The organism is Aerococcus sp. BD502 (assembly GCF_057919555.1).
Genome location: NZ_CP147972.1, coordinates 747718 through 835000, shown reverse-complemented (window position 1 = coordinate 835000; position 87283 = coordinate 747718). Strand labels below are relative to the sequence as shown.

General features: G+C 46.7%; 66 protein-coding genes, 1 tRNA gene and 4 pseudogenes (2 of these 71 running past the window's edge). 49 read left to right on the top strand and 22 right to left on the bottom strand.

Going from position 1 to position 87283, the window contains the following annotated elements; translation table 11 throughout:
* On the top strand, window positions 1-201 hold the 3' portion of the coding sequence (locus tag WF803_RS03895) for a GNAT family N-acetyltransferase (RefSeq protein WP_489611803.1). Its footprint begins 357 nt before the window's first position; only the last 201 of its 558 coding nucleotides appear in the window; its start codon lies beyond the left edge, outside the window; it ends in the stop codon at window positions 199-201.
* Window positions 202-246: 45 nt separating this feature from the next.
* Here the strand turns inward: WF803_RS03895 and WF803_RS03890 are convergent, their stop codons facing one another.
* Window positions 247-621 carry a RidA family protein gene (locus tag WF803_RS03890; protein WP_489611802.1) on the bottom strand — a complete coding sequence of 125 codons (375 nt, stop codon included), beginning with the start codon at window positions 619-621 and terminating at the stop codon, window positions 247-249.
* A gap of 69 nt (window positions 622-690) precedes the next feature.
* Here WF803_RS03890 and WF803_RS03885 point away from each other — a divergent pair, with 69 nt between their 5' ends.
* The 4 genes from WF803_RS03885 (at window position 691) to WF803_RS03870 (ending at window position 3407) form a co-directional block, all read left to right on the top strand.
* Window positions 691-1209, top strand: a complete 519-nt coding sequence (locus tag WF803_RS03885; protein WP_489611801.1) for a ribonuclease domain-containing protein — start codon at window positions 691-693, stop codon at window positions 1207-1209.
* Window positions 1202-1480: a hypothetical protein gene (locus WF803_RS03880; protein ID WP_489611800.1), complete on the top strand. Its 279-nt coding sequence runs from the start codon at window positions 1202-1204 to the stop codon at window positions 1478-1480. Before WF803_RS03885 ends, WF803_RS03880 begins: the two co-directional genes overlap by 8 nt.
* A gap of 64 nt (window positions 1481-1544) precedes the next feature.
* The gene (locus WF803_RS03875; protein ID WP_489610821.1) at window positions 1545-2975 is read left to right on the top strand and encodes an ISLre2 family transposase; all 1431 of its coding nucleotides are present in this window, start codon (window positions 1545-1547) and stop codon (window positions 2973-2975) included.
* 360 nt (window positions 2976-3335) lie between these two features.
* Window positions 3336-3407: transfer RNA gene (locus tag WF803_RS03870), tRNA-Gln, on the top strand.
* Between the two features lie 26 nt (window positions 3408-3433).
* Here WF803_RS03870 and WF803_RS03865 read toward each other — a convergent pair.
* Window positions 3434-3778: a helix-turn-helix domain-containing protein gene (locus WF803_RS03865; protein WP_489611799.1), complete on the bottom strand. Its 345-nt coding sequence runs from the start codon at window positions 3776-3778 to the stop codon at window positions 3434-3436.
* 225 nt (window positions 3779-4003) lie between these two features.
* Between WF803_RS03865 and amaP the strand changes: the two genes are divergently transcribed.
* The 4 genes from amaP (at window position 4004) to yidD (ending at window position 5713) form a co-directional block, all read left to right on the top strand.
* Complete coding sequence (gene amaP, locus WF803_RS03860; RefSeq protein WP_489611798.1) at window positions 4004-4582, top strand: alkaline shock response membrane anchor protein AmaP; 579 nt, start codon at window positions 4004-4006, stop codon at window positions 4580-4582.
* Window positions 4583-4597: 15 nt separating this feature from the next.
* Window positions 4598-4813: a DUF2273 domain-containing protein gene (locus WF803_RS03855; RefSeq protein ID WP_489611797.1), complete on the top strand. Its 216-nt coding sequence runs from the start codon at window positions 4598-4600 to the stop codon at window positions 4811-4813.
* 76 nt (window positions 4814-4889) lie between these two features.
* Window positions 4890-5348 carry an Asp23/Gls24 family envelope stress response protein gene (locus WF803_RS03850; RefSeq protein ID WP_489611796.1) on the top strand — a complete coding sequence of 153 codons (459 nt, stop codon included), beginning with the start codon at window positions 4890-4892 and terminating at the stop codon, window positions 5346-5348.
* Window positions 5349-5413: 65 nt separating this feature from the next.
* Complete coding sequence (yidD, locus tag WF803_RS03845; protein ID WP_489611795.1) at window positions 5414-5713, top strand: membrane protein insertion efficiency factor YidD; 300 nt, start codon at window positions 5414-5416, stop codon at window positions 5711-5713.
* Here yidD and WF803_RS03840 read toward each other — a convergent pair.
* Window positions 5693-5833, bottom strand: coding sequence for a hypothetical protein (locus tag WF803_RS03840; RefSeq protein WP_489611794.1), 141 nt, complete (start codon window positions 5831-5833; stop codon window positions 5693-5695). The genes yidD and WF803_RS03840 overlap by 21 nt on opposite strands.
* Before the next feature lie 805 nt (window positions 5834-6638).
* Here WF803_RS03840 and WF803_RS03835 point away from each other — a divergent pair.
* From WF803_RS03835 to WF803_RS03810, 6 genes and pseudogenes are all read left to right on the top strand, one after another.
* Window positions 6639-8114 (top strand): YSIRK-type signal peptide-containing protein, encoded by a 1476-nt coding sequence (locus tag WF803_RS03835; protein ID WP_489611793.1) that lies wholly within the window; start codon window positions 6639-6641, stop codon window positions 8112-8114.
* A 230-nt stretch (window positions 8115-8344) separates the two neighbouring features.
* The gene (locus WF803_RS03830; RefSeq protein ID WP_489611792.1) at window positions 8345-8695 is read left to right on the top strand and encodes a hypothetical protein; all 351 of its coding nucleotides are present in this window, start codon (window positions 8345-8347) and stop codon (window positions 8693-8695) included.
* A gap of 56 nt (window positions 8696-8751) precedes the next feature.
* Window positions 8752-9345: pseudogene (locus WF803_RS03825) on the top strand (transposase); the annotation flags it as partial.
* A 32-nt stretch (window positions 9346-9377) separates the two neighbouring features.
* Window positions 9378-10310, top strand: a complete 933-nt coding sequence (locus tag WF803_RS03820; protein WP_489611886.1) for an IS3 family transposase — start codon at window positions 9378-9380, stop codon at window positions 10308-10310.
* Between the two features lie 126 nt (window positions 10311-10436).
* A complete protein-coding gene (locus WF803_RS03815) occupies window positions 10437-19331 on the top strand; it encodes a Rib/alpha-like domain-containing protein (RefSeq protein ID WP_489611791.1) in 8895 nt (2964 codons plus the stop codon).
* 102 nt (window positions 19332-19433) lie between these two features.
* Complete coding sequence (locus WF803_RS03810) at window positions 19434-19664, top strand: hypothetical protein (protein ID WP_489611790.1); 231 nt, start codon at window positions 19434-19436, stop codon at window positions 19662-19664.
* Window positions 19665-19791: 127 nt separating this feature from the next.
* Here WF803_RS03810 and WF803_RS03805 read toward each other — a convergent pair whose 3' ends face one another.
* From WF803_RS03805 to pyrF, 10 genes and pseudogenes are all read right to left on the bottom strand, one after another.
* A complete protein-coding gene (locus tag WF803_RS03805) occupies window positions 19792-20985 on the bottom strand; it encodes a tetratricopeptide repeat-containing glycosyltransferase (RefSeq protein WP_489611789.1) in 1194 nt (397 codons plus the stop codon).
* Between the two features lie 319 nt (window positions 20986-21304).
* On the bottom strand, window positions 21305-22750 hold the full coding sequence (locus WF803_RS03800) for a DUF5633 domain-containing protein (RefSeq protein ID WP_489611788.1): 1446 nt from the start codon (window positions 22748-22750) through the stop codon (window positions 21305-21307).
* Between the two features lie 190 nt (window positions 22751-22940).
* Window positions 22941-23792: an LPXTG cell wall anchor domain-containing protein gene (locus WF803_RS03795; protein ID WP_489611787.1), complete on the bottom strand. Its 852-nt coding sequence runs from the start codon at window positions 23790-23792 to the stop codon at window positions 22941-22943.
* 408 nt (window positions 23793-24200) lie between these two features.
* On the bottom strand, window positions 24201-25094 hold the full coding sequence (locus WF803_RS03790) for an Rpn family recombination-promoting nuclease/putative transposase (protein ID WP_489611786.1): 894 nt from the start codon (window positions 25092-25094) through the stop codon (window positions 24201-24203).
* A gap of 89 nt (window positions 25095-25183) precedes the next feature.
* A complete protein-coding gene (locus WF803_RS03785; protein ID WP_489611785.1) occupies window positions 25184-26422 on the bottom strand; it encodes a peptidase U32 family protein in 1239 nt (412 codons plus the stop codon).
* Window positions 26423-26438: 16 nt separating this feature from the next.
* Entirely contained in the window at window positions 26439-27356 is a 918-nt protein-coding gene (locus WF803_RS03780; protein ID WP_489611784.1) for a peptidase U32 family protein, read from the bottom strand.
* Window positions 27357-27449: 93 nt separating this feature from the next.
* Window positions 27450-27845: pseudogene (locus WF803_RS03775) on the bottom strand (ABC transporter permease); the annotation flags it as partial.
* A gap of 279 nt (window positions 27846-28124) precedes the next feature.
* Window positions 28125-29351, bottom strand: a complete 1227-nt coding sequence (locus WF803_RS03770; protein ID WP_489611783.1) for an MFS transporter — start codon at window positions 29349-29351, stop codon at window positions 28125-28127.
* A gap of 9 nt (window positions 29352-29360) precedes the next feature.
* Window positions 29361-30002 carry an orotate phosphoribosyltransferase gene (pyrE, locus tag WF803_RS03765; RefSeq protein ID WP_489611782.1) on the bottom strand — a complete coding sequence of 214 codons (642 nt, stop codon included), beginning with the start codon at window positions 30000-30002 and terminating at the stop codon, window positions 29361-29363.
* Window positions 30003-30038: 36 nt separating this feature from the next.
* Window positions 30039-30761, bottom strand: a complete 723-nt coding sequence (gene pyrF, locus WF803_RS03760; RefSeq protein ID WP_489611781.1) for an orotidine-5'-phosphate decarboxylase — start codon at window positions 30759-30761, stop codon at window positions 30039-30041.
* Between the two features lie 465 nt (window positions 30762-31226).
* Here pyrF and WF803_RS03755 point away from each other — a divergent pair, with 465 nt between their 5' ends.
* Window positions 31227-31607: a hypothetical protein gene (locus tag WF803_RS03755; protein WP_489611780.1), complete on the top strand. Its 381-nt coding sequence runs from the start codon at window positions 31227-31229 to the stop codon at window positions 31605-31607.
* Between the two features lie 25 nt (window positions 31608-31632).
* Here the strand turns inward: WF803_RS03755 and WF803_RS03750 are convergent, their stop codons facing one another.
* On the bottom strand, window positions 31633-32775 hold the full coding sequence (locus tag WF803_RS03750) for an ABC transporter substrate-binding protein (RefSeq protein ID WP_489611779.1): 1143 nt from the start codon (window positions 32773-32775) through the stop codon (window positions 31633-31635).
* 126 nt (window positions 32776-32901) lie between these two features.
* On the opposite strand from WF803_RS03750, the gene WF803_RS03745 reads away from it, so the two are divergent.
* Together WF803_RS03745 and WF803_RS03740 are read left to right on the top strand one after the other, a co-directional pair.
* On the top strand, window positions 32902-33837 hold the full coding sequence (locus WF803_RS03745; RefSeq protein WP_489611778.1) for a radical SAM protein: 936 nt from the start codon (window positions 32902-32904) through the stop codon (window positions 33835-33837).
* A gap of 78 nt (window positions 33838-33915) precedes the next feature.
* Window positions 33916-35385 (top strand): C69 family dipeptidase, encoded by a 1470-nt coding sequence (locus WF803_RS03740; protein WP_489611777.1) that lies wholly within the window; start codon window positions 33916-33918, stop codon window positions 35383-35385.
* A 491-nt stretch (window positions 35386-35876) separates the two neighbouring features.
* Here WF803_RS03740 and WF803_RS03735 read toward each other — a convergent pair whose 3' ends face one another.
* The 3 genes from WF803_RS03735 to WF803_RS03725 form a co-directional block, all read right to left on the bottom strand.
* Window positions 35877-37334 carry an ABC transporter transmembrane domain-containing protein gene (locus tag WF803_RS03735; RefSeq protein ID WP_489611776.1) on the bottom strand — a complete coding sequence of 486 codons (1458 nt, stop codon included), beginning with the start codon at window positions 37332-37334 and terminating at the stop codon, window positions 35877-35879.
* A 565-nt stretch (window positions 37335-37899) separates the two neighbouring features.
* Window positions 37900-39360, bottom strand: a complete 1461-nt coding sequence (locus WF803_RS03730) for an ATP-binding cassette domain-containing protein (protein ID WP_489611775.1) — start codon at window positions 39358-39360, stop codon at window positions 37900-37902.
* Window positions 39361-39378: 18 nt separating this feature from the next.
* A complete protein-coding gene (locus WF803_RS03725; RefSeq protein ID WP_489611774.1) occupies window positions 39379-40617 on the bottom strand; it encodes a radical SAM protein in 1239 nt (412 codons plus the stop codon).
* Between the two features lie 463 nt (window positions 40618-41080).
* Here WF803_RS03725 and WF803_RS03720 point away from each other — a divergent pair, with 463 nt between their 5' ends.
* Both WF803_RS03720 and WF803_RS03715 read left to right on the top strand, forming a co-directional pair.
* On the top strand, window positions 41081-42304 hold the full coding sequence (locus WF803_RS03720; protein WP_489611887.1) for an ISLre2 family transposase: 1224 nt from the start codon (window positions 41081-41083) through the stop codon (window positions 42302-42304).
* A 476-nt stretch (window positions 42305-42780) separates the two neighbouring features.
* The gene (locus WF803_RS03715; RefSeq protein WP_489611773.1) at window positions 42781-43911 is read left to right on the top strand and encodes a DNA/RNA non-specific endonuclease; all 1131 of its coding nucleotides are present in this window, start codon (window positions 42781-42783) and stop codon (window positions 43909-43911) included.
* 224 nt (window positions 43912-44135) lie between these two features.
* Here WF803_RS03715 and WF803_RS03710 read toward each other — a convergent pair whose 3' ends face one another.
* Window positions 44136-44264: a hypothetical protein gene (locus WF803_RS03710; protein WP_489611772.1), complete on the bottom strand. Its 129-nt coding sequence runs from the start codon at window positions 44262-44264 to the stop codon at window positions 44136-44138.
* A gap of 242 nt (window positions 44265-44506) precedes the next feature.
* Here WF803_RS03710 and WF803_RS03705 point away from each other — a divergent pair, with 242 nt between their 5' ends.
* The 13 genes from WF803_RS03705 (at window position 44507) to WF803_RS03645 (ending at window position 60132) form a co-directional block, all read left to right on the top strand.
* A complete protein-coding gene (locus tag WF803_RS03705; RefSeq protein WP_489610715.1) occupies window positions 44507-45937 on the top strand; it encodes an ISLre2 family transposase in 1431 nt (476 codons plus the stop codon).
* A gap of 431 nt (window positions 45938-46368) precedes the next feature.
* The gene (locus WF803_RS03700) at window positions 46369-46704 is read left to right on the top strand and encodes a hypothetical protein (protein ID WP_489611771.1); all 336 of its coding nucleotides are present in this window, start codon (window positions 46369-46371) and stop codon (window positions 46702-46704) included.
* A gap of 44 nt (window positions 46705-46748) precedes the next feature.
* Complete coding sequence (locus WF803_RS03695; protein ID WP_489611770.1) at window positions 46749-46994, top strand: hypothetical protein; 246 nt, start codon at window positions 46749-46751, stop codon at window positions 46992-46994.
* A 368-nt stretch (window positions 46995-47362) separates the two neighbouring features.
* Entirely contained in the window at window positions 47363-50170 is a 2808-nt protein-coding gene (locus WF803_RS03690) for a DEAD/DEAH box helicase (RefSeq protein WP_489611769.1), read from the top strand.
* Between the two features lie 60 nt (window positions 50171-50230).
* On the top strand, window positions 50231-52123 hold the full coding sequence (locus tag WF803_RS03685; RefSeq protein ID WP_489611768.1) for an Eco57I restriction-modification methylase domain-containing protein: 1893 nt from the start codon (window positions 50231-50233) through the stop codon (window positions 52121-52123).
* A complete protein-coding gene (locus WF803_RS03680) occupies window positions 52123-55119 on the top strand; it encodes a DEAD/DEAH box helicase family protein (protein ID WP_489611767.1) in 2997 nt (998 codons plus the stop codon). The genes WF803_RS03685 and WF803_RS03680 overlap by 1 nt, the downstream gene beginning before the upstream one ends.
* Entirely contained in the window at window positions 55116-55478 is a 363-nt protein-coding gene (locus WF803_RS03675; RefSeq protein WP_489611766.1) for a hypothetical protein, read from the top strand. Before WF803_RS03680 ends, WF803_RS03675 begins: the two co-directional genes overlap by 4 nt.
* 237 nt (window positions 55479-55715) lie before the next feature.
* Window positions 55716-56453: an ATP-binding cassette domain-containing protein gene (locus WF803_RS03670; protein ID WP_489611765.1), complete on the top strand. Its 738-nt coding sequence runs from the start codon at window positions 55716-55718 to the stop codon at window positions 56451-56453.
* Window positions 56443-57135 carry a methionine ABC transporter permease gene (locus WF803_RS03665; RefSeq protein WP_489611764.1) on the top strand — a complete coding sequence of 231 codons (693 nt, stop codon included), beginning with the start codon at window positions 56443-56445 and terminating at the stop codon, window positions 57133-57135. The genes WF803_RS03670 and WF803_RS03665 overlap by 11 nt, the downstream gene beginning before the upstream one ends.
* Window positions 57119-58063: a MetQ/NlpA family ABC transporter substrate-binding protein gene (locus tag WF803_RS03660; protein WP_489611763.1), complete on the top strand. Its 945-nt coding sequence runs from the start codon at window positions 57119-57121 to the stop codon at window positions 58061-58063. Before WF803_RS03665 ends, WF803_RS03660 begins: the two co-directional genes overlap by 17 nt.
* 142 nt (window positions 58064-58205) lie before the next feature.
* Window positions 58206-58562, top strand: coding sequence for a GntR family transcriptional regulator (locus WF803_RS03655; protein ID WP_489611762.1), 357 nt, complete (start codon window positions 58206-58208; stop codon window positions 58560-58562).
* Complete coding sequence (locus tag WF803_RS03650; RefSeq protein ID WP_489611761.1) at window positions 58549-59412, top strand: ATP-binding cassette domain-containing protein; 864 nt, start codon at window positions 58549-58551, stop codon at window positions 59410-59412. Before WF803_RS03655 ends, WF803_RS03650 begins: the two co-directional genes overlap by 14 nt.
* A gap of 9 nt (window positions 59413-59421) precedes the next feature.
* Window positions 59422-60132 (top strand): hypothetical protein, encoded by a 711-nt coding sequence (locus tag WF803_RS03645; protein ID WP_489611760.1) that lies wholly within the window; start codon window positions 59422-59424, stop codon window positions 60130-60132.
* 809 nt (window positions 60133-60941) lie between these two features.
* Here the strand turns inward: WF803_RS03645 and WF803_RS03640 are convergent.
* Window positions 60942-62328, bottom strand: a pseudogene (locus tag WF803_RS03640) (ISNCY family transposase).
* 185 nt (window positions 62329-62513) lie between these two features.
* On the opposite strand from WF803_RS03640, the gene WF803_RS03635 reads away from it, so the two are divergent.
* A complete protein-coding gene (locus WF803_RS03635) occupies window positions 62514-64031 on the top strand; it encodes a DUF975 family protein (protein ID WP_489611759.1) in 1518 nt (505 codons plus the stop codon).
* 21 nt (window positions 64032-64052) lie between these two features.
* Here the strand turns inward: WF803_RS03635 and WF803_RS03630 are convergent.
* A pseudogene (locus tag WF803_RS03630) lies at window positions 64053-65735 on the bottom strand (IS1182 family transposase); the annotation flags it as partial.
* A 730-nt stretch (window positions 65736-66465) separates the two neighbouring features.
* Window positions 66466-67800: a C1 family peptidase gene (locus WF803_RS03625; RefSeq protein ID WP_489611758.1), complete on the bottom strand. Its 1335-nt coding sequence runs from the start codon at window positions 67798-67800 to the stop codon at window positions 66466-66468.
* 574 nt (window positions 67801-68374) lie between these two features.
* On the opposite strand from WF803_RS03625, the gene WF803_RS03620 reads away from it, so the two are divergent.
* The 11 genes from WF803_RS03620 (at window position 68375) to WF803_RS03570 (ending at window position 80871) form a co-directional block, all read left to right on the top strand.
* Complete coding sequence (locus tag WF803_RS03620; protein WP_489611757.1) at window positions 68375-70492, top strand: peptide ABC transporter substrate-binding protein; 2118 nt, start codon at window positions 68375-68377, stop codon at window positions 70490-70492.
* A 78-nt stretch (window positions 70493-70570) separates the two neighbouring features.
* Window positions 70571-72061, top strand: coding sequence for an ABC transporter permease (locus WF803_RS03615; RefSeq protein ID WP_489611756.1), 1491 nt, complete (start codon window positions 70571-70573; stop codon window positions 72059-72061).
* A 1-nt stretch (window position 72062) separates the two neighbouring features.
* Window positions 72063-73004 carry an oligopeptide ABC transporter permease OppC gene (oppC, locus tag WF803_RS03610; protein WP_489611755.1) on the top strand — a complete coding sequence of 314 codons (942 nt, stop codon included), beginning with the start codon at window positions 72063-72065 and terminating at the stop codon, window positions 73002-73004.
* A gap of 11 nt (window positions 73005-73015) precedes the next feature.
* Complete coding sequence (locus tag WF803_RS03605) at window positions 73016-74095, top strand: ABC transporter ATP-binding protein (RefSeq protein WP_489611754.1); 1080 nt, start codon at window positions 73016-73018, stop codon at window positions 74093-74095.
* Window positions 74088-75029: an ATP-binding cassette domain-containing protein gene (locus WF803_RS03600; RefSeq protein WP_489611753.1), complete on the top strand. Its 942-nt coding sequence runs from the start codon at window positions 74088-74090 to the stop codon at window positions 75027-75029. Before WF803_RS03605 ends, WF803_RS03600 begins: the two co-directional genes overlap by 8 nt.
* A 201-nt stretch (window positions 75030-75230) precedes the next feature.
* Complete coding sequence (locus WF803_RS03595) at window positions 75231-76178, top strand: YitT family protein (RefSeq protein WP_489611752.1); 948 nt, start codon at window positions 75231-75233, stop codon at window positions 76176-76178.
* 948 nt (window positions 76179-77126) lie between these two features.
* Complete coding sequence (cysS, locus tag WF803_RS03590; protein WP_489611751.1) at window positions 77127-78545, top strand: cysteine--tRNA ligase; 1419 nt, start codon at window positions 77127-77129, stop codon at window positions 78543-78545.
* Window positions 78545-78952, top strand: a complete 408-nt coding sequence (locus WF803_RS03585; protein WP_489611750.1) for a Mini-ribonuclease 3 — start codon at window positions 78545-78547, stop codon at window positions 78950-78952. Before cysS ends, WF803_RS03585 begins: the two co-directional genes overlap by 1 nt.
* Window positions 78933-79682, top strand: coding sequence for a 23S rRNA (guanosine(2251)-2'-O)-methyltransferase RlmB (rlmB, locus tag WF803_RS03580; RefSeq protein WP_489611749.1), 750 nt, complete (start codon window positions 78933-78935; stop codon window positions 79680-79682). Before WF803_RS03585 ends, rlmB begins: the two co-directional genes overlap by 20 nt.
* Window positions 79683-79710: 28 nt before the next feature.
* Window positions 79711-80241, top strand: coding sequence for an NYN domain-containing protein (locus WF803_RS03575; RefSeq protein WP_489611748.1), 531 nt, complete (start codon window positions 79711-79713; stop codon window positions 80239-80241).
* A gap of 27 nt (window positions 80242-80268) precedes the next feature.
* Complete coding sequence (locus WF803_RS03570) at window positions 80269-80871, top strand: sigma factor (RefSeq protein WP_489611747.1); 603 nt, start codon at window positions 80269-80271, stop codon at window positions 80869-80871.
* A 45-nt stretch (window positions 80872-80916) separates the two neighbouring features.
* Here the strand turns inward: WF803_RS03570 and uvrC are convergent, their stop codons facing one another.
* Entirely contained in the window at window positions 80917-82713 is a 1797-nt protein-coding gene (gene uvrC / locus WF803_RS03565; protein ID WP_489611746.1) for an excinuclease ABC subunit UvrC, read from the bottom strand.
* Between the two features lie 172 nt (window positions 82714-82885).
* On the opposite strand from uvrC, the gene WF803_RS03560 reads away from it, so the two are divergent.
* The 4 genes from WF803_RS03560 to WF803_RS03545 form a co-directional block, all read left to right on the top strand.
* A complete protein-coding gene (locus tag WF803_RS03560; RefSeq protein WP_489611745.1) occupies window positions 82886-83779 on the top strand; it encodes a metallophosphoesterase in 894 nt (297 codons plus the stop codon).
* Window positions 83772-85067, top strand: coding sequence for a DEAD/DEAH box helicase (locus WF803_RS03555; RefSeq protein WP_489611744.1), 1296 nt, complete (start codon window positions 83772-83774; stop codon window positions 85065-85067). The genes WF803_RS03560 and WF803_RS03555 overlap by 8 nt, the downstream gene beginning before the upstream one ends.
* Before the next feature lie 15 nt (window positions 85068-85082).
* Complete coding sequence (gene glmU / locus WF803_RS03550) at window positions 85083-86471, top strand: bifunctional UDP-N-acetylglucosamine diphosphorylase/glucosamine-1-phosphate N-acetyltransferase GlmU (protein ID WP_489611743.1); 1389 nt, start codon at window positions 85083-85085, stop codon at window positions 86469-86471.
* Window positions 86472-86681: 210 nt separating this feature from the next.
* Window positions 86682-87283 carry the 5' portion of a ribose-phosphate diphosphokinase gene (locus tag WF803_RS03545; RefSeq protein ID WP_489611742.1) on the top strand. 388 nt of this gene lie beyond the right edge of the window, so only the first 602 of its 990 coding nucleotides appear in the window; its start codon is at window positions 86682-86684; its stop codon lies beyond the right edge, outside the window.

Genomic DNA, 87283 nt, shown 5'->3' with positions numbered 1-87283 from the left:
AGTTTCCTCTTCGATACGGTAGGCTTTCAACATCTACAAGCTCAATACGAGCCCAGGAATATTGCCTCTGCCAAAGTTCTCGCTAAAGCCGGCTTTGCAATCGAAGGCGAAGTCTGGCGCACCATCGGCCCAGATTCTAGGCGCCTCTTACAACGTGGCCTATCGAAAAAGGCTTGGCAACTGCAACACCCCAAACATTAAACCGCAAAAAAGCCCGCCACATGTGGCAGGCTTTCTACAGTGATGTTATTTGACGGCAGTGGCAGAAATTTCCACGTTCACGCCTTTGGGTAAGGCGCAAACTTCAAAGCAGCAGCGGGAAGGGTAAGGTTCAGCGAAGAATTTGCCGTAAGCCTCATTGACCGCCGCAAAATCCCCGAGATCCGTGACAAAAATTTGGCAGTTCACGACATCCGTCATGCTTAGGCCCGCTTCTTCTAAAATGAATTGAATATTTTTCAGCGCCTGCGTGGTTTGCGCACTGGCTTCCTCAGGAAATTCGCCGGTTTCTTGGTCAATCGGCAATTGGCCAGAAATGTAGAGAGTATCGCCACCCCAAACAGCTTGGGAGTAGGGACCCACTGCGGCGGGGGCTTTATCGGTGTGAATCGCTTGTTTCATGTTCATGCTCCTTTCGATAAGTTTAGTATAGCATGACATCGCTGTCTTGTCCTAGAAAAAGGAGGGCCCATGCAAAAATTATTCAACATGATTAAAATGCTCCTCTTGGGTGGGGTCTTGCTCGTCGCCTGCCAATCGCCAATGATGGATACGCCAGCGGTAGACACAGCCCCACCCAAGAGTAGCACCCCGGCCCCGGCTCAGGAGAAAAAGACGCTAACGGTCAGCTATGGACAGGCCTATTCCAGCCCGGAAGAAGTCGGCACCTACCTTCTGACCTATAAGGAATTGCCGCCTAACTACCTGACCAAGCAAGAAGCCAAGGCCTTAGGTTGGCGGGCAGAGGAGGGCAATTTATGGGAGGTCACGGAGCAGATGAGTATTGGGGGCGATCCTTTTGGAAATTTCGAAGGCCAACTGCCCAAGGGCCACTACCGGGAAGCGGATGTGAATTACCAGGGGGGCTTTCGCGGGCCAGAACGTTTAATTTATTCCACCGATTTTTCCCTCTACTATACCCCCGACCACTACCAGCATTTTATCCCTTGGGACGAGTTCATGAAGCAACAGGAGGAGAATCATGATTAATGTTTGGGACTTAGATATTTGCCTTTCGGATGAGAAGAAATTCTACGCTATTTTAAATCAGCAGCTGCCCATTCACACTCTCTACGCCCATAATTTGGACGCCGCCTATGATGCGCTGACCAGCCTGCGAGAACCCTTGATCCTCCTGCCTCCCCTGCAAATGCCCGAGACGGGCCCAGAAAATTCCTGGCCAGCCCGCTGCCTGCTCATGTTGAGGAGGGCCGTTCAGGATAATGCCGCCCTCCAGTGGGGACGGCGCTGGCACATTTAAGGACTTAGTGTAAAATTATGCTCGGTAAGACTTGAAAAATAAAAAAAGGACATCTATCTTTAAGTTGATCAAAAAAAAGAAAGAAGATGTCCTCATGAATGATATTATCACAGATATTCTAAAAAAGACGGAAAATTGCTCATCTTTAGGTGACTTTGAAGATATTGTTTATCCGATATTAAGCAATTTTTGCTGTGAATGTCTTGCAGCGGTTTTCACTCAACTTGATCAGCAATTAATTCAAAGATACCAAGCCGAAGGCTGGAAAATTGCTCGCTATGAACCACGCACACTATGTTTTATGTTTGGTGCCGTCACTTTTAGACGCTGTCGGATGAAAAAAGAAGGTCACTCTAGCTTTCTTCCCCTAGATTTGTGTTTAGGACTAGAAGCAAGAAGTCATCTTTCTTCTCAGGTCAAAGAAAAAATTGCCCAGCTTTGTACGAAGCAAACTTTTCGTGCGACTGCAGAAGCCTTCAATGCTTTAATGCCTTTTAGTATTTCGCATCAGACCGCACATCATATTGTTCAAGAAATTGGGCAAAAAATTTTAAGCTTTGAGAATAAAAAAGCAGAAGAGAAGGAACTGGCTTACTCTCAAAAACGATCCGTTCCTTTTCTGTACATTGAAGGGGATGGTGTGCTGATCACTAAGAAGAAGAAAAAAGGGAAAAGGACAAAACATCTTCAACTACACCGTGTGACCCTCTATGAAGGCGTCGATCGATCCACTTCGCGGCATCAACTTATTCAAGCTCATTATTTTTCTTCTGTTCAATCTAGTGCAGCCCTTCGAGAAAAAGTTAGCCGATTTCTTAAATCCTACTATGATTTACATCAAACGATTGTGATTTCTAATTCGGATGGTGGCAGTGGTTATACGGAGGAAGATTTTAACGAGATGATTGGGGTATGCCTTCGGCATGAACATTTCTGCGATAAATTTCATGTCATTCAAAAAATCAGAACGCGCCTATTTTTTGATCATAAAATACGTCAATTGGTCATTAAAAAAGTGAAGGCTTATGATTTCGAAGGAGTTCAAGTTACTTTGGAGACCTGTGAAAGTCGCTGGCACCATCATCAGGAGTTTTTGGCTGAAATTGAAGCTCTAAGAGCTTATCTTCAAAGGAATTGGTTACTCATTAAACCAGCAGAGCAGCGAGGCTTACCAAACCATTTTTCCGGTGGCGTTTGTGAAGCAGGCCATCGGCTTTATACTTATCGCATGAAAAAGCAAGGACGAAATTGGACCCGTCAAGGCGCAGCAGCAATGGCTGCCATTATCACCGCTCAATCTAATCATTGTTTTGAAGAAGCTGTTCGATCAGATATTGAAGCTAATACAAGCCCATTTATACCCGAATATCCAGGGATTGTTAGGGCAATACTATGTCACAGGCCGCAACAAAGTTCTTGTGGTGCCCATCAGGGCACGATTCCAAGTGAAGTGTCAAGCAGTATGGTCGGGAAATTATACCATACATTTTGTTAGCTGCTTCGCCAAAAGACACGGAGTGCGTGCTAAAGACCTGCGTTAGCAGTGTTAGCAGGCCGTCCGTATATCTGGCTCTCGGAGTGCCGATAGGGTGAGCGTAGCGAGGCCTATCCAACGACATAGAGCCAGAATAGGACGGTCAGGCGTAAGCTTCTATGAAGCGTAAGCCGGTGCCACTGCTTTTCAACGCAGCGTCCTTTAGCACAAAAACGAAGTGACTTTTGAATAATTAGATACGAGATAGAGTTCTTTATGATTGACCGAGCATTGCTTGACACTAACATTTAAGGATTATGCCTTGACAGCTTTCAGAAATTAGGGTAAATTAGATGATGTGGTTTTTAATGCACCATACATTGGGGTATCGCCAAGTGGTAAGGCAACAGACTTTGACTCTGTTATGCGTTGGTTCGAATCCAGCTACCCCAGTTGCTGCCAGGCTTGCCTGGCTTTTTTTATGGCTGCCGGGCGCCCTTCATGCGTCGTCGATCCTCAATATCCTGGCAAACGGTCTGGAAATATAGGTAGCGACGGACGCATTTTTTGCGTTCAGGACTCAACTGTTGAAAAAGGTGGCCTATTTCTTCTTCCCCACCAGGATGCGGGTAGAAAGCTTGAATCGGCAATTTTAAGCTCTGAGCGATTTGCCCCAGCCGCTCCACCGTGGGCGTCCGCAGGCCTCGTTCGTAATGGCAAATACACGCCTTGCTCACCCCACACCTTTTTCCTAATTCTGCCTGACTAAAACCTTGCGCCAAGCGTTTTGCTTTAATCGTTTGACCGATAAGATGTCTCGCCAATAGACTTGCTCCTTTCCATTTGTGGGCCAAGTAGTATCGGGCCCTCTAGAGGGTCATACACCAAGGCTTACAGCGTTCACTTCTGGGGCGAAAATTTCTCCTGACTTCGAGCCCTAATGTTTGCATGTCAGCACTTTATCCATTAAGATATGGTTATTAGAGATCAGACAGAAGACTGGCTTGCCCAGTTGAAAGCCAAATTTAAAAGTAAGTGAGGGATTATTCATGGGAGGCTTTAGGCGTTTTCTACAAATCGTCGTATTATTGTTATTTTTGGTCGCCTTAGTTCTCGCTGCTGGAATTTTCTATCCGATTCCTTACCTGTCCCAGTTTGTTTGGACGCAGGTGCTGGTGGATTGGACCATGCGGCTGGTGCTATTGGTCGTCTTAGGGCTCATCGCTCTGTATGCCATCTTTTTATTCTTCCGCAGCTGCTTTGCGCGGACCAGTTATCCAGAAGTTAAGATTGGGGGTTCGCGAGGGGATGTTAATTTTTCCAAGCAAGCCGTAGCAGCCATTGCCGAACAAGCTGTGCAGGTGTTACCCCATCTCTATGACCCCGAGGCATCGGTCACTTTCCTCAAAAATGCGGAAGAGACGGTTGTAGAAGTCCAAGCGGGTGTGCATGATGTCAGTGACGTCGTGCAATTGGCCCAAGTGGTACAAACCCAGGTCATCGGTGGGGTGAAGGAAACTCTAGGCGTTGATATCCAGCAAGTGAACGTGCATTTAACGCACATGAATCCGGAACATATTCATCAGTCCGAACGCTTTGTTCGTCAAAAAACATCGCGGGTACAATAGGTCAGGAGGTCTCCAATGGAAAAAGAACAGATCAAACAGTTAGCCAAAAAATACCAAGGGCGCATCCTTGGGCTCCTATTAGGCTTTATCTTTGCGGTACTTTGGGTGACAATTGGCTTCGCCAAAGCCTTAGCCGTCCTCATCATTATGGGGCTTGCCTATGTGATTGGGGCTTATTTCGATGGTGATTTAGACATCGACAGCTGGCTGGCCTTCTTCAATATTCGTTAAGGCTTAATCCTTTGAAATTGCTTTTAAATTTGGTAGTATGGGCGTAAGACCTATTGGAGTAAAAAGGAGAGATATTATGGCAGAGAAACAAAATGAACATGTCCAACACGAAAATGAATTAACTTATGCGGACAAGGTATTGGCTAAAATTGCCTACTATGCCGTATCCAATATTGATGGTATTTTAGACCTGAAAGGTGGCGTCACCAGCGGCTTGAAAGGTTTCTTCTCAAGCAGTGGCGAAGACGACACCAAAGGGGTAAATGCGGAAGTCGGCAAAAAAGAAGTCGCCCTAGATCTGGAAGTGATCGGCGAATTTGGCAAAGACCTGGTGAAAGCCTTCGACGAAACGGTGAAGCAGGTGAAGGCCGATGTGGAAGAAATGACCGGTCTTAAAGTCGTCGAAGTGAACATGAATGTGGTGGAAGTTTACACGCGAAGCGAATACCAACAAAAACAATCTGACGACGAACGTGAAGCCAAAGCCCGTGAACGGGAATACACGGATAACCGTGGTGGCGCCCGCGTGCAATAGACGCAATAGACTCGACCATGGCAGGCAGGGGCTTGGGCTCCTGCCTTTTTATTGGGAGGAATTTTATGTGGAAGTATGTCATTATTGGCCCCGTGCGCCTCTATCAAAAATGCCTCTCGCCCCTCTTGCCGGCTTCCTGCCGCTACGTGCCTACTTGCTCTAATTATATGCTACAAGCGGTAGAAAAACACGGCCTCTTGAAGGGCACCCTCATGGGCCTGGCCCGCCTCCTGCGCTGCCAGCCCCTTGCCCGCGGTGGCTTTGATCCCGTACCGGAGCATTTTAGCTTGCGACGCAACACCCAGCCCACCGACGAGCAGCTAGAGGCCTTTGCCCGTTACTTGCTAGAACATGAGAACGATTAAGGGATTCCTTAAACTTCTTTGGTGCTTTCCTACTGAATTCTTCCCGAGCAAGTCATAAGTTCCCAGTAGACTATAACACATGGACCACTTTGGCCCATAAACTTTCCATTTCTTTCCCACCAACGAGCCACCTGACCAGCAGGTGGTTTTTTCTTCCCTGGCTTTAGGTTTATGAAATCTTAGGTTTTTCTAGGGAAAAGCAGGCAAAAAAGTCTTGGTTTCTTCATAATTCCGCGCTAGTATATAAGCATACCCAATCCACAGGGCAACCCGCCCTGTAAATTTCTTCATATCTTTCTCCTCCCATAGAAAGATGAAAAGCCATGAGCCCCTTTGCTCATGGCTTTTTTGTGTGCAGAGGAGAATAAGGAATTGCTTGGGGTGGAAATAACTCGAACCAATCGGTGGATAGGGAGAACCAGAGGGCCGTTCCGTTAGCTGTTTTGTTCCATGAGTGGTTTTTTAGGGCAAGTTTTTGCGATATGAATTCAGTAAAGTGTGAAAAATCAACACAATTAATACAAGAAATATTCTGAAAAATGAAGCAATTATTGTTTTCAATTAGAAATAATAAGAGCAACCACTTGCCAGCAATAAAGGTCTAAAACGCTGGTATAAAAGCAATATAACTTAAAAATGATATATTAGCCAAGGCTAATAAATACAAAGAATGAATATAAACAAGGTGAATATGAGCAAAATAAGCGTTTACATCGGGGGGGGTAAGATTATTTGCGATTTTTTGGGATATTTGTTGAATAATTTTTATTTCCATTTTAAAATAGATCTACTTACTGAGTATAAGTTTAAAGATTCAGACGCTAGGTGACATTCGCTAATGAGGGAAGGGAGAAGTGAAGGGCGTCAAACATTAAAGTGATGGGACAAAATGTGTATCAAAATACGATCAATAGGAGGAACAAACGTGTTTAGTCGAAATAATCAGCAAATGCGGCTGCGGAAGAGCCAAAACACGCAAAAGCGTGATTTCTTCTCCATCCGGAAATTAAATATTGGGGTCGTCTCGGCCATGATTGGGTCTAGCTTCCTCTTCCTCTCGAGCCATGCCGTGTCGGCTGCCGAGCAGGAATTAGCAGAGGCGGAGGCCGAACGCATTGAAAGGGTCGCCCCCAAGTCGAGCGGTCTCACGGCAGAGGACGTCTACCAAGAACTACAAAAAACCACTGTGGAAGAAATCGAAAAAACTGCTAGCATCAGCCTCACCAAGCCCCAGGCGGAAGCAGCGACTGACGATACGGCGGAAAGCCAAACGACAGCAGCGGAGTCCGAGGCTTCTGTGCGTTCAAAAAGCAGTGCGCCTAACCTTGAAAACGATCACGTAAACACCAGCTCCAGCCAGCCTGGCCCAGCAGCCAGTCAAGCGGCGGCGGTTAAGCATGCGGCTGCCGTCGAACGTTTGCAAAAAGCCGGTGAAGCCCCTGCGGTCAATACGACGCGCATGGCCATGGCACTCCAGGGGGCGAAAAAATTAGACCTGACGGCGGATTGGCTGCGGGACTTTGGCAAGGCCGCGCGGGAAGCCCAACCGGATTTAACCGAGGACGAATTAAACGGCCTTGTTCATACCTATGCTGCCAATGCCACCCTCGCCCTGGTGCAAAGCGACCATAAACTAATCAACGACCCCAACATCCAGGGCCACTCATTAATTGAACCCAACTGGAACGACAAGGAACAAGATTCCAGCCAAGACAGTCTTTTTTGGAAATTAAATCCTAACCAGGAAGTTTTAAAATCTAGTATGGTTGCTGAGCCAATTTCCAACTGGTCCATCCGCTACGAGGGCCACCACCTTTCCCCCGAGGGACAAACGGTAATAGATATTACTCACAATATGTTTACTCGTGCTACAACATCAGTATGGAAATACTTTAATTACTATTTTGCTCCAGATTTTTATGAAATGATCGACTGGACTAGATCTCACTTTTTAAATTGGAAAAATGAAGAAGTTAGATTCGTTAGTCTTTCTGAACAAGGAAGTACAGTAAAATCAGTTGATTTATTTAATATTCGTGGGGCGTTAGATATGACGTCATCCATCACCACTTCTCCATTATCTCTTTACTTGAAAAAGGGTTATTCGATGGCTGACCTAGCTAAAGTTAATCGAACTATCCAAGTAAGACTAACCAGTGCTGATTCAACCAAAGTTTATGGAATCATCACAGATAGTAGTGGTCTAGCTGAGGTTAACTCTTATGAATCCTTTACTCAGTCTACCTCTATTCCCGCAACAGATGCAGTAGACATGCGTTATGGAACACTTCCTGGGTTAGAAAACTGGAACAACGTTACAACAATAGATACTCGTCATCAAATTTTTACTCCCCAAAGTATGCGTCGTTTGATGCAGCTAACGGAACCTTTAATATCTTAACTAAATTTTCCAAAGGGAAAACAGATGGAAATAGTAAATGGGGTAATGATGATTATCTATTAGGATTCCGCCATGCCATATCTAAAAAGCTTTTAGACGCTCTTGTTGAAGATGAACGTGGCTTTATTGGATATGTAGGTGCAGCTACAAATTCTGGTAATAGCAGTATTACTCAATCAAGTGATAATTTTTATGGTATTTCCAAAAATGAATATAATATAGTAGGAGATATGGCCTACTTAAATATCCTTCCCCAAGGCTTTACCTCAAATAAAGATACCACAACAACAGGAAATGCTACCTATGTGGGTGGAGGATATACAGAAATTGTTGATAAATCATGGACAGCGGTAACTGGATCTGCCTTTACTTTAATTAAATACAATGTTGATACAGCCATTGCCCATAAGTTCTTTGGTGAAGGCCAACATACTATTCCTATCAATGTTCACTCGGCAGTAATAGCAGAAAACAGAGATGGCACAGAAGTAGCAGAATTTGAAACTGACAAAGATGTTACCATAGGTAGGAACGGTCAATTAAAATTAACTTTAGAAAAAGATCCAGGCAATAAAGTCTGATATGCTCCCCCTAAAGTAGACACTTAAAAAAGTAAAACTACTTAGGGGGAATTTTTATGCGTTCAAATTGTAAACACTCGGTTGAGGAGCTCGAACGATATATTGATAAGTACCTTAAAAAAGGGATAAGCTATCAAAAATTGTGTCAGTATCATGGTTTAAGATTGTCTCATTCTGTTTTTTATGACAAGGTCTTAAAATATCAAATCCATGGTCGCCAAGGCATCCAATCCCATGTCAAGAATAATAACTATAGTAAGGACTTTAAACTGGCTGTTGTGAATGAGCACCTTGTTGAAGGCGTTCCAATTAAACAATTAGCTCGAAGATATAATATCCCATCACATTCCACTGTTAGAAATTGGTTGATGAAGTATACTAGAGGGGAAGCAGTCAAAAGTTATTCTCCTAACCCCGAGGTGTATACGATGAAAAGCAGAAAAACGACTCATGCAGAAAAAATTAAAATTGTTAAAGACTGTCTGGCCAACGGCCTATCTTATAAAGAAACAGCTGAGAAATATCAAGTCTCCTACCATAATGTTTACTCCTGGGTCCAAAAATATCAACAACATGGGCCAGACGGCTTGTTTGATGGCCGAGGTCGTGGAAAACCTGCGGCGATCCAAACAGAAACTGAAAAAATACGCGCAAAATATGCAGCCTTGAAAGCTCGCAATGAATACTTAGAAACAGAGAATGCAGCCTTAAAAAAGTTAAAAGAAGTGGAAAGAGAGTTGATGTTACGCGAACACAGTATGAAGCAGATTTTCAAACGGTCCAAAAACTCCAGCAAGAAGGATACCGAGTAACTCACTTATGTGAGGCTCTAGGCCTTAGTCGTTCAAGCTACTATAAATGGCGAAACCGAAAGCCAACAGCTTCTGAAAAGCGTCTGAGGCAACTGATCAAATGGATTATTTCTGTTTATAAAGAACATCAGGGGGTTTATGGCTATCGTCGCATTACGATCTATTTAAATCATTTTCTTAACGCCAAAGTCAATCACAAATGCGTGCAACGCTTGATGCAACTGTTAGACTTAAAAGCGGTGATCCGTCGTAAACGTTACCGTTATAAGCCACATCTTCCCTCCCATGAGGCCGAAAATATTTTGAATAGAGAATTTCAAAAGGAATATCCGCCCATGGAAGTCTTATTAACAGATGTTACCGAGTTTAAATATGGCTTTGGCGCAAAAGCTTACCTCAGTGCGATTCTCGACTATGGGGCTAAGAAAATTGTGGCATTCCAACTTTCTAAGCATAATAATAACGAATTAGTCCGGCAGACCATCGGTCAAATTAAGGCTCGTATGAAACCCAAGCAAACTCTTATTCATAGTGATCGTGGCTTTCAATATACCTCACACTTCTTCAAAAATTTTGTGGACAAGCATCAGGTGATTCAGAGTATGTCGAGAGCTGGAAAATGTATTGACAATGGCCCTATGGAAGCCTTCTTTGGGACTATTAAGGAAGAAATGTATCGCTTAAAGGCTTATCAAACCTTTGAGGAGTTAGCGTCTGATATTAACCAATATATTGACTTCTACAATACCAAGCGCGTCACACTGCGAATGGGCTTAAGGATCCCATCAAAAAACCATGTATGATAAAATATCATACATGGCAAAAACAAATATTTTATTTATTTACCTGTCTACTTGACAGGGGTCAGTTCAGTCACAGGTATAGGAGCTTATAATAATGGTAAGAGAAAAACTGCCCGTTATATAGCTATGAAAATCGGTGACTCCATAGTTTATGGTGATGTTCAGAGATTAGTTAAAGCAAATTCTTCCAATGAAGGTAGGTATTTTGCTAAATCAAGTGACTATAGGACTTATACTTTAACTTTAAAAGATGGTATAACAATTCCTAAGGGAACAAAAATAACAATCTATGGGAACTTAGATTCAGACTTATCATCAGGAAAACTAGAGGCAAACGGTGAACAATTCGGATCATATACAAGAGATAATGTCAATGTTTCTCATAATCCAAGAGAGATTTGGAATTCTATCATCAATTTCACTTCTGTTGTTGACCGGGTCATCTATGCGCCTTACATCGACGATATTTATGACACTGACAAAACGATTACGGGCTACACGAAGAATAAGGAAGATGTTGTTGAACTGTTAACACGTACATTTCCAGAAGGAAAAACGGATGGAATACTACATACGAAGAATGGTGAAAGCAGTTCCTCTATTGCGGTGAATCCTGACGGATCGCTTGTTAAAGTTACGATTGAAAATGTGGAGCACAGTAACGTCTATCGGTATACCATCGAAGCCTTTGACGGCATGGTAAAGGACATGCCTATCACAGGCCATGCTATGGATACCCACAAGTCTGGTATTTCAGAAGATAAGACCGACGGCAAGGCCAATGACTCCAAGGCTTACGGAGATTCCGGCCGTACCCTGGCCTCTCCAACAGTAGTAGAAAAGGTCAAGGCCCGCGTCACCTTCATCGTGAATGGCAAACGCTGGAAAGTGGTGGATGTACCTGAAAACAAATTGTTTTCTACCGACAAAAACTACCTCCCCAACGGCCTGGACTACGATGGTCAAAATGCCATGCCAAGCCTGGTTAGCCCGCAAAGTATCAAAGAACTAGAAAAGTTAGTTCCCGAGGGTATGTCCATCAAAGGTTGGACCAGGACAGAAGGTTCAGATGAGATCAACTTCTCCAAGGACACACCAATTACTAACTCCATGACCGTTTATGCTGTTTTAAGTGAGTCCTTAGCAAGTCAAAACCAGCCAGAGGGAAAAACTATCAATACTGACTTAAATGTCATGCCCGATCCCGCTGATGGGGTTAAAAACAAGGAAGACATGCCCGACGGCACCGGCTACCAATTTGATGATCCCGACAGTGTCCGTGAAAAGGTGAAAAAGCCAGGTGAATATGAAGCCATTGTCGTGGCAGTGAATTACACCGATGGCTCAACCAACAAGATTCCCGTGAAGCTGGTGGTGAATGATACCAGGACCCAAGCGGAAAAATCGCGGGAGCCGGAAGTCCAACTCATTACCTCTCCCGTTAACACCACGCCAGAAGCGACCCTGGGCTTGAAAAACTGGACAGCCTTGAAGGCCGATGGTGCCACAGCCGTGGAATGGACGGACATCGATAATACCCAAGCGAAGCAAGTGACCGGCCTAGCGACCATCCATTACCAAGATGGCTCTGTTAAGGAAAAGGTGGAAATCCCTGTGAACTTCTTCAAGGGCGACGTGCGTCCACCCCTCCTCGACCCCTTGGACGTGGAAGATCACCGGGTCACCGGCCGTGTCGATAAGGATGAGAACGGCAAATTTAATGCCGAATACGTCATCGTCACCTTCCCAGAGGGGGAAAAGGTCACCGCTCCGGTCACCAAGGAAGGTAACTTCTTCGTCGATATTCCGAAAACAGTCCAATTGGAGCACGGCGATACCGTCAGGGTGCAAACCGCCAATGACCAAAACCCAGACGGCTCGACCCCGTCAGAAGTGATTGCCAAGGATAACACCGCTCCTGACCGGCCTTATATCAGGCCCGTGGGCAATACGGACATTAAAATTCATGGGGAAACCGAACCCAACGCTAAGGTGGTCGTGACCTTCCCAGACGGGAAAACGACCGCTGAGACGGAGGCTGACGCCAACGGGCATTTCACCGTAGCCGTACCCGACGACGTGATCCTGCAAGTTGGCGACCGCTTGACCGTCACCGCCGAAGACGCAGCTGGCAATGTCTCCAAACCGGGCGAACAGCTCGTAGTGAATACAGCGCCGGATGTACCGGATAACACGATTCTCGGTAAAAAAGGCCAGCACATGTCGTCGAAGAAAACCTTGCTCATTCCGCATGGCTATGAATTGGTACAGGTCGAAGACTTAAAGGAACGTCTCCAAAATATCGGCCTAGAACTCGAGGAAGAAATGGATGGCCGCTACACCATCGATGGGGACTTCGAGCAGAGGGGTTCCTTTACCTTCACGATCCAATATAAAAACCCCGTCAATGGCCATGTCCTCGATGGCAACCTGCACATCATCGTTACAGAAGACGGCAAAGATGGTGAGAAAGGCGAGAAAGGGGATGACGCCCTCCCAGCAATCCCATCCAATATAATTTCCGCCTCAGAAGGGAAAGAAATCGAAGCTCAAACCATTCTCCTCCCCAAGGGCACTTACCTCAAAAACAAGGACGAGGTAAAAAGTAGGCTAGAGGATTTAGGTTTTACCGTCGAAGATGCAGATAACGGTAGTATTATCGTTTCCGGTACAGTCAAGGAAGGAAACCTAGGCACCCAGCTTATAGACTTAGAGTTCTATCTCAACGACGAAAATACCTTAAAAGGCACCCTCCAACTTCTAGTAACCAAGGACGGCGAAAAAGGCGATGACGGCCTCCCAGGGCTTCCAAGCAATATAATCTGGGCGATCGAAGGGGAAGCCTTACCCCAGCACAGCATCGTGGTGCCTGAAGGGGCAACGCTTGCGGATAAGGCTAGTCTAATCTCTACCTTGGCCGGTTTCGGCTTTGATGTCGCTGAGTCCCAAGATGGGAAAACTGTTGTCATCTCTGGAACTCCAGAGGAAGGGACAGAAGGGCAATACCCTATGCAGTTGACCTTCAACCTCCCGGATGGCCGACAATTGCACGGGGAACTCTACATCAGGATTATGAAGAAAGCCCAAGATGGGAATTCAGTCACTGTTTCAACGGATGATCAAGGCAACATCACTGTCCAAGTGGTCGACGCCAACGAGCAACCCGTGGGTGACCCAATTACGATCACTAAGCCCGAAGATGGTAAGACACCAGAAATCACCAGCCAAGAAGGTGAAGACAAAGACGGCAACAAAGGGACATGGATCACTATTAAAACCGGCGATGAAGAAAAGAAATTCTTCATCAAAGACGGTAAAGACGCTCCAGAAATTAAAGCCGAAGATCTAACCGATGAAGACGGTGAAAAGACCGGCATCAAGATCACAATTGGAGATAAAGAATACATTATCGAAAATGGTAAAGATGGAGCTAAGGGTGACAAGGGTGACTCCGTAATCGCTGAAAAAGACGAAGACGGCAACCTTGTCATCAAAGTTGTTGACAAAGATGGTCATGTCATCGATGAGAACAAGAATATTACTATCGAAAAACCAGAAGACGGAAAAGACGGCCTAACCCCAGTCATCACTACTGAAGCAACTAAAGATGCAGATGGCAATAAGGGCACGAAAGTGACCGTCACTATTGGGGATAAGACTGAAGAATTCTTCATCAAAGATGGTAAAGACGGCAACTCCGTCAAACTTGAGAAAGATAAAGACGGCAATACCATCATCAAGGAAGTCGATCCAGATGGCAACGAAGTCGAAGGCTCAGCCCCAATTACTATCAAAGATGGTAAAGACGGAGCCTCCATCACCGATGCCAGCCTAGATGAAGACGGCAATCTCCTGATCACCATCGACGGCAAGAAAGAACCGATTAATGTCGGTAAAGTTGTCGGCGAAAAAGGTGATAAGGGTGACAGCCCAGTCATCACAACTGAACAAGGTGAAGATAAAGACGGCAACAAGGGAACATGGATAACCGTAACAACCGGCGAAGAAGAAAAGAAATTCTTCATCAAAGACGGAGCCAAAGGTGATAAGGGTGAAGACGGCAAAGACGGCGCATCCATCACCATTAAGTCCCAAGAAACAGATGAAAATGGCAATACAGTCCTAACCTTCTCCGATGGTAGCCAAGTCACCATTCAAAAAGGCGACAAAGGCGAAGACGGTGAAAATGGTAAAGACGGTTCATCTATCACCGATGCTAGCCTAGATGAAGACGGCAATCTCCTGATCACCATCGACGGCAAAGACGAACCAATTAATGTTGGTAAAGTCGTCGGTGAAAAAGGTGAGAAGGGTGATAGCCCAGTCATCACCACCGAAGAAGACACTGATAAAGACGGTAACAAGGGAACCAAGGTTACTGTAACTGTTGGAGATAATACCAAAGAATTCTTCATCAAAGACGGTAAAGACGCTCCAGAAATCAAAACCGAAGATTTAACCGATGAAAACGGTGAGAAAACTGGAATCAAGATCACTATTGGAGATAAAGAATACATTATTGAAAATGGTAAAGACGGAGCTAAGGGTGACAAGGGTGACTCTGTAATCGCTGAAAAAGATGAAGACGGCAACCTCGTCATCAAAGTTGTTGACAAAGATGGTCATGTCATCGATGAGAACAACAATATTACGATTGAAAAACCTGAAGACGGGAAAGATGGTAAAACACCAGAAATAACAACCGAAGATATCACCGACGACCAAGGTAAAGTAATAGGAACTAAAGTTACTGTTAAAGTAGAAGGACAAGAAGACAAAGCCTTCGAAATCTTAAACGGTAAAGATGGTCAAGATGGAAACTCCGTCAAACTGGATACAGATAAAGACGGCAATACAGTCATCAAAGTGGTTGACCCTGCTGGAAATGAAGTTGAAGGTTCAACTCCAATTACCATCAAAGATGGTAAAGACGGTTCATCCATCACCGATGCTAGCCTAGATGAAGACGGCAATCTTCTGATCACCATCGACGGTAAAGAAAAACCAGTTAATGTCGGTAAAGTTGTCGGCGAAAAAGGTGAGAAGGGTGATAGCCCAGTCATCACCACCGAAGAAGACACTGATAAAGACGGTAACAAGGGAACCAAGGTTACTGTAACTGTTGGAGATAATACCAAAGAATTCTTCATCAAAGACGGTAAAGACGCTCCAGAAATCAAAACCGAAGATCTAACCGATGAAGACGGTGAAAAGACCGGCATCAAGATCACAATTGGAGATAAAGAATACATTATCGAAAATGGTAAAGATGGAGCTAAGGGTGACAAGGGTGACTCTGTAATCGCTGAAAAAGACGAAGACGGCAACCTTGTAATCAAAGTAGTTGACAAAGATGGTCATGTCATCGATGAGAACAAGAATATTACTATTGAAAAACCTGAAGACGGGAAAGACGGCTTAACCCCAGTCATCACCACTGAAGAAGACACTGATAAAGAAGGTAACAAAGGCACGAGAGTGACCGTCACTGTCGGTGATAAGACTGAAAACTTCTTCATCAAAGACGGTAAAGATGGTAAAGACGCTCCAGAAATTAAAGTTGACGACTTAACCAACGAGAACGGTGAGAAAACTGGAATCAAGATTACTATCGGAGATAAAGAATATGTAATCAACGATGGTAAAGATGGTGAAAAAGGTGATAAAGGCGACTCCGTAATCGCAGAAAAAGACGAAGACGGCAACCTTGTAATCAAAGTAGTTGATAAAGACGGAAAAGTAATCGACGAAAGCAAAAACATCACCATTGAAAAACCTGAAGATGGAAAAGACGGCCTAACCCCAGTCATCACAACTGAACAAGGTGAAGACAAAGAAGGCAACAAGGGAACATGGATAACCGTAACAACCGGCGAAGAAGAAAAGAAATTCTTCATCAAAGACGGTAAAGACGGCAACTCCGTCAAACTTGAGAAAGATAAAGATGGCAACACCATCATCAAGGAAGTCGATCCAGACGGCAACGAAGTCGAAGGTTCAACCCCAATTACTATCAAAGATGGGAAAGACGGTTCATCCATCACTGACGCCAAACTCGATGAAGACGGTAATCTCCTGATCACCATCGACGGCAAGAAAGAACCGATTAATGTCGGTAAAGTTGTCGGCGAAAAAGGTGAGAAGGGTGATAGCCCAGTCATCACCACCGAAGAAGACACTGATAAAGACGGTAACAAGGGAACCAAGGTTACTGTAACTGTTGGAGATAATACCAAAGAATTCTTCATCAAAGACGGTAAAGACGCTCCAGAAATCAAAACCGAAGATCTAACCGATGAAGACGGTGAAAAGACCGGCATCAAGATCACAATTGGAGATAAAGAATACATTATCGAAAATGGTAAAGATGGAGCTAAGGGTGACAAGGGTGACTCTGTAATCGCTGAAAAAGACGAAGACGGCAACCTTGTAATCAAAGTAGTTGACAAAGATGGTCATGTCATCGATGAGAACAAGAATATTACTATTGAAAAACCTGAAGATGGAAAAGATGGTAAAACACCAGAAATCTTAACCGAAGATATCACCGACGACCAAGGTAAAGTAATAGGAACTAAAGTTACTGTTAAAGTAGAAGGACAAGAAGACAAAGCCTTCGAAATCTTAAACGGTAAAGATGGTCAAGATGGAAATTCTGTAAAACTTGATAAAGATAAAGATGGCAATACGATCATCAAGGTGGTAGACCCTGCTGGAAATGAAGTTGAAGGTTCAACCCCAATTACCATCAAAGATGGTAAAGACGGTTCATCAATAACCGACGTAAGCCTCGATGAAGACGGCAACCTCCTGATCACCATCGACGGTAAAGACGAACCAATTAATGTTGGTAAAGTCGTCGGTGAAAAAGGTGAGAAGGGTGATAGCCCAGTCATCACCACCGAAAAGACCGAACAAAACGGCGAACAAGGAACCAAGGTAACTGTAACCATTGGTGATAAGACTGAAAACTTCTTCATTAAAGACGGTAAAGACGCTCCAGAAATCAAAGCCGAAGATCTAACCAATGATGAAGGCGAAAAGACCGGCATCAAGATCACTATTGGCGATAAAGAATACATTATCGAAAATGGTAAAGACGGTGCTAAGGGTGACAAGGGTGACTCCGTAATCGCTGAAAAAGACGAAGACGGCAACCTTGTAATCAAAGTAGTTGACAAAGATGGTCATGTCATCGATGAGAACAAGAATATTACTATTGAAAAACCAGAAGACGGGAAAGACGGCCTAACCCCAGTCATCACCACTGAAGCAACTAAAGATGCAGCTGGCAACAAGGGCACGAAAGTGACCGTTACTATTGGTGATAACACCGAAGAATTCTTCATCAAAGATGGTAAAGACGGCAACTCCGTCAAACTTGAGAAAGATAAAGATGGCAACACCATCATCAAGGAAGTCGATCCAGACGGCAATGAAGTCGAAGGTTCCACCCCAATTACTATCAAAGATGGGAAAGACGGAGCTTCAATCACCGATGCCAGCCTAGATGAAGACGGTAATCTCCTGATCACTATCGACGGCAAGAAAGAACCGATTAATGTCGGTAAAGTTGTCGGCGAAAAAGGTGAGAAGGGAGATAGCCCAGTCATCACTACTGAAGCAACTAAAGATGCAGCTGGCAACAAGGGCACGAAAGTGACCGTTACTATTGGTGATAACACCGTAGACTTCTTCATCAAAGATGGTGAGAAAGGTGACAAAGGTGACACCGGAGCCACAGGCGCTACAGGTGAAACGGGACCGACCGGACCTCAAGGGCCAACAGGCGAAACGGGGCCGACCGGACCTCAAGGGCCAACAGGCGAGACGGGGCCAACCGGACCTCAAGGGCCAACAGGCGAAACCGGGGCAACCGGACCTCAAGGGCCAACGGGTGAAACCGGGGCAACCGGACCTCAAGGGCCAACGGGTGAAACCGGGGCAACCGGACCTCAAGGGCCAACAGGCGAAACCGGGGCAACCGGACCTCAAGGGCCAACGGGTGAAACCGGGGCAACCGGGCCACAAGGACCAACGGGTGAAACCGGGCCAACCGGACCTCAAGGGCCAACGGGTGAAACCGGGCCAACCGGACCTCAAGGGCCAACAGGCGAGACGGGGCCAACTGGACCTCAAGGGCCAACGGGTGAAACGGGGCCAACCGGACCTCAAGGGCCAACGGGCGAAACGGGGCCAACCGGACCTCAAGGGCCAACAGGTGAAACGGGGCCAACCGGACCTCAAGGGCCAACGGGTGAAACCGGACCAACCGGACCTCAAGGGCCAACAGGCGAAACCGGGGCAACCGGGCCTCAAGGGCCAACAGGCGAAACCGGGGCAACCGGGCCTCAAGGGCCAACAGGCGAAACCGGGGCAACCAGGCCTCAAGGGCCAACAGGTGAAACGGGGCCAACCGGACCTCAAGGGCCAACGGGTGAAACTGGCTCAGCTTGTACCCCTGGCCAACCGGGCAACACGGGGGCTACGGGTGGCCAAGAACCGGGTACTCCAGGCCAAACGGGCAACACTGGCGCTACGGGCGGCCAAGAACCGGGTACCCCTGGCCAAACGGGCAACACTGGCGCTACAGGTGGCCAAGAACCGGGTACTCCAGGCCAAACGGGCAACACCGGCGCTACGGGTGGCCAAGAACCAGGCACTCCAGGCCAAACGGGCAACACTGGCGCTACGGGTGGCCAAGAACCGGATACTCCAGGCCAAACCGGCAACACGGGCGCTACGGGCGGCCAAGAACCGGGGCACACGGAGACGGAAGAACCGGGTCAAAGTGGCTCAACCAGCACTCCAGCGGTGACTCCTGGCCAAGGGGAAACCCCTGCCCAAGCCCAAAGCCAAGCTGAACAAGAGATTCAGGCCTTTACCAAGGGCAAGATGGCTGTTCTTCCGCAAACGGGAGATGAAATTGACGTGAGCACCCTCTCACTCGCAGCAATCACGGCCCTGTTGGGTGCCGGCTTTATCCTCGTATCGAAGAAGAAGGATGAAGAAGACGCCTAGGCCACAGAGCATGCGAAAGTCCCACCCTCAATGTCGGGGTTGGGGCTTTTGCTTTCTGTAGAAAAATTGAGTAAACTAAAAGGAAATAAAGGGGGTAATGGTATGAGTAAAATGATTCCAAAATGGGAATTGGATGAGGATGCAGATCAGGCGACGATGCACTTCATAGATGAGGCAACTGGCAAGGAAGTGGCGAGTGTTTTATGCGACTACAAGGCCAATAAGATAAGCACCACTGGCGATATGGCGCAAGTTTTAGAATTCCGCAATGAGGATAGTCTGACGCAGTTTAAGCAGGCCCTCTACTCCTATGGGCGCACCTTATTCTCGTAAAAAGAGTTAACATCCCGTCATGAAAATATAAAAAGGACACGGCTTGCTTGTGAGCGACAAGATTAGCGTAAAAATCTAATCCTTGCGGTCACAGCAAGTCTCGTGTCCTTTTTTTGTGTGGGAAAAATTACTGATCCAGTTTTAAGGCTTGAAGGAAGGCCACCTGGCCGTTCTGGACGCAGCTCTGTTTGAAGGCTTGTGTTTTTTCGTACGGAGCCTCGTCGAAATAGGGACGCAAACGTTCGGCATAGGGGAGGAAGGCTTCCATTAAGTGATTGGGGGCCTGCTCAACGAGTTGCTGGAGGCTGGGGAGACTTTCCTCAAATTTTCCTAGTCGGCAGGCGTTCAGGGCCTGCTCATAGGCCGACCAGTAGCGGTAAATGCGCTGATTCGCAAAGAGAAAGTCTGTGCGAAGCTCCTTCGTGACAGCTTCCTTAGCGAAAAGGTAGGCTAAATGCGGATGGCCTGCCCAGCTATGAATGCGGGCACATTGGTACCAGCACTCGGCGCGCTCGGGATTCTCTGCAATGCCCAATTGGAATTGATAGAGGGCTTGGGCAGGATCCTTGGCCTGGTCATAGGCATAGCCGGCCTCTAAACGGCTGACATAGCGCTCTTCCGACCAGCCTGCTGAATTCTCCGCCCGCTTTAAGTACCAGGTGAGGGCTTCAGTGGGGCGATTCGCATCCCGATAGGATTGGGCGCAATAAAATTGATAGCGGGGCAGGAGATCGGGATCTTCCCCTTTTTGGATAGCCCTTTCCAGGAGGTGGGCATCTTTGAGATACTTTTCTGGATCCTGGCTACGGGCCCCTAAGCGGCGGCTGATCACGTGGTAGTCACCGGGCAGGGGGACACCCTGGCTGCCTGCGGGGAAGTCGAGAAATTCATGGACGACGCCTCGCCAGCGGACGCCGGGTTGATTTTTAATGAGAAGGGGGCGGGCATAGGTTGTACTGCCCCCGTCACTACGCATTTGTAGGCGGTAGTAGTCCGCATTGAGCTCCTCGGGGAGGGGCAAATGACCTTCAATCGTATCGTCCGCATCGAAAATGAGCACATAATCGGCCTTGCCCGCACAATAGCGGAGGGCTTCATTGCGGTTCGCCGCAAAATTTTGCCAGGGTCGCTCGGGCAATTCGCCCGGCAACTGCCGCTCACTAAAAAATTGGATGATTTTCTCCCGCGTGTCATCGGACGACCCCGTATCGCAGATCACCCAATAGGAAAAATTCACCTGCTGGCAGAGGGTGGCCAGTGTCTCTAAAATAATATGCCCCTCATTTTTCACAATCATATTTAAGCAAATCGTAGCCGCCATGTTCTTGCCTCCTTTCCTCTATTATACCCTAAATGGCCGGGCTTTTCCCGTTAAGACCTACAAGAAAGCCATTTCTTTACTAGCTAAAATTTCCCGGGAAATTGCCGGATACAGGCTTTAAGCGCGAGCTTTTGCGGCTGGATGAGTATGCACTGCTCACCCCCACCGATTGCTCCTTGCCTCCTAGTTGAATATTAACGTTTTGGCTAAAGCCAGGCTGGTCTTTAGAGGTGGGGCTTGAGCAAAGTTTGCGGCCTGTATCTAAGCAAATAAAAAAGCACCGACCCGAAGGCCAGTGCTTTGTGATATTAAGGTTGAATTAGTCTTGTTTGCGGAAGGCGAAGCCGGCACCAACAGCAGCTAGGGCAAGGCCTAAAGCAGCTGGAGCTACAGAAGCAACGGCACCCGTTTGTGGTAATTTCTTCGCTTCTTTCTTGCCTTTCTTCACTTCTTCTTCTTTTTTACCAGGTTTCTTGTCGTCTTTCTTAGCGATAAGGTCTTTTAATTTGTCCCAATCGATGAGATCGGTGATGTCTTTTTCTGGTTTGTTTGGTTTTTCGTCTTCTTTAGGAAGAAGGTTTGCATCTTCAAGGGCGAAGAAGAGTTTTTCTAGCGCCTTGTGAGCTTCATCATAGGAAATGTTTTCCTTCTTGAGAAGAGCTTTGGCTTCATCGAGGGCGTTGTGCACGTCGATGGTCATCTTCTTCAAGCTGTCAGCGTATTTAACCCATTTCTTCAACTCAGCAACTTCTTTTTCTGCGTCTGTTTGAGGTTTTTCGGTTTCTTCCTTGTCGTTTTCTTTCTTGTCAAGGTCTTCTTTAATGGAGATTTCCTTTTCAAGTTTGGTGAAGGCAGCCTTTAATTCAGCTAGCGTAGCGTCTTCTTTTTCAAGTAGGGCTTTGGCTTCTTTGTTAGCATTGTAAAGGTCAATGGTTACAGTTTTGAAGCCATCAGCCTTTTCGACTAATTTCTTCAATTCAGCTTTCAAGGTAGCAATTTCTTGTTCTTCCTTGCCGCCTTCGTTATCGGTTTCAGGTTCAGCAGAGCTTAGTACGTAGAAGTATCTGCCATTCGCACCAAGTTTTACTGTGAAGCTTTTGTTAACTTTATCGTCTTTAAGAGCTTCCTTAGCAGCCTTTTCAGCAGCTTCCTTGGTGGAGAAGCCAGTTTCGTTGTCTTCTTTGACTTCTTCTTCAGGAGTTTCTTCACCTTCTTCTTTACCGTCTAAAGCAGCTTGAAGGGCAGTGTGGGCTTCTTTGATTTCTTTGACAGAAGCGTCTTCTTTATTAAGAACTGCTTTAGCTTCGTCAAGGGCGTTGTGCACGTCAATCGTCATCTCTTCTTGTTTGCTGACCTTTTCAATTAACTCTTTAAGCTCAGTGCGTTCAGGATTACGAAGAGAAGTTAAAACCACTTCAAGGTCGTAAAGGGTAGGAGCTGCTTCGATTTGCTTGAGAGCTTCTTCGTTCCCAGCAAATTCTTTCTTAGCTTCTGCTTTGGCATCAGCTAAATCTTTCTTAATTTGATCTTCATCAGTAAGTTTAATGAGATCTTCAATTTTGCTGCCACCTTTGTCAATTTGATCAATGACGTCTTTGTCGTCTTCAGTTGCTCCTAAAACTTCTTTAGGATCGATTTTATCGGCTTCAATTTCATCTGCGTGAACTTGGCTAGCGAAAACGCCAAATGCGACGGTTGTGGCTAAGCCAGAAAGAACTAATTTCTTCAATTTCATGGAAGTCATCTCCTTAATTTGTGTTGTCATTCCATCATTCTAATTCACCAAATCTGATGAACTAACTAAAGTGTAGCGGAAAGACTCAAAGATTGCAAGCGAAATTCAAATATTATTCATAAATTTATGAATTTAACGCTTTCTTTAAAGATTAGCCGCCAAAGAGCCCACAAAAAAGCACCAGCGCTTGAACTGGTGCTTGGTTATTAGCAGCGAGTTGTTAATCGTGCTTGCGGAAGGCAAAGCCTGCCCCGACAGCAGCGAGCGCCAGCCCCAGTGCGGCGGGAGCAACGGTGGCGACAGCCCCCGTTTGTGGCAATTGCTTAGCCTCGGGCTTTTCTTGAGTTTGGTCTGCCGCTGGTTTTTGACCTAGCTCTTCTTGCTTATTTTTGTGGAGGAGGTCCTTGACTTTGTTCCAGTCAATGAGATCTTCCCAAGATTTTTTCTCATCAGGGTTGTCATCTTTCTCTTCTGTGTCGTTTTTGCCGTCTTCCTCGTTCTTTTCAGCTTGTTGATCGTTAGCAACTTGTTCAGCATGAATGGTGTCATCGAAGTTTTCTTCAATCCATTCTTCGCCTTCAACGTCGCCACCAACTTCTGGGCGTGGCTCATTATCGAAGTTATCTTCAATCCACTCTTCGCCTTCAACGTCGCCACCAACTTCTGGGCGCGGTTCATTATCGAAGTTTTCTTCAAGCCATTCTTCGCCTTCAACGTCGCCACCAACTTCTGGGCGTGGCTCGTTATCGAAGTTTTCTTCAATCCATTCTTCGCCTTCAACGTCGCCGCCAACTTCTGGACGTGGCTCATTATCGAAGTTATCTTCAATCCACTCTTCGCCTTCAACGTCGCCGCCAGCTTCTGGGCGTGGCTCGTTATCGAAGTTATCTTCAATCCAGGTGGCGGCACTTTGGATGTCCCCCGTGCCGAGCACGTCGTTGAGGTCGGTGGTTTCCTCGCTCTTGTCGGCCTGAATATCAGCGTCGAGTTCGTCGGCGTGAACTTGGCTGTGGCCCATGCTCAAGGCCGCCGTGGTAGCAAGCCCGGTTAGGACTAAGGTTTTTAATTTCATCATATCTTCTCCCTTTCCAAAAATGATAATAGCAAGCATTCCCTAATAAATAAGGAATGAACCCTTAGTATAGCGTATATACTGGAAAAAGCAACTAAATAAGCGGAAATCTCCATTATTTGCTCATTTGACGGACTTGGAGCGAGGTAAGGGCGGTATAAAACAGGTTGCGGCAGACTGGTTTCTGAAGAAAGGGGGTGCTTTTGAGCAAAAAAGCAAAGACGAGGGGATAAAATATACGGATATGCCGTTAAAAGCTCGAGGTCTTTAGGTGCTTGGCGCTCGTAGACGACCTGACCCAAGCTTTTTTGCCATCCCTACGCAAGCAATAGGAAGGCAAGGTTTAACAGTGGGGTATTGCCGGGCTTTTTATCATAAAAAACGCCCACCTGACGGGTGAGCGTGTTGCTAGTGGGAGGCTAGCACCTGTTTTATTTTTTCTTCCGACCAGTCCACAGCCTGGGCAATTTGTGCGGGGGTGAGCTCCATTTTCGCGAGACGAAGAATGGTTTGCCGCATGTTTTCCTCGGCTTTTTTACGTTCTTCTTCCCGACCTTCCGCTCGACCTTCCACCCGGCCTTCCTCCCGACCTTTCTCAATGTTATCGGCATCGCGTTCCATCTGGATGGCTTCGTATTTGGCAATGGCATCAACCATGATTCTCTCCTCCTTTGATAAATTTTCATTCTGGGCAATGGTTTTCGCCTCATGGATATAGTCAGGGGCTTCGTCTCTGAGGGGGCGCCCCAGGAAAAAGTCCTGCCAGTCTTTAATATGGGGGCTTTGAACATGGGGATTAGTGAGGCTAAAATAGCTGGCCTGAATATCCCGCACGTCGTATTGGGCGAGAGGGATGCCGTTTTGCTGGTCCTGGAGAGTGAAATGCCGGATGGCTGAACTCTCCGCTTCGAACAAATTGAAGTGTGTAATATTGATACCATAAGTTTTCCGTAAACTGTGATAGGGTCGTTGCTGGCCTTTCTCGGTATGCTTGACATTGTAGCGCTTTGTATAAGCGCTAAAGAGGTAGAACAAGGTGCGCTCAATAAAATAGCTATGTGGCTGCACCTGCATCTCGATGGTGACATAGTCGCCCGTATTTGTTTCGGCGAGGATATCGACTTCAGTCTTGCTTAGTTTTTTGAAATCATAAGCCTTAATATTGTAAGGTTCACTCGTGTAAACCCGTTCAAAACTTTCTCCTAAAACGTCTTCAATAAAACCTAATAAAATATGCTCATGGCCTTTTGAGGTAAAGGTTTTTTTGAATAGTAAGTCATTGGTCGGCAAATAGGCGTCCATCGCTTTCCCCTCCTTAACTCTATTATACCCGAAAAGTATGGTAAAAGCAGGAAAAAAGCGCCCACCGGATGGGTGAGCGCTGGCTGGGCTTAACGGGTTTTCCGGATCATATCATGAGGTTTCAAGGGCACCTCACTAGGAATCGTGATAATCTGCATGGCATGGGGAGCACGGTCGATACTTTCACCGTCAGCGTTTTTCATGCTGGTGACAGTTTGCTCGTGGTGGCGCATGCCGGGGCCGTAGAATTCAATGCGGTCACCCACACCAAAATTATTGCGCTGCTGGACCGTGGCGAGCCCCGTCGTTTCGTCATAAGCGAGGACTTCGCCCACAAATTGGTAGCGGGGAATACGCCGGCGTTTGCCGAAAAGTTGCTCCCGCTCTGTCGGCACCCCGTAATAGAAGCCGGTGGCCAGTTCGCGTTGGGCTGCCTTCCAGAGTTCGTCGACCCAGTCCTGCTCCAATGTATAGTGATCAGGATCGGCACAGTAAGCGTCGATGGCCTGGCGGTAGACGTTGACTACGGTGGAGACATAGTGGATGGATTTCATCCGCCCTTCAATTTTTAAGGAGTCGATTTGCGAATTAACAATATCGGGAATATGATGAATCATGGACAAATCGACCGCACTCATGGCAAAGGGCTCATCAATATCCGTGCCTGCTTCGCCGGCGCCGACCATTTCCTTTTGGCCGAGGGCGGGCATGTCATACAGGCCGTATTTCCAGCGGCAGGATTGGCAGCAGCCGCCGCGGTTGGCGTCACGCTGGGCCATATGATTGGATAGGGTGCAGCGGCCGGAATAGGAAATACACATGGCGCCATGGATGAAGGCCTCGATTTCGACCTTCGTCTGCTCGCGAATTTCGAGCATTTCCTGCATGGAGACTTCTCGGCCTAACACACAGCGGGTCAAGCCGGCTTCCTGCCAGAAATTCAAGGTTTCATAGTTCACGGCGGATTGCTGGGTGGATAAGTGCATCTCCAGGCCGGGCGCATCGGCAGCGGCAATTTGCATCAAGGCCGGGTCTGAAATAATAATGGCATCGACACCGATATCGCGGATCGTACGGAAGAAGTCGCCTGCCCCCTTTTCATCGCCGGGGTGGGTGACCATATTACTGGCCACATAAACCTTGGCTCCATGCGCATGGGCATAGGTCACGGCCTCCTGCATTTCGTCGTAGTCAAAGTTACCGGCCCGACTCCTAAGGCCGTAAGCTTCGCCGCCAATATAGCAGGCGTCGGCGCCGTAATGAATCGCAATTTTTAATTTTTCGAGCGTGCCAGCGGGAGCCAGCAACTCGGGTTTTTTTAATGTCATAGGCTCAACCTTTCTATTATTGGACATCGTCACGGTCGTAGAGGAAGAAACCGGTCGATAATTCCCGATTTTTCGGATGCAATTGGTGAATTTCCTCGTCTAACTTTAAGGCCTTGGCGTCCTGCCAGCTGTCGCCGAGAATTTCATCGCGGGCTTGCACGAAGCGCTGGGCGATCGCCACAAAGGGCTGGCCCGGCGTATACAAGCCATCTAAATACCAGTAGCCAATTCCTAAGTCAGCGAGCTTTTGGACGTACATGATTAAATTCAAATCGTTATTGGCGAAAATATGCGTCCCGTGCTCATCCTCAAAAATAGAATAGTGGGTTTCCTTGGCTTTCGGCTCGGAGAGAAAGAGCTCATGCTCGGCAAGCTCGGCCGGATCCTTGCCCACTTCCTTAAAATAATTGGTCAGGAGGGGGCGGGCACTCTGGTGGATGCAGCTCGCCCCGTAGACTTGGACAGCGAGCGGAATTTTAGCCACCTGCGCCATATCCGTTAATTCCTCGAGCGGCACTTCTCGGGCCACAATGGCACCGATCGCTCCATATTGCGCCCAAAAATTAACCTGGCCGGGGCTAGTCACGAGTACTGAGGCATCGTACAGGTAGGGCAGCTGGTATTCTTCTTCCTTGAGAATTTGAATCAGCCCCGTATCACCGACAACGAGGCCTGTGGGCTGCAGGGCTTTAATCTTTTTTAGAAAAGGCCGTGCCGTTGCAATTTTATCATTATGGAGGATCGCATTCATCGCGATAAAGACTTGCTTGCCGGCCTGCTTGGCGGCAGCAATCGTGGCTTTCATTTCATCTAACGTAAAATAACCCCCCAGACGGAGGCCATAGCGCTCCTCACCAATAATGAGGGCGTCGACCCCCGCGTCTAGCAGGGCCTGGGCTTGGCTAGGGTCACTAGCCGTAGTAATAATTTTCATATGAACATCCCTTCTCTATGTGCCTTCTATTTTACCGAATCAATGAGAAAGCTTCAAACTCTTTTACAGGAGAAGGGAGTCGCGAGCTTGCCTTTAGTTTCGTTCACCCAAAACAAGGGGTAAGTGGTGAATGATTTGGGCGACGCCAAAAACGGTCAGTAGGGCAAGGCCGCCTAAGAGGAGGAAAGGAATCGCAATATTTTGCTTAAAGGCAAGTTGCCGGAGGGCAGCGAGCTGGTAAGTTAACGGATTACAATAGGCAAAAAAGCGGACAAATTGAGGTACGGAGGACAGGATGTAGAAGGTCGGCGCTGTAAAACCTAAAGGAGTCAAAATAAATCGAATAAGTAAATCTCTCTTTTCGTAGCTATTAATCCCAATGGTTGCTAAGATGGCTAGGGCAGACCAAAACAAGCACATTAGCCAGGAGCAAAGCAGGAGTAAGGGATAGATTGGCCAAGGAAAATGGACGCCAAAAAGCCCTGCTAATGCGAAAACGAGGCCTTTGCTTTAATTTATTCAAGTTATTTACCATACAGACGAAATTCATTTCAAATTTTACCTTCTATTTTCCAGTCAAGAAAATTGTAGCAAGCCCAAAGAACCCTTTAACGGATCCCAATCGAGCTCAACATCAACTTTAGCATGCGATATTGGTGTCAGCTGGCTGGCTAGCGTTTAGCCTTCCCATCGAAGTGGCCGAGCAATAAAAAAACTCCCGACTCCAAAGCACGATAAGGGGTTGGAGCTGGGAATGATTCGTTGGCGTTAGTTGCCTTCCGCTATTTTGTGATAGTGCTTAGGTTTGAGAGCCGGAAGGCTGAGCATGACGAGCAGGCTGGTCAGGTAGAGGCCGGCCAAAAAGAGCATCACGACCTGCATGCTACTGGCATCAAGGAGCCAGCCGATAATGACACTGGAGAAGCCACCGACCGCTCGGCCGACATTCAAAATCACGTTATTCGCCGTGGCGCTGATGGCGTGGGGATAGAGATGGGAAATCATCGCTCCGTAACCGGCAAACATACCATTCACGAAGAAACCCATGCCTGCTCCCCCGAGAATCATCGCCCAAGGGCTATGCGCAAAGGTGAAGAAGAGGTAGACGGCGAGCATGCTGGCGATAAGATAGGTGCCATAAGTGAGGCGGGGGCCAAACTGATCGAGCAAGCGGCCGAAGGTTAACATGCCCAGGCACATGCCGAGAATGGTGGCGACCATCCATGCTGAAGAATCTTTCACCCCCACGCCGGTTAATTCCTGCATCATCGTGGGCAGCCAATTCATCATGCCGAAGTAGCCGGCGATCTGCACGGTAGTCATCCACATGAGCCCTAAGGTTTGCCCCGTTTGCCCTGGTGTTTGGAAGAGGGCTTGGATATTAATTTTTTCCTTTTGGATGGGGTGCTTCGGCTGTAAGGCTTTGGTGAGGGCTTGGTCATCAATAAAAAATTGCATCCATAAGACTAAAGCCAAGGGCGCTAAGCCGAAAAGGAAGAGGCCTCGCCAGCCGAAATAAGGGCTTAAAAAACCAGCCAAGGTTGCCGAGGCAATCGCACCGACTTGCCCCGCAATCCCGTTATAGGAACTCATGCGGCCCATTTTATTTAAAGGGACGAGGCTAGCAATAATAGCAATAGCGACGCCGTATTCGCCGCCCACGCCCATACCGGCGATAAAGCGCAGGAGATAGAGGATGGTTAAATTGGGGGTCAGGAAAATTAAGGCCGTGGCGACGCTGAAGAGAATAATCGTGAATTTAAAAACTTTGAAACGATGGTAGCGGTCGGCTAAGATTCCGAAAATTAAGCCTCCCAAGAGCATGCCAAAATTGGTGATCGTGGCAATCCAGCCCGCTTGGACACTGGAAATGCCCAAGTCGGCAATGATACTGGACAGGGAAAAGGCCAGGAACATGACGTTTAAATCGTCTGTTCCTGAAGCCACGATCGCTGACCACAAGGCGCGGGTGCGATTCTTTTGTTCTTGTTCCATAATAGCCTCCTAAGCTTCGAAACGCTTGCCCCATTTTTCGGGGTCTTGGTACCATTGCTCGAGCACGTCTTTAGCTTTTTCGATTTCCGGATCGGTTTCGCTCAATTGCTCTACGAGGGCTTGGAAATTGGTGAGGGTGTAGAGGGGATAGTCCGCCTTCTCGAAGGCTTGGCGGCTAGCCGGGAGAAGATAGTTGAAGACGGCAAGCACTCCCAGCACTTCGCCCCCAGCTTCCTTGACGGTTTCAGCAGCATGCAGCACACTGCCGCCTGTACTAATCAGGTCCTCAATCATGACGACTTTTTGCCCTGGTATCAATTGCCCTTCGATCGCATTTTTCTTACCGTGGCCCTTGGCTTTTCCGCGGACGTAAATCATCGGTAAGTCGAGCTTTTGCGCAATGAAGGCGGCATGGGGAATCCCAGCGGTGGCGGTGCCAGCAACCATGTCAGCTGCGGGAAAGTATTCTCTCAGTAAAGTGACAAAGGCATCTTCGATCTCGTCGCGAACCTTGGGATAGCTCATGATGAGACGATTATCACAGTAGATCGGTGATTTCAGACCGCTTGTCCAAGTAAAAGGGTCATTAGGTTGTAGGGAAACGGCGTGGATATCAACCAGTAATTGGGCGAGGTGTTTTTGATTGAGCATAAGTATTCCTTTCTATGGGCTTAGGGGCGAGGCAATTTAAGCGTCTTGCCAGTCGGCACAGATCGCTTGGTAAGCAGCCTTGGGGTCTTCGGCTTGAGTAATGGGTCGGCCAACCACGATATAATCACTCCCTAATTGCCGCGCTTTTTGCGGGGTAGTGATCCGCTTTTGGTCTTCCTTAGCCTGGGCCTGGTAGTCGGCAGGGCGAATACCGGGCGTGACAGTCAGAAATTTGCTGCCCAATTCTCGCTTCAGCATTTCGACTTCGTGCGGCGAGCAGACGACGCCGTCGAGGCCGGCTTTTTGAGTGAGCTGGGCGTAATTTAAGACCGACTCACTCATGCTGGCGGTGGTCATTTGCTCACGTTGCATTTGCGCTTCGCCTGTCGAGGTTAATTGGGTGACGGCGATGAGTAAGGGGCGTTTTTGGGGATCCGGTTCGGCTTCCTTGATGGCTTCCATGCCCCAACGCATCATCTCACTGCCGCCAGTGGCGTGTACATTCAACATGTCCACGCCCAAGCGTGTCAAAGCCGCCAAACTTTGGGCGACCGTATTGGGAATGTCGTGGAGTTTCAAATCGAGGAAAATATGATGGCCGCGCGCTTTCAACTCACGCACCATGACCGGGCCGTTTGCGTAAAAGAGTTCCATGCCGACCTTCACATTGAGCTCTTCGCCTGCAAATAAATCGAGAAAACGGAATAGAGTTTCTGGTTCGTAAACATCCAGGGCGATAATCGGTTTGTCGAGTAACATAGGGCCTCCTTAATAAGTGTAAATAGTGAAAAATGGCAAAATTTTTTTGCCCCCAGTGGGCAAGCTCCTCAGGATAAAGAAAAAACTCCTGCCCGAAAAGGCAGGAGCTGACAGCAATCCTGATTGATTAACACCGCTAGAAGTCGCTGTTCCAGCTTCTGGGCACCATTCTACCCTGGTGTTCTGTCCTTCCTGGCCTCACGGGACCAACCTTTAAAGGAAATATTCAAATTGCTATTAGTTTACGCCTTAAGCTCTGCTTTGTCAAGTCAAAAAGGCTGCGAAGGCCGCACGTCGCCGCCGAGTTGACGATAGGAAGCGAAAGCGGATCAGAGGGCAGGATCACTGGAGGCAAAACGTGCTGAGACGGCGAAGCCACTAAGCAATTTTTACTATTGACTTTGCGCAAAAGTTTAGGTTAACCTAAAATTGTGTTAGAATAAAAGAAAAGTGGGAGGTGAGGCTTTGGAAGAAGGATTGAATGCGAAGGAGACTCAACGCTATCAACTGATTCAAGCCTTGATACTCGGAGAAGTTTCAACGCAGGAAGTACAGGAACGCTTAGGCTTAAGTCAAAAACGCGTGCAGTATCTATTGTGGTGCTTCATCACCCAAGGTCGCCGAGGTTTCCGCCATGGTAATGCCGGCCGACAGCCAGCAACAACCATTCCCCCGAAGAGCCGCCAGCAGATTGCTAAGCTCTACCGCCAGCAGGGAACCGATCAGCCCCTAACGGCCTTTCATGCCTTTTTGCGCAAGCAGGGCTTTTCTCTTTCTTATGCGAGCCTACGGAATATTTTGCAAGAGCATGATTTACTGCCGAAAAAGCGCCGAGAAAAAAGGTAGGAGGCCTAGCTCCTACCCCAGCAATCTATTCGAAATTATGGCTATCAGCTGGTGCCCAAACATGTTTCATGATGGCCTCTGTGTCTTCGCTTTCATTAAAAATATGCAGGGCCTTGTAGTCATTGATGACGTGCTTAACGGTTTCGCCGGTACTTTCTAAGGGGACGGCGAAGTTTAGGGTTTTTGCATAGGCTAAAGCCGCGTCCTTGTCGCCGGATGCCCAATTGTTGGCAAATAAGTCCTCAATAAAGTCTTCCTTATGACCTTCGACCCAATTGGCTGCTTTGCGGATGGCTCTGGCCATTTTCTTCGCCGTGATGGGGTTCTCTTTGGCAAAATCCTTGTTGACCACGATGGCACAGCAAGTTTCGTCCTTAAAATCCTCATCGAAGGACAGGCCACGGATACGCCGTAATTTGCCTTCCGCAACGAAAGGCTGGGCAAACTGATCGGTGAAGATGGAACCTTGCAATTCGCCATTTTCCATGGCTTGTACGGTCGCTGAGGTGTCCACGTCCTTGAAATTCACTTCTTCGGCAGTGATCCCGTCAGCTTTGAGGAAGCGAAGAGCAATATTATGGTCGGATTGGCCAATGCCATTATGAATAGCGATCGTTTGCCCCTTGAGGTCGGCAGTAGACTTGATATCTGAGTCATTCATGACATAAAGACTCTTACAGCCGGTATGGACGCCGCCGACGATTTGGGCATTGACCCCGTTGACTAGGGGGACAAGAATGCTCGTAATATGATCTGCACCGACTTGGGCTTGGCCCGTCCCCACGGCATCAGCGGAGGCGCCTTCCGACTTCACGAGTTCCACATCCAGGCCTTCTTCTTCATAGAAGCCTTGGGAGAGGGCGATCCCTGCCGGAGCAGTACAGAGTCCGCCGGCGTAAACGACCTTAATTTTCTGACCGTAGGCTTCTTCTTGCTGCCAGGCTTTCTCATCGTCTAAGTTAACATCCGCTAAGGCCACTGCGGGCGTGGCAGTGCCTTCCTCAGGCGCCTTGACACCCGTTTCCTTTTTGGCTTCGGGGGCCTGCTTTTCTTGGCTTACTGGGGCGTCACTCGCGCTGGGAGCCTTGCCTTGTCCGCCGGGAGCACCCTGGCAAGCGGCAAGACTCAGCGTCAGAGCTGCCACTGTGAGTAATTTTAATTTTTTCATAAAAAAACCTCCCTCATTTATTCACTTACTAAATGTAACTTAAAATGAGGGAAAAGGCAAGTGTTTGAGGCTATTACTGGTTATTTTTTATTAGTCGTTTTATGCTTAGGGTGGAGGTGGAACGATATGACCAGAAAAAATGCGCAATTGCCTTTGGAACGTTTCTACCCGCAGTCTCTCTACGTGCCCATGCCCGAGATGCATAACGAGCGAATTCCGGTGACGGCGGGCTGCAATTACAATCGCTGCCGTTTTTGTGATTTAAATGCGCTCCAGCCTTTTGAGTTTTTCCCCCTGGCAGATATCCTTGCCTACATTGAGGAACGTGGAAAATTTTACCAAGGGAAAAGATTCCAGCCCCAAAAATTTACCTTACTAGAGGGGAACGCCCTCTGTGCCCCGACGGATGAGTTGTTGCAGATTATGGACGCTGTGCGAGCGAATTATGAAAATGTGAAGTATATCTCGAGTTTTGCCCGCTCCTATGACGTTTTGCGGAAGCCACTAGCCGATTTAGAGCGCCTGCATGCCGCTGGTTTGGATCGCTTATCGATTGGCATTGAATCGGGGGATCCGCAAGTGTTGAAATTTCAACGCAAGGGGGTCACCCCCGCCCAGCAATTGGCGGCCCTTCATAAATTAACCGCCGCCGGTATTCAATACAGTACCTATATTATGCTTGGCTTGGGTGGCCTGGAGCGGAGCCAGGAACATGCCTTAGCCACGGCTGAGTTTTTGAATGAAACGGAGGCCTTTGAACTGACTGTGGTGACGCTCGTCCTCTTCAAAGGCGCCGAACTCGTTAATTTTGTGCGCCAAGGCGAGTTTACCCGGCTTTTGCCCTTGGAGACTTTGCAGGAAGAACGCCTCCTGCTCTCTCGTTTGGAGCTTAATACTATTTTCAATGGCACCCATCCCACCAACGCCTTCCCTTTGAAAGGTAAATTGCCTGAACAGCAGGCCACACTTTTGAAGCTTTTGGACCAGGAAATAGCCCAAGCCGACGAGAAAGAACTCCACCGGGCCGAGGTGCGCAAGTGGCGCGATATTCGTATTCAGTAGTTAAAAAAATCTTGCTAGCCTTTTCATTGGAAGAAGAGTAAAGTTAAAGTAAGCACAAACAATTTAGGAGGATGTTTTATGGCTTGTACAACAATTTTAATCGGCAAAGAAGCTATGGCAGACGGCTCCACCTTTGTGGCGCGGAACGACGACTCTCCCAACGGTTTATTCCGAGCGAAGAATTTTGTCGTCGTCCAACCGGAAGACCAACCGAAAACCTATGAAGCGGTGCTCTCAAAGGTGAAAATTCCCCTGCCCGACAAGCCCATGCGCTATACCAGTATTCCTAATGCCGATGATGTGGACGGGATTTGGGGCTGCTGTGGCTTCAATGCGGCGAATGTTTTCATGTCTGCCACGGAAACGTTAACGACTAACGAGCGTGTGCTCGCTGCGGATCCGCTCGTCGAATACCAAAAAGCTGAAGAGGGTCAAGCGGAAGTTCCCGGCGGTATTGGCGAAGAAGACATGGTGACGCTCGTCTTGCCTTATATTCATAGCGCCCGCGAAGGGGTCAAACGCCTCGGTAAACTGTTAGAAGAATACGGGACTTATGAAATGAATGGGATCGCCTTCCAAGATGAGGATGAAATCTGGTGGCTGGAAACGGTCGGTGGCCATCATTGGTATGCCAAACGCGTTCCTGATGATAGCTATGTGATTATGGCTAACCAACTCGGGGTTTGTGACTTTGATTTTGCGGATGCCTTAGGAACAGGGAAAAACCATCTCTGCCATCATGATCTCAAAGCTTGGACCGAAAAATACCATTTAGCCCGTGATCAAGAAGAAAACTTCAATCCTCGCTTAGCTTACGGCAGCCATTCCGATGCCGACCATGTCTACAATACCCCCCGCGTGTGGGCCCTGCAGAATTTCCTGAATCCGTCGCTTGCCTGGGAGGATGTCCCTGAAAGTGATGATTTACCTTGGGCGCTCGTACCGGAGGCAAAGTTAACCGTAGAAGAAGCTAAAATGGCCCTCTCTAATCACTACCAAGGCACCTACTATGACCCTTATGGCAAAGGGGATCATGAGGAAAAACACCTCTTCCGCCCCATTGCCATTAACCGCAATGATGCCCTTGGCGGTGGACACATTCGTCCCGACCAACCGAAAGCTTGCCAATGCTTAGTTTGGCTGGCCTTTGCCTCGAACGTTTTCAATGCTTTTATTCCCCAATACGCCAATGTGAATACGACCCCCGTCTATTTCAGCAACGCCACCGAAGACCGTGTCGATACCGACAATTTCGCCTGGGCCAATCGCTTGATCGCAGCCTTGTGTGACGCGCACTTCAATGATACCGCCAATCTCATTGAACGCTACCAGCAAAGCCTCCAAGCCGCTAACCTGCGTATTGTTCACGACACGGACGCCACTATTGCTGACAAAGGCCTAAGTTTCGAAGATGCTAGCCCCATCCTTGAAGAGGCTAACGAAAAAATTGCCCAGGAAACCAAAAAGCAAACCGATCAACTCCTCAAAGCTGTCCTCAAAACCGCCAGCAATGGCATGAAAAATGGTTTCAATCGCTCCGACGCTTAAAAAGGAAGCGAAGCTCGACAAGCGGGCAAGACCACTGGAAAAATAGGATACGAAGCCACCAGGATTCCCGCTGAGTTGACTCTGTAAGGGTGGTTCTGACGAAGTCAGGTTCATCCTTACAGAGTAACGCAAGCGTAGGAATCGGTGGTGAGTTCAACTTCAAGTCCTGCAGAGGGGACGCAGCATAGTCTCTAAGGACTTGGTGAAGTGGAGCTTTGCCTGCCGAGCTGAGCTAGACTAAAAAGAAAGGGAGCGCCGCCAAGAGGGAGCGGTGAGTAAAAGGATACGAATCCACCGCTTGCCCCCGCTGAGTTGACTGCAAGGACGGTTCTGACGCAGTCAGGTTCGCCCTCAAGAGTAACGCAAAAGTAGGACTTGGTCATGGCCAAGACTTAAAAGCAGGCCGCTATTGGAATTTAACCGCAAAGCCTTAGTCACCCCTTTCCCCAAGTAAAAAACTCCCGCTGATTTTTGGCGGGAGTTTTAGCTTTCTACTGATTAATTTTTTCTAGATACAGTTCTTGGCTTCCTGGGGGAATAATTTCGGGTTCATGGCTAATCAAAATTACAATTTTACCATGCTTAGCCAAGTCTGTGAAGGTTGCTTTTAGTGCTTCCTTCCGCTCTTTATCCAAGTAATTTCCAGGCTCATCAAAAATATAAACGTCTTTGTTAGCTTCAAGGGTAGTGGCTAGGGCATGTTTTTTCAGTTGCCCCATGGAGCCACCTCGGCGAATTTCACTTTTGAAAAAAGGACTGGCTAGAACATTAGCGGGACAATAGGAAAAATTTTTATTTCGCTGAAAGTGGGGCAAATGGATTTGACCTGCAAAATGGGTTTGAAAGCCCAGAATGGCTAAGATGAGCTGTGTTTTCCCTACACCATTTCCCCCCGTGATGACGGTAATATCACCGGAGCGGAAAGTGTAGTTTATAGCTTGATGGAGTGGTTTGCCCTTGTGATCTAGTCCAAAATAATTAAGCAATTTGATTTGCGGAATGGGGGCTTCCACCATAGTCACATGCTGGGGCTGCATAAATTGAAGAAAAGCTGATATGACATGGCGGTGGCCTGCATAAGCCTTGTAAATATCAATGAGATAATCGATAGGTCCCCAGATTTGCGATACATAGAGATTGGCGGCATACATCAAGCCGACAGTGATCTGCCCCTGGTAAGTTTGGACGCCGGTAATAATCGCTGTGAGTAGAATCATTAAATTCAAGGACGCATAGGAGAGAAAATTATCGAAGTAGGCCGTTGCTTTCACTTGCCGCTGCTTTTTCTCCCGATAGTTTCTCAAATAATATATGAAAGGACGGAAAATACTTTTCTGCTGAAAACGAGCGGGGACTCGCCAGCGGCAGAGGTCGACTAGGTAAGTGCGCGCTTCTTGCATGGCTTTCAGAGTGTTTTGGCCGACTTGAGCCAGCTTCTCCCCATAGCGATGGGAAATAAGAAGGAAGAAAGGCACCAAAGTGACCACAAGGAGGGTGACCAGGGGAGAAATGAGAAATAGAATGCCGAGGGTTAGAAGAATGCGTAAGCTATAAATAATAAGCATCGTAGGGTAGAGGTTAAAAAAATTTTGCAAGCGTTCGAAATTTTGCCCTAATTGCTGGTGAATTTCCTCAGGAGAGAGGTCACCGGCCGTGGGATCATAGTGGTGAATATTCTTTTCAGTTTGCTTCGCTAAATTCTCCCAGACCCACTCTTCACTTTGTCCCTGTACACGATCGGTTATGTAGTACAAAATTTGGGTCAAGAGGCCAAGTCCTAAACTTAAGCAGGCAAAGATGATGAGACTTTGGCTATTTTTAGCGATGGCCGCATCGATAAAACGTTGGGAGACGAGGGGGGCAGCAATAGTGCTTAGAGCAACCAGTAAATTAAGCAGCAGACTTAGAAGGAATAGGGATTTTTTATTAAACTGGAGTAAGGCTCTCATGATGAACACCTCTACTTTAAGATATCGTGGGCTAGGAAGAGTCGCAATTTCTTGCTTTGTTTTTTTACATTACTGCTGTTAACTTTTTTATCTGTTCAAAAAAATAAATTGACAGTTTTTTTATTTTGGGTTCTGTAATGAGTTGACTCAATGGATGTTCGCCATAACAAAATTCATCATATAGATATTCCTTGTCGGTACATCAATTTCTATACCCTTCGATAAAATGAAAGCAAGCTTTTATCCAAAGAAGGAGCCCAACTCTATAACGACGAAAGCTTGATGTTGAAGCTGTTGTCGGTCAGACAAAAGTCCTTTAGGCTTTCGGTGATTTTCTTGTCGAGGGAAAGACAAGGTAACAGTTGAAAGGAGCCTTGCCTTTATGGGGAATAATTTAAAACAGTTAAAATCAAAAAGATAAAGGACTTCACTCTCTGAACCAGCGATTCATTGGGCGAAGCCTTTTTATTGCCCCTAGGTCTATCTTTACTTTGATTCCAGCCTTTTTATTAAGGCTAACTTCTGCACTGAAAAGAGCGGGCATGGTGCTTTCCTTTGGGGTGCTTTATTGCTCGGAGTTTTTTTCGAGGTGCAATTTCTGACTGTGCGGGGGGATGATTTCCTTCTCGTGACTGATTAAGATCACAATCTTTCCCGCTTCAGCAAGTCGGGTGAAGGTAGCCCGAAGGTCGTTTTTATGGCGATCGTCCAAGTAGTTTCCCGGCTCATCGAAAATATAAACCGCCTTATCGTTTTTCAGGCAGGCGTCGAGGAGGTATTTTTTCAGTTGACCCATGGAGCCACCGCGGCGAATAGCCCCGGCATAGAAGGGACTGGCTAGAACATCTGCTGGACAATAGGAAAAGTTACTGTTATGACGGAAATTCGGATAGGAAATGTCACCCGCAAAGTGAGGCATGAAGCCTAAAATTGATAGGATGAGATGGGTTTTTCCCACGCCGTTACCGCCTGTAATCACCGTAATTTCCCCTGGCTTAAAGGTATAGGTGATCGGTTGGTGGAGGGGCTTGCCTTCTTGATTTTGACCCACATAATTTTTGAGTTGGATGGCTGGAATGGGCTCTTCGGCCATCGTTAAGTGGGCAGGCTTAAGGAAAGTTAAAAAGTTTTGAATCACTTCGCGGTGGCCGGCATAGTCCTTGTAAACATCGATCAGGTATTCAATGGGTGACCAGATCTGGGAAACGTAAAGCTGGATCGCAAACATCATGCCGACTGTGATTTTTCCCTGGTAAGTTTGCACCCCCGAAACCAGTAGGGTCAACACAATCATCAGATTCAATGAGGCATAGGATAGGAAATTATCGAAGTAAGCGGTGGTTTTGACTTGCTCGGTTTTCTTCTCGGCAAAGCTTTCTAAGTATTGTTGGAAAGGCTGGAAAACAGAGTGGGGATTGAAACGTTCGAAGATGGTCAAATGGCAGGTGTCGACCAGGTAGTCCCGCAGTTCCTGCATCGCATCGATAACATTTTTGCCCACGGTGGACAAGCGTTCACCATAACGGCGGGAGATAAACATGAAGAAGGGGATTAAGATGACAACTAAGGCTGTAATCAAGGGGGAGATGAGAAGTAGTAAGGTCAGCGTTAAAACAATCCGAAAGGTGTCAATAATAAGCATGACAGGATAGAGATTGAAAAAATTTTGGATGCGCTCATAATTTTGACCAAGTTCTTGATGAATTTGGCTTGGGGTCAGACGAGTGGTATAAGGGTCGTAGTGGGCGAGGTTGTCTCGCGTGAGACTCACCACGTGTGACCATACGTAGGCTTCGCTTTGACCCTGGAGGCGATCCGCTCCGTAGAATAAAATTTGCAGGAGGATGCTGAGTCCAAGGTTTAAGCCGCCGTAAAGTAGCAGGGCGTGCCCCTGGCGTCCCACTGCCGCATCAATAAAATGCTGGGAGAGGAGGGGCAGGGTGACGGAAGCGATAGCGACCAAGGCATTTAAGGCGAGGCTCCCGAAGAAGAGAGAGCGTTTGTTAAGTTGGAGTAGGGCTTTCATGGCAGACTCCTTTCTGCTTTATAGCTCAACGGGTTTCATTTTTACATGTTGAATTAGCAAATTATCATCATGACCGGTTAATTTTCCTATTTCAGCGAGGAAAACAAGTTTGCTTAGAGAGTCAAGGAAATGATATTGACAGTTTTTCTCCATTTTATTATGGATAGCAAAGTAATCGAATGGACAACCTCCATAGCACAATTCATAGTATGGACAATCGCACTCTTCACATAAACTCCCTGATCCTTGAATATTGATATCTTTTTTGAAAATTGATCCGTGTATGTAATGATCATCGCCTACCAAAGAGTAGCATTTATAGAGGTCACCATTAGCATGGATAGTAAAAGCATTATTGTTTTTATACATACAATAACCTCCATTAACAATCTCTTTTAACCATGGAAGATGATAACGCTCTAACTCATTAATAAGATATAAGGAAATTTCAAGCTTATTGGAATTTGAAATATAAAGTGGCGAGGATAGGGGGACAGCGACAAAATCAAAGTATACAACAAACTGATCATATTTAGAAAAGGGTACTAAATCTGAAAATAATTCACCAATACTCTTCCAATTATTTTTAGTGATATTAACTCTAATTTGTATGGATATTTGTTTTGACTCATTTAACAAATGAGCTACATTTTTTAATAGGCGATCATAGGTGCCCACTCCGATTGAATTTTTTCTTTCTAGGTTATGGAAAGACTTACTCCCATCGAAAGAAATTTGCAAGTGAAATTTGTGTTCTTCTAAAAACAGAAGAATTGCTTTTGACATGATCGTTCCATTAGTAATTAATGAATATGAAATAGGGAGATTAATCTTTTGGTCAAATATAGAAACTAACTGTTTAATAAATTTAAAGTTGATGAGAGGTTCACCGCCAGTGAAGCAAACTTCTATATTTTCATAAGCTTGCTGATGAAGCAATTGAAGCAGCATACGAACAATATCATCAGTATGATACTGAAAACTGAGAGAAGGTTCCCGACTTTTGTCATTTTCAAAGCAGTAAGAACAAGTGAGATTACAAGCCATAGTGGTTACTATATATATAGACAGCGTAGAATTGGTGTGATTAGCATGGATAAAAGGGTTAACTTGATTAATCTTACTAATTAAATCAGATAGAGATGCTTCTCGAAGGAAGTTCTTATAATCAAAAGTTTTAACGCTACAAATTGAATTTGTCAAAATATTTTTTAAATAAGTGGTCTGTTTATCTTGATATATTAGAATAGGTTCCATGAAACCACCGCCTAATCGATTTTGAAGTGTTATAACAAGGCGAATTAGCGACCGTGATTTTATGACACGGTCGCCAACGTGTGAATTAAAGGGACAGATTCCTTACCGCATTCTTTGAGGACATTTATCATGAGAGGATTGGGTTGAATTCCCCTCTTTTATAATTTTTATTTCCATGAGGCACCTCCTTTCGGTAAGTAAAACGTTTACAATATAATTATAGCATAATAATTTAGTAAAAACAAGATAATAATAGAGAAAAGACTTGCTCATTTAAAATTTTATATTTTGCCAATCACTCCAGAAAATGGGGTGACAAATGGTCGCCTGCTCCTTAGTGTAAAATTATGCTCGTTAAGACTTGAAAAATAAAAAAGGACATCTATCTTTAAGTTGAACAATAAAAAGAAAGAAGATGTCCTCATGAATGATATTATCACAAATATTCTAAAAAAGACGGAAAATTGCTCGCTATGAACCACGCACACTATGTTTTATGTTTGGTGCCGTCACTTTTAGACGCTGTCGGATGAAAAAAGAAGGTCACTCTAGCTTTCTTCCCCTAGATTTGTGTTTAGGACTAGAAGCAAGAAGTCATCTTTCTTCTCAAGTCAAAGAAAAAATTGCCCAGCTTTGTACGAAGCAAACTTTTCGTGCGACTGCAGAAGCCTTCAATGCATTAATGCCTTTTAGTATTTCGCATCAGACCGCACATCATGTTGTCCAAGAAATTGGAAAGAAAATTTTAGACTTTGAGAATAAAAAAGCAGAAGAGGAGAAGTTGGGTTACTCCCAAAAGCGGTCCATTCCTTTTCTATACATTGAAGGGGATGGGGTGTTAATCACCAAAAAGAAAAAAGGGAACAGGACAAAACATCTTCAACTACACCGTGTGACTCTCTATGAAGGCGTCGATCGATCCACTTCGCGGCATCAACTTATTCAAGCTCATTATTTTTCTTCTGTTCAATCTAGTGCAGCCCTTCGAGAAAAAGTTAGCCGATTTCTTAACTCCTACTATGATTTACATCAAACGATTGTGATTTCTAATTCGGATGGTGGCAGTGGTTATACGGAGGAAGATTTTAACGAGATGATTGGGGTATGCCTTCGGCATGAACATTTCTGCGATAAATTTCATGTCATTCAAAAAATCAGAACGCGCCTATTTTTTGATCATAAAATACGTCAATTGGTCATTAAAAAAGTGAAGGCTTATGATTTCGAAGGAGTTCAAGTTACTTTGGAGACCTGTGAAAGTCGCTGGCACCATCATCAGGAGTTTTTGGCTGAAATTGAAGCTCTAAGAGCTTATCTTCAAAGGAATTGGTTACTCATTAAACCAGCAGAGCAGCGAGGCTTACCAAACCATTTTTCCGGTGGCGTTTGTGAAGCAGGCCATCGGCTTTATACTTATCGCATGAAAAAGCAAGGACGAAATTGGACCCGTCAAGGCGCAGCAGCAATGGCTGCCATTATCACCGCTCAATCTAATCATTGTTTTGAAGAAGCTGTTCGATCAGATATTGAAGCTAATACAAGCCCATTTATACCCGAATATCCAGGGATTGTTAGGGCAATACTATGTCACAGGCCGCAACAAAGTTCTTGTGGTGCCCATCAGGGCACGATTCCAAGTGAAGTGTCAAGCAGTATGGTCGGGAAATTATACCATACATTTTGTTAGCTACTTCGCCAAAAGACACGGAGTGCGTGCTAAAGACCTGCCAGTTCAGTTCGACCAGGCAGTCTGGACATCCACTTCAGAAAATGTTGGACATGCTCTGCATGTCTTCACATTTTCTTCCAGTGATTCCGACTGCTGTTCTGGTCCCACTTCCTTATTAGCAGTGTTAGCAGGCCGTCCGTATATCTGGCTCTCGGAGTGCCGATAGGGTGAGCGTAGCGAGGCCTATCCAACGACATAGAGCCAGAATAGGACGGTCAGGCGTAAGCTTCTATGAAGCGTAAGCCGGTGCCACTGCTTTTCAACGCAGCGTCCTTTAACACAGAAACGCAGTGACTTTCAGAAGGTTAGAGACTAGATAGAGTTCTTGACGCTTGACCGAGCATCGCTTGACACTAACCGCCTGCTCATTTCACCTTTCCTCAAAACATATGTTTGCTATAATAAAGATGCTATATATTTAAAGGAGGGAGCCCATGAGTGAAATGGCTATTCTATGTTTTGTGCTTGCCTTAATTGCGTATTTATTTTCCTTGAAACGTCAGACCAACATCCGCCGCTTTTGGGGTTTGGTGATGGCGATTAGTGCAACTGTTTTTGCCTTTAGTCTGAAGGTAAGCACTGGTTTTCTATTTACAGGTTTAAGTTTATTGTTTTTTGCCTTGTTTTGGTTCAAGCAGAGCAGCTTGCGCCGTTCTGGTCTCGCCCTGGCCTTACTGGCTTTCTTTATTTTTGCCTATCAGGAAGGCACGGCGGGCAGTCGGCCGGTTGACCCAAGTCCCAACTCCCCAACGGAGCAAGTCGAATCTTCCACTCCTAAGCGCACTCGAGAGAAAAAAGCGAAAGAAGAACGTTCCTCCAGCTCGTCAGCCCCAGAAAAGGCGCACCAGTCACAGGCCGAGAGCAAACAGGACGAGGCTCACTCGCCCTCCTTATCAAAGGACGATGACGTTATCATTCAACAGCGCCAAGAGCAGTGGCGGACCGTTCCAGGCTTTGACTCCCGGGCGAAATATGTGACGGTGAACCACAATGTGCCTTATTTCACGACGAAGGAATTGTCTGTCCTCGATCCCTTCACCCATTTCAGTGACCTAGACAGCTTGGGTCGGGTCGGGCAGGCGGAAGGCGTCTTGGCTCCCGAATTAATGCCGGCGTCCGACCGGGAGAGTATTCAGCACGTCAAGCCGACCGGCTGGGAGCAGCGGCGCTATGCCAATGTCCCGGGGGGCTGGCTGTATAATCGCTCGCATTTGATTGGCTTTCAGCTGTCGGGAGAAAATGCTAACCCCCAAAATCTTATGACAGGAACACGTTTTTTCAATGCGGAGGGGATGCTGCCTTTTGAAAATTTTGTCGCAAGTTATATTGAAGATGAAGAAGAATTGGTGCGCTACCGGATTACCCCTGTTTTTATCGGCCGGGAACTCCTCGCACGCGGTATTTACATGGAGGCTCAATCCCTGGCTGATGGTGGCCAGGCGGTGAAGATGAATGTTTTCATCCCTAACCACCAACCGGGCGTCGAGCTAAATTATGCGACCGGAGCCAGTGTTGGTCCGGAAGGCCCCGTTCAAGATGGCGAATTGCCCAATTTAAATGAATAGAGGAAAAGAAATCAAGTGATATGCTCCCCCTAAAGTAGACACTCAAAAAAGTAAAACTACTTAGGGGGAATTTTTATGTGTTCAAATTGTAAGCATTCGGTTGAGGAGCTCGAACAGTATATTGATAGAGCGCAATGATACATTTTTTCACTTGTTGGTCAATGGTTGTCGCCTCGTATTGCCATGGCGGAAACCTCAGCGACCTTGGGTTTGATAACGAATCACTAGCCGCTGGATTTGCCTGCACTTAGGTTTAATTTGGCACAGGCTCGAGCTTTTGAAATACGCCCATTGACTAAATCTCGAATCACGTCGTAGCGATAGTGATCATCCACGGTTAAACACACCTTCATATTTTATTCTCCATCAACTGATTTTTATTATTCTATCCATTGCTGGATATTTTTGTTTGCTATTAAGTGGACAACATCATTTATGAATGACACCAAAAAAGAAGACTGGGGATGATAAGGTGAGTAAAGGATATTCAGGATTATTCTTTGGCACTGAAGGAGAGTGTCAAAACAATAAGCACTTAGTGTAAAATTATGCTCGGTAAGACTTGAAAAATAAAAAAAGGACATCTATCTTTAAGTTGAACAATAAAAAGAAAGAAGATGTCCTCATGAATGATATTATCACAGATATTCTAAAAAAGACGGAAAATTGCTCATCTTTAGGTGACTTTGAAGATCTTGTTTATCCGATATTAAGCAATTTTTGCTGTGAATGTCTTGCAGCGGTTTTCACTCAACTTGATCAGCAATTAATTCAAAGATACCAAGCCGAAGGCTGGAAAATTGCTCGCTATGAACCACGCACACTATGTTTTATGTTTGGTGCCGTCACTTTTAGACGCTGTCGGATGAAAAAAGAAGGTCACTCTAGCTTTCTTCCCCTAGATTTGTGTTTAGGACTAGAAGCAAGAAGTCATCTTTCTTCTCAGGTCAAAGAAAAAATTGCCCAGCTTTGTACGAAGCAAACTTTTCGTGCGACTGCAGAAGCCTTCAATGCTTTAATGCCTTTTAGTATTTCGCATCAGACCGCACATCATATTGTTCAAGAAATTGGGCAAAAAATTTTAAGCTTTGAGAATAAAAAAGCAGAAGAGAAGGAACTGGCTTACTCTCAAAAACGATCCGTTCCTTTTCTGTACATTGAAGGGGATGGGGTTTTAATCACTAAGAAGAAGAAAAAAGGGAAAAGGACAAAACATCTTCAACTACACCGTGTGACTCTCTATGAAGGCGTCGATCGATCCACTTCGCGGCATCAACTTATTCAAGCTCATTATTTTTCTTCTGTTCAATCTAGTGCAGCCCTTCGAGAAAAAGTTAGCCGATTTCTTAACTCCTACTATGATTTACATCAAACGATTGTGATTTCTAATTCGGATGGTGGCAGTGGTTATACGGAGGAAGATTTTAACGAGATGATTGGGGTATGCCTTCGGCATGAACATTTCTGCGATAAATTTCATGTCATTCAAAAAATCAGAACGCGCCTATTTTTTGATCATAAAATACGTCAATTGGTCATTAAAAAAGTGAAGGCTTATGATTTCGAAGGAGTTCAAGTTACTTTGGAGACCTGTGAAAGTCGCTGGCACCATCATCAGGAGTTTTTGGCTGAAATTGAAGCTCTAAGAGCTTATCTTCAAAGGAATTGGTTACTCATTAAACCAGCAGAGCAGCGAGGCTTACCAAACCATTTTTCCGGTGGCGTTTGTGAAGCAGGCCATCGGCTTTATACTTATCGCATGAAAAAGCAAGGACGAAATTGGACCCGTCAAGGCGCAGCAGCAATGGCTGCCATTATCACCGCTCAATCTAATCATTGTTTTGAAGAAGCTGTTCGATCAGATATTGAAGCTAATACAAGCCCATTTATACCCGAATATCCAGGGATTGTTAGGGCAATACTATGTCACAGGCCGCAACAAAGTTCTTGTGGTGCCCATCAGGGCACGATTCCAAGTGAAGTGTCAAGCAGTATGGTCGGGAAATTATACCATACATTTTGTTAGCTGCTTCGCCAAAAGACACGGAGTGCGTGCTAAAGACCTGCCAGTTCAGTTCGACCAGGCAGTCTGGACATCCACTTCAGAAAATGTTGGACATGCTCTGCATGTCTTCACATTTTCTTCCAGTGATTCCGACTGCTGTTCTGGTCCCACTTCCTTATTAGCAGTGTTAGTAGGCCGTCCGTATATCTGGCTCTCGGAGTGCCGATAGGGTGAGCGTAGCGAGGCCTATCCAACGACATAGAGCCAGAATAGGACGGTCAGGCGTAAGCTTCTATGAAGCGTAAGCCGGTGCCACTGCTTTTCAACGCAGCGTCCTTTAGCACAAAAACGAAGTGACTTTTGAATAATTAGATACGAGATAGAGTTCTTTATGATTGACCGAGCATTGCTTGACACTAACCAATAAGCAACTAGGACTTAATTATTATACAATGCAGTATAATATAGATTTGCTATTAGCTAATTACTCTATCACTAAATCAGGATATTTTGGTGAAAGAGGAAAGAGTTCTCGAGTTAGAGTTATAAAGTCTTCTGATCAATTTAAAACTGCCAAAAATTTTTGGGGAATTTTATCACTAGGAGGGAAATTATCTCCACTACCTAATAAAAATGGCGTTCGTGTACGCTTTAATGATGGGAGTTTTGCAGTTTATCGTATTATTACATCAACAAAGAATAGTCCTGCAATTGAAATTACAATTAAAAACAGTACAAAAATAAAATCTCAAAAAATACCTTTTGTTAAAGGAGAATTCAAGCAATGAAAAATATTTTATCAAAATAGTCCTTTATTCATTTGAAGGATATGATGAAGCAAGAATTAATCTCCATTACGGCCGACGATTGGCTAGAATTTGGACAGAGCTATGGTCATATTAGACTTACATTTTCAGAAGGTGTTTATGTGCTCAAACATGAGAGAAGGGTTTTACCTTTTTTGGGAGAAAACGAGGAGCTGGCCCATTATGAAGTTGAAGTGCTACCGACTAATGAGCCATTTGAATCAGCCGTAATGCCTGAAGAATTAAGAACAAAACTGGTTCAAAAAAAGTAGAAGGGAGACAAATCATTCGAGACACCATCCACTTAAAACAACAAAATTTAAGGCAGGAGCATGTATTGGTTTTGGATCAAGGCCTTATCTTTGAATTTTTAAAGCAACAATGGCTAATTTTCAGGGAAAGTTTGTTTACGCCGGTTTCTAAAATGGTCTTTATGGAGGATCTTCAGTCTTAAATCCCTACTGTGGAAGAGCTTAGGCACTATTGGGAAGGGGAGACTTCTGAGAATGGTGAGCCATATGAGGTTAATGTATCTAGAAAGATATTATATTTAAAGTAAGCAGCATAAAAGCTAGGCATATCCTGGCTTTTTCTCTATTTTCCCACGGATTGTGCTAAACTAAAATTAGGGAGGGGTTAGATGAATGCAGTTCAGGTGAAAAAATGGGCGAAACAGATTAAAACGCTATATGAAAAGCTCCAGGAAATCGAGCAGTATCCGGATTTAGGGGGACGAACGTTAGAGCAATTAGCTGATATTATTCGTGAGAAGGCTGTTGATTACTATGTGGAAAAAATGCCGCCTGGACGTGTCGACCGGCATTACCAGCCGCGGCGCCCCCAAGAATTATCTCAGGCTGAGTTAACGCGCTATCGGCAGCGAATTTACCCAAAAGTTTTTCCCTCGCTGCATCAAGGGGGGCAAGATGAGGATGATCGCGCCTTTATTTTAGGCACTTACTATGAGACCCAAGACGGGAACTTAGACCATCCACGCTTGCAATTTTTGAAGTCTTGGCTAAAGGTTTTCAGGGCTCAAATTAAGGCCTACGATATACCCAATTTTTGGTCGAGGCTGGTGTCGTTGATTTCTAAGCAAGAACGTACAAAAATGGCTCTGCAAGAGAAAGCTCTACAGAAAGCAAGCCAAGAGTTACCTGCTTATGAAGAAGAAATTAAGGGCTTACATCAAAAAAGGCAGGACCTTTGGGAAGAAGCTGCCCAGAGTGATTTCCAACGCGATATGCGCCCCTATTATGAGCAGTTACGGTCGTATTATTTTAATGCAGCGAGTTTTGATGATTCAGAGAGCGTCTATACATTGACCATTCCTTTCTACGAGGAGGCTGAGGCTTTAAGGCCACAAGGGGAAGCCCCTGATGAAGACGCGGTGGAGCAGGAGATTAAGGATGACTTAGCTTTATTGATGGATCTAGAATTAGATGAAAAGCTTGCGGAGTATCCCCTTGCTTTGCTAACAGCTTATTTTCCAACAGGGAATTGTTTTGGGTTGATGAATAAGCTCCGTTTATCGCACATTAAGAATTGGACCACTGAGGATGTGGTGAAGCATCTACCCTTGGCTTATGAGGAAGCAGAGCAGTTGCTTGCCTTGCGTGATAACATGATCGAAGAATTGCGCTCAGAAATCTCCATTAATTTAATAAATTCGTCGCACGATCGTTTGGTCGATCAGATCGTAGAAAAGCTTATGACCCGTCAACAGCAAAAAGACTGGCGAAATCAGCAAAACAAGGTGCAGCAAGCCTATGAAGAATGGTCAATAGCTTTTAAAAATAGTTCACTAAAAAATCTTACTCCTTATGAAATGGCGCAATTAAGTGACATCAAGCGTATAGCAGTAGAGACTGAAAGCGAACGTTTAGCGAGTTTGTATCATAATCTGCAGCAGGAACAGGCAAAATGTGAGGCTTTAAAGGCTAAATGTCAAGTCGAAGAGACAGAACTCTTCCAGTATAAAGTCTTTCATAGTGCAGATATTTATGCTTATTTTGATAATGTCGCTGGTCTCGACCGAGCCCAGCAAACAGGGGGCTTGGCCCAGAAATTCATTGAGAAGATTCAGTCCACTGAACTCATCACAACAGGCTTAAATAAAGACCTGACCTTGCGTCCCTACCAGCGTTTTGGTGCCCAATACGCCCTGTATCATAAACGAACCTTGCTGGGAGATGAAATGGGCCTAGGCAAAACCATTCAAGCTTTAGCTGTAGCAAACCATCTTGATCAAAAAGGCCAGCGTCAAGGCCTGATTCTTGCCCCTCTTAGTGTGCTCTATAATTGGCAGCGGGAAATTGAGAAATGGACGTCGCTCAAATGTCACATTTACCGAGAGAAGAATCGTCCTCGTGCCTTGAGAAATTGGCAACGCCAGGGTGGGTTGTTGCTCACGAACTATGAACAGTGTGCTAAGTTAGAAGACCAAGTCCACGATAAAATTGACTTATTAATTGTTGATGAGGCCCATATGATTAAAAATCCCAAGGCTCAACGCACACAAAAAGTCCTGGCTTTGGCGGAGGCCACACCTTATGTTTTGCTGATGACAGGGACGCCTTTGGAGAATAAATTAGGGGAAATGAAACACCTCCTGCGCAGTTTAAACCAGTCTCTACTCAAGGTTTTTGGTGATTTAGAAGCCCAGGAGGAACCTGAATTTTTCAAAAATTTAATTACATCAGTTTACCTCCGGCGGAAACGGTCCGATGTTTTGCGTGAATTGCCTAAGATTTCCTTCATTGATCAGTGGTCCAATTTCTCTAAGATGGAAGCTAAGTATTATAAGGAAGCTGTGGAGGAAGGCAATTTGATGAAGATGAGACGGGCAGCCTTCTTTGGCCAGCAGCCGCGTTTTTCGGGGAAAATTGAGCAGTTAAAGCTTCTCGTGGAGGAGGCTTGGGCCAATGAGGAAAAAGTTGTTATTTTCTCCTTCTTTCGTGATGTGCTGAATACTATTCACCAGTTGCTAGGGGAGGAGGTCATTGGGCAAATTAATGGTGATGTTAAGGCTAGTCAGCGGCAAAAGATCATTGATGACTTTACCAAATCAACGACTACCCATGTCCTTTTATGTCAGATCAATTCAGCTGGCCAGGGTTTAAATATTCAAGCTGCTAATATTGTCATTCTCTGTGAACCCCAATGGAAGCCATCAACAGAGCAGCAGGCCATCAGTCGGGTTTACCGGATGGGACAAACTCTGCCCGTTACTGTTTATCACTTGCTGACGGAACATAGTATTGACGAAAGCATGGTGCGAGTGTTGGAAACAAAGGAAGCCCTTTTCGCTATGTATGCCAATGATTCGCAGGCAGCTGAAGCTTTTCTGGCAAAGGAAAAGCAAAGGAAGCAAGCTGACGTTCAGGAAGGTATATTGGCTGAGGAGAAGGCACGCGTGGCTAAAAACGCCTTAGTCGCTGTGGGCTAAGTGATTTCCTGGCTTCTTATGCTAAAATAGAAACAATAACAGCCAGAAAGGAGGCGAGTCATGCTCGATCTCAAAAAATACCCGCATATTCAGCATACCGAATTAAAGGAAGCTTTCCCTGAGCTGCTTCGACTCTTATTGAAGGATAAAACCACGGGCGAAAATCTGAAATGGGGAACCAGCAGTCTCGTTTCAGGCGAAGGCAATTTATTTCAGCCCAGTGCGCCGATGCGGCCGGGAATGTTTACCGAGGCTTTTGAAGGCATTATTCAACCGCGCGCCTTGAAGAAACAGGCCGATCAACAATTCCGGACCCGCCAGCACGGTGAAGTCTTCACCCCAGCCTGGGTGGTGGATCGGCAAGTCCAAGCGGCCCTGGCTGATTTCAAGGCCTACCCCCTGGATGACTTCCTGCAGACGATCTGGCTCGAACTCACCTGCGGGGAAGGGCCCTATCTGACCACGCGCTACGATATGGCAACAGGAGACCTCCTGCCCTTGGGCGAACGGGTTGGCTTTGTCGATCGCAAATTCCAGCGTCTCAATCAGGAAAACTTTGGGAAGAATCAGTGGCTAAAACGGGCTCGTTGGATCCTTGAGAGCGCTTATGGCTACGAGTACCAGGGGGACTCCCTCCTCTTGGCAAGGGAGAATGTTTTATTAACTTATAACGATTTCTACCAGGCGTATTTTGACGAGGTGCCGACCCTTAGCAATCTGACCCGCATGGCGGACCTCATCGCCAGCCGCCTGATCCAAATGGATGGCCTCACTTATACGGTACCCTATGCCTTTGAGGACGTGGGCTTGCAGACGCAATTGAATCTCTTTGACCTAGAAACCGCTAGCACCGCAAGCCAGCCCCTGAAAGCCCGCATTCCCTGGCAGGGGGAGTGGGTGACCTTCCAAAGCTTGACAGAAAGGACGAACACCGCCATGAAATTTGATGTTGTTATTGGTAATCCCCCGTATCAGGAAGACAGACCCGGCACTCGTGCCAAGCCGATATACCCATACTTTATGGATAGTGCTTATCAAATCGCTGAAAAGAGTATCTTAATTACACCAGCACGATTTTTATTTAACGCTGGGGATACGAAAAAGGCTTGGAATAAAAAAATGTTGGAAGATCCACATCTTCAGGTTTTATTTTACGAATCCATTAGTTCTAAAGTGTTTCAAAACACCGATATCAAAGGTGGTGTAGCTATCACATATTATGATAAAAACCAATTATCTACACCTATAGAAGTATTCAGTCCTTATAAGGAAATGAGAGAAATACTTAAAAAATTGTCCAGCTACTTGGACAAAAATCTTAGCCAACATGCTTATACGGCTCAGGGTTATAAGTTAACAGACCAGTTTCATCAGGATTGGCCTATGGAATCAGAAGAATTACCTAATAAAACTTTAGTTACAACAAATATATTTGATAAATTTCCATATATATTTTTAGAGAACAAACCTAATGAGGGTCAATATATTAAAATTTTTGGCAGACTCTCTACAGGCGACCGTGTTTATCGATGGGTAAAAGAAAGTTATATTGATACTGTTAGTAATTTTAATAAATATAAGGTGTTTTTACCAAAATCAAATGGATCAGGCCAATTTGGAGAGCCGTTAAGTAGCCCAATAATAGCAGAACCAGGTCTCGGACATACACAGACATTTATGAGTCTGGGATCATTTGAAGTAGAAAATGAAGCTGAAGCCTGCTTAAAATATATTAAATCGAAATTTGCTAGAGCCATGCTGGGAATTTTAAAAATTACGCAACACAACCCCATGGCAACTTGGCGCTGTGTCCCTCTGCAAGACTTCACTTCCTCCTCCGATATCGACTGGACGAAGAGTGTGGCAGAGATTGACCAGCAACTTTACCAGAAATATGGCTTAAATGAAGAGGAAATTAACTTTATTGAAACGCATGTGAAGGAGATGGCCTAATGCAAATCCCACAGATTGACACCAAGCAGGCGATTGGGCCGAAAATTTATGCCTACGTGACGCCGGGAAATCAGGACACGGCGGGCTATATTAAGATTGGCTATACGGAGCAGGATACCGAGCAGCGGATTAAGCAACAGACGGCGACGGCGGCGGTGCAAACGAAGTTATTGTGGAGCCATGAGGCACGTTTTAATGGTGGGTCTTACTTTAAGGATCATGATTTTCACCAGTATTTGGAAGGCTTAGGGGTGAAGCGTCTGCCCGGCCGGGAGTGGTTTTACTTTGACGGCCAGCCCGAGCAGGCGGAGGCGTACTTCCAAGCCTTTGTCTTCCAAAAACTCCCCAACCAAGAGCCCCTGACTGGGCGCACCTACACCCTGCGCCAGGAACAGGAGGAAGCGGTTCAAAAAGCCTATAACTATTTCAAAGCCCACCCTCACGGAGAATTTCTCTGGAACGCCAAGCCGCGCTTTGGGAAGACTTTGTCGGCTTATGATTTAACGCGGCGCTTAAAGGCCGATAAGGTATTAATTGTCACCAACCGCCCGGCCATTGCGAATTCCTGGTATGACGATTACGATACTTTTATTCGCCAGCAGACGGATTACCTCTTCGTCAGTGATAGTCCGGCTCTGAAGGAACGGCGGCCTTTGAGTCGGAAGGCCTATACCCGACTGACCTTGAAGCATGGGGATTTACCTTTGATTGCTTTTGTGAGCTTGCAGGATCTTAAAGGCGGCCGTGCTTTTGGGGGCAGCTATGATAAATTGGACTGGCTGGCCCGTTTGGACTGGGACTTATTGATTATTGATGACGCGCATGAGGGGATCGATACGCAAAAAACGGATCGTGCCTTGGAAACTTTAAAGGCACGTTGGACCTTACACCTCTCGGGGACGCCCTTCAAGCAATTGGCCGCGGGGAAATTTCCACCTGAAGCTATTTATAACTGGACCTATACCGATGAGTGCCAGGCGCGGGCGGCGTGGTCAGCAGAGAGCTCGAATCCCTATGCCGACTTGCCCCAATTGTCCATGTATACCTACCAAATGTCACGCATGCTGGTGGATGAATTGGAACACGCGCGGACGGCGGAAGGCGATGATATCGATTATGCTTTCGATTTGAATGAATTCTTCCAAACCAATGAGCGGGGGAAGTTTGTTCATGAGGCAGCGGTTAGGAAATGGTTGGACACCTTGACTAGCAATGAAAAATATCCCTTCTCCACCCATCAGTTGCGCCAGGAATTGAAGCATACTTTTTGGTATTTGCACCGGGTGGCCAGTGCTAAGGCGCTCGCTGACTTGCTGGGGGAGCATCCCGTGTTTGAGCATTACCATGTCATTCTGGCAGTGGGGACTGGCCAGCAGGAGGCGGATGACGGGGAACGGAACCGCCAGCGCCTCGCCCAGGTGAGGGAGGCCATCCAGCAGTATGAGCGCACGATTACCTTGTCGGTGGGGCAATTGACGACGGGGGTGACGGTGCCGGAGTGGACGGGCGTTTTAATGTTGAATAATTTGCAGTCGCCCGCTGCTTACATGCAGGCCGCCTTCCGGGCACAGAATGCCTATGCCTGGGATGAGCAATTGCCCAATGGCCAGTGGCAACGTTTCAAGAAGAAAAATGCCTATATTTTTGACTTTGCTCCCGAGCGGACGCTCATGCTGGTGGATGACTTTGCTAATAATTTGAATTTGGCGACCAGCCAAGGCGGCGGCACGAGTGCGGAGCGCCAGGCCAACATTCAGGAATTGCTGAATTTCTTCCCCGTTATTGGCGAGGATGCCGAGGGGCGGATGCAAGCTCTGGACGCCAGCCAGGTGTTGACCATTCCAAAATTCCTGAAGGCCAGGGAAGTGGTGAACCGGGGCTTCATGAGCAATTTACTGTTCGCTAATATCAGTCATATTTTCCAAACCCCCAAGGAAGTGCTCAGTATTCTTAACAAATTGAAGAAGACACCGGAGGGCAAGGACCGTAGGCAGGAAGACCAGGTAGGGGCGGAGCCTTATGAAGACTTGCCCGTGGACTCTCGTGGGGAAGTGACCCCCGACCAGAAAATTGTCATCAACACGCAAGGGTATGCTTTTAAACCGAGTCAGCGGGCGATGACGACGACCCTCGACCAAGCCCTCCAAGATAATGAAGCCGAGCAGCAGGCAAGGGTGGTGGAGGACTCGACCTCCCCTTATGAGGTGGAAAAGCCCATTATTCCGGCGGTAGATCTTGCTCGCACCCTGCGGCAGACGGCCACAGAAGCGGGTACCTTCCAGCGTTTGGGTGAGCGCTATGGGCAAACAACTAAGAAGGCGGAGCAGAAAATGGCGGCGACCTTTGAGAAGCAAATGACGGCCAGCCTGGCTAAGCAAGATGAGGAAGAACGCATCGCCCGTGCTCGTCGTCAAGTTGAATACCGCGAGCACCTAAAGAAAGCCAGGGACGATAAGGAACGTGAGACCTTGACCGAGGCTTACGAGGCAGCGGAGAAGAAGGCTTTGACGGAGGCGATGGCGAAGGTGAAGGCCGAGGCCGAGCAGGCAGTCCAGCAAACGATCAGAGACCAAGCTGAAGCCTTGGAGCGTGAGAAGCTGGAGAAGGAAAAATTTGCGGCCGAGGAGGATGTGCGGGGGCTCTTGCGCGGTTTCTCGAGGACTTTGCCCAGCTTTATCATGGCTTATGGGGACCGGGCATTGACTTTGGCGAATTTCGAAGCCTATACCCCCGCTGCCGTCTTCCTCGAGGTCACGGGGATCACGATTAAGGAATTCCAACTGCTGCGGGACGGAGGCACGGTCGACGTCGAGGGCGAGAAACGGCAAATTCAGGGGGGCTTCTTCGATAAGCGCTCTTCAACCAGAGTGTGCAGGAATTTCTCGATAAGCGAGAAGCCCTGGCTGATTATTTTACTGACGACCAGCAGGAGGATATCTTCGACTACATTCCCATCCAGGAGACGAATCAGATCTTCACGCCGAAGTGGGTGGTGAAGCAGATGGTTGAGCAATTGGAAGTGGAAAACCCCGGTATTTATGACGATCTAGAGAAGACGTTTATTGACCTTTACATGAAGTCTGGCCTCTACATCACCGAAGTGGTCAAGCGCCTCTACAATAGTCCAGCCCACCAGAAAGCCTGGCCTGACCCGACCGCTCGCTTGCGGCATATTTTTGAGCGGCAGGTTTACGGCCTCGCCCCCACAGAAATTATCTACCGGATCGCCCGCCGCTTCATTTTTGGCGGCGTGCCCCAGGACATTTCCCGTGCACATTTTAAATGCTTTGACGCCTATCCAGCGGCGCGTGAAGGGCGACTGGAGGAGGCTTTGGCGGATATATTTAAGGACTAAGGAGAAAAGTCAGGCAGGGTCCTGGCTTTTTTCTTTTTCAAAAAAAGGCAGTGCTGGCGGCAATTTTCCCTTTTCTTTACCTCTTTTTTAGGTTAATTTTGTTAGGCTTTCACTTGTTAGCCCATACATGCCAAACATCGCCAGATAAACAATTATTGTTTGCAAAGCGATGCAATTTTTGCTTACTCATGCTATACTGATAGCAGCCGCTAGAATAGCAGGGAGAGGAGCGTGTGTATGCTTTTAGAGGTTGCTGGTGTGGGCAAGCGCTATGAAACGAGCAATTTTTACTTGGAGGATCTGAATTTTTCGGTGGAACCGGGCACAAGCCTTGGCCTCGTCGGTCAAAACGGTACCGGGAAGAGTACCATCCTGCAAATGCTCAATGGCACGGTGCCTTATGACCAAGGTGAAGTTCGCTACCATGGCAAAGCTTTGCATAAGATGTCGGCGCCAGAATTGCGGTCGATGCGGAAAAACATTGTCTATATTTTCCAAAAAGCGAATTTGCTGCCGAATAAAACGGTAGCCTATCACTTGGCCTTGGTGGATAAACTCGCCAAGCGACCCGTGAATCAGGAGCGGATTGAGGAAATTATGGCGTTTATGCATTTGACACGCCTTAAGAACAGTCGTTGTATTAGCCTTAGTGGTGGTGAACAGCAGAAAGTGGCGATTGCGATGGCCCTCTTGCAGGATGCTGAAGTTTTGCTCTGTGATGAGATCAGTTCAGCCCTGGATGCCCATAGTGAGCAGGAGATTATTCAACTGCTTAAAAAAATTAGGGAAGAGCGGCAGATGGCCATGGTGATGATTGCCCATAATTTAAGTCTGGTGAAGAACTTTTGCTCGGAGGTGCTCCTTATTCACGAGCACACCATCCAAGAGCGAGTCAAGCCCAAGCATTCTGCTGGTGTGGCCTTATCCAGGGACTACGTCCATGATGTGAAGGAGTTTTTGCTACATGCTGACTAGTTTACAAGAACATAGCGCACAAATTATGGTAGCCTTTTGGGAAACGAACTTCATGATGGCGTTGGCCATGGTCTTGTGCTTGATTTTTTCCTTGCCATTTGGGCTACTGCTCTATGCTTTGCGCGAGGACTTTCTCTTGCGTCAACGCGGTTTGTATCAGTTGCTAAGTATTTTACTGAATACAATCCGCAGCGTTCCATTTTTACTACTTATTTTCATTTTGATTCCGATTAGCCGCGCCTTGTTTACTACGGCTTTTGGTAACTTGGCAGCGACTTTGCCCTTGGCTTTAGTGGCGATTAGTATCTATTCCCGCTTCGTGGAGCAGGCTTGCTTGAACGTGCCGCGGCCGATTATCGACCGAGCCATTAGTATGGGTGCCACTCGCCTGCAGATTCTGCGTTACTTTATCTTGCCCTCGATTGGCCAGGACTTGATTTTGTCCTTGACCTCGGTCGCCATCAGTGTGTTGAGTTATTCCACCGTGATGGGCGTGATTGGGGCGGGGGGCCTTGGGGAATTTGCCTTTCGTTATGGCTATCAGGAATATGATTACCCTTTAATGTATGTGGTCATTATCATTTTCGTGATTTATGTCTACATCATTCAGTCGCTAGGTTATTTCCTAGCCCATCGTATTGCTACGGGAAGAAGGAGAGATTCACGTGAAAAAAATATTTAAAGCTTTAACGCTCATTATTGCAAGTTTGTTCCTCATGACGGCTTGCGAAGGTGGCAACTCTGGTGCCAAGGATGCTGAGTCAAAAGCACCCGCCACCGAAGAAAAGAAGGAAACTACTGAAGCCAGCAAAGAAGATAAAAAAGAGGACAAAGAAGCCGAAGAAGACGACAAGGACAAAGATGGCGACAAAAAAGACGGCGAATTAACACCCATCAAGGTTGCTTCTCATACTAGCCCTATGACGGATATCTTAGAAGCCATCAAGCCTGAATTGGAAAAAGACGGCTATGAATTGGAACTCGTGCCCGTTTCTGATAACGTCCAAGCCAACGTTGCTCTGAACGACAAGGAAGTGGACGCCAACTTCTTCCAACACAAGCTTTTCATGGAAATGTTTAACAAAGGGAACAATGGGACTTTAGTGGCCGTGCAACCTGTTTACAACGCCCTAGTTTCCTTCTATGGCAAAGACCTTGACAAGATTGAAGATATCCCAGAAGGTGGGACCGTCGCTATTCCCGAAGACCCAACAAACATGACCCGGGCCCTACGTCTCTTAGCAACGACCGACCTCATCACTTTGAAGGATCCTGATTCTTACGAAGTGACCGTTGACGACATTAAGGAAAATCCTAAGAACTTACAATTAAAGGAAATTGGCCTCTTGAACTTAAACGAAGCCTACAATGAATGTGACTTAATCTTTAATTACCCTGCTTACTCGGAAAAAATTGACTTGCTGCCTGAAAAGGACGGCTTAGTGCTGGAAAAAGACGGCGGGGATGAAACCTTCGCAATCTACCTTTGCGCTCGTGAAGACAATGAAAATGATGACAAAGTACAAGCGATGAAGAAAGCTCTAACCAGCGACACCGTGAAAGACTTTGTTGAGAAAAACTTGAAAGGTCATGCAAACTTGGCCTTCTAAGCTTACCCTCCCGGCCACCAGGTTTCCCACCTGGTGGTTTTTTATTTTTTATTTCTAGCTTGACAAGGAAGAGTTGGGGGACTATACTAGGGTCACTAGCTAGTTACTCAACTAATGAACCAAAGGGGTGAAAGGAGGGCGAATGAAAAATTTACCTTTATATTTGCAAATTGCGCGAGAAATTGAGGATCGGATTCTGGCGCAGGATCTGGAGGCCAACGAACGGGTGCCCTCCACCAATGAATTTGCCCAGGCCTTGAAGGTCAATCCGGCGACGGCGGGCAAGGGCTTGAAATTACTGGTGGACGCAGGAGTTTTGTACCAGAAGCGGGGCATGGGGACTTTTGTCTCCGAGGAGGGCTTAAAATTAGTCGTGGCCAAGCGCCGTGAAGATTTTCAGGAGGAAAGCCTGCCCCAGTTTATCCACCAGGCCCAGCAATTAGACTTAAGTGAGGACGATTTAATCAAAATGATTCGAGGTGCTTATGCTAGAACTTAATCATGTGACCAAGCGTTTTGGACAGAAAGAAATTTTATCAGATTTAAACTTGAATTTGCTGGACGCCGCCGGGGTTTATGGCTTACTTGGCCGCAACGGGGCGGGGAAAACGACTTTGATGAAGCTGATTAGTCAGCTGATTCCGACCTACCAAGGGGAAATTCGCTGGCAGGGACAGTCGGTCGCCAAAAATGCAGAGACGCTCACCCAAATTGCCTATGTCAACGGCTCGACCGATGCCAAGACGGGGTATTTCCGTCAGAAGATCAAGGTTTACTTAAACTGGTATGCCAGCCTCTACCCCAGTTTTTCCAGGGCACTGGCTGAGCAATTGCTCGCCCGTTTCCATCTTCTCCCCAAGGAACGTTTTGACCGCTTGTCAACGGGGAATAAAACCTTGGTGCAGAATATTTTAGGCCTGGCAGCGCGCACTGAAGTGCTGCTGCTAGATGAGCCGACAGCGGGCTTGGACTCGGTGAATCGCGAGCTCTTCTTCCAGATTTTGCTGGAGGACTTGAGCGCTCATCCGCGCTTGGTCATTTGTTCCACGCATTTAATTCAAGAGGTGGAGCCGATTTTGACCCATGTGCTCCTGCTGAAGGATCAGCAGATTGTGTTGGCTGAGCCTTTGGAGGACGTCCAAGCCAAAGCCTGGCGGGTACGTGGCGGCAGTGTACGTGGCAAACGGATTTTACGTCGGGAGCAATTTGCCGGCCAAGAGTCGGTCCTAGTTTACGATACGCTCACGGAGTCTGAGCAGGAAGCCTTGCAGGCAGCAGGCGCCAGCCTAGAGCATGTGGGTCTGCAAAGCCTATTTAATGCCATGGTTTTAGAAGCAGAAAAAGCTTAGGAGGTTATGATGATTCGAGCATTTAAATTAAGGGGCATCCAACTGCGCGAGACCGTGAAAAATACCTTATGGGCAACAGTGGGAATGGTCGTTCTCTCGTTCGTGCTTTCCCTCATTGTATCAGCTGTGGTTTCGGGCAATGGTGGGTCGTGGCAATGGACGATTAGCCAAAGTAGCTTACGCTCATTTTTAAATTTGGCGACCCCGCTCGCCTATGTCTTATGTGCCTTGACCATTGCCTGGGAAGCGACGGTCTATTTTGAGGCGGGCCTTCGCTTGAGTGTGATGCGGTCGTATTTTGCCAGTACGGGTTTAATCTTGCTAAATGGGGTGGGGCTTGTGTACGCCCTTTTGCAAACCGTTGGCAGAGTCAGTCAAAAAATTCCAGTAGAGAAGCCCTTACGACCAGCTTTGCTTCAGGCTTTGAATGTGGATAGCTTGCTGGTTTCCTTATGTTTCATTTTTTTGGCCACGATTATATTCTATGGCATTGCCCATATTGGTAAGAATTTTGTTTATCTTGTGGGTGCGGCTTTTTGTTTACTATTCCTTGTCATGTTAGCCTTTAGTGGCCCTGGGCTACTGGGGCAGGCCACGCTTTCCTTGCTGCCAGTCCTTCGTTTCCTAAAAACGCATTGGACAGTCTGCTTAGTTTTTAGCTGGCTTTTGCTGCAGGGGCTCTATGTCCTCCTCATCCAAAAGTTAAACCTGGCGGGCTAGGCCTGACCACCGGAGAAAACTACCTCTGGGCAGAGCCTATCATTGTCGTCCAGCTCAGCTCGGCAGGCTGGACTTCCACTTCACTCAATGGAGAACCTTGCTAAAGCAAGAACCTCCATTGAGTTCCAGTGCTTCCGCCTACTGTTCTGGTCTCCCTTCTTGTGTCAACTCAACGGGGCAAGCGGTGGATTCGTATCCTGGAGTTGCGCTCAGGCCTGTCGCTTTGCCTGCGTTACCTGAGGAGTAGATATTTTCTTTAAAAATATCTCTCCTCAGGTCAACTCGTCGGCGACGTTCGGCCTTCGCAGCCTTTAGTTGAACTCACCACCTGCCCCGTCGCTTGCGTTACTGCTTTGAATGAACCTGACTATCGTCAGAACCATTCTAAGCAGTCAACTCAGCGGGGACAAGCGGTGGATTCGTATCCTGGAGTTGAACTCACCACCAGTTCCTACGCCTGCGTTACTCTTGAGGACGAACCTGACTCCGTCAGAACCGTCCTCAAGAGTCAACTCGGCGGGAACTTTGGTGGCTTCGTATCCTGGTTTTCCAGTGATCCTGCCTGCTTTTCGAGCTTCGCTTTCTTTTTTAGTTGCGCTGTCAATCGCAAATGACTTTGTCCGAAAAATACGCAATTTTGCTTACACTTTTTTGGGTGAAAAAGCTAGCGCGCTTCGCTTGCTTTACACTCAGAAACGGAACGAACTCCACGGAAAGATCAATTCAATTTTTTTACCCAATTAAACCTGAGGTAGATTTTTTTTCACACTCAAGCGGGTCGTTCATTCCATTTCTGAGCGTTTTATACATTATTCTCTCAGAACGGTTTGTTTTTTACGAAAGAGATAATAATTTTGAATGCGCCAAGGATGAGTGAGGGGTGGAATATAAGGTTTTCGCTGTTTCCTTTCAGGAACTTGATCCAGCTCCTTGGAGTAGCGTTCATGTGGTGGGATAGCCTCTAATCGATATAATTGATTCGCATGATTAGCGAATAATTCTTGTTGGTAAGTTTCAATAATTTGAACTCGAGTGCGATGGGGAAGATAGGCCTGTTGGCCGTTTTGATCAAGTAAGCGATACGTTTTATTTTTGTATTTAATGGCGTGACCGTGATCGATGACTCGCTCATTAAAAATAGCTAGAATATAATCGAGATTTTGACTAGAATCTAGATCTACGCACGCGTTTATGCTATCCTTAATGGACAATGCGAACTGATGATTATACGTTGGAAGGTATGCCATTAGGAAAGCATTGGCTTGTTCAACGCACGTAATATTTTCCAGGCGCATTTCGTTAATTAATCGATCTTGGAAGGTATTAAACAGACGTTCAATACGGCCTTTGGCTTGAGGAATACTGGTCGTATCCAGCGCAATGCCCAGCGTTTGACAAGCATAACCATATTGAGTCAGGACTCCACCGTCAAGATTGGGGTCTTGGCTTTTTTTATAAGCGAAGATCGTTCGATTATCGGTTAAAATGCGGACGGGAATGCCATATTGTTGAATAAATTGTTCCGTGACTTGATAGTAGCCTCGTAAGGTTTCTTGTCGATCGAAATAAGCCCCCACAACTTGACCTGTGGCATCATCAATAGCCGCATGAAGGTGATATTTCTGATCACCAAACCAGCGGTGTTCGGAAGCATCCATTTGGAAAAGCTCGCCAAAATATTTTTTTCGTTCACGGGTGGGATGAGCACGTTCGGCTGGAATAAGAGGAAAAGAATTGCAGGTATCTTCTGCACGGGAAGACGTTGATAAGGGCGTCTTTTTTTTGTTTTTCGCGTTCTTTTTGAACTTGACGCTTCACTTTTCGGCTGGTTCTGGGTGTCATGATGAGATGGTCGCGAAATAGTGTCCGTAAGGTTGTGTAAGAGACCCCAATCCCTTCAAAGGCGAGTAACTTTTCACGAAAATGCGTCAGATTAAACCCCTCATATTTAGTTTGATAGAGTTCGATGATACGTTCTTTCACTGATGCGGCAATGGTTGTCGTCGGTTGTCGACCTGCATTGCCATGGCGGAAACCTCGGCGACCTTGGGTCTGATAACGACACACCAGCCGCTGAACTTGTCTCGCGCTGAGGTTTAATTTGGCACAAGCTCGAGCTTTTGAAATACGGTCATTCACTAGATCTTTAATCACGTCGTAGCGATACTGTTCATTCACGGTTAAATACTCCTTCATATCTTGATCCTCCATAAACTAATAATTATTATTTTACCAGTTTATGGACATTTTCATTTGTTAATTAAGTAGACAATATCATTTGTGAATGACACGAGCTTCGCTTTCTTTTTTAGTTGCGCTTGCTTTCTTGTTTTGCTTATAATAAGGGAGAAGAGTTATCTAGTTTTGGAGGAGGAATGATTTTGAAATTTCCATTGGCGCGCACGAATCGGGAGATCCGTGAGCATGCAGCCTTTGTGCAAGATGGGAACAGCTGGTATATGGTGGGGGCGTATCTGCTATATTTCGCTATTTCGGCAGTTATTGGCTCCCTCGTTGGGTTTAGTATTAACTATTTTACAGGTAACAACTCCCAAACAACGATGACCATTGTGACCGTTGTGAGTATGTTGCTTGGCTTTATTATTCAAACCGAAATCGGCTTGTTTGGATTGAGCTGGTCCTTTTTAGAGATGGTAGACCGGGAAGATTATGCGATTCGTACTATCTTTAAGCCGTTTGGGCGTCGGCCTTTCCGTAATTTGTTCGTTCAAATCGTTTATAGCTTGCTGATGTTCATTGTCAATTTTGTTTGGCAGTTCATTTTTGGCGTTGTTGTGGTGGTAGGCCTCATGTTTATGACCCAGATATCCTTGAATATGAACAGCTCGAGTGCGGAAATTGCCTTGGAAGCAAGGAAAGCTATGGCGGGCTTCGCAGCGAATCAAGCCGGCTTAATCCTATTGGCTGTTTTAGGCTTAATTGTTCTGTTCGGCCTGTTGGTGGTCATCCGTCTTTACTATAAGTATGCGCTTATTTACTATTTGCCCTATGATAGTCGCGAGCTATCAACTTTGGATATTTTAGGGGTCAGTGGCATGCTGATGCGCGGGAATAAATTTAAGTTATTCCGCCTGCAATTTTTCTACATGGTGCTCCCTATTTTATTCTTGATTTTTGGGACGGGCTTACTGGTCTTTGCCTATATGTGGTTTAACTTGGCGTGGATGGTGATTGCCTTGGCGGTGATTTTGTGGGTTCTTTACCTCGTGATTGCTGTCATTTTTACCCTCCGCCTGCAAACGGCGCAAGCTGTTTTCTATCGGAGCCTGATTGACCAATATAAGGTAGAAATTGGAGAAGAATATCCTGAATTTGCTAGCGGGGCGAGTCGGCCTGTTGCCCCTGAACCTGATGAATACAAGCACCGCCCAGTTCTGCCGCATGAAGATTTGCGGGCAGAAGACTGGGAAAAAGAGGGTGATGACACGCAAGCTGCTAACCAAGCTGTTCCTGGTGGGGCTGCTGCGGTCTTTAACCAAGCCGATACCGAAGAAGATCTTGGCGAAACGAAGACTTTTAATGTGGATGATTTGAAACGCGCAGCGGGGCGTGATTTAGACGAGCCGATGCGGGCAAACCAGGATGAAGACGTGGGGCATTTCCATGGCACGGGGATGTATGAGGATAAAACGGCAAAAACAGATAAGGAGCCGACTCAGCCCACTTTAGAAGATCAAGATGAACATGTCGGACACTTCCATGGAGACGCCATGTATGATGATCAGGAAAAAACCAAAACCACAGAAACTCCTAAGCAACCCAATCTCGAAGATCCTAAGGAAGAAGCAGGGCATTTCTACGGCAAGGCCATGTATGATGAAAATGCCAAGGAAAATCCGGATGAAGATCCTGTTTTCTTCGATGATGACGATGATTAATAGTCGATGATAGACAAAGAAAGGGGCTGGGAAATAAGTCGCCCTAAATAATAAAAAATGCATTGAAGTTATCCATATTTGGATTCCTTCAGTGCATTTTTTACTTTTAGAGAAATGATTACGAAGAGCTTCTGCTCTTCGCCGAGCTTTAAGGGCTAATTTCGTTAAATTCATGCTCATCAGCATCATTCCGATATCATTATACACGCTTTGTTTGCCTCTCACATGTGTTCTGCGCATACCAAAGACACCTTTCATCCGTCCGAAAACGGTCTCTATGTCAATTTTACGTTGCGCATAGATTTCTTTTCCAGGTGTGCTTTCTAAATTCTCTTTTGCTTGGTGCTTAAAATATTCCCAATTAAGATTGACCGCCGTCTGGCGCTGACGTCCTGTCGGAGTTTTCGCAAGCTCATTTAAACGCTCATCCATTTGTTCAGTATCGGCTTGATAGACTTTAAACTGTCTTTGGAAACCTTTTTTATCTTTTCGCGTACGATAATATGAAAAACTAAAATGAACGCCATCTAAATCCGTATAGGAATCTTCAGCCGCATGATAGTGCCAGTTCTCACGATGCTTGGATTGGTTTCGATATTTTTTACTTTGTTCTTTATGATACATTCCGTAAGGAATCAAAGGGACTTTCTCAAAGTCATCGATAATCGCCATATAATTCTCTTCACTCCCATAACCCGCATCCGCAACAATATATTGGAACAGATCAAGCGTTGGGATTGTTTTTAAAAACGGAATGAGGGTGCGCGTATCGGTAGGGTTCGGGAAAATATCAAAGTCAATAATATATTGATGACTTGAAGCAACTTGGAGATTATAGCCAGGCTTTAACTCCCGATTTTTCATGGGATCTTCTTTCATACACATAAAGGTGGCATCGGGGTCCGTTTTTGAAAAACTGTTTCTGCCATTAAATCGTGCGTTTGCTTCCTCGTATTTCTGTTTTCGGGGTAAGAAATCCTTCATACATCGATTCCGGTGCTTTTTAAGCGTGCGACGACGTCGCTTGTGTCGAGAACCTCCTTTAGGAATGGTCGTCTCATTTTCAATTTTGCTTTCAACCTCTTCGATTGCTTCATCAAGACACGCAATAATTTTTTCAATCCCATCAGAAGTCGTTAATTCTTCTTCGGTCAAGGCGATATCGACATTCGTTTGAATAAGTTCCTCATATAAACTCGAAACATTTTCATTGAGCTTCGCTTCATAGCGTTCAATCGCTCTTCGCCAAGTAAAACTATAGATGTTCGCATCCGCTTGAATTTTTGTCCCATCGATAAATAAAGCCTCTGGGTGGATTAAACCATTGTCCCTCAGCAGCATGGTGAAAAGGATAAAAGCATACTTGATCAAGTTCGAGGCATGTTCGCTTGAACGAAAGTTATTGATTGTCTTGTAGCAAACTGGGGTATCGCCCGTTAGCCATTTCATCGGAATAGATTCTTCATTCATTCGTTCAATTTTTCGACCTGAAAACGTTGATCGACTATAGGCAAATAAACACATCTTTAATAGCATTGCTGGATGAAAAGCAGGACGTCCCGTATGAGAAGTGTCTTCCAGAATAATTTCCGTAGGAATCGAGTCGACAAATCGGCTGATCAGCCGAGCTTCATGGTCCTCAGGAATCGTAAAATCTAATTTTAGTGTTAAAGCTGTTTCCATTGTGGTATAATTTTGATACAAAGCGAGTTCCTCCTTCGGTTTGCTTACCTTTTATTATAAGGCTTGGAACTCGCTTTGTCTTTATAAAATATCAAAACGCATCAATTTATTTTCGAAATAAATTGATGCGTTTTTTATATTCTGAGACTGAGTTTTTTCCCAGCCCCTTTTTTGCATATGGATTTTTTATTAACCAAGTCAAGGCTAAGTTTCCTTGACAAGGTAAGTAATCAGTGGCTTCGTATCCTTTAGTTGCGCTCAGGGCTGTTGCTTCCTCTAGTCCAGGTCACGCCTGAGGGAGGGTTGCGTTACGTCAAAGCGAAGAACCTGCCCTAAGGCAGAACCTTCTCTTTGTCCGTCAACTCACCACTCCCTCTCTTCGGCGTTCCCTTCCTGTAGTTGCGCTCACCACGGCCCCGACACCTGCGTTACTTTTAGGAGGAACCTGGCTAAGGCCAGAACCCTCCTAAAAAGTCAACTCGGTTGGGGCTATCGTGGTTCGCAGCCTTTAGTCCAGGTCACGCCTGAGGGTAGTCCAGTTCACATCGCATGGGGGTCTGCGTTATGACAAATAGAAGAACCTACCTTTCAGGTAGAACCTTCTATTTGACCATCAACTCAACCACCCATTTTTGCGATGTTCACTTTCTTATGCTTGCGTTACGTCAAAGCGAAGAACCTGCCCTAAGGCAGAACCTTCTCTTTGTCCGTCAACTCACCACTCCCTCTCTTCGGCGTTCCCTTCCTATTTTTAGTGTAACCAGGCTAGAGAGCCCATGGGATCCCAGGGTTTTAAGGCGATAGGGTCTTGGTCGTGTTTTTCGGCCCATTCGCTGGTGAGGTATTTCTTAGGGACACAGATTTCATAAGTGAATTCGTCGAACCATTCGTCGCTCATGCTGAAAATCCCTTCGTCACCCAATTTCTTGCCCCAGCTGTTTTCGACCTTCCATTTCTTGGGCTGGCCGTCTTCATCGAGGTCAACGCCCACTAGCACCATGGCGTGGGTTAAGAGGCTGGCGCTGTAGTCAAGACGTTCAGCCTTATCGAGTTTGAAACCTTCGCCAAGGGTTGCTTCATATTGATAGAGATCCTTATCCATAATCCCGTAGTTCCTGTCGCTGAGCTTACCAACGTCACAGCCGAACCAAACAGGGTCGCCAGCTTTGATGGATTGAATCGCAGCTTCCTTAAGCACTTCGATGGGGGCGTTCAAGTATTTAATTGGTTTAGCTTCTTGGACAGTACCCAGGTATTCTACTGTGAAGGTTTTGCCGTAAGGCTTATCTTCGGTTGGTGCATTGATGACACTCACCATATCGTCTAAGTCTAAGCCGCCGTACTCCTTGAGGAAGTCTTGTGGCGTGATATCAGCCACCCGGTGGAAGTTATCCTCCTCATCGCGGTATTGGTAGGTGAAGGTGGTTGGCACTTCGCCTAAGGCTTTCGTTAAGACGCTATAAATGAAGTATAATTGCTTGTCGCGCAGGGCTTCTAAGTCTTCCTTGCTTTGGCCGTCAGCATGGGCTTTGCGAATGGCGTAGGCAAATTCACGCAATTTTTGATTTAAGATCACGTTGAGCATTGCCGTGTTAGAAGAATGGAACGTTTCAGGCATGATGCGTTTTGGTACGGCTCCGTATTTTTCTAAAAGCCCGACAAACATATCCCATTGGCCACCGTCTTCTTGTGGGGTTTGGAGTAAGTGCCAAACCAGGCGAGATTCGAGCGGCTCTTCTACGGTATCAATAATACTATTAAGGAAGAAATTCGCCTTTTCAAGTTTATCGAAGAAGAGGGCGTAGGTTTGGGAGAACTCGAAAGTCTTAATATCGAGTTTCTTCATCACGTTCACACGAGCGACGTTTAAGGCTGAGAACATCCAGCAGCGGCCACTGGCTTTTTGATCGGTAATCTTCCCACGTTTCGTTTCTTCCGAGAAGACATAATCATGGCGGCGACGGACATCCGGATTGATGCTGGCGGCTTGAATACCTGTATTTCGAATGGCTCCTTCCACCGCCTGGTTCTTGGGATCCTTGTGGTACTCGTCGTGATATTGCTTCAGTAATGTGTCATCGATCATCTATTGGTCGACTCCTTTCTTTATATATCTTAATAAATAAAGTGTAGCAAAAGTTTTTCTGATACGCAATACAAAGGCTTCCAATAATATTTAGGTTAGCCTAAATAAAAATATACTAAACTTCAGCGCAAAAAGCAAGGATAAGTAAAAAAGAAATTGGTAAGAATGGCTGCTAATTGTGGGGCTTTTTCAGGATGACCAGCCGCTTTATTTTTCTTTTAAAATTATTTTTTATCATTTTAGAAGTTTGCTAGCAGGGGGAAATAGCCAAATAATAGGAGGAAACAGCCTTGCTGACGAGCTTTCATTCAGAAAGCGCCTTATAGAACATAAATGAGAATAAATAAAAATATAATGAGCAATAAAAACGATTTATCTCACTAAATTATTTCTTTACTGAAAACGGTACCAGTGGTATAGTGGTGACAAGGAGGCGTGTTCACATAATTTTCTCACGCCAAGATATAATTAAATTGGAGGTGGCAGGTTAGGTTAGGGTATGATAAACTATAATTGTTGTATGTTACTTAAGTTTTAATAGGTAATGCCTAAACAAAGAAGTGGAGGAAAGTTTATGGCACTGAAAAGTAAGTTGAGTCGTTTGGGCTTGCTTGCTTTAACAACGGTTGTCACTTTAGCTGCTTGTGGGAAAGGTAGCGATGGAGGAAGTGGCAGCGATGGAAAGCAAACAGCTGGCAAGGATAGCAGTGGGGAGGAGACCGAATTACTGCGGGAATATAAAGCCACCTACGTTGGTGACCCGACCTCACTAGACTATACCTTCTCACAACGAGACATTAACTTTGGCCGAGCGGTCAACTTCATCGATGGTTTGTATGAAACGGATAATCTTGGGCAATATGTCCCAGCCGTGGCTGAATCTCATGAAGTGAGCGACGATGGATTAACCTACACCTATCACCTGAAGAAGGGGATCATGTGGTCCGACGTTGATGGGAACGAAGTAGCGGAAGTGAAAGCCCAAGACTTCGTGACGGGCTTGAAGCATGCGGTGGAAGTTGAATCGGAAATGCTGCCAATCGTTCGCTACAGTATTGAAGGCTTAGACGACTATATTTCTGGTAAGACCGATGATTTTGAAAAGGTCGGCGTGAAAGCTGTCGATGACTATACGGTCGAATACAAACTCGCTCGTCCGGAACCTTACTGGAACTCGAAGACCTCTTACGGGATTTTGTATCCGATTAACGAGGAATTCCTTAACTCGAAAGGGGACGAATTCGGGCAATTATCGCCAGATTCCATTCTCTACAATGGTCCCTTCCGTTTATCAAACTTAACAGCGAAATCATCCATTGAATATGTGAAGAATGATAACTACTGGGATGCCGACAATGTCTTCCTCGACACGGTACAATTCACCTATAATGATGAATCAGACCTCGAATCCTTCTTCCGGATGTTCCAAGATGGCAGTATTACGCAGTTTGCCGTTTTACCTAACTTACCTATCTATGACGAAGTGAAGAAGACTTATGGAGATAACATCCTGGTAGGGCCAACCAAGCCGGGAACATTCATGATTCACTTCAACTATAACCGTCGGAGCTTTAATGCGACGAAGAAGGAAAATGACAAGCAAAAAGAAGATGCTCATAAGGCTATTATGAACAAGAAATTCCGTCAAGCATTCAAATACGGCTTCGACCGCGTTTCTTACATGTCCCAGTTACAAGGGGAAGAATATGCGGCACCGAAAGTTCGGAACTCCTTCGTGCCTAATGACTTCGTTCACGTTGGTGACAAACTCTTCGGCGAAGCTGAAGAAGACGAATTGAAGGCCATTGATCCTGATTTATACAAGGATATCGATATGTCCGATGGGCAAGATGCCTTCTACAATCCTGACAAGGCCAAGGAACTCTTCGCAGAAGCGAAGAAAGAATTGGAAAAAGAAGGGGTCGACTTCCCTATTCGTATCGACTTACCGATCATGGAACAAACAGAAGTTTCCGTGAACTACGGGAAATCCTTGAAGAAGACGGTGGAAGAATCCTTGGGTGCTGACAATATCCAAATCGATATTAACTTGCTGGCCCAAGACCCTTACTTGAACGCCACCTTCAATGCCACCACTGCTGATGCTGTGGACTATGATATTTCCATTGAAAATGGCTGGTTCCCAGACTACCTTGACCCATCGACTTACCTAGATATCTACAACCCTGTTGACGGGACGAACATGATCGTCGCTGGGCTTGATGGCGAGAACAGTGAAAAGGCTGATGAATCGAAGGAAATGCGTGAAGAACTAGGCCTTTACGACTACAAGAAACTCCTCGATGATGCCCAGTCTGTGATTGATGACAACGATGAACGCTTTGCTAAATATGCGAAGGCGGAAGCTTGGTTGATTGACAATACCTTCATCATCCCAATGTGGGCTGACGGGGCACGTCCATTCATCCAAAAAGCAGTTCCTTACACTGGCCCTTATGCCTTTGCAGGTCCAACAGCTTCTCGGATGAAGTATCTCAAACTTCAAAAAGACCCAGTCACTACCGAACAATATGAAAAATTGAAGGCTGAATGGGAAGAAGCTGTCAAAGCTGCAGGTGGCGATGAAGAGGAGCCGAAGAAAGACAGCAAAAAGGAAGACGATAAAAAGGACGCTGACAAGGACAAAGACGCTGAAAAAGATGACAAAGATAAAGAAGATGAAGAGAAGTAGTCTTCACCAGATGATTGAGGGGAAGTTGGCAGCTTGCCAACTTTTCCCTTATTTAAATTAAGTTGGAGGTAAAATACAATGAAGAAATATGTTTTCTTCAGGATCTTGCGGTCCCTTTTCAGTATTTTCCTGGTTACTACGCTCACCTATCTGGTGATTTTTACGCTAGTACCGAGAGATGCGATCTTCAAAGACGACCCGTCTTATAATAAATTAAGATCAAATCCTGAGGAGCTGACCGAATATAAAAACACTGCCTTTCATCGGATGGGTTACATCGATTATGTATCCCCCCGGGAGTTAATTCACCAAGTCAGTGAAAAGCATCCTGATTTCAAAGGTGGGCAAGAAGGCAACGATAAAGCCGAAGCCGAAGAATGGGCTAAGGAAAATGGCTATAAATTGGACGCCCTGCCAGAATCTGGCAACCTGTATGCGACCAAAGATATTGCTATTTTAACGCGTGTCTTCAATTTCTATAAAAATATGATTCAAATTGACCATCCGGGTGCCGTCAAGGATCCGAATAATCCCGATTTGGAACGGGGCTATTCCTTCGAAAACGATCCCTATGCGGGCTGGGCTTTGGTTGGTTCGGGGACGAAGTACAAATACCAAATTTACTTCAATTCGCATTTCCCCTTCATTCATCAAAATATGATCAAACTGAACCTCGGGATCTCCTATCCAACCTTTGCAGGACGGCCAGTGACCCAAGTTTTATTTGGTGGCCAAGGACAACCGATGACTCGGGAAGTCACCTTGCCTGACGGTTCAACACGTCGCACATCCTTAGATGTCTATACACGCCAATACAAACCATCTGATAAGATTTCTTCACAAGAAAAAGCGATGTTCTCGGACAACTATGCTGGTGCTGAGAACGTGTATAAGGATCCCTCGATGGCAGGCATCTCCTTTAGAATGGGGATTGTTGCTGTCTTTATTGCCTATGCGATCGCCATTCCGGCGGCTGCTGCTATGGCCCTCTATAAGGGTGGCTGGGTAGACCGCTTCGGGACTTTCATTGTGACGATTCTTATTTCTGTACCGTCCGTTGCCTTTGTTTTCTTCTTCAGATTCTTAGGTAACAAATTCTTCAATCTACCCGATTTGTTCCCAACGCATGGTGCAGGTGATATCCGCTCTTATATCTCACCAACCATTATTCTTGGTTTGCTGAGTGTATCGGGCTTAATTATTTGGATGCGCCGCTATATGATTGACCAACAGAACTCTGACTATGTTAAGTTTGCGCGAGCAAAAGGGCTCTCGGAGGGGGAAATTCAAGTTCACCACATTTTACGGAATGCGATCATTCCTCTGGTTAACGGGATTCCTGGTTCAATCATCTTCACCATTGCGGGGGCAACGATTACAGAAACAATTTTCGCGGCACCTGGGATGGGTAAAATGCTACCGGATGCGATTTTGGCCCATAATAACCCGATTGTTACGGGTTTGGTCTTGATCTTTACCATCCTAGCGGTATTAGCTTTACTCCTCGGGGACATTGCCATGACCTTGGTTGACCCACGGATTACGCTTAATGTGAGAGGAGATGAATAAGATGGAAACAACACCCAAAGAAACTGACCGCAAAGATCTGTTTACCTTTGTCGGTGTGGATAATCAGGCGGCAGAACATATTGATGCCCCCAGGTATTCCTACTGGCGTAGTGTGTTTCGGACTTTCTTCTCCAGTAAAGTGGCGATCTTTTTCCTTATCGTTTTACTGGTTCTCCTGCTCATGAGTTTTATCCAACCCATGTTTAGTGGCTATGACTTCATGAACGTCGAGAATATTAACGACTTCTCGACCCGTTACAATCCACCGTCTGCGGAATTTTGGTTCGGGACAGATGCTAACGGCATGTCGCTTTTTGACGCCGTGTGGGCGGGGGCGCGTACCTCGATCTCCATTTCTGTTTTGACCACTTTGATTTGTACAGTGATTGGGACGATTGTGGGCGCCTTCTGGGGCACATCGCAAAAATTTGACCGTTTCATGCTGGAAATCTACAACGTGTTTATTAACGTACCCCAGCTTTTAATCATTATCGTTTTGTCTTATACCTTGGGAAGTGGTTTTTGGAACTTGCTCTTTGCAATGTCCTTAACCTCCTGGCTTAACATGGCCTACTTCATCCGGGTACAAGTCATGGTCATGCGGGACCGGGAATACAACATGGCCTCCCGCACCTTGGGGACACCGCCTTTCCGTTTGATTACGCGAAACATTCTCCCCTACTTGACCTCAATTATTGTTACTTCTGTCTCCCGAGACTTGCCAGGCTTTATCGGTTATGAAACTTTCCTTTCCTACTTAGGGGTTGGTTTAAGTGCCGACGTGCCTTCATTGGGGACGATTATTAAGAAGTACTCGACGAACATTTCAACGCAGCCTTACTTGTTCTGGATTCCGGTCACGATTCTGGCGTTGATTTCCATTTCCTTATACTTGGTTGGCCAGGCGCTCGCTGATGCCACCGACCCACGGAACCACATTTAGGGGGTGATTTCATGAGTAAAGAATTACTAACCGTCAAAGATTTGAAAATTGGCTTCACGGTTCGCGGTAAGGAATTAACTGCGATTCGGGGGGTGGATCTTGAATTATATGAACATGAAATCCTCGCTATTGTGGGGGAATCAGGTTCAGGTAAATCTGTTTTAACCAAATCCTTTACGGGGATGCTTGATAAGAATGGCCGGATTATTTCCGGAACGATTGATTATGATGGCCATCGCTTGAGTGATTTAAAAACGAATAAAGAATGGTTGAAATATCGAGGGAGAGAATTCTCTACCATTTTCCAAGACCCGATGACGAGTTTGAACCCGGTGCGGACGATTGGCTCGCAAATTTCTGAAGTCATTATCAAGCATCAAGGCAAATCGAAAAAAGAAGCGCGCACCATGGCTATTGATATTATGGACAAAGTTGGTATTCCCAATGCGGCTGATCGCTACGAAGAATATCCCTTTGAATACTCTGGGGGGATGCGCCAGCGGATCGTTATTGCGATCGCCTTAGCTTGCCAGCCACGGGTATTGATCTGTGACGAGCCGACGACAGCTTTGGACGTGACCATTCAAGCCCAAATTCTCCGCCTGCTGAAATCTTTGCAGAAGGAATTTGGCTTTACGATTATCTTTATTACGCACGACTTGGGCGTGGTGGCTGAAATTGCGGACCGGGTAGCGGTCATGTATGCCGGCCAAATTGTCGAGAAGGGGACGGTTGAGGACATTTACTACGATCCTCGCCACCCATATACCTGGGCCCTTTTGTCCTCCTTAACGCAATTGTCCGAGTCCAAAGAAGACATGTACTTTATTCCTGGTGCCCCGCCTTCCCTCTATACCACGATCAAAGGGGATGCCTTTGCACCGCGGAGTCGCTATGCCATGAAGATCGATTTTGAGAAGGAGCCACCGGTATACTCGGTGAGCGATACGCATACGGCAAAAACCTGGCTTTTGGATCCGCAAGCGCCGGAAGTGGAAAAACCGGACATTATCAAAGATCTGCATGAGAAAATTCTAGCACATACCCGCTATGACTTTGCCCAACAGCAAGGAGGAGAAACCAATGAATAAAAAAGATAGAGATGTGATCTTATCTTTAAAAGACGTGGAAATTTCCTTCGGCGAGGGCAAAAATCGCTTTGTCGCAGTGCATGATGCCAACTTTGATATCTACCGGGGAGAAACTTTCTCCCTGGTTGGCGAATCAGGTTCGGGGAAAACCACGATCGGTCGGGCGATTAACCGGATCAATAAAACCAGTAAGGGTGATATTTTCTTCAATGGAGAAAAAATTAATGGCCCAATTCCTAAGGAAAGACAACAGAATGTTATCAAAAACATTCAAATGATTTTCCAAGACCCTTCTGCGTCCTTAAACGAACGGGCGACGGTGGAATATGTGGTTTCGGAAGGTCTCTACAACTTTAAACTGTTTGACTCGCATGAGGAACGCTTAGAACGCGTGGAAAATATTCTTACCGAAGTAGGCCTCTTGCCTGAACATTTATACCGCTATCCCCACGAGTTCTCTGGTGGGCAACGGCAACGGATTGGCATTGCCCGGGCCTTGATTATGGAACCTGAGCTCGTCATTGCTGACGAACCCATCTCCGCCTTGGACGTTTCTGTCCGGGCGCAAGTGCTGAACCTGATGCACAAGTTCCAGCGTGAGAAGAACTTAACCTTCCTCTTCATCGCCCACGACTTGTCCGTGGTTCGCTTCGTATCGGACCGGATTGCGGTTATTAAGAATGGTCGTATTTTGGAAGTTGCGGAAACGGAAGAACTCTTCCGCAACCCCGTGCACCCTTATACGCAATCCCTCTTATCCGCCGTTCCTGTTCCCGACCCTGTCTTGTCCAGAGACCGTAAACTGATTGTTTATAATCCTAATATGCATGATTATTCCGTCGACAAGCCTAGCATGCGGGAAATTCTACCAGAACATTACGTTTATGCGAATGATCCTGAATTTGAAAAATACCAAAAAGAATTATCCAAGTAAATGTGCTTTGCTTTTTGAGATTCTGCCTTGTGCAGGATCTCTTTTTTACTTTTGCCTGGGAAGCTTTAAAATTTCCATTCTTTCCCTTCATTTTATGGTAAAGTAGAAGCTGATGTTTGTTATTTTGAGTGGTGTGTCCAGGCCTTGGGACTGGTAGGAACCCTCGAATTTTTTATTTTCAGAAAGGAAGAAGGTGCCGAAATGTTAGCGATGATGAAAAATTCACGTGTGAAGGCGATTTTGGGAGTCACTTTGGGGACTGCCATTATGGTGGTTGGCTTGTATTTTTTTGTGATTCCCGCGCATATTATGGGGGGAGGCGCAGGGGGGTTGGCGCTAATTTTAGAAGCTTTTTTACCGATTCCCTATTCCGTTGTTTACTTAGCCGTCAATACCTTGCTCTTAGTGGTCGGCTTACTGACCTTAGGGCGCTCCTTTAGTGGCTTAACGCTATATTGTATTGTGCTTTCATCGATTGGCTTTTGGCTTTGTGAGCAATTTTTCCCCCTTTCGGCGCCTTTGTCTGAAGATATGATTGTGAATTGCATGGTGGGAACGCTCATTTCCGCCACCGGCATCGGGATTACCTATAACGCTGGTGGTTCTAGCGGCGGAACCGATATTATTGCGCGTATCATGAGTACTTATACGAAGATGGAGTTTAGCTCGGCCTTGCTTTTGGTCGATGGTCTTGTCCTCCTCGGCGCTTTTGGGGCTTTTGGCATGTACCGCGGCCTCTATGCTTTCCTCAATATTATTATTAACGCCACCGTCATTAAATGGACCGTCATGGGTGGGGAAGAGCTGTTTGAGGTGACCATTATTTCTGATTATTATGAGGAAATTAATCAGTTTATTTTCAAGCATTTGGACCATTCCTCGACCATGATTCCGGCCCGTGGCTCTTATACGCAAAAGGATCGCTGGCTCGTCCTCACGGTTATCGACGGCCAAGAACTCCTTGCCCTCAAACATTTTGTGCAGGAACTTGATGATAAGGCCTTCATGTATGTCAACGCCGTCTCCGAAGTCTCTGGCCTCGGCTTCACCTACAAATCCTCCATCTCCCGCGCCCCTGATGAGTACGAATACGATCCCATGCATCCAGACGAAGAAAGTGAGTCGCCGGGAACTGAGAACCTGAATTAATCTAGAATAAAAGAAGTGCAAGCGAAAAAGCTGCTCTAAGCTCTGAAGAATAGATGACGAATCGCTTACTTCACTCACGTCTTAAATACCATTTTTACCCAATTCTCCTGTTTTTTAACGGGAGAATTTTTATTCATATATCGAAATACGCAAAAAATAAAAAAGCGCCGGACTGGGGCGCTTTTTGAGGTTATGTGAAGGCTGGTTGGCTAGGACCAGAGGTAAGATTCTATTCCTTCAACAAACGGGAGTGTTTGGCAGGTCATCAGAAGTTATTAGAAATAGGTTTCATCACCAGGGAGATTTTTCCGTGAATTCCCCGACGATGCTGGGGACTATTTCGTGTGCTGAATTATTCTTCGACCAAAACACTGATTACATTATAGCAGAGATTTTCAGTGATGCAAAGTTTTTTAGACAAATAATGCATTTGTATAAGTACGTTATTTGTATCTTATTTGCGAGATCAAAAGCTGTTTACTCTTTTGCAACTAGAGTAAGGCCAGCTCAGGGGCGACGTATCGCTTTTTTAGGGCGCAAAGTTTACTGGGAGTATACTTTTTTCTTGCCTTTAAGAAAGCGTTTTGCTAGGATAGGGTGGAATTCTTAAAATATCAGAAAGAATGTGATGGCCATCAGGCAGGCTGGGGGAGTTAGAGCTTTTGTGCAGCGTCTTGTGGGGACGCCTTTTGCCTGTGGCTTGGGTCAGCTGGGGCTAGCTGTTAGGGTTAACTGTTTCGCTTTGGCCTTAGATCATTTGAACTGATATCCCATGGGGGGCTTTGGCCTCTTTTTTTATGCTTGGCAAAAGCGGTAAGGCCTTTGGGTGTTACTGTTGGGGGGTGGGGAATGGAGAATTTTCGGTAAACTCAATAGCCTGCCTTTGTCCTTGGGGTTTACCATGATAGAATAAAGAGGAATACTTGTCGAGGACGTTGGGAGGATAACATGATCACTTTATATAATACGCTCACGCGCAATAAAGAGCCCTTTGAGTCGTTGAAGGCTGGCCACGTCAGCATGTATGTGTGCGGCCCTACGGTTTACAATTATATTCATATTGGTAATACGCGCAGTGTGGTGGCATTTGATACTATTCGTCGCTACTTAGAATACCGCGGCTATGACGTCACTTATGTGTCCAATTTCACTGACGTAGATGATAAAATTATTCGCCGTGCCCAGGAAGAAGGGCAAACGCCAAAAGAAATCGCAGAAAAATACATTGCCGCTTTCTATGCGGATACGGACGCTTTAAATGTGAAGCGGGCCGATGAAAATCCGCGGGTGGTGGACCATATGCCTGGGATTATCGCCTTTATTGAGGATCTGGTGCAAAAAGGCTATGCCTATGAGAGCGGTGGGGATGTATATTTCCGTGCGCGCAAATTTAAGGACTATGGGCATTTGAGTGCGCAAAGTCTCGATGCCTTGCGGGCGGGGGCGAGCGACCGCCTGGAAAATCAGCAGCAAGCTTTAAAGGAAGATGTCTTAGACTTCGCCCTTTGGAAGAAAAGTAAAGCCGGCGAACCGGCCTGGGAAGCCCCTTGGAGTTTAGGGCGGCCGGGCTGGCATATTGAATGCTCAGAGATGGCTACCCAGCACTTGGGACCGACGATTGATATTCATGCGGGGGGTCACGATTTAATTTTCCCTCATCATGAAAATGAAATTGCTCAGGCGGAAGCTAAAACAGGGCAAACTTTTGCCCGTTACTGGCTGCACAATGGCTTTGTGACGATTGGGGCTGAGGGCGAGAAGATGAGTAAATCTCTCGGGAACTCGGTTTTTACTCATGAGTTATTGAAGCAAGTAGATCCCCAAGCCATTCGTTTTTTCTTGGCCAGTGCCCACTACCGCCATCCTTTGAAATTTAGTGAGGAGAATTTGGCGGCTGCCGGCCGGCAGGTGGAACGCTTTAAGGCGGCCTTTGAGCATATTAAGCATCGCCAAGGCCAAGCGGTGGAGAAGCTACCTTCCGACTCAACTTGGCTTGGGCAAATTGACCAGCTCAAAACGGCCTTTGAAGCGGCCATGGATGATGACTTTAACACGCCGAATGGGGTGAGTGTTTTAGAAGAAATGGTGAAGGCTTTGAATCAGTATCTGGACCAAGATGAGGTGGCTCGTCCTGTTTTAGCGGCTTTTGACGGGCACTTGCGCACTTGGCTGGCGATCTATGGCCTTGATTTTTCTAAGGAAGATGTCTTAGAGGCTGACATTGAACGCTTGATTGAAGAGCGGAATGAGGCCCGGGCCCAACGTGATTTTGCGAAGAGTGATGCGATTCGTGATGAATTAAAGGCCCAAGGGATTTTCTTGGATGATACGCCTCACGGCACGCGCTGGCACCGGGGTGAAGCTTAATGCAGGTCGAGCAATTAAATGGCTTAGCCCTTGCTTACTTGGGGGATGCGGCTTATGAAGTGCGGGTTCGCGCTTATTTACTGGCGACGGGCTTGACCCGGCCTAGGGACCTGCATGAGCGGGCTACCCATTTGGTGAGCGCCCCGGCCCAAGCAGCCGTCATCACCCATTGGCTGGATACAGAGGCTTTGACGGACGAGGAAGTGGCTTATTTCAAACGGGGACGCAATGCCTCCCCCCATACCCAAGCCAAAAATGCCTCTACCCAGGCCTACCGCTTGGCGACCGGCTTTGAGAGCTTATTAGGCTACTTGTACGGCCAAGAGGACCATACGCGTTTTGACAAGCTGGTTCAGGACGCCTGCATGTATTTAGAGGAGGTTCACCATGGCAAAATCGAGTCCTAACGATATTGTTTACGGCATTCACACGGTGGAAATGCTTTTGGCCGAGCAAGCACGGGATATTATCCGCATTTACCTGCAGAAAGGCTTTAATCCCAAGCGGAATAAGCGTCTACTGCGTTCCTTACGCGATACGGGCGTGCCGATCAGTGAAGTGCCCAAAGCCAAGCTGGATCAATTGAGCGCGGGAGGCAATCACCAGGGCGTGGTCTTGCAGATTGCCGCGCAAAGCTATGCGAGCTTAGACGATTGCTTAGCCCTCGCCAAAAAGCGGGGGGAGGAACCTTTCTTGCTCATTTGTGATGGCATTGAAGATCCGCACAATCTGGGTTCCCTGCTCCGGACGGGGGATGCTTGTGGCGTGCACGGCATTATTATTCAAGAGCGGCGGCAGGTGGGCTTGACGGCGACCGTGGCTAAGACGAGTACGGGTGCCATTGCCCATGTGCCGGTTGTGCGCGTGACGAATATCAGCCAAACGATTCGCCAATTGAAGGAAGCAGGCCTGTGGATTTTTGGGACCGACATGCAAGGGGATAAGTTCTGGCATTTAGAAGCAGACTTACCGATTGCCCTTGTCATCGGCAATGAGCATAAGGGGATTTCCCCCGGTGTGGCGAAAAATCTCGATGGTACCTACACCATTCCCATGCGCGGCCATGTTGAGAGCTTGAACGCGAGTGTGGCGGGGGCTTTGGTGATGTATGAAGTTTACCGCAAACGGCATTTATAATTGAACCTCGACTGAGAAAGGAGGGCTTATGGCACGAAAAAAGAAACTCATTGTGGACGGCTACAATATGATTGGCGCCTGGCCACCGCTGTTGAGTTTGAAACGGTCTGGCGAGATTGAAGAAGCTCGTGATGCCTTATTGGAGCTATTGGCGAATTATTCCGCCTATCATGGCTTTGAGACGTGGGTTATTTTTGACGCCATGTTTGTGCCTGGCCTCCAACAGTCTTATGGAAAATACCGCATGCATGTGGTGTTTACGGCGGAAGGTGAAACGGCCGATAGTTATATTGAAGGGATGATGGATGCCATGGTGGGGGTTTTGACCGATGTCATTGTTGCCACCAGTGACCTTTTGGAGCAGCGTTTAGTATTCCAAAAGGGGGCACTCCGCCAGTCCGCCCTGGAATTGTGGCGGGATGTGGAAAAAACCCAACTCACTATCCGCGAGGGGGACGACCATTACGAGCCTCTTGTGGGCCACCGCTTGGTCCCGTGGTCTTACCAGCAGATGCAGCATCTGCGCCAAATGCTGGATGAGATGTCGACGGAGGAATAAGAACTTGCGGTACTTTGGGACTACACCATGTACTTGCAAGATACTGGCCGAGCTTATTTATCCTCGGCGGAACTTGAAGCCATTCGCTCTGGCGATGAGGTTTGCTTTGAAAAAATTTCCCATCGCTTTAAAGATATGGCTTTTGCCCGCTACTACACGTCTTATACGACTTTGGAGCGGGAGGATTTTTGGCAGGAGGCCTTGCTTTGCTTGCATAAGGCGATCCTGACTTATAAGCCCGACCGAGAAGCTAGTTTTACCACGTATTACCATCATTTGCTGCGCAATTGGACCATCAATATCCAGCGCCAGCAAACTGCTCAAAAACGCTATTCAGGCCAGCGAACACTTTGCTTTTGTGAGGTGGAGGAGCGCTATTTGGTCGAGGAAGAACAAGCCGTCTACCATGCCGCCCACGATTCCCCAGAAGCGGAATTAGCGGTGAAAGATGTGCTGGCCCGTTTTACGACGGCCTTGTCGCGCCTGGAGCAAGCGGCCCTCCTCTGTCATTTGACGGATGGGGACATTAAAAAACTGGCCCAAGACTTAAAGGTTCGGGAAAAAACCATCCAAAATGCCTACTATCGCAGCCGGCAGAAAATTAAAGCCCTCGTGCGTGAGCACCTATAAAAGAAGGACCACCAAGTTTTTGCTTGGCGGTCCTTTTTACTTTCATTATTTTTCTAAGGCAACCCGATGAATTTCTTCGGCAACTTTTTTGGGAATACCGAGGGCTTGAATATCGGCTGGTTCAGCCTGGCGAATATTTTTCAGCGTCCGAAAATGCCGCATGACTTTCCGCCGTGTTTTAGGGCCCACACCTTTAATGGCGTCCATGCGGGAGGTGAAGGAGTTTTTGCTGCGGATCGTCCGGTGGTAGGATTTGGCGTAGCGGTCGACTTCTGTTTGGATGCGCTGAACCAAATAGAAGGCATTCGATTTCGGATCCAAGGGGACAATTTCTAAGTCACCATAGGGATGGCCGTAGTCATACACCACATGGGCGGTGCGGTGCTTGTCGTCTTTGACCATGCCAGCCACGGGTAAGTGACTTAGCCCGAGTTCGTTGGTCAACACATCGCGGCAGGCATTCACTTCAATCGCCCCCCCGTCCATTAAAACAAGGTCAGGCAGGGGTTGCTGTTCCTTAAGGAGGCGGGAATAGCGCCGCCGGATCACTTCCTGAGTCGTGGCGTACTCATCGGCTCCGTCCACGCTTTTAATACGAAATTTGCGGTATTGTTTTTTATTGGGGCGGCCGTCTTCATAGTAAACCATGCCCGAAACCCCGTGCACGCCTTGGATATTCGAGTGGTCAAAGCTTTCAATGACCCGCAAGTAGGGCAGGCGCAGGGCAGCACTTAGTTCCTTCACGGCGCCGATGGTTCGTTCTTCACTCATGGCTTCTAGTCGGAAGCGCTGCTCATGGGCCAATTTGGCATTTTTCCGGGCCATCTTCAGTAATTTCCGCTTCTTCCCGCGTTGGGGGGTATGGATCTTCACTTCTAAGACTTCACTGATTGTATCGTTATCCAAGCCTTTTGGGAGGAGAATCTCCTTGGGCAAGGTGTGGTTTTTCTCCTGGTAGAACTGGATAATGTAGCTGGTGAACTCTTCCTTCGGATCACTGTAGCAGGGAAAGAGGGCAGAGTCGCGTTTAATAATCGAGAATTGCCGCAAGAGGAAGGTCTGAATACTGATCCAGCCTTGGTTCATGTAATAAGCAAAAACATCGCGGTTATTGTATTGGCGGCTCATGACGTTTTGCGGTTCGACCGTTTGCTCGATGTAGTGGATTTGGTCGCGATATTCGGCGGCCCGCTCGTAGTGGAGCTGGTCGGCAGCGTCTTGCATTTTTTGCTTCAAGTCGGCCTTGATGGTTTTCACGTCCCCATTGAGGAAGCGGGTAATTTTTCGAATTTGCTCGTCATATTCTTCCTTGGAAACCTCATGGTCACAGCAGCCGATGCACTGGCCGAGGTGGTAGTAGAAGCAGGCCCTTTTCTCTTGGCGGCTGCAGCGCCTTAAAGGATAAGTTTTTTGGAGCAGGTCCCGGGTGGCCGTGGCAGCACGCACGTTCGGATAAGGGCCAAAGTAATGGCCGCCGTCATCCTCCACCGTGGAAGTGATTTTTAGTTCCGGATCCCTTTCATTTGTAATTTTCAGGTAAGGGTACATCGTCCCTTCCTTCAATTTAATATTATAGTGGGGCTGGTATTTTTGAATCAGATTAATTTCTAAAAGGAGGCTCTCCTTGTCGGTGAGGACGACAATCGTTTCAAAATCAGCAATTTCACTCACCAATTGAGCCGTTTTCCCCGTATGACTGCTCTTAAAGTACGAGCGCACGCGATTTTTTAAATTTTTCGCCTTGCCGATGTAAATAATTTTTCCTTGCCGATCTTTCATCAAGTAGCAGCCTGGTTGGTCCGGCAAGAGTTTTAATTTATTTTCAATTAATTCACTCGCCATCTTAGCCCCCCTTTCTTATTAGTATAGCATGAGTTTTACGGATTCTTCACGCTTCTTGGCTGAAGCTTCAAGCTCCCTATGGTAAAATGATAGGACATAGGGCTTAAACCTGAATATCCTAGATTAATGAATTTTCATCCTAAAAGCAAATAAAAGAATTGAGGAGAGTATGATGGCAAGTGGAAAGCAAACAAAAACGTTACTCGCCTGTGGGGCGGCTCTGGGGGTAGGAGCCTACCTCTATTGGCAGAATGCCTTTTTGCGGAAGACGATCTATTACGTGCAAAATCCGAAATTCCGTGGTGCTCTCGAAGGCTTGCGCCTCGTTCAATTGAGTGATTTAAATATTCCCAAACACCGGGTGGCGATGAAGCGCCTGCTAAAGCAAGTGGTGAGGGCTGAGCCAGACCTCATTTTAGTGACCGGAAATATTTTGGCAGCAGCAGGGGACTTTGACGCTGAAATGGTGTACGGCCTCGCTGAAGGCCTCCGGGAAATTGCTCCTGTCTATGCGGTCTATGGCAGTCACGAGCTGGAAAATCCGGATGCACCCGTTATGGAACGCTTGTGGACCGAGGCAGGTGTCCGTTTCCTTCATGATGAAGCCGCTGAGTGGACTTACCACGGGGAGACGATCAGTCTTTTAGGCCTTGGAGAGAAAGTCGGCCAGCAATTTCTCAAACATGAGCCGCTTCGGGCCATTGAACGGACTGGGGCGCCAGCTGGGCAAGTGAAGTTCTTACTGGCCCACCATCCCGAAGCCTTCCTGCGCTACCATGATGATTTGACCCTCTCACCCGATTTAGTTTTGAGTGGCCACGCGGAAGGTGGCGGCATTAATATTCCCGGCGTTGGCCCCCTCTATTCTCCTAGCCAAGGCTATCAGCCGGCTTATACTTCCGGCGTCTTTGGCCTGCCGGGAAATCCCGATAAGCGCCTGGTGATTTCGCGCGGTATTGGCCAGCCGGAAACTGGCCTGCGCATTAATAATCAAGCTGAAATCGTGCTGGTGATTTGTGAAGGACCCAAGCTAAGCCCCGTAGCCAGTGAGGACACCCATGACTAAGGCTGATACAGAAAAGGGACGTGCCGTGGAAGCCCTACTGGCGCATTTCGCTAAGCCTTGGACAGCGGCGGGCTTTGCGGAGCCGACCGCCATTCAAAAGTCGGCTTGGGCTCGCTTACCGCAAGGGGGAGCCACCCTCCTCCATGCGCCCACGGGGAGTGGGAAAACTTTGGCTTATCTCCTGCCGCTACTAGCCCGTATCCAAGCATCGGGGGACTTGCAGTTACTCATTGTACTACCGGCCCATGAATTAGCCAGCCAGGTTAAAAGCGTGGTGGAAACGTGGGGGCGGGCTTTGGGCTTGTCGGTGACCTTACTCGTTGGTGGAGCCAATCGCAAACGGCAACGCGACCGCTTGAAGAAAAAACCGGAAATGGTCGTGGGCACCCCGGGCCGCCTCTTGGAATTTTTGGAGAAACGCCAACTGAATAGCCAGGAATTACAAGCCGTGGTTCTCGATGAGGCCGACCAATTGCTAGCGGGGGAACTTTGGGGCTTAACGAGTAAACTGCTCGGCCGCTGCCCGGGGCAAGTGCCTTTGGTGGCGGTTGGGGCTACCACTTCCAAAGTCGCTGAAGAGACCTTGCAAGGCTTGCGGCCAGACTTTAGCCGCTTGGATACCATGGATGCCGATGCCCACTTACGGGCGGGAGTGGCTCACGGCTACTTGCTGGTGCCAGGGCGGAAAAAAGCCCAGGTTTTGCGCTCCCTGGCCCACCATGTGGGGCAAAAAATGCTTGTTTTTGGGCGCAGTCAAGCGGCCTTAGAGCGTTTAGGAGAGGCCTTGCGCTACCATCATTTGCCCGCCTGGCTCTTGCATAGTGGCCGCTCCAATCAAGAGCGCCAGCAGGAGAGCTTGGCTTTTGAACGGGAAGCCCAAGGGGTTCTACTCACGACGGATGTGGGGAGCCGTGGCTTGGATCTGCCGGCCTTAGACATGGTGGTCAATGTGGATCTGCCAGCCTCCGCAGCCATTTACTTGCACCGGAGTGGCCGGGTGGGCCGCATGGGACGGCGCGGCCTCGTTTTGTCGCTCGTGACGCCCCGGGACGTCCGCCAATTGAAGCAGCTCTTGCCCCCCGGTGTTACGCTCGCAGCCTATCATTTAGAACAGGGTGAATTGCAGCCCGGTGAGGGTGAGGCTTGGGCCAAAGCTGGCCAGAAAAAGAAGAAAAAGAAAGCAGAAAAACCGCCCGTCACCAAGAAAAAAGCACGGGCGAAGCAGAAAAAGCGCTGGCGCCGCCAGAAAAATAAAGGCGCCCGGCGTTCCCGTCCAGCGGGAAAATAGAACGGAGTGTCTGACATGAAAGAGAATTTTGCGGTCATCCTGGCAGCCGGCCAGGGCACACGCATGAAATCAGAAAAAGCAAAAGTCCTGCATGAATTAGCCGGTCGCCCGATGATCAGCCATCTGGTTGATCGCTTGACGGCTTTGGACTTTAAGCAAATCATCACCATCATTGGCCACGAAGCGGACGCGGTGAAGGAAGAATTAGCCGGCCGCACCGACTTTGCCTTCCAAGCCGAGCAATTGGGGACAGCCCATGCCGTGCAAACAGCGGCGCCCTTATTGGCTGGGAAGACCGGCAACACCCTCGTGCTTGCTGGGGATACGCCTTTAATTACAACGGAGAGTTTTGAAAAGCTGATTCAAACTCACGAAGAGGAAGCGGCCAAGGCAACGATTCTGACAGCATGCGTGGACGATCCCACCAATTACGGCCGAATTATCCGCGAAGCAGACGGCTCCGTGAAGAAAATTGTCGAAGAAAAAGATGCCAATGCCGAAGAAAAAGCCGTTCAGGAAATTAATACCGGCACCTTTATTTTTGATAACGAAAGCCTCCTTCAGGCCCTCAAGAAAGTCGATAATCACAATGCCCAGGGGGAATATTACCTACCGGATGTGATTGAAATTCTAAAAGCAGAGGGTGAAACGGTAGCGGCCTATGCCTTAACGGATCCGCGGGAGGCTTTAGGCATCAATGACCGCCAGGCCTTAAGCCAGGGGCATGCGATTTTCTACCAACGGCAAAATGAACGTTTCATGGCTGCCGGGGTGACGATGTTAGATCCACAAACGGTCTATATCGAAGCGGATGTGGAAATTGGTCCGGACACGGTTATTGAACCCGACGTGCAAATTCTAGCCGGCAGTCGGATTGGCAAAAATTGCCACCTAGGCAGTGGGACGATTATTCGGCACAGCCGTTTAGCCGACGGGGTCTCGGTCCGCTCCTCGGAAATTGAGGAGAGCGAAGTGGGTGCAGGTAGTGATATTGGACCGAATGCCCACTTGCGTCCCCATTCGATTCTCCATGAGCAGGTGCACATTGGTAACTTTGTCGAAATTAAAAAAGCTGAAATTGGGGCCGGCACCAAGATTGGCCATTTGACCTATGTGGGCGATGCGACGATCGGCAAACGGGTGAATGTCAGCTGTGGGGTGATTTTTTGCAATTATGATGGTGTGGAAAAAGCCCACTCTAGCATTGGCGACGATGCCTTTATTGGCTCGAATGTGAATATTGTTTCCCCAGTCACTGTTGCTGACAAGGTTTTTATTGCTGCGGGTTCAACGGTCACTGAAGATGTGCCCAGTGAAGCCATGGCGATCGCCCGTGCTCGCCAAACGAATAAACCAGACTATTGGGCCAAATTGCCAATTAGTAAAAAAGGGCACAATAAGTAAAAAATATGTTAAGATAGACATGCTAGAGGACTAGAGTTTCTAGTTCTGGGGCAAGGTCAGTGTTCCTGCTCATTACTTGCACTAATGGGCGATCTCTAGGGCTTCGTGATGATTTAAGATGTCGATATCAGGAACAAGCAAGGAGTTCCAGCTTAAATCGTGGCAAGGGCTTTGGGATTTGAATTTTCATAGGAGGTTTATTTTAGGCTTATGACGGAAAAACTCAAATCGGAAGTTAAGGTATTCTCCTTGAATTCCAATCGTGATTTGGCTGATAAAATTGCCGACGCCATGGGTATTGAACTCGGGAAAATGTCAGTCAGTCACTTCAGCGATGGAGAAATCTACATCAGTATCGAAGAATCCATCCGGGGAGACAATGTTTATATCATTCAATCCACTTCCGAGCCAGTGAATGATCACTTGATGGAGTTATTAATCATGATTGATGCTTGCCGCCGTGCAAGTGCCAAAACCATTACCGTAGTCATTCCTTACTTTGGCTACGCTCGTCAAGACCGTAAAGCAAAACCACGGGAGCCGATCACAGCGAAATTGGTTTCCAACATGATCGAAGATGCCGGTGCTTCACGCGTGGTCGCCTTAGACTTGCATGCGGCGCAAATTCAAGGTTTCTTCGATGTCCCTGTTGACCACTTATTGGGCGCCCCTTTATTGGCCAACTATTTCTTAGAACATGAGGACTACCAGGGGGACGATATCGTCGTCGTTTCACCCGACCACGGTGGTGTTACCCGGGCACGCAAATTAGCGGAATTCCTCAAAGCACCGATCGCTATTATTGATAAACG

What these genes read in the sequence shown, in the direction of transcription:
- WF803_RS03655 (WP_489611762.1), top strand. Translation starts at nt 58,206, where the DNA reads ATGAAAAATTTACCTTTATATTTGCAAATTGCGCGAGAAATTGAGGAT.
- WF803_RS03805 (WP_489611789.1), bottom strand. Translation starts at nt 20,985, where the DNA reads ATGGCGGCTACGATTTGCTTAAATATGATTGTGAAAAATGAGGGGCAT.
- WF803_RS03645 (WP_489611760.1), top strand. Translation starts at nt 59,422, where the DNA reads ATGATTCGAGCATTTAAATTAAGGGGCATCCAACTGCGCGAGACCGTG.
- cysS (WP_489611751.1), top strand. Translation starts at nt 77,127, where the DNA reads ATGATCACTTTATATAATACGCTCACGCGCAATAAAGAGCCCTTTGAG.
- WF803_RS03650 (WP_489611761.1), top strand. Translation starts at nt 58,549, where the DNA reads ATGCTAGAACTTAATCATGTGACCAAGCGTTTTGGACAGAAAGAAATT.
- WF803_RS03770 (WP_489611783.1), bottom strand. Translation starts at nt 29,351, where the DNA reads ATGGAACAAGAACAAAAGAATCGCACCCGCGCCTTGTGGTCAGCGATC.
- WF803_RS03695 (WP_489611770.1), top strand. Translation starts at nt 46,749, where the DNA reads ATGAAGCAAGAATTAATCTCCATTACGGCCGACGATTGGCTAGAATTT.
- WF803_RS03850 (WP_489611796.1), top strand. Translation starts at nt 4,890, where the DNA reads ATGGCAGAGAAACAAAATGAACATGTCCAACACGAAAATGAATTAACT.
- WF803_RS03750 (WP_489611779.1), bottom strand. Translation starts at nt 32,775, where the DNA reads ATGAAAAAATTAAAATTACTCACAGTGGCAGCTCTGACGCTGAGTCTT.
- WF803_RS03740 (WP_489611777.1), top strand. Translation starts at nt 33,916, where the DNA reads ATGGCTTGTACAACAATTTTAATCGGCAAAGAAGCTATGGCAGACGGC.
- WF803_RS03880 (WP_489611800.1), top strand. Translation starts at nt 1,202, where the DNA reads ATGATTAATGTTTGGGACTTAGATATTTGCCTTTCGGATGAGAAGAAA.
- glmU (WP_489611743.1), top strand. Translation starts at nt 85,083, where the DNA reads ATGAAAGAGAATTTTGCGGTCATCCTGGCAGCCGGCCAGGGCACACGC.
- WF803_RS03890 (WP_489611802.1), bottom strand. Translation starts at nt 621, where the DNA reads ATGAAACAAGCGATTCACACCGATAAAGCCCCCGCCGCAGTGGGTCCC.
- WF803_RS03605 (WP_489611754.1), top strand. Translation starts at nt 73,016, where the DNA reads ATGAGTAAAGAATTACTAACCGTCAAAGATTTGAAAATTGGCTTCACG.
- WF803_RS03700 (WP_489611771.1), top strand. Translation starts at nt 46,369, where the DNA reads ATGCAGTATAATATAGATTTGCTATTAGCTAATTACTCTATCACTAAA.
- WF803_RS03620 (WP_489611757.1), top strand. Translation starts at nt 68,375, where the DNA reads ATGGCACTGAAAAGTAAGTTGAGTCGTTTGGGCTTGCTTGCTTTAACA.
- WF803_RS03570 (WP_489611747.1), top strand. Translation starts at nt 80,269, where the DNA reads ATGTACTTGCAAGATACTGGCCGAGCTTATTTATCCTCGGCGGAACTT.
- WF803_RS03685 (WP_489611768.1), top strand. Translation starts at nt 50,231, where the DNA reads ATGCTCGATCTCAAAAAATACCCGCATATTCAGCATACCGAATTAAAG.
- amaP (WP_489611798.1), top strand. Translation starts at nt 4,004, where the DNA reads ATGGGAGGCTTTAGGCGTTTTCTACAAATCGTCGTATTATTGTTATTT.
- yidD (WP_489611795.1), top strand. Translation starts at nt 5,414, where the DNA reads ATGTGGAAGTATGTCATTATTGGCCCCGTGCGCCTCTATCAAAAATGC.
- WF803_RS03615 (WP_489611756.1), top strand. Translation starts at nt 70,571, where the DNA reads ATGAAGAAATATGTTTTCTTCAGGATCTTGCGGTCCCTTTTCAGTATT.
- pyrE (WP_489611782.1), bottom strand. Translation starts at nt 30,002, where the DNA reads ATGCTCAATCAAAAACACCTCGCCCAATTACTGGTTGATATCCACGCC.
- WF803_RS03665 (WP_489611764.1), top strand. Translation starts at nt 56,443, where the DNA reads ATGCTGACTAGTTTACAAGAACATAGCGCACAAATTATGGTAGCCTTT.
- WF803_RS03560 (WP_489611745.1), top strand. Translation starts at nt 82,886, where the DNA reads ATGGCAAGTGGAAAGCAAACAAAAACGTTACTCGCCTGTGGGGCGGCT.
- WF803_RS03810 (WP_489611790.1), top strand. Translation starts at nt 19,434, where the DNA reads ATGAGTAAAATGATTCCAAAATGGGAATTGGATGAGGATGCAGATCAG.
- oppC (WP_489611755.1), top strand. Translation starts at nt 72,063, where the DNA reads ATGGAAACAACACCCAAAGAAACTGACCGCAAAGATCTGTTTACCTTT.
- WF803_RS03800 (WP_489611788.1), bottom strand. Translation starts at nt 22,750, where the DNA reads ATGACAACACAAATTAAGGAGATGACTTCCATGAAATTGAAGAAATTA.
- WF803_RS03780 (WP_489611784.1), bottom strand. Translation starts at nt 27,356, where the DNA reads ATGAAAATTATTACTACGGCTAGTGACCCTAGCCAAGCCCAGGCCCTG.
- WF803_RS03725 (WP_489611774.1), bottom strand. Translation starts at nt 40,617, where the DNA reads ATGGAACCTATTCTAATATATCAAGATAAACAGACCACTTATTTAAAA.
- WF803_RS03600 (WP_489611753.1), top strand. Translation starts at nt 74,088, where the DNA reads ATGAATAAAAAAGATAGAGATGTGATCTTATCTTTAAAAGACGTGGAA.
- WF803_RS03690 (WP_489611769.1), top strand. Translation starts at nt 47,363, where the DNA reads ATGAATGCAGTTCAGGTGAAAAAATGGGCGAAACAGATTAAAACGCTA.
- WF803_RS03680 (WP_489611767.1), top strand. Translation starts at nt 52,123, where the DNA reads ATGCAAATCCCACAGATTGACACCAAGCAGGCGATTGGGCCGAAAATT.
- WF803_RS03830 (WP_489611792.1), top strand. Translation starts at nt 8,345, where the DNA reads ATGGCCTACTTAAATATCCTTCCCCAAGGCTTTACCTCAAATAAAGAT.
- WF803_RS03855 (WP_489611797.1), top strand. Translation starts at nt 4,598, where the DNA reads ATGGAAAAAGAACAGATCAAACAGTTAGCCAAAAAATACCAAGGGCGC.
- WF803_RS03745 (WP_489611778.1), top strand. Translation starts at nt 32,902, where the DNA reads ATGACCAGAAAAAATGCGCAATTGCCTTTGGAACGTTTCTACCCGCAG.
- WF803_RS03595 (WP_489611752.1), top strand. Translation starts at nt 75,231, where the DNA reads ATGTTAGCGATGATGAAAAATTCACGTGTGAAGGCGATTTTGGGAGTC.
- WF803_RS03555 (WP_489611744.1), top strand. Translation starts at nt 83,772, where the DNA reads ATGACTAAGGCTGATACAGAAAAGGGACGTGCCGTGGAAGCCCTACTG.
- WF803_RS03735 (WP_489611776.1), bottom strand. Translation starts at nt 37,334, where the DNA reads ATGAGAGCCTTACTCCAGTTTAATAAAAAATCCCTATTCCTTCTAAGT.
- WF803_RS03585 (WP_489611750.1), top strand. Translation starts at nt 78,545, where the DNA reads ATGCAGGTCGAGCAATTAAATGGCTTAGCCCTTGCTTACTTGGGGGAT.
- rlmB (WP_489611749.1), top strand. Translation starts at nt 78,933, where the DNA reads ATGGCAAAATCGAGTCCTAACGATATTGTTTACGGCATTCACACGGTG.
- WF803_RS03885 (WP_489611801.1), top strand. Translation starts at nt 691, where the DNA reads ATGCAAAAATTATTCAACATGATTAAAATGCTCCTCTTGGGTGGGGTC.
- WF803_RS03785 (WP_489611785.1), bottom strand. Translation starts at nt 26,422, where the DNA reads ATGACATTAAAAAAACCCGAGTTGCTGGCTCCCGCTGGCACGCTCGAA.
- uvrC (WP_489611746.1), bottom strand. Translation starts at nt 82,713, where the DNA reads ATGGCGAGTGAATTAATTGAAAATAAATTAAAACTCTTGCCGGACCAA.
- WF803_RS03575 (WP_489611748.1), top strand. Translation starts at nt 79,711, where the DNA reads ATGGCACGAAAAAAGAAACTCATTGTGGACGGCTACAATATGATTGGC.
- pyrF (WP_489611781.1), bottom strand. Translation starts at nt 30,761, where the DNA reads ATGTTACTCGACAAACCGATTATCGCCCTGGATGTTTACGAACCAGAA.
- WF803_RS03790 (WP_489611786.1), bottom strand. Translation starts at nt 25,094, where the DNA reads ATGGACGCCTATTTGCCGACCAATGACTTACTATTCAAAAAAACCTTT.
- WF803_RS03710 (WP_489611772.1), bottom strand. Translation starts at nt 44,264, where the DNA reads ATGAAGGTGTGTTTAACCGTGGATGATCACTATCGCTACGACGTGATT.
- WF803_RS03815 (WP_489611791.1), top strand. Translation starts at nt 10,437, where the DNA reads ATGAAAATCGGTGACTCCATAGTTTATGGTGATGTTCAGAGATTAGTT.
- WF803_RS03795 (WP_489611787.1), bottom strand. Translation starts at nt 23,792, where the DNA reads ATGAAATTAAAAACCTTAGTCCTAACCGGGCTTGCTACCACGGCGGCC.
- WF803_RS03625 (WP_489611758.1), bottom strand. Translation starts at nt 67,800, where the DNA reads ATGATCGATGACACATTACTGAAGCAATATCACGACGAGTACCACAAG.
- WF803_RS03730 (WP_489611775.1), bottom strand. Translation starts at nt 39,360, where the DNA reads ATGAAAGCCCTACTCCAACTTAACAAACGCTCTCTCTTCTTCGGGAGC.
- WF803_RS03715 (WP_489611773.1), top strand. Translation starts at nt 42,781, where the DNA reads ATGAGTGAAATGGCTATTCTATGTTTTGTGCTTGCCTTAATTGCGTAT.
- WF803_RS03670 (WP_489611765.1), top strand. Translation starts at nt 55,716, where the DNA reads ATGCTTTTAGAGGTTGCTGGTGTGGGCAAGCGCTATGAAACGAGCAAT.